The 112,414-nt window shown below is 72.8% G+C and carries 99 protein-coding genes, 5 tRNA genes and 4 pseudogenes (2 of these 108 cut by a window edge); 45 read left to right on the plus strand and 63 right to left on the minus strand.

From position 1 onward, the window contains the following. A protein-coding gene (locus ACSLTV_RS01045; protein WP_432136575.1) for an N-acetyltransferase family protein crosses the window boundary here: on the minus strand, window positions 1-219 show its 5' end (the start). 234 nt of this gene lie to the left of the window's left edge; 219 of the gene's 453 nt are visible here — the first part of the coding sequence; the start codon lies at window positions 217-219; the stop codon falls past the left edge of the window. 9 nt (window positions 220-228) lie between these two features. Continuing rightward, entirely contained in the window at window positions 229-693 is a 465-nt protein-coding gene (locus ACSLTV_RS01050) for a MarR family winged helix-turn-helix transcriptional regulator (protein WP_432136576.1), read from the minus strand. A 148-nt stretch (window positions 694-841) separates the two neighbouring features. Here ACSLTV_RS01050 and ACSLTV_RS01055 point away from each other — a divergent pair, with 148 nt between their 5' ends. Continuing rightward, window positions 842-2,050: an MFS transporter gene (locus ACSLTV_RS01055; protein ID WP_432156554.1), complete on the plus strand. Its 1,209-nt coding sequence runs from the start codon at window positions 842-844 to the stop codon at window positions 2,048-2,050. Window positions 2,051-2,136: 86 nt separating this feature from the next. Here the strand turns inward: ACSLTV_RS01055 and ACSLTV_RS01060 are convergent, their stop codons facing one another. The 6 genes from ACSLTV_RS01060 to ACSLTV_RS01085 form a co-directional block, all read right to left on the minus strand. Further along, window positions 2,137-3,003 (minus strand): GNAT family N-acetyltransferase, encoded by an 867-nt coding sequence (locus tag ACSLTV_RS01060; RefSeq protein WP_432156553.1) that lies wholly within the window; start codon window positions 3,001-3,003, stop codon window positions 2,137-2,139. A gap of 153 nt (window positions 3,004-3,156) precedes the next feature. Further along, window positions 3,157-3,639 (minus strand): NUDIX domain-containing protein, encoded by a 483-nt coding sequence (locus ACSLTV_RS01065; RefSeq protein WP_432136579.1) that lies wholly within the window; start codon window positions 3,637-3,639, stop codon window positions 3,157-3,159. A gap of 117 nt (window positions 3,640-3,756) precedes the next feature. Beyond that, window positions 3,757-4,662 (minus strand): LysR family transcriptional regulator, encoded by a 906-nt coding sequence (locus tag ACSLTV_RS01070; RefSeq protein ID WP_432136580.1) that lies wholly within the window; start codon window positions 4,660-4,662, stop codon window positions 3,757-3,759. A gap of 223 nt (window positions 4,663-4,885) precedes the next feature. Beyond that, window positions 4,886-6,025 (minus strand): cystathionine gamma-lyase, encoded by a 1,140-nt coding sequence (locus ACSLTV_RS01075; RefSeq protein ID WP_432136581.1) that lies wholly within the window; start codon window positions 6,023-6,025, stop codon window positions 4,886-4,888. Continuing rightward, window positions 6,022-6,513, minus strand: a complete 492-nt coding sequence (locus ACSLTV_RS01080) for a low molecular weight protein-tyrosine-phosphatase (RefSeq protein WP_432136582.1) — start codon at window positions 6,511-6,513, stop codon at window positions 6,022-6,024. Before ACSLTV_RS01080 ends, ACSLTV_RS01075 begins: the two co-directional genes overlap by 4 nt. Window positions 6,514-6,516: 3 nt before the next feature. Beyond that, window positions 6,517-6,894: a phage holin family protein gene (locus tag ACSLTV_RS01085; protein WP_435611455.1), complete on the minus strand. Its 378-nt coding sequence runs from the start codon at window positions 6,892-6,894 to the stop codon at window positions 6,517-6,519. Between the two features lie 58 nt (window positions 6,895-6,952). On the opposite strand from ACSLTV_RS01085, the gene ACSLTV_RS01090 reads away from it, so the two are divergent. From ACSLTV_RS01090 to ACSLTV_RS01105, 4 genes are all read left to right on the plus strand, one after another. Beyond that, window positions 6,953-7,270 (plus strand): cupin domain-containing protein, encoded by a 318-nt coding sequence (locus ACSLTV_RS01090; protein ID WP_435611503.1) that lies wholly within the window; start codon window positions 6,953-6,955, stop codon window positions 7,268-7,270. Between the two features lie 171 nt (window positions 7,271-7,441). Continuing rightward, window positions 7,442-7,654 carry a DUF5326 family protein gene (locus ACSLTV_RS01095; protein ID WP_435611456.1) on the plus strand — a complete coding sequence of 71 codons (213 nt, stop codon included), beginning with the start codon at window positions 7,442-7,444 and terminating at the stop codon, window positions 7,652-7,654. Window positions 7,655-7,856: 202 nt separating this feature from the next. After that, complete coding sequence (locus tag ACSLTV_RS01100; RefSeq protein WP_432156552.1) at window positions 7,857-8,720, plus strand: IclR family transcriptional regulator; 864 nt, start codon at window positions 7,857-7,859, stop codon at window positions 8,718-8,720. A 105-nt stretch (window positions 8,721-8,825) separates the two neighbouring features. Next, window positions 8,826-9,272 carry an SsgA family sporulation/cell division regulator gene (locus ACSLTV_RS01105; RefSeq protein WP_432136586.1) on the plus strand — a complete coding sequence of 149 codons (447 nt, stop codon included), beginning with the start codon at window positions 8,826-8,828 and terminating at the stop codon, window positions 9,270-9,272. 235 nt (window positions 9,273-9,507) lie between these two features. Here the strand turns inward: ACSLTV_RS01105 and ACSLTV_RS01110 are convergent, their stop codons facing one another. Both ACSLTV_RS01110 and ACSLTV_RS01115 read right to left on the minus strand, forming a co-directional pair. Next, window positions 9,508-10,725 carry a YibE/F family protein gene (locus ACSLTV_RS01110; protein WP_435611457.1) on the minus strand — a complete coding sequence of 406 codons (1,218 nt, stop codon included), beginning with the start codon at window positions 10,723-10,725 and terminating at the stop codon, window positions 9,508-9,510. A gap of 17 nt (window positions 10,726-10,742) precedes the next feature. After that, the gene (locus ACSLTV_RS01115) at window positions 10,743-11,144 is read right to left on the minus strand and encodes a hypothetical protein (protein ID WP_435611458.1); all 402 of its coding nucleotides are present in this window, start codon (window positions 11,142-11,144) and stop codon (window positions 10,743-10,745) included. 467 nt (window positions 11,145-11,611) lie between these two features. On the opposite strand from ACSLTV_RS01115, the gene thiC reads away from it, so the two are divergent. Further along, window positions 11,612-13,396 carry a phosphomethylpyrimidine synthase ThiC gene (thiC, locus tag ACSLTV_RS01120; protein ID WP_435611459.1) on the plus strand — a complete coding sequence of 595 codons (1,785 nt, stop codon included), beginning with the start codon at window positions 11,612-11,614 and terminating at the stop codon, window positions 13,394-13,396. A gap of 110 nt (window positions 13,397-13,506) precedes the next feature. On the opposite strand, the gene ACSLTV_RS01125 is transcribed toward thiC, so the two are convergent. Then, entirely contained in the window at window positions 13,507-13,893 is a 387-nt protein-coding gene (locus ACSLTV_RS01125) for a VOC family protein (protein ID WP_432136589.1), read from the minus strand. Window positions 13,894-14,095: 202 nt separating this feature from the next. Here ACSLTV_RS01125 and ACSLTV_RS01130 point away from each other — a divergent pair, with 202 nt between their 5' ends. After that, the gene (locus tag ACSLTV_RS01130; RefSeq protein WP_435611460.1) at window positions 14,096-15,061 is read left to right on the plus strand and encodes a LysR family transcriptional regulator; all 966 of its coding nucleotides are present in this window, start codon (window positions 14,096-14,098) and stop codon (window positions 15,059-15,061) included. Between the two features lie 43 nt (window positions 15,062-15,104). Here ACSLTV_RS01130 and ACSLTV_RS01135 read toward each other — a convergent pair whose 3' ends face one another. The 3 genes from ACSLTV_RS01135 to ACSLTV_RS01145 all read right to left on the minus strand — a co-directional run bounded on the left by ACSLTV_RS01135 (window position 15,105) and on the right by ACSLTV_RS01145 (window position 19,002). Continuing rightward, a complete protein-coding gene (locus ACSLTV_RS01135) occupies window positions 15,105-15,986 on the minus strand; it encodes a hypothetical protein (RefSeq protein ID WP_432136591.1) in 882 nt (293 codons plus the stop codon). 206 nt (window positions 15,987-16,192) lie between these two features. After that, on the minus strand, window positions 16,193-17,284 hold the full coding sequence (locus tag ACSLTV_RS01140; RefSeq protein WP_432136592.1) for a metallophosphoesterase: 1,092 nt from the start codon (window positions 17,282-17,284) through the stop codon (window positions 16,193-16,195). Window positions 17,285-17,886: 602 nt separating this feature from the next. After that, on the minus strand, window positions 17,887-19,002 hold the full coding sequence (locus ACSLTV_RS01145) for a LacI family DNA-binding transcriptional regulator (protein WP_432136593.1): 1,116 nt from the start codon (window positions 19,000-19,002) through the stop codon (window positions 17,887-17,889). Window positions 19,003-19,430: 428 nt separating this feature from the next. On the opposite strand from ACSLTV_RS01145, the gene hisC reads away from it, so the two are divergent. The 6 genes and pseudogenes from hisC (at window position 19,431) to ACSLTV_RS01175 (ending at window position 28,543) form a co-directional block, all read left to right on the plus strand. Beyond that, the gene (gene hisC, locus ACSLTV_RS01150; protein ID WP_432136594.1) at window positions 19,431-20,510 is read left to right on the plus strand and encodes a histidinol-phosphate transaminase; all 1,080 of its coding nucleotides are present in this window, start codon (window positions 19,431-19,433) and stop codon (window positions 20,508-20,510) included. A gap of 279 nt (window positions 20,511-20,789) precedes the next feature. Beyond that, window positions 20,790-22,298: a cytochrome ubiquinol oxidase subunit I gene (locus ACSLTV_RS01155; protein ID WP_432136595.1), complete on the plus strand. Its 1,509-nt coding sequence runs from the start codon at window positions 20,790-20,792 to the stop codon at window positions 22,296-22,298. Between the two features lie 20 nt (window positions 22,299-22,318). Further along, complete coding sequence (gene cydB / locus ACSLTV_RS01160) at window positions 22,319-23,323, plus strand: cytochrome d ubiquinol oxidase subunit II (protein WP_432156536.1); 1,005 nt, start codon at window positions 22,319-22,321, stop codon at window positions 23,321-23,323. Between the two features lie 51 nt (window positions 23,324-23,374). Further along, window positions 23,375-26,953, plus strand: a complete 3,579-nt coding sequence (cydD, locus tag ACSLTV_RS01165) for a thiol reductant ABC exporter subunit CydD (RefSeq protein ID WP_432136597.1) — start codon at window positions 23,375-23,377, stop codon at window positions 26,951-26,953. 104 nt (window positions 26,954-27,057) lie between these two features. Beyond that, window positions 27,058-27,256 (plus strand): annotated as a pseudogene (locus ACSLTV_RS01170) (histidine kinase); the annotation flags it as partial. A gap of 234 nt (window positions 27,257-27,490) precedes the next feature. Beyond that, the gene (locus ACSLTV_RS01175; RefSeq protein WP_432136598.1) at window positions 27,491-28,543 is read left to right on the plus strand and encodes a peptidoglycan DD-metalloendopeptidase family protein; all 1,053 of its coding nucleotides are present in this window, start codon (window positions 27,491-27,493) and stop codon (window positions 28,541-28,543) included. A gap of 138 nt (window positions 28,544-28,681) precedes the next feature. Here the strand turns inward: ACSLTV_RS01175 and ACSLTV_RS01180 are convergent, their stop codons facing one another. Both ACSLTV_RS01180 and ACSLTV_RS01185 read right to left on the minus strand, forming a co-directional pair. Next, entirely contained in the window at window positions 28,682-29,569 is an 888-nt protein-coding gene (locus ACSLTV_RS01180) for an HAD family hydrolase (RefSeq protein ID WP_435611461.1), read from the minus strand. A gap of 88 nt (window positions 29,570-29,657) precedes the next feature. Then, window positions 29,658-30,557, minus strand: a complete 900-nt coding sequence (locus ACSLTV_RS01185; RefSeq protein ID WP_432136600.1) for an LLM class flavin-dependent oxidoreductase — start codon at window positions 30,555-30,557, stop codon at window positions 29,658-29,660. A gap of 339 nt (window positions 30,558-30,896) precedes the next feature. Between ACSLTV_RS01185 and ACSLTV_RS01190 the strand changes: the two genes are divergently transcribed. Continuing rightward, window positions 30,897-32,906, plus strand: a complete 2,010-nt coding sequence (locus tag ACSLTV_RS01190; protein WP_432136601.1) for a hypothetical protein — start codon at window positions 30,897-30,899, stop codon at window positions 32,904-32,906. A 40-nt stretch (window positions 32,907-32,946) separates the two neighbouring features. Here ACSLTV_RS01190 and ACSLTV_RS01195 read toward each other — a convergent pair whose 3' ends face one another. The 4 genes from ACSLTV_RS01195 to ACSLTV_RS01210 form a co-directional block, all read right to left on the minus strand. Continuing rightward, window positions 32,947-33,393 (minus strand): hypothetical protein, encoded by a 447-nt coding sequence (locus tag ACSLTV_RS01195; RefSeq protein ID WP_432136602.1) that lies wholly within the window; start codon window positions 33,391-33,393, stop codon window positions 32,947-32,949. Between the two features lie 44 nt (window positions 33,394-33,437). Next, a complete protein-coding gene (locus tag ACSLTV_RS01200; RefSeq protein WP_432136603.1) occupies window positions 33,438-33,986 on the minus strand; it encodes an RNA 2'-phosphotransferase in 549 nt (182 codons plus the stop codon). Between the two features lie 140 nt (window positions 33,987-34,126). Next, window positions 34,127-35,887, minus strand: coding sequence for an SDR family oxidoreductase (locus ACSLTV_RS01205; protein WP_435611462.1), 1,761 nt, complete (start codon window positions 35,885-35,887; stop codon window positions 34,127-34,129). Next, window positions 35,884-36,726: a M24 family metallopeptidase gene (locus ACSLTV_RS01210; RefSeq protein ID WP_435611463.1), complete on the minus strand. Its 843-nt coding sequence runs from the start codon at window positions 36,724-36,726 to the stop codon at window positions 35,884-35,886. The genes ACSLTV_RS01205 and ACSLTV_RS01210 overlap by 4 nt, the downstream gene beginning before the upstream one ends. 227 nt (window positions 36,727-36,953) lie before the next feature. On the opposite strand from ACSLTV_RS01210, the gene ACSLTV_RS01215 reads away from it, so the two are divergent. From ACSLTV_RS01215 to ACSLTV_RS01235, 5 genes are all read left to right on the plus strand, one after another. Next, a complete protein-coding gene (locus tag ACSLTV_RS01215) occupies window positions 36,954-37,919 on the plus strand; it encodes an ABC transporter ATP-binding protein (RefSeq protein WP_432136670.1) in 966 nt (321 codons plus the stop codon). Further along, the gene (locus tag ACSLTV_RS01220) at window positions 37,909-38,817 is read left to right on the plus strand and encodes an ABC transporter permease (RefSeq protein WP_432156530.1); all 909 of its coding nucleotides are present in this window, start codon (window positions 37,909-37,911) and stop codon (window positions 38,815-38,817) included. The genes ACSLTV_RS01215 and ACSLTV_RS01220 overlap by 11 nt, the downstream gene beginning before the upstream one ends. Then, window positions 38,814-39,725 (plus strand): ABC transporter ATP-binding protein, encoded by a 912-nt coding sequence (locus ACSLTV_RS01225; protein ID WP_435611464.1) that lies wholly within the window; start codon window positions 38,814-38,816, stop codon window positions 39,723-39,725. Before ACSLTV_RS01220 ends, ACSLTV_RS01225 begins: the two co-directional genes overlap by 4 nt. Before the next feature lie 9 nt (window positions 39,726-39,734). Further along, the gene (locus ACSLTV_RS01230) at window positions 39,735-40,454 is read left to right on the plus strand and encodes an ABC transporter permease subunit (protein WP_435611465.1); all 720 of its coding nucleotides are present in this window, start codon (window positions 39,735-39,737) and stop codon (window positions 40,452-40,454) included. Between the two features lie 429 nt (window positions 40,455-40,883). Beyond that, window positions 40,884-40,968 (plus strand) — tRNA-Ser (locus ACSLTV_RS01235). A 240-nt stretch (window positions 40,969-41,208) separates the two neighbouring features. Here the strand turns inward: ACSLTV_RS01235 and ACSLTV_RS01240 are convergent. The 9 genes from ACSLTV_RS01240 to ACSLTV_RS01280 all read right to left on the minus strand — a co-directional run bounded on the left by ACSLTV_RS01240 (window position 41,209) and on the right by ACSLTV_RS01280 (window position 51,041). Then, on the minus strand, window positions 41,209-42,006 hold the full coding sequence (locus ACSLTV_RS01240) for an HAD family hydrolase (RefSeq protein ID WP_432136609.1): 798 nt from the start codon (window positions 42,004-42,006) through the stop codon (window positions 41,209-41,211). Then, the gene (gene serS / locus ACSLTV_RS01245) at window positions 42,003-43,280 is read right to left on the minus strand and encodes a serine--tRNA ligase (protein ID WP_432156528.1); all 1,278 of its coding nucleotides are present in this window, start codon (window positions 43,278-43,280) and stop codon (window positions 42,003-42,005) included. The genes ACSLTV_RS01240 and serS overlap by 4 nt, the downstream gene beginning before the upstream one ends. Before the next feature lie 516 nt (window positions 43,281-43,796). Then, window positions 43,797-44,729, minus strand: coding sequence for a prephenate dehydratase (pheA, locus tag ACSLTV_RS01250; protein ID WP_432136611.1), 933 nt, complete (start codon window positions 44,727-44,729; stop codon window positions 43,797-43,799). A gap of 106 nt (window positions 44,730-44,835) precedes the next feature. Beyond that, entirely contained in the window at window positions 44,836-46,107 is a 1,272-nt protein-coding gene (efeB, locus tag ACSLTV_RS01255) for an iron uptake transporter deferrochelatase/peroxidase subunit (protein ID WP_432136612.1), read from the minus strand. A gap of 6 nt (window positions 46,108-46,113) precedes the next feature. Next, complete coding sequence (locus ACSLTV_RS01260; protein ID WP_435611466.1) at window positions 46,114-48,153, minus strand: copper resistance CopC/CopD family protein; 2,040 nt, start codon at window positions 48,151-48,153, stop codon at window positions 46,114-46,116. A 14-nt stretch (window positions 48,154-48,167) separates the two neighbouring features. Beyond that, a complete protein-coding gene (locus ACSLTV_RS01265; RefSeq protein ID WP_432136614.1) occupies window positions 48,168-48,620 on the minus strand; it encodes a copper chaperone PCu(A)C in 453 nt (150 codons plus the stop codon). After that, window positions 48,617-49,270 carry an SCO family protein gene (locus ACSLTV_RS01270; protein ID WP_432156526.1) on the minus strand — a complete coding sequence of 218 codons (654 nt, stop codon included), beginning with the start codon at window positions 49,268-49,270 and terminating at the stop codon, window positions 48,617-48,619. Before ACSLTV_RS01270 ends, ACSLTV_RS01265 begins: the two co-directional genes overlap by 4 nt. A gap of 93 nt (window positions 49,271-49,363) precedes the next feature. Beyond that, window positions 49,364-50,119: a YcnI family copper-binding membrane protein gene (locus ACSLTV_RS01275; RefSeq protein ID WP_435611467.1), complete on the minus strand. Its 756-nt coding sequence runs from the start codon at window positions 50,117-50,119 to the stop codon at window positions 49,364-49,366. Between the two features lie 112 nt (window positions 50,120-50,231). Further along, window positions 50,232-51,041 (minus strand): hypothetical protein, encoded by an 810-nt coding sequence (locus ACSLTV_RS01280; protein WP_435611468.1) that lies wholly within the window; start codon window positions 51,039-51,041, stop codon window positions 50,232-50,234. A gap of 274 nt (window positions 51,042-51,315) precedes the next feature. On the opposite strand from ACSLTV_RS01280, the gene ACSLTV_RS01285 reads away from it, so the two are divergent. Continuing rightward, window positions 51,316-51,762 carry an ATP-binding protein gene (locus ACSLTV_RS01285; RefSeq protein ID WP_432136618.1) on the plus strand — a complete coding sequence of 149 codons (447 nt, stop codon included), beginning with the start codon at window positions 51,316-51,318 and terminating at the stop codon, window positions 51,760-51,762. Between the two features lie 36 nt (window positions 51,763-51,798). Here the strand turns inward: ACSLTV_RS01285 and ACSLTV_RS01290 are convergent, their stop codons facing one another. Beyond that, on the minus strand, window positions 51,799-52,416 hold the full coding sequence (locus ACSLTV_RS01290) for a TOPRIM nucleotidyl transferase/hydrolase domain-containing protein (protein WP_432136619.1): 618 nt from the start codon (window positions 52,414-52,416) through the stop codon (window positions 51,799-51,801). A gap of 219 nt (window positions 52,417-52,635) precedes the next feature. Here ACSLTV_RS01290 and ACSLTV_RS01295 point away from each other — a divergent pair. Continuing rightward, window positions 52,636-53,452, plus strand: a pseudogene (locus ACSLTV_RS01295) (triphosphoribosyl-dephospho-CoA synthase). Here the strand turns inward: ACSLTV_RS01295 and ACSLTV_RS01300 are convergent. The 4 genes and pseudogenes from ACSLTV_RS01300 to ACSLTV_RS01315 form a co-directional block, all read right to left on the minus strand. Then, the gene (locus ACSLTV_RS01300; protein ID WP_435611469.1) at window positions 53,427-53,804 is read right to left on the minus strand and encodes a hypothetical protein; all 378 of its coding nucleotides are present in this window, start codon (window positions 53,802-53,804) and stop codon (window positions 53,427-53,429) included. The pseudogene ACSLTV_RS01295 and the gene ACSLTV_RS01300 sit on opposite strands and share 26 nt — an antisense overlap. 65 nt (window positions 53,805-53,869) lie before the next feature. After that, window positions 53,870-54,430: pseudogene (locus tag ACSLTV_RS01305) on the minus strand (GntR family transcriptional regulator); the annotation flags it as partial. A gap of 10 nt (window positions 54,431-54,440) precedes the next feature. After that, window positions 54,441-55,913 (minus strand): aminopeptidase P family protein, encoded by a 1,473-nt coding sequence (locus ACSLTV_RS01310; RefSeq protein ID WP_432156524.1) that lies wholly within the window; start codon window positions 55,911-55,913, stop codon window positions 54,441-54,443. 155 nt (window positions 55,914-56,068) lie between these two features. Then, window positions 56,069-57,580 carry a PP2C family protein-serine/threonine phosphatase gene (locus tag ACSLTV_RS01315; protein ID WP_435611470.1) on the minus strand — a complete coding sequence of 504 codons (1,512 nt, stop codon included), beginning with the start codon at window positions 57,578-57,580 and terminating at the stop codon, window positions 56,069-56,071. Between the two features lie 501 nt (window positions 57,581-58,081). Here ACSLTV_RS01315 and ACSLTV_RS01320 point away from each other — a divergent pair. Further along, complete coding sequence (locus tag ACSLTV_RS01320; protein ID WP_432136623.1) at window positions 58,082-58,741, plus strand: bifunctional DNA primase/polymerase; 660 nt, start codon at window positions 58,082-58,084, stop codon at window positions 58,739-58,741. Window positions 58,742-58,795: 54 nt separating this feature from the next. Continuing rightward, entirely contained in the window at window positions 58,796-59,395 is a 600-nt protein-coding gene (locus tag ACSLTV_RS01325; RefSeq protein WP_435611471.1) for a hypothetical protein, read from the plus strand. 369 nt (window positions 59,396-59,764) lie between these two features. Here the strand turns inward: ACSLTV_RS01325 and ACSLTV_RS01330 are convergent, their stop codons facing one another. The 3 genes from ACSLTV_RS01330 to ACSLTV_RS01340 form a co-directional block, all read right to left on the minus strand. After that, on the minus strand, window positions 59,765-60,730 hold the full coding sequence (locus ACSLTV_RS01330; RefSeq protein WP_432136625.1) for a DUF5926 family protein: 966 nt from the start codon (window positions 60,728-60,730) through the stop codon (window positions 59,765-59,767). Window positions 60,731-60,932: 202 nt separating this feature from the next. Next, complete coding sequence (locus tag ACSLTV_RS01335) at window positions 60,933-61,496, minus strand: ATP-binding protein (RefSeq protein ID WP_435611472.1); 564 nt, start codon at window positions 61,494-61,496, stop codon at window positions 60,933-60,935. Between the two features lie 376 nt (window positions 61,497-61,872). After that, a complete protein-coding gene (locus ACSLTV_RS01340; protein ID WP_435611473.1) occupies window positions 61,873-62,703 on the minus strand; it encodes a glycerophosphodiester phosphodiesterase in 831 nt (276 codons plus the stop codon). Between the two features lie 217 nt (window positions 62,704-62,920). Between ACSLTV_RS01340 and ACSLTV_RS01345 the strand changes: the two genes are divergently transcribed. Together ACSLTV_RS01345 and ACSLTV_RS01350 are read left to right on the plus strand one after the other, a co-directional pair. Further along, window positions 62,921-64,555, plus strand: coding sequence for a S1C family serine protease (locus ACSLTV_RS01345; protein ID WP_435611474.1), 1,635 nt, complete (start codon window positions 62,921-62,923; stop codon window positions 64,553-64,555). Window positions 64,556-64,867: 312 nt separating this feature from the next. Then, window positions 64,868-64,952: transfer RNA gene (locus ACSLTV_RS01350), tRNA-Ser, on the plus strand. 71 nt (window positions 64,953-65,023) lie between these two features. Here ACSLTV_RS01350 and ACSLTV_RS01355 read toward each other — a convergent pair. Further along, window positions 65,024-66,040: a bifunctional DNA primase/polymerase gene (locus ACSLTV_RS01355; protein ID WP_432136629.1), complete on the minus strand. Its 1,017-nt coding sequence runs from the start codon at window positions 66,038-66,040 to the stop codon at window positions 65,024-65,026. A 407-nt stretch (window positions 66,041-66,447) separates the two neighbouring features. Here ACSLTV_RS01355 and ACSLTV_RS01360 point away from each other — a divergent pair, with 407 nt between their 5' ends. From ACSLTV_RS01360 to ACSLTV_RS01385, 6 genes are all read left to right on the plus strand, one after another. Continuing rightward, complete coding sequence (locus tag ACSLTV_RS01360; protein ID WP_432136630.1) at window positions 66,448-66,762, plus strand: hypothetical protein; 315 nt, start codon at window positions 66,448-66,450, stop codon at window positions 66,760-66,762. 333 nt (window positions 66,763-67,095) lie between these two features. Next, window positions 67,096-68,067: a bifunctional MaoC family dehydratase N-terminal/OB-fold nucleic acid binding domain-containing protein gene (locus ACSLTV_RS01365; RefSeq protein ID WP_435611475.1), complete on the plus strand. Its 972-nt coding sequence runs from the start codon at window positions 67,096-67,098 to the stop codon at window positions 68,065-68,067. Further along, window positions 68,054-68,461 carry a MaoC/PaaZ C-terminal domain-containing protein gene (locus ACSLTV_RS01370; protein ID WP_432136632.1) on the plus strand — a complete coding sequence of 136 codons (408 nt, stop codon included), beginning with the start codon at window positions 68,054-68,056 and terminating at the stop codon, window positions 68,459-68,461. Before ACSLTV_RS01365 ends, ACSLTV_RS01370 begins: the two co-directional genes overlap by 14 nt. After that, complete coding sequence (locus ACSLTV_RS01375) at window positions 68,458-69,639, plus strand: lipid-transfer protein (protein WP_435611476.1); 1,182 nt, start codon at window positions 68,458-68,460, stop codon at window positions 69,637-69,639. The genes ACSLTV_RS01370 and ACSLTV_RS01375 overlap by 4 nt, the downstream gene beginning before the upstream one ends. A 396-nt stretch (window positions 69,640-70,035) precedes the next feature. Then, window positions 70,036-70,629: a SigE family RNA polymerase sigma factor gene (locus ACSLTV_RS01380; RefSeq protein WP_432136634.1), complete on the plus strand. Its 594-nt coding sequence runs from the start codon at window positions 70,036-70,038 to the stop codon at window positions 70,627-70,629. A gap of 163 nt (window positions 70,630-70,792) precedes the next feature. Next, window positions 70,793-72,448: a long-chain fatty acid--CoA ligase gene (locus ACSLTV_RS01385; protein ID WP_432156520.1), complete on the plus strand. Its 1,656-nt coding sequence runs from the start codon at window positions 70,793-70,795 to the stop codon at window positions 72,446-72,448. On the opposite strand, the gene ACSLTV_RS01390 is transcribed toward ACSLTV_RS01385, so the two are convergent. Beyond that, complete coding sequence (locus ACSLTV_RS01390) at window positions 72,435-72,824, minus strand: VOC family protein (RefSeq protein WP_432156519.1); 390 nt, start codon at window positions 72,822-72,824, stop codon at window positions 72,435-72,437. The genes ACSLTV_RS01385 and ACSLTV_RS01390 overlap by 14 nt on opposite strands. 290 nt (window positions 72,825-73,114) lie before the next feature. After that, window positions 73,115-74,338: an MFS transporter gene (locus ACSLTV_RS01395; RefSeq protein WP_435611477.1), complete on the minus strand. Its 1,224-nt coding sequence runs from the start codon at window positions 74,336-74,338 to the stop codon at window positions 73,115-73,117. 123 nt (window positions 74,339-74,461) lie between these two features. Between ACSLTV_RS01395 and ACSLTV_RS01400 the strand changes: the two genes are divergently transcribed. After that, complete coding sequence (locus tag ACSLTV_RS01400) at window positions 74,462-75,046, plus strand: TetR family transcriptional regulator (protein WP_432136637.1); 585 nt, start codon at window positions 74,462-74,464, stop codon at window positions 75,044-75,046. A 266-nt stretch (window positions 75,047-75,312) separates the two neighbouring features. On the opposite strand, the gene ACSLTV_RS01405 is transcribed toward ACSLTV_RS01400, so the two are convergent. Together ACSLTV_RS01405 and ACSLTV_RS01410 are read right to left on the minus strand one after the other, a co-directional pair. Next, entirely contained in the window at window positions 75,313-80,232 is a 4,920-nt protein-coding gene (locus ACSLTV_RS01405) for a PAS domain-containing protein (RefSeq protein ID WP_435611478.1), read from the minus strand. Between the two features lie 386 nt (window positions 80,233-80,618). Next, a complete protein-coding gene (locus tag ACSLTV_RS01410; protein ID WP_432136639.1) occupies window positions 80,619-81,032 on the minus strand; it encodes an SSI family serine proteinase inhibitor in 414 nt (137 codons plus the stop codon). Window positions 81,033-81,349: 317 nt separating this feature from the next. Here ACSLTV_RS01410 and ACSLTV_RS01415 point away from each other — a divergent pair. The 3 genes from ACSLTV_RS01415 to ACSLTV_RS01425 all read left to right on the plus strand — a co-directional run bounded on the left by ACSLTV_RS01415 (window position 81,350) and on the right by ACSLTV_RS01425 (window position 82,045). Beyond that, window positions 81,350-81,440, plus strand: a tRNA-Ser gene (locus ACSLTV_RS01415). A 190-nt stretch (window positions 81,441-81,630) separates the two neighbouring features. Further along, a tRNA-Arg gene (locus ACSLTV_RS01420) sits at window positions 81,631-81,703 on the plus strand. Between the two features lie 120 nt (window positions 81,704-81,823). Next, window positions 81,824-82,045, plus strand: a complete 222-nt coding sequence (locus tag ACSLTV_RS01425) for a hypothetical protein (protein ID WP_432136651.1) — start codon at window positions 81,824-81,826, stop codon at window positions 82,043-82,045. Window positions 82,046-82,327: 282 nt separating this feature from the next. On the opposite strand, the gene ACSLTV_RS01430 is transcribed toward ACSLTV_RS01425, so the two are convergent. From ACSLTV_RS01430 to ACSLTV_RS01455, 6 genes are all read right to left on the minus strand, one after another. Then, window positions 82,328-82,669 (minus strand): DUF5713 family protein, encoded by a 342-nt coding sequence (locus ACSLTV_RS01430; protein ID WP_432136652.1) that lies wholly within the window; start codon window positions 82,667-82,669, stop codon window positions 82,328-82,330. A gap of 103 nt (window positions 82,670-82,772) precedes the next feature. Further along, window positions 82,773-83,480: a ferritin-like domain-containing protein gene (locus tag ACSLTV_RS01435; RefSeq protein WP_432156506.1), complete on the minus strand. Its 708-nt coding sequence runs from the start codon at window positions 83,478-83,480 to the stop codon at window positions 82,773-82,775. A gap of 179 nt (window positions 83,481-83,659) precedes the next feature. Beyond that, complete coding sequence (locus ACSLTV_RS01440; protein WP_432136654.1) at window positions 83,660-84,046, minus strand: hypothetical protein; 387 nt, start codon at window positions 84,044-84,046, stop codon at window positions 83,660-83,662. Between the two features lie 287 nt (window positions 84,047-84,333). Further along, the gene (locus tag ACSLTV_RS01445) at window positions 84,334-85,221 is read right to left on the minus strand and encodes a GvpL/GvpF family gas vesicle protein (protein WP_435611479.1); all 888 of its coding nucleotides are present in this window, start codon (window positions 85,219-85,221) and stop codon (window positions 84,334-84,336) included. A gap of 212 nt (window positions 85,222-85,433) precedes the next feature. Continuing rightward, entirely contained in the window at window positions 85,434-85,823 is a 390-nt protein-coding gene (gene gvpJ / locus ACSLTV_RS01450; protein WP_432156504.1) for a gas vesicle protein GvpJ, read from the minus strand. 285 nt (window positions 85,824-86,108) lie between these two features. Continuing rightward, a complete protein-coding gene (locus ACSLTV_RS01455; RefSeq protein WP_432136657.1) occupies window positions 86,109-86,372 on the minus strand; it encodes a GlsB/YeaQ/YmgE family stress response membrane protein in 264 nt (87 codons plus the stop codon). Window positions 86,373-86,554: 182 nt separating this feature from the next. Here ACSLTV_RS01455 and ACSLTV_RS01460 point away from each other — a divergent pair, with 182 nt between their 5' ends. After that, window positions 86,555-87,361 carry an ASCH domain-containing protein gene (locus ACSLTV_RS01460; protein WP_432136658.1) on the plus strand — a complete coding sequence of 269 codons (807 nt, stop codon included), beginning with the start codon at window positions 86,555-86,557 and terminating at the stop codon, window positions 87,359-87,361. Window positions 87,362-87,384: 23 nt separating this feature from the next. On the opposite strand, the gene ACSLTV_RS01465 is transcribed toward ACSLTV_RS01460, so the two are convergent. After that, window positions 87,385-88,788, minus strand: coding sequence for an FAD-binding oxidoreductase (locus tag ACSLTV_RS01465; RefSeq protein ID WP_432136659.1), 1,404 nt, complete (start codon window positions 88,786-88,788; stop codon window positions 87,385-87,387). 449 nt (window positions 88,789-89,237) lie between these two features. Next, window positions 89,238-90,758 (minus strand): FAD-binding protein, encoded by a 1,521-nt coding sequence (locus ACSLTV_RS01470; protein WP_435611480.1) that lies wholly within the window; start codon window positions 90,756-90,758, stop codon window positions 89,238-89,240. Window positions 90,759-90,930: 172 nt separating this feature from the next. Here ACSLTV_RS01470 and ACSLTV_RS01475 point away from each other — a divergent pair, with 172 nt between their 5' ends. The 7 genes from ACSLTV_RS01475 (at window position 90,931) to ACSLTV_RS01505 (ending at window position 100,741) form a co-directional block, all read left to right on the plus strand. Then, the gene (locus ACSLTV_RS01475) at window positions 90,931-91,833 is read left to right on the plus strand and encodes a DUF2797 domain-containing protein (RefSeq protein ID WP_435611481.1); all 903 of its coding nucleotides are present in this window, start codon (window positions 90,931-90,933) and stop codon (window positions 91,831-91,833) included. A gap of 321 nt (window positions 91,834-92,154) precedes the next feature. Then, window positions 92,155-92,895, plus strand: coding sequence for a response regulator transcription factor (locus ACSLTV_RS01480; RefSeq protein WP_432136662.1), 741 nt, complete (start codon window positions 92,155-92,157; stop codon window positions 92,893-92,895). Then, a complete protein-coding gene (locus ACSLTV_RS01485) occupies window positions 92,892-94,595 on the plus strand; it encodes an ATP-binding protein (protein WP_435611482.1) in 1,704 nt (567 codons plus the stop codon). The genes ACSLTV_RS01480 and ACSLTV_RS01485 overlap by 4 nt, the downstream gene beginning before the upstream one ends. 14 nt (window positions 94,596-94,609) lie before the next feature. Further along, entirely contained in the window at window positions 94,610-95,986 is a 1,377-nt protein-coding gene (locus ACSLTV_RS01490) for a glycosyltransferase (protein ID WP_432136664.1), read from the plus strand. Next, the gene (locus ACSLTV_RS01495) at window positions 95,983-98,175 is read left to right on the plus strand and encodes a glycosyltransferase family 39 protein (RefSeq protein ID WP_435611483.1); all 2,193 of its coding nucleotides are present in this window, start codon (window positions 95,983-95,985) and stop codon (window positions 98,173-98,175) included. The genes ACSLTV_RS01490 and ACSLTV_RS01495 overlap by 4 nt, the downstream gene beginning before the upstream one ends. 126 nt (window positions 98,176-98,301) lie before the next feature. Further along, the gene (locus ACSLTV_RS01500) at window positions 98,302-99,711 is read left to right on the plus strand and encodes an MFS transporter (RefSeq protein ID WP_432136666.1); all 1,410 of its coding nucleotides are present in this window, start codon (window positions 98,302-98,304) and stop codon (window positions 99,709-99,711) included. A gap of 265 nt (window positions 99,712-99,976) precedes the next feature. Further along, window positions 99,977-100,741, plus strand: coding sequence for a TetR/AcrR family transcriptional regulator (locus ACSLTV_RS01505; protein WP_432136667.1), 765 nt, complete (start codon window positions 99,977-99,979; stop codon window positions 100,739-100,741). Between the two features lie 205 nt (window positions 100,742-100,946). On the opposite strand, the gene ACSLTV_RS01510 is transcribed toward ACSLTV_RS01505, so the two are convergent. From ACSLTV_RS01510 to ACSLTV_RS01525, 4 genes and pseudogenes are all read right to left on the minus strand, one after another. Further along, window positions 100,947-101,420, minus strand: a complete 474-nt coding sequence (locus tag ACSLTV_RS01510; protein WP_432156497.1) for a PPOX class F420-dependent oxidoreductase — start codon at window positions 101,418-101,420, stop codon at window positions 100,947-100,949. 180 nt (window positions 101,421-101,600) lie between these two features. After that, on the minus strand, window positions 101,601-104,162 hold the full coding sequence (locus tag ACSLTV_RS01515; protein WP_435611484.1) for an MFS transporter: 2,562 nt from the start codon (window positions 104,160-104,162) through the stop codon (window positions 101,601-101,603). A gap of 191 nt (window positions 104,163-104,353) precedes the next feature. Further along, window positions 104,354-104,884: pseudogene (locus ACSLTV_RS01520) on the minus strand (MarR family winged helix-turn-helix transcriptional regulator); the annotation flags it as partial. Window positions 104,885-105,078: 194 nt separating this feature from the next. After that, a complete protein-coding gene (locus tag ACSLTV_RS01525) occupies window positions 105,079-105,285 on the minus strand; it encodes a hypothetical protein (protein ID WP_432156495.1) in 207 nt (68 codons plus the stop codon). A gap of 109 nt (window positions 105,286-105,394) precedes the next feature. On the opposite strand from ACSLTV_RS01525, the gene ACSLTV_RS01530 reads away from it, so the two are divergent. Further along, window positions 105,395-105,592 (plus strand): hypothetical protein, encoded by a 198-nt coding sequence (locus tag ACSLTV_RS01530; RefSeq protein ID WP_432156494.1) that lies wholly within the window; start codon window positions 105,395-105,397, stop codon window positions 105,590-105,592. 56 nt (window positions 105,593-105,648) lie between these two features. Here the strand turns inward: ACSLTV_RS01530 and ACSLTV_RS01535 are convergent, their stop codons facing one another. The 5 genes from ACSLTV_RS01535 to ACSLTV_RS01555 form a co-directional block, all read right to left on the minus strand. After that, entirely contained in the window at window positions 105,649-106,059 is a 411-nt protein-coding gene (locus ACSLTV_RS01535; RefSeq protein ID WP_435611485.1) for a hypothetical protein, read from the minus strand. A 532-nt stretch (window positions 106,060-106,591) separates the two neighbouring features. Further along, the gene (locus ACSLTV_RS01540) at window positions 106,592-107,494 is read right to left on the minus strand and encodes an RNA polymerase sigma factor SigF (protein WP_432156493.1); all 903 of its coding nucleotides are present in this window, start codon (window positions 107,492-107,494) and stop codon (window positions 106,592-106,594) included. A 455-nt stretch (window positions 107,495-107,949) separates the two neighbouring features. Further along, a complete protein-coding gene (locus ACSLTV_RS01545) occupies window positions 107,950-108,783 on the minus strand; it encodes an RNA polymerase sigma factor SigF (protein ID WP_432156492.1) in 834 nt (277 codons plus the stop codon). A gap of 283 nt (window positions 108,784-109,066) precedes the next feature. After that, window positions 109,067-109,360, minus strand: a complete 294-nt coding sequence (locus ACSLTV_RS01550; RefSeq protein WP_432156491.1) for a Dabb family protein — start codon at window positions 109,358-109,360, stop codon at window positions 109,067-109,069. Window positions 109,361-109,424: 64 nt separating this feature from the next. After that, a complete protein-coding gene (locus ACSLTV_RS01555; RefSeq protein WP_432156490.1) occupies window positions 109,425-109,601 on the minus strand; it encodes a hypothetical protein in 177 nt (58 codons plus the stop codon). A gap of 557 nt (window positions 109,602-110,158) precedes the next feature. Here ACSLTV_RS01555 and ACSLTV_RS01560 point away from each other — a divergent pair. Further along, window positions 110,159-110,563, plus strand: a complete 405-nt coding sequence (locus ACSLTV_RS01560) for a hypothetical protein (protein WP_432156489.1) — start codon at window positions 110,159-110,161, stop codon at window positions 110,561-110,563. 201 nt (window positions 110,564-110,764) lie between these two features. On the opposite strand, the gene ACSLTV_RS01565 is transcribed toward ACSLTV_RS01560, so the two are convergent. The 4 genes from ACSLTV_RS01565 to ACSLTV_RS01580 form a co-directional block, all read right to left on the minus strand. Next, window positions 110,765-110,849, minus strand: a tRNA-Ser gene (locus ACSLTV_RS01565). A gap of 68 nt (window positions 110,850-110,917) precedes the next feature. Next, complete coding sequence (gene tadA, locus ACSLTV_RS01570; protein ID WP_435611487.1) at window positions 110,918-111,349, minus strand: tRNA adenosine(34) deaminase TadA; 432 nt, start codon at window positions 111,347-111,349, stop codon at window positions 110,918-110,920. 65 nt (window positions 111,350-111,414) lie between these two features. Continuing rightward, window positions 111,415-111,942, minus strand: a complete 528-nt coding sequence (locus tag ACSLTV_RS01575) for a tRNA adenosine deaminase-associated protein (protein WP_432156568.1) — start codon at window positions 111,940-111,942, stop codon at window positions 111,415-111,417. A gap of 355 nt (window positions 111,943-112,297) precedes the next feature. After that, window positions 112,298-112,414, minus strand: partial view of a hypothetical protein gene (locus tag ACSLTV_RS01580; RefSeq protein WP_435611488.1) — the 3' portion only. Its footprint extends 72 nt past the window's final position; only the last 117 of its 189 coding nucleotides appear in the window; the start codon falls outside the window, past its right edge; the stop codon is at window positions 112,298-112,300.

Consider the following 112,414-nt stretch of genomic DNA (forward strand, 5'->3'; position numbering starts at 1 on the left):
CGGGATGACGGTGAGTTGGAGCGTGCCGACCACGCGACCCTCCCGGACGGCGACGACCAGACGCTGATGGGGGTCGGACGTGATCCGCTCCATGGCCGCCAGGTAGGGCGCCAGGTCGTCGGGCGACTCGCGCTGTGCGCCGAGGGGGTCGTCCGCGAGCATCGCCACGATCGCGGAGACGTCGTCGGCGCCGGCGGGGCGTATACCAAGATCTCCCATGGCCGCACCCTATGCGGCGGCCGGTGCCGTCAGGGTCTCCACGGCTCGGACGAGAGGGGCCAGTTCGGGGTTCTTCGCCGCGTCGTCGAGGGCTTCCCGCAGAGCGGCGTCATGGGTGGGCCGGGCCCCGGCCAGAAGCCGCAGACCCGATTCGGTGACGTTGGTGTAGATACCGCGCCGGTCGGTGGGGCAGAGGTAGCGCTCCAGCAGGCCGCGGTCCTCCAGCCGGGTGACGAGCCGGGTGGTGGCGCTCTGACTCAGCACCACCGCGTCGGCCACCTGCTTCATCTGCAGGTGGCCCCCGTCGCCGTCGTGCTGTCGGCTCAGGACGTCGAGCAGGGAGTACTCCCGCACGCTCAGGTCGTGCCGGACCTGCAGCGCCCGTTCGATGTGGGCCTCGATCCTGCCGTGCAGCAGGGAGAGGGCGCACCAGCCCTGGGAGAGGGCGGTCAGTGCGGGGTCCGTCGCAGTCATGGCGTTCTCCTCCGTCCCGGAGCGGCTGTGTCCCAGGGTAGAGGACGTTCGCAATAGCCCGCGCTTGCAATTAAAGCGCGTCTGCAATTAATGTCGGAGGCCAGATAGGCGCACGAGCAATCAATCCTCCGGAAGGGGAGCCTCCGTCATGCCTCTCGCGCTTCTGGCCCTCGCGATCGGGGCCTTCGGAATCGGCACCACCGAGTTCGTGATCATGGGACTGCTGCCCGAGGTGGCGGACGACTTCGGGGTCTCCATCCCCACGGCCGGCTTCCTGGTGACCGGTTACGCCCTGGGCGTGATGTTCGGCGCCCCGCTCATGACCGCTCTCGGCACCAGGGTGCCCCGCAAGCGGATGCTGATGCTGCTGATGGGCCTCTTCATCGCCGGGAACCTGCTCTCTGCCGTCGCCCCCGTCTTCTCGGTGATGCTGACCGGCCGCGTCGTGGCCTCGCTCGCGCACGGTGCGTTCTTCGGCATCGGCTCGGTCGTCGCGGCAGACCTGGTGGCACCGGACAGGAAGGCCGGTGCCATCGCGATGATGTTCACCGGACTGACCGTCGCCAACGTCATCGGCGTTCCGCTCGGCACTCTCGTCGGCCAGAGCGTCGGCTGGCGCGTCACCTTCGGTGTCGTCGCCACCCTCGGTGTGGTGGGCCTCGCGGGCATCGCCAGGTGGGTTCCGGAACTGCCGGAGCCCGAAGGCGTGCGGCTGCGCCACGAACTCGCGGCGTTGAAGAACCCGCAGGTGCTCCTCGCCATGGCGATGACCGTCCTCGGCTTCGGCGGAGTCTTCGCGGCCATCACCTACATCGCGCCCATGATGACCCATGCCGCAGGGTTCGCCGACAGTTCCGTCACCTGGCTGCTGGTCCTCTTCGGCCTCGGCATGGTCGGCGGCAACCTCGTCGGGGGCAGGTACGCCGACCGCTCCCTGATGCCGTTGCTGTACGTCTCTCTGGGCGCACTGGCGGTCGTTCTGGCTCTGTTCACGCTCACCGCGCAGCACAAGGCGCTCGCGGCCGTGACGATCGTCCTGATCGGAGCGCTGGGCTTCGCCGCCGTGCCCCCGCTGCAGAAGCGGGTCCTCGACCAGGCGCACGGCGCCCCGACGCTCGCGTCGGCCGTGAACATCGGGGCCTTCAACCTGGGCAACGCGCTCTCGGCCTGGCTCGGCGGTCTCGTCATCGCCGCCGGTCTCGGCTACACCGCGCCCAACTGGGTCGGGGCCGCCCTCGCCGGGTCCGCGCTGCTGCTCGCCTTCGTCTCCTCAGCCCTCGAACGCCGGGAGAGCGGGCCGAGTGCCGTGGTCGCCGGTTCCCTCACCGCTGAGGAACGCGTGGCCGCCGGGAGGTGATCCGTCGCTGGGAGCGGCCGGGGCAGTCGCCCGGAACGCTGCCGACTCGGCCGGGCCGCCGTCGACCGGAAGGGACCGGGCCCTGCTCAACCTGCCGCGACCGTCAGCGGGGCGAACCGCCGGCTCCAGTCGCCGGGCAGCTCCGGTACGCCGTAGGTCATCACGGCGTTGAAGGCGACCGTGCTGAGCCCACGCTCCTTCACCCAGGCCAGCAGTTCCTCGTGACGTACGTCGATGTCGGTGCGCAACGGCCGGTCGGTCCGGGCGGCGAGGGAGGCCACCAGGGCCTTCGCCGTCTCCGTGTCCCGGGCGACCAGCGGGCCGACTACATGGGTCTCCATGTTCGGCCAGAGCGCCGCGTAGCCGATGACCCGGCCGTCGTCCTCAGCGACCCGCAGCTCGTCGGCGAAGGCAGGCAGCCGGGTGATCATGTGGGTGCGATAGGTGCCGAAGACCTCTTCGTCGAGGCGGAGAATGGCGGTGAGGTCTTCGGCCGTCGCCGCTCGTGTGGCCGTCCCGGGCCGCTCGTCACCGGACGCGAAGTGACCGCGCACCATCTCGGCGCGTCCGGTCGTCTTGAAGCCCAGCTCCTCGTAGAGGGGCCGGCCGTTCGGCGTGGCGTGGAGGGTCAGCGGGGTCGTGTCCAAGGAGGAGACGACATGGCGCATCAGCTGCCGTCCGACGCCCTGTCGTGCATACCGCTCGGCGACCAGGACCATGCCGATGGCCGCCAGGTCGGGGCGCTCCTGCGGGCCGTACCTGGTGACGATGCAGGCGGCCATGAGCCCACCGTCGGGTGCGTCGATCCCGTACCCCTGGCCGGCCGTGAGGAGAAGGCCCCACTTGTGTTCCTCGCGCGGCCACCCCCGATTCTCGGACAAGTCGGCGCAGGCGGTGAGATCGCGGAAGGTCAGTCGACGGATGGGGTGAGCGGCGGGGGAAGGAGTCGGCACGCAGGTCAGGCTGTCCGAACAGGGGGCTCCGCGTCCACCTGTTTCCACTGAGAGACATGTGCTTTTGGCCATGCCGTCGCCCGGTGCACAGTGCCCGGCAAGGTCGCCGTCGTTTCACGTGAAACTACGGCTAGAACCCTCCGCGAGGGTGCCTCACCCGAGATCGGGCGCGTGCATGGCGCGGACACCCTCGATGTTCCCGTCCAGGTAGTGCCGCAGTGACAGGGGGACGAGGTGCACGGAGGCGATGCCGACGCGTGTGAACGGCACGCGGACGATCTCGTACTCCCCGGCCGGTTCCTCGATCTCGGGCCCGTGTCGCTGGGCTGGATCCATGGACTCCAGTCGGCAGACGAAGAAGTGCTGGACTTTCACGCCGGTGGCTCCGCCGTCGTCACCGATGTGCTCGACCGTGTCGACGAAACAGGGCACCACGTCGGTGATCTTGGCGCCGAGCTCCTCGTGCACCTCGCGGTGCAGAGCGTCGATGACGGTCGGATCCTCGGGCTCCACCCCGCCGCCGGGGGTGACCCAGTACGGATCGACACCCGGTTTGGTGCGCTTGATCAGGATGAGGTCGTCGCCGTCCAGCAGAACAGCACGGGCGGTGCGCTTGACCACGGGTCGGACGGTCATGGGAGAAATGTGGCCCAGCCTGTTCCACGTGAAACATGCGCGCCGGTTTCACGTGAAACCTGGCGAACCGTAGCCAAATGAGCTCCGCCAGCGACCAGGCCTGGCGTGGTCGGGGCGTCAGCTCCACTCCGTGGCCGTCTGCAGCAGCCATTCATGAGCCCGGGCGATGTGCGGCATCCCCAGAGTGCCGGCGCGTACCACCAGGAAGTACGTCCGCAGGGGCGGCACCGCCGGCTCGTACAGGGGGACGACGTCGCCGCGTTCCCTGGCGGACGCGCACAGGTAGCGGGGCAGGACCGCCAGCCCGGCGCCCGCGCTCACGCAGCCGAGGACCGCACGCAGATCCGGGACGATGACGGTGCCGGAGGCGACGGGACGGGAGTCGAAGACGGACGCCCAGTAGCGGGAGACGAACGGCAGCGACTCGTGAACCTCGACCACGGGGCACTGCTCCAGGTCTGCCGGATCCCGACGCGATGGTTGTCCTCGTCCGACCCGTTCCGCCCACTGCGGCGAGGCGACCAGCACATGCTCCTCGTCGCACAGCGGTGTCGCCGTGAACAGGGCACCGCGCGGGCGGGCGGTGCTGATGGCCAGGTCGTGGTGGCCGGCGGCCAGACCCTCCAGGACCTCCTCGGCGTGACCGAAGGAAACGCGCACGGCGAGCGCCGTGCCGTCCTTCCCGGCGAGGCCGGTGAGCGCGGGAAGAGCCTGCTCGGCGGTGAACTCCGGGGGGCCGGCCAGATGCAGGGTGCGGGACGCGGACTCGTCACCGGGGCCCACCTCGGCGATCTCGGCCAGGGCGTCGAGATGCGGCGCGGCTCGGTGGGCGAGTTCGTCCCCGATGGTCGTCGGGGTCACTCCGCGTGCCCTCCGCAGGAAGAGAGGTCGCCCCAGCTGCCGTTCGAGCGTGCGTATCTGCGAGGTGACGGCCGGCTGCGACAGCCCCAGCAGGGCGGCGGCGCGGGTGAAGGAACCTGCCCTGTGCACGGCCACGAACGTGCGCAGCAAGGCCAGGTCCATCGCACGCCCCTTCCCCTGCCCCCTCCGCCCCCGAGGCAGGGCCCAACTATAAATAAGTCGATAGGTCTCTGTCGTCAGAGTGATTGGACACTGACACTGAGTCAACTAGCCTTGTCGACGCGGTTCTTCGCGCGCAGAACCGGGGACGGTCCGAGCCACGAGGGGGGAGGCTCGGACCGTCCGTCAGAGTCGGGGGCACCCGTCCGAAGCGCCGACAGGCCCGTCAATCCGCCGATTCCTCCAGCGCGCGCAGTACATCCGCCACCAGGTCCGCGGGGTCCTCGGCACCGACCGACAGGCGGATGAAGCCCTCCGGCACCGCGTCGCCGCCCCAGCGACCGCGCCGTTCGGCGGTGGAGCGCACACCACCGAAACTCGTCGCGTCGTCCACCAGCCGCAGCGCGTCCAGGAACCGCTCCGCACGCGCGCGGGTGGGCAGCGCGAAGGACACCACGCACCCGAAGCGGCGCATCTGCGAAGCCGCGACCTTGTGCGCGGGGTCGTCCGCCAGCCCGGGATAGCGCAGGCCGCTCACCTCGGGACGCTCCCGCAGGGCCCGCGCGAGGGTCAGCGCGGTGGTGTTCTGCCGGTCGACCCGCAGTTGCAGCGTGGCGATCGAGCGGTGGGCGAGCCATGCCTCCATCGGTCCGGGAATCGCCCCCGCGATCTTGCGCCAGCGCCGTACGGCCGTCATAGGTTCGCCCGCGCGCCCCGCGACGTAGCCGAGCAGGATGTCGCCGTGCCCGGTGAGCTGCTTGGTGCCGCTGGCCACCGAGAAGTCCGCGCCGAGGTCCATCGGGCGCTGCCCGAGCGGTGTGGCGAGGGTGTTGTCGACGGCGACGAGTGCGCCGCGCGCGTGTGCCGCCTCCACCAGCCGGCGGATGTCGCACACGTCCAGCCCCGGGTTGGACGGGGACTCGATCCACAGCAGCCGCGCACCGTCCAGCAGGTCGAGCTGGGCGTCCCCGCCCGTCGGCGCGGTGCGCACCTCGATGCCGTACGCCTCCAGCTGGGCGCGCACCAGCGGCAGCACCTGGTAACCGTCACTGGGCAGGACGACCGTGTCTCCGGCGCGCAGCTGCGAGAAGAGCACCGCCGAGATCGCGGCCATGCCGGACGCGAACACGAGGGTCTCCACCTCGTCGCGACCGGGCGCCTCCAGCTCGCCGATGGCCTGCTCCAGGCGGGTCCAGGTCGGGTTCTCGTCACGGCCGTAGGTGTAGGGGCCGGTCGGCTCGCCCGGCAGGTGGTAGTGGGCCGCGAACACCGGCCCGGGTAGCGTCGGTTCGTATTTCACCGGGTCGGGCAGCCCGGCGCGCACCGCGCGCGTGCCGTCCCCCGTACCGCGGTCATGGTCGTTCATGCCGCCCGGCCTCCCGCTTCGTCGCGTACGGCGGCGAGCAATCCGGTGCTCGCCGCCTCCACCATCTCCAGGCACTCCTCGAACCCTTCCATGCCCCCGTAGTAGGGGTCGGGTACGTCCAGGTCGTCGGGCGCGGGCCGGGCGTAGGAGCGCAGCAGGCGCACCTTGCCCGCGTCCTCCTCGGTGGGAGCCAGACGGCGCAGCGCCCGGAGGTGACCGGAGTCCAGGGCGATCACGAGGTCGAGCCGGGCGAACCACTCGGGCCGGAACTGCCGTGCCGTGTGACCCGCGGCGTAGCCGTGCTCCTCCAGGACGGAGACGGTGCGCGGGTCGGCGCCGTCGCCCTCGTGCCAGCCGCCCGTGCCGGCGCTGTCGACCTCGATCAGGTCGTCGAGTCCGGCCTCGGCCACGCGCGCGCGGAAGACGGACTCGGCCATCGGGGAACGGCAGATGTTTCCGGTGCAGACGAAACAGACGCGGTAGGTCATCGCTCAGTCCCCGTCGGGCAGGAACATGTCGAGCGCCCAGGAGACGACCGAGACGATCAACGCGCCGACGACCGCCGTCCAGAAGCCGTCGACATGGAAGCTCAGGTCGAGCTTGTCGGCGAGCCACGAGGTGAGCAGCAGCATCAGCGCGTTCACCACCAGGGTGATCAGGCCGAGCGTGAGGATGAACAGGGGGAAGGTGAGCACCTTCACGATCGGCTTGACAATGGAGTTCACCAGCCCGAAGAGCAGGGCTACGAGAAGCAGGGTGCCGACCTTCTTGCCCGTGCTGTCACCGGTCAGGGTGATCTTGGCGAGCAGCCAGACGGCGACCGCCAGGGCGCCCGCGTTGGCGATCGTCTTGACTACGAAATTCTTCATGTGTCTGATCGTGGCAGAGAGATCGTACAAGAGCACCGGGCGAGGGCGGACGAACCAGATGAAGGCATTCCGGCTGGACGAACTGGAAGCGGAGCGGGCCGCCCATGACGGCGCCTACCTGCAGTTTCTACGCGAACGCAACATGTCCGTCGGGTTGTACGCGCTCGACGCCGGCGGCCACGACCCGCAGAACCCGCACCAGCAGGACGAGGTGTACTTCGTCGTGTCCGGCCGGGCCTCCCTCACCGTCGGACGGGAGACCACGCAGGTGGCCCGCGGCAGCGTGGTGTACGTGCCTGCGGGAGTCGCCCACAAGTTCCACCACATCAGCGAGGATCTGCGGGTCCTGGTGGTGTTCTCTCCGCCCGAAGCCTGATCCGGCGCCTCAGGGTTCCCTAGGGGATCGGTCAGGGGAGGACAAGGGACGCGAGGCCCCCGCCGGGCCGCCCGCCCCCCTAGCATCGAAAGCGACATCAGGAGGATCCGGCACCGGGCCGGGTCCGAGGGCACCCGGCACAACGACGGGCGAGAGGTAAGGACGAGGGCGATGCGTGAGATCTTCGCGGGACTGCCGTGGTGGGTGAAGTGGGTCGCGGTGCCGGTCATCGCCCTGGTCGTGTTCGGCGGGCTGATAGCCAGCGTGGTCGGCTTCGTCATCGGGCTGCTGTTCAAGGTTCTGGTCTTCGTCGCCCTGGTCGGTGGACTCGTCTACGTTGTACGGAAGTTCAAGGCGAGCTCCTCGTCGCGCGGCGACTGGTGAGCGGTCCGGGAGCCGGTGAGCGGTAACAGGAATCGCCGGTTCCCTCGGGCGAGGGAAGTTTTGCGGACAGCCCGGCTGCAAGCGGTGGCGCAGGGTTAGAGTCCGGAACTCGCCGCGGGGACCACCCGCGAGCGGCGCACACCCGCCCACCCTCCCGTGTTTCCCCGGCACGGCCCGCCCCCTCGCGCTTCGGGAGTGACCCTTGGCCACGGCTGACACCGCATCCGCAGAGCCGTACGCGCCCCCCAGGCGGCCGCGCTCCTCCGCACCCCCGCTCCAGCGGCCGCCGAGCCCGGCGATCCATGACCGACCGCACTCCGCGACCACCCTCATCGGGTCCGTGCAGCGGGCGATGCGCCTGCTGGAGGCCGTCGCCGAGCACGAGTGCGGAGCCCCGGCCAAGCAACTGGCCCGCGAGACCGGCCTCGCGCTGCCCACCGCCTACCACCTGCTGCGCACCCTCGTCCACGAGGGATATCTGCGGCGGGACCGGGGACTGTTCTTCCTCGGCGAGGCGGCCGAGCGCCTGAGCAGCACAGGAGCCGCGCAGAAACGTCGCAGCACGGTCGTCGACACGCTCGCGCAATGGCGGGACACCCTCGGGGTCCCCGTCTACTACGCCATGTACCGCGACGGTGAGATCGAGGTCATGTGCGTCTCCGACACCCCCGGCAACCCCGCCGTCGAGGAGTGGGCGGACTTCCGGGAGACCGGCCACGCGCACGCCATCGGCCAGTGCCTGCTGGCGCAGATCGACGAGGACGCCCGCCGGGACCACCTCGCCCGATACCCGGTCCAGTCGATCACCCCGTACACCGTGCCCGACGACTGCGCGCTACTGCGTCGGCTGGAGCGGATGCGACGTATGGAGCCGGTGTTCGAGCGGCAGGAGTACGCGCTGGGCACGGTGTGCGCCGCCATCCCGCTCACCATCGGCACCACGGCGGCGACGATGGCGCTGTCCCTGCCCGCCCACCAGGCCGACCGGCTGGTACCCGCGGCGCAGCGGCTGCAGAGCGAGGTCGGGCGGCTGCTGGGATCGCTGGCGATCTCTATCAGTATCTGAAAACTCACTCCTTGTGATCTGTCGTGCACGTTCAGCAAGATGCCTGGGTGTCAGGGGTAGATTCCCGGCCAGTGGACAACACATGACGGGGTAAGGCGATACGCGATGCGCGAGTCCGTACAAGCGGTACAGGCAGAGGTCATGATGAGCTTCCTCGTCTCCGAGGAGCTCTCGTTCCGCATCCCGGTGGAGCTGTACTACGAGGCCACGGATCCCTATGCGGTGCGGCTCACCTTCCATCTGCCCGGGGACGCGCCGGTGACCTGGGCCTTCGCGCGGGAACTGTTGATCGACGGGGTGGGTCGGCCGTGTGGCGAGGGCGATGTCCGGATCTCGCCCGTGGACGCCGACCTGCTCGGTGAGGTGCTGATCCGCCTTCAGGTGGGCATCGACCAGGCGCTGTTCCGCGCGTCGGTGGCGCCCCTCGTGGGGTTCCTCGACCGCACCGACAAGTTGGTGCCGCTCGGCCAGGAGAACGCGCTCGCCGACTTCGACACCCATCTCGACGAGGCGCTGGGCCGGATCCTGGCAGAGGAGCAGAACGCCGGCTGAGGCATCCCGGCAGACGGACCAGGCGGAACGCTTCCGTAGAGGTGAGGAGGCGCAGGAACGCTTCTCCTCGGCGCTTCCGGCGCGAACGGAACCGGAACCGGACGGCCTGGACGCCCCGGACGGGTGGACGACAGGACGGCGGTACGGCGGACGAGGGGGTGCGGCGGACGAGGGGGGTGCGGGACCGCCCGGCCCCCGCCCCCGCCCCGCCCCGAGACTGGAGCGCCGCCCGTCGTCAGCGCTTGCGCCGGCGCCCGCGCCCGCCCCGGAGCGGGGCCGCACCGTCGCCCACCATGACCGGCGCCCCGGCCGCCGGGCGCTGTTCCGGGCGGTCGGCAGAGACGACGAGGGCGGCCAGCGCCGTGGTCACCGGCACCGACGCGACCAGACCGATCGACCCCACCAGAGTCCGCACGATCTCCTCCGCCACCAGCTCGCTGTTGGCGACCGTCCCCACACTGCTCTGCGCGATCGAGAACAGCAGGAGGAGCGGCAGCGCGGCGCCCGCGTAGGCCAGAACCAGCGTGTTCACCACCGACGCGATGTGGTCCCGGCCGATACGGATGCCCGCCCGGTACAGCCCGCGCCGGCCCAGCGCCGGGTTCGCCTCGTGCAGCTCCCAGACCGCCGAGGTCTGTGTCACCGTCACGTCGTCGAGGACACCGAGCGACCCGATGATGATGCCCGCGAGCAGCAGACCGCTCATGTCGATCGACGGGTAAAGGCCGTGGATCAGACCGGTGTTGTCGTCGGTGTTGCCGGTCAGGGCGGCCCAGCCGTTGAACAGGGAACCGAGCACACCGATCAGCAGCAGCGAGACCAGCGTGCCGAGCACGGCCACGGACGTACGGGCCGACAGACCGTGACAGAGATAGAGGGCGATCAGCATGATGACGCTCGCCCCCACGACCGCCACGACCAGCGGGTTGGAGCCCTGCAGGATCGCGGGGAGGATGAAGAAGTTCAGCACCAGGAAGCTGATGGCCAGTGAGACCAGCGCCATCACACCCCGCAACCGCCCGACGACCACGACGGCGAGCGCGAAGATCCCGGCCAGCAACGCCAGCGGCAGGCGGCGGTTGATGTCGGCAACGGAGTACTGCAGGTCCTTGGGCGCGGCGGGCTCGTAGGCGACCACGACCTTCTGGCCCTCGTGCAACTGGCGGGACTGGTCCGGCTGCACGATCTCGGTGAAGGTACGGCCCTTGTCCTTGCCGGTATCGACCCGAATCGTCGCCTTCTTGCACGCGCCGCTCGCCTGCTGCTGCGCGGAGGAGCCCTCGGCCGTGGAGGTGTCCCCGGTCGGAGTGCCCGCAGAGCCGTTGACGTCCTGGCAGCTCAGCTTGACGACCTCGGTCACCGTGGCGTGCTGCGTCTGGCGGTCGAAGCCGACGCCGGTCCGCTCGTGCGCCGGGGCGCCGCCGGGCCACAGCACCGCCAGGCCGATGGCCACGACAGCTGCGAACGGGATCAGAACGGCGGCGATGACCTTGCGCAGGTGTTGGGAGACGGGAGCCGCCGGTCCGTGACTGTGGCTGTGCCCGTGCGAGTGACCGTGGCCGGGGTCGGATCCGTGCCCGGGCCCAGAGCCGTGCCCCGGTCCAGAGCGCTGACCCGGGCCCGAACCGCGCGAGGCTCCCGGGCCCCGCGCTTGATCTCGGACGGGTCCGTCGCCGAGTACGGACGCGGGCCCACCGGGCCGCTGTTCATGGCCGCCGTGCCCGCCGTGCCCGCCGTGCCCGCCGTGCCCGCCGTGCCCGCCGTGCCCGCCGTGCCCGCCGTGCCCGCCGTGCCCGCCGTGCCCGCCGTGCCCGCCGTGCCCGCCGTGCCCGCCGTGCCCGTCGTGCCCGTCGTGACCTGCGTGGTCGTCATACCCGCCCGGACCGTCACACCCACCGGGGCCACCATTGCCGCCGCCGTGGCCCCCGCGACCGCCGTGGCCCCCGCGGCCCCCGTTTTCCGCACCGGCCGGAGCGGGACCCTGTCCGCCGGAGAAGTCGTGCCCGTCCCCGAAACCGAGACGGGGGCCAGGGTTGGCGGGGGTGCCGCCGCTGGTCCCGCCGGCCGGTTCGCGGGGCGGTTCGGGGGGCGGGTACGGGGGGCGGTGTGTCGTGGTCACCGACCGATCATCGCAAGAACGGCAGAGGCCCACTGTTCACCGCGCCACAAATGACGCTAGCGTGGAGGCACCTTTGCACACGCGGGAGCTCGGAGCACCGGGCTGAGAGGGCGCTGACCTCCGTCTTCGCGATGTTTCACGTGGAACATCGGCAGACGGCGAACGCTGCGTCGACCGCCGAACCTGTTACCGGGTAATGCCGGCGTAGGGAGTAGGTCTCATGACCAACAAGGACGCACGCACGCCTGCCTCCGTTCAGGACGAGACGTCCCAGGAGGCCGGGAAGTCCATCGGCTGGCACAAGGCGTACGTCGAGGGCGGACGCCCCGACCTTCGAGTGCCGGTCCGTCAGGTGCATCTCACCAACGGGCAGTCGGTCACGCTGTACGACACATCGGGCCCGTACACCGATCCACTCGTCGAGACAGACGTCCGCAGGGGGCTGGCGCCGCTGCGGGAAAACTGGATCATCGCCCGCGGCGACACCGAGGAGTACGCGGGCCGCCCCGTCCGTCCGGAGGACGACGGGATCAAGCACACCTCGCCGCGTGGCGGGCTGCGCAACCTCGACGCGGTGTTCCCTGGTCGGCCCCGGCTGCCGCGCCGCGGCCGGGACGGAGCCGCGGTCACGCAGCTGGCGTACGCGCGTCGGGGCGAGATCACTCCGGAGATGGAGTTCGCAGCCATCAGGGAGAACGTTTCTCCCGAGGTGGTGCGCGAGGAGATCGCGGCGGGCCGGGCGGTGTTGCCCGCGAACGTCAACCACCCGGAGATCGAGCCGATGATCATCGGTAAGCGGTTCCTGGTGAAGGTCAACGCGAACATCGGCAACTCGGCGGTGACGTCCTCCATCGAGGAGGAGGTCGAGAAGATGACCTGGGCGACCCGCTGGGGTGCCGACACCGTCATGGACCTGTCCACCGGACGCAACATCCACACCACCCGCGAGTGGGTGCTGCGCAACTCTCCCGTGCCCATCGGCACGGTGCCGCTCTACCAGGCGCTGGAGAAGGTCGACGGCCGCGCCGAGGAGCTGACCTGGGAGATCTACAAGGACACGGTCATCGAGCAGGCCGAGCAGGGCGTGGACTACATGACGGTCCACGCGGGCGTGCGTCTGCCGTACGTACCGCTGACGGCCAACCGCAAGACGGGCATCGTCTCGCGTGGCGGATCGATCATGGCGGCCTGGTGCCTGGCGCACCACAAGGAGAGCTTCCTCTACGAGAACTTCGAGGAACTGTGCGAGATCCTCGCCGCCTACGACGTCACGTACTCGCTGGGCGACGGCCTGCGGCCGGGGTCCATCGCGGACGCCAACGACGAGGCGCAGTTCGCGGAGTTGCGCACGCTCGGGGAACTCAACCGGATCGCCAAGCGTTTCAACGTACAGACCATGATCGAGGGGCCGGGACACGTCCCGATGCACAAGATCAAGGAGAACATCGACCTTCAGCAGGAGATCTGTGATGAGGCTCCGTTCTATACGCTCGGCCCGCTGACGACGGACGTCGCACCGGCCTACGACCACATCACCTCCGGGATCGGTGCGGCGATGATCGCCTGGTGGGGTACGGCCATGCTCTGCTACGTCACGCCCAAGGAGCACCTGGGCCTGCCCAACCGGGACGACGTCAAGACCGGTGTCATCACCTACAAGATCGCCGCCCACGCGGCCGATCTCGCCAAGGGGCACCCGGGTGCGCAGGAGTGGGACGACGCGCTGTCCGACGCCCGGTTCGAGTTCCGCTGGGAGGACCAGTTCAACCTGGCCCTCGACCCGGACACAGCACGGGAGTTCCATGACGAGACGCTGCCGGCCGAACCCGCCAAGACGGCCCACTTCTGCTCGATGTGCGGGCCCAAGTTCTGTTCGATGAAGATCTCCCAGGACATCCGCCGCGAGCATGGTGGCAGCCGGAGTGAGGTCGAGGCGGGGATGGCTCAGAAGTCGAAGGAGTTCGCGGCCGCCGGTAACCGGGTGTACCTGCCGATCGCGGACTGACCTCCGCCGCGGGGCGCATCGCGCCGCGGGTCTCCGGTCCGGGGTGCCGCCGTCCCCGGGCCGGGCCGGGGCCGCGGCGGGGCCCCGGTTCCGGAGGGGCGTGGGTGGCGTCAGGAGGTCGCGTCCTGGGGGTACCAGCGCAGTTCGATGATGTTGGCGTCGGGGTCGCGGACGTAGAGGGAGGTGGCGGTGCCGCGAGCGCCGAAGCGGGGGCCGGGGCCCTCGACGACGTCGAAGGTGCCGGAGGCGATGACCTCGTCCCAGTCCACGGGGTCCACGGTGAGACAGATGTGGTCGACGTTGGACTCGCCGCGGGGCCGGCTGACCAGGTCGATGATGGTCTCCGCGGTGATCCGGACCGACGGGAAGGGTGCCTTGCCGGCCCGCCACTCGGCCACCCGGACCGGCTCCAGGCCGAGTGGGCCGGTGTAGAAGGCCAGGGCGCGTTCGACGTCGGCGACGTTGAGGACCAGGTGGTCGAAAGCCTTCACACGCATGGGAGGGCCGCCTTTCGGGAGGTGGTCGTCACGGGGTGGACGCCTTCCACGATCGTCTGTGGGCAGGGCACCATCAAGGCGGAATCCGAGCGCGGTCGTTGAGCCGGATTCAACGCCGAAGGCCGAAGGGCCGGGTGCAACGCCGGGTTGAACGCCGGATCCTCGGCGGGCCGGACCAGAGACGGGGGATGAGAGCAAAGCCGTGTGGGAACGAGGCGAGATCGAGATCTTCCTGACGCTCGCAGAGGAACTGCACTTCGGCCGCACCGCCGAGCGGCTGCGGTTGACGACCGGGCGGGTCAGTCAGGTGATCAGAAAGCTGGAGCGCAGGGTCGGGGGACCATTGTTCGAACGCACCAGTCGTACTGTTCGGATCACCCCGGTCGGACGACGGCTGGCCGACGACCTGGCACCCCTGGTCACGGCCATGCAGGAGGCGGTGACCCGGGCCGCCGACGCCAGCCGCGGGATCACCGGCGAACTGCGGGTCGCGTTCCTCGGTGAGTGGACGGCGCCGGCCCTGCTTGCGGCCGTCGCCCTGTTCGGCGAGCGGCACCCCGACTGCCGGGTCGACATACGGGAGGTGCACCTGTCCAACTCGCGCGCGAGCCTGGTGGACGGTTCGGTCGACCTGCTGCTCGCCTCGTATCCGTTCGACGGGATGGCCTGTGGGCCCGCGCTGCTGCGGGAGGCGCGGGTGCTGGCCGTCGCGGCAGGCCACCCGCTGGCCGGTGCCGAATCGGTGTCACTCGAAGTGCTTGCGGACCACCCGGTGGTGCAGTACCCGGCCGTCACTTCCGAGGGGTTCAAGCGGGACCGTACGCCCGACCGCACTCCGTCGGGCAGACCGGTGCCCAAGGGGCCGGTGGGCGGGTCGTTCTCCGAGATGCTCACGCTCGTCGCGCTGGGCCGGGGCGTCCTGCCGGTCGGTGAGCACAGCCGCCGGTACTACCCCCGGCCCGACATCGTCTACGTGCCGGTACGGGACGCACCACCGATCGAACGGGGGCTCATCTGGGCCCCGGGCAACGCGACGGAACGCGTCCGGGCGTTCGTCCGCGCCGCGAGCGACGCGGCACGCGGGAAGAGCGGGTCGGCCGGTGCTGGGCCCGAACCGGCGGGAGCCGGAGCGGGCACAGAAACCGGCGTCGGTGCGCGCACGCCGTAGGGCACGCTCCGGAGCAGGAGGGCGGGGCCCGTCCTCGGCGCCGTCACTCCGGTTGGTTCTCCGGCCCGCCGAACTCCGGACTCGTGTAGTCGGGGCTGCTGAAGCGCGGGCGGGAGCTCCGGGTGGAGCCGTCGTCAGGGCTGGAGAAGCCGGGACGGTCGTAACCGATCTTCGGGAGGCGGCCGGTGGAGGCCGGCGGTCCGAGGTGGGGCAGGGCAGCCGCCGTGTCCGGGTCGGCGAGTGCCTCGCGCAGGAAGGGCAGGACGCCGCGTGTCAGCAGGGCTTCGCGCCAGGCATCCCGCGCCCGGTCGACCTCCGCGCTCAGCGCGCGGTACGACTCCGCTTCCAGCGACGGCCGGTTGCGCAGGGCGGTGAGCAGCAGGCCCACGGTGGCGACGAGGATCGCGACCGCCGTGATCGCGCCGAACGCCCAGCCCGCCGTGAGCAGGGTGTCCGCGACGGCCGGCCGGGGGTCGAGCATCCGCAGGACGTACCCGACGAGCAGGAAGATCACCGCGGCGGTCCCGGCGAGTACCGGGGTCAGCACGGCGGCGACCGCGACGGCGCCCGCACCCGCCGCCTCGGCGGCGTCTCCCATGGTGGCGGCCAGTCCGATCGTGCCTCCGCCCGGTTCTCCCCGGCCGGCGTCGTGGGCGGCGGAGGCGGTGGTGGGCGTGCGGGCCGGCGTCGGCTGGCGCAGTTCCTCGCGGAGCTTGACGTAGTGCTGGTACTCGGTCGCCGCGGCCGCCGCTATGAGGGCGGTGGCGTTGAGCGCCATGGTGCGCAGTTGCTCGGGGTTGAGCCGCCGGCCTCCGGCGGCCGGTTCCGGATGGTGTGGTGCGGAGCGCAGCGCCTCGTCGAGGAGCCGCTCGTACTCCGGGCGGTCCTCGTTGTGCAGGTGCTGCGGAACGCTGTTCATGTGCATCCCCCGATGCTCCGTAGGGCTTGGGGCTCGCATGCCAACGAGCCGTCGGGCAGAAACGGAGGGGAGCCTGCTACGGATAAGCCGATGGTAGAGCGGTGACACCGCGCGGTGACAGGGGGTTTGCCGAAATTGGCCGTACCGGCCGCCCGCCGGACCCGGCCACGACAGCGCCGGAGTACGGGCGTTCGGTGCGGATCGGCGAACGGTCAGACGTCCAGCGGCAGGGGGCGGACCAGCAGCTTTCCGGCCATGGTCACGCCGCCGTCCATCGCGATGGCGAGCCCGTCGGCGTAGACGTGCGGTCCCTCGACGACGGGTCCGGTGCCGTCCTCGCCGTCCTCGGAGCCGACTTCGCCGAGCAGATAGGGGATCGGGCTGTGGCCGTGAACGATGCGGGTGCCGCCGTACGTATCGAGCAGGGAGCGCACGGCGTCGGCGCCACCCTCGTCGCGGAAGGAGAAGCGCTTGGTGAACTTGCGGAACAGGTCCCAGCATTCGTCGGCGTCGTTGCGGGTGAGGGTCTCGCGGACGGTGTCGTTGACCGCCTCGATCGAGTCGCCGTAGTCGAGATACGCGGTGGTGTCGGAGTGGACGAGCAGATAACCGTCGACCGCCTCGACGGCGTCGAGGCGGGCCATCCACTGCAGGTGGTGGTCCTGGAGCCGGTCCATGTCGGACTTCTGGCCACCGTTGAGGAGCCAGGCCGCCTGGAAGGTGGCGGTGCCGGCTCCGGAGTTGACGGGGGTGTCGCCGAACCGTTTGGCGCCGAGCAGGAGCAACTCGTGGTTGCCCATGAGTGCCTTGCAGTAGCCGCCGGCCGCGGCGGCCTCCGCCGACAGGCGCATCACGAGGTCGATGACACCGATGCCGTCCGGGCCGCGGTCGGTGAAGTCGCCGAGGAACCACAGGCGGCTGTTCCCGGCGCACCAGTGACCGTCCGCGTCGATCAGACCCTGTTCCTGGAGGGCGGTCACGAGCTCGTCCAGATAGCCGTGGACGTCGCCGACGACGAACAGCGGTCCGGGGACGTTGCCGGGTGCCGGGGCCGCGGGGGCCTGGGCGGCGGCGGGGTCGACGGGCACCTGCAGCGTGTCACCCCGATTGATGACGGGCAGATCGCGCTGTGTGGGGGTGTACCCCTCCGGGTGCTCCACGCTCTCGTCCGGGGGCGGTACGACGTCTCCGGGATGGGCGGTGTCGCCGTACGGACCGGTCTCGTGGACGTACGCGGGCACCCGGAAGTCACGCAGCGTCGCCGTTCGCTCCACTTCCGGCCCCTGACCGGCCCCCTGAGTCATCAGACCCCTCCACCATCGCGCCGCAGCTGCACCGCTTCGGACTGCCTGGTCGCAGCGGCCCGCGGTGTCGTGGGCCCATCATAGGAATGCGGATCGCGCCGTGTGATGACCCAGGGGTAGTCAATCGGAGCGATGCTCCAGTTCAGCGTGGCTTTCGCCCCGATTGCCCGAGCTGTGCCCCGGCCGGCGTGCGCCGCCCGACCTCGCCCAGCGCTCCTCGCACGCCCCTGGGGACCGGCCCGGCCGCCCTTGACCACAGTGTCGTACGTCCCTGAGGGCCGACCCGGCCGCCCTTGCGTACTGTGTCGGCCGCCCCTGAGGACGACTCCGAGCGAGCCGCGGCAGGCGAGGTGCCGGTGCCGGTGCCGGAACCGGCACCCGCTGGCCGGGCAGCAGGTGAGGGCGTTGCGTCGGCCCCGGACGAGCCCGGCTCCCCACCGCCCCGGCTCGCTCCCCGGCCCCCGACCCCTGAACCCGCTCCGGCCCCGGCCCTCGCCTCCCGGCCCCGGCCCTCGCCCACAGGACCGGCCCTCGACCGGCCCCGGACGGCAGGACCCGACACCCCAGACCCGGTTCCCAGGCCCGGCCCCGGACCCGGCCCCCTACCCGACCCCCTCAGGCCCCCGAGGCGCGCTCACCGTCGTGCGCGGTGGACGTCGCTGGGACGAGGTACGGATGATCAGTTCGGTCGGTATCACCTGTTCGACGGGCCGGTCCGACTCCACGCCCTCGATGGCGTCGATGAGGAGCTGGATCACGGCCGTGCCGATACGTCGCGGCTTGAGCGAGAGCGTGGTGATCGGCGGCTCGGTGCTGGCGTACACGGTCGACTCGCTGCAGCACACCAGCAGCAGGTCCTCCGGGACCCGCAGCCCGTAGCGGCGCGCGGCGGCGAGCAGGTCCGTGCCGTTGGGGTCGAAGAGGCCGTACACCGCGTCCGGCCGGTCGGGCCGGGCCAGCAGCCGGTCGGCGGCGACGGCGCCGGCGCAGGGGTCGTGCGCGGGGTACGCCTCGTAGACGGGGTCCTGTCCGACCCGCTCGCACCAGCGCAGGTAGGCGGTGGTGGACAGGTGGGTGTACGTGTCCGTCGAGGTTCCGGTCAGCAGCCCGATCCGGCGGGCGCCGGCGTCGGCGAGGTGGTCGAGGATGTCCAGGACGGCGGCCTCGTGGTCGTTGTCGACCCACGCGGTGACCGGCAGTGTGCCCGCCGGCCGGCCGTCGGAGACGACCGGTAAACCCTGCCGGACGAGTTCGCTGACCACCGGGTCCTGGTCGGAGGGGTCGATCACGACGGTTCCGTCCAGCGCGACGTTCGACCACACGTCGTGGCGGGAGGTCGCGGGCAGGATGACCAGCGCGTACCCGCGGGCGAGCGCGGCGGAGGTGGCGGCGCGCGCCATCTCCGCGAAGTACGCGAACTCCGTGAAGGTGAAAGGTTCATCCCCGTACGTGGTCACGGTCAGACCGATGAGCCCCGACTTGCCGGTACGGAGCGTGCGGGCCGCCGCGGAGGGCCGGTAGCCCAGCCGGTCGGCGACCTCGCGCACATGGCGTCGGGTGGCATCGGGGAGCCTGCCCTTGCCGTTCAGGGCATCGGAGACGGTTGTGATGGAGACTCCGGCGGCGGCGGCAACGTCCCTGATGCCCGCCCGGCCCGGCCGGCTGCCTCGGCGTGAGGTTTCCGCGCGGCTCACCTGGTGCTTCCCTGCTGCTGTCATGGCGAGCCGATAGTAGGGCTCATCAGGTGGGGTAGGGCGGACGCATATGCACGCGTTGACAGGCACGTTTCTGCAAGGTCATCTTCGGTCAACTGCGTTAGAAACGAAGTCAGTTAACCGTTTCAATGCCTCTACCTGACTTGTCGGCGCGCATGAGCCTGCCAAGAAGCCGATGTCTCGAAGAGGTCTCAACTCACCTGCACGAGGGATGCGCGCCACGGCGCGAGCCACCGGCGCGTAGATATATGTACGACGCGCCCCCGCGTGGGCGACGATTGGTCTTGCTTCCTGCGCTGATGCCCCGGATGCGCCCCGGTGCCGGGGGTGACCCACGAGCTCGGTACCGACCGCTACGCAGCCGGGCCGAATCCTCATAAGGTAAGCAGTATTGAAGCCGGTGAGCCGGTATGGTCGCGAGGAGGACTGCGGTGAGCGAGACGAGCCCGAAGCTGCGTGCCGAGCTGGCGGGGATTCCCACCTACAAGCCGGGCAAGCCCGCCGCGGCCGGCGGCGCCGTGGCCTACAAGCTGTCCTCGAACGAGAACCCGTACCCGCCGCTGCCCGGCGTGATGGAGACCGTGACGGCCGCCGCCTCGGCGTTCAACCGTTACCCCGACATGGCCTGCACCGGCCTGATGGACGAGCTGTCGGAGCGCTTCGGCGTCCCGCCGGCCCACCTGTCCACCGGCACCGGCTCGGTCGGTGTCGCGCAGCAGTTGCTGCAGGCCACCTCCGGCCCCGGCGACGAGGTGATCTACGCCTGGCGGTCCTTCGAGGCGTACCCGATCATCACCCAGATCAGCGGGGCCACGTCGGTGCGCGTGCCGCTGACCTCCGGCGAGGTGCACGACCTGGACGCGATGGCGGACGCGATCACCGACCGGACCCGGCTGATCTTCGTCTGCAACCCGAACAACCCGACCGGCACCGTGGTGAAGCGGGCCGAGCTGGAGCGGTTCCTGGACCGGGTGCCCGGCGATGTGCTGGTGGTGCTGGACGAGGCGTACCGGGAGTTCATCCGCGACCCCGAGGTCCCGGACGGGGTGGAGATCTACCGAGAGCGCCCCAACGTGTGCGTGCTGCGGACCTTCTCCAAGGCCTACGGCCTGGCCGGTCTGCGGGTGGGCTTCGCCATCGCGCACGAGCCGGTGGCGGCGGCGCTGCGCAAGACGGCGGTGCCGTTCGGCGTCAGCCAGCTCGCGCAGGACGCGGCCGTCGCCTCGCTGCGTGCCGAGGACGAGCTGCTGGGCCGGGTCGGCTCCCTGGTGTGCGAGCGCACCCGCGTGGTGGACGCGCTGCGAGCGCAGGGCTGGACGGTGCCGGAGACGCAGGCGAACTTCGTGTGGCTGCGGCTGGGGGAGCGCACGGTGGACTTCGCCGCCGCGTGCGAGCAGGCCGGCGTGGTGATCCGGCCGTTCGCGGGCGAGGGTGTGCGGGTCACGGTCGGGGAGGCCGAGGCGAACGACATCTTCCTGAAGGCGGCGGAGTCGTTCCGCAAGGACCTCTGAGGGGGTCCTTCCGCGCCCGCCTCTGAGAGATTCCCCGCATTCCCCGCTTCCCCCGTAAGGGCCTCTTACGGTTTCTCCGCAGCTCAGGGCCCGTGGCGGTGGTGTCGCCACGGGCCTTTCGGGCATGTCCGCAGGACCTCTCGGACCGCGAGGGGGACCCCCCGCCCCTCAACGGTCGAACGTCTATGCTGCATAATGCTTGTGAATGTGAACGCGTTCACAAGCGATGTTCACAAGCGACCCTGTCGCTGCGCCACGGCGATGTAAGGAGAAAGCGACGTGGACCTGGCTCTGGCGCCCGAGACACTGGCGCGCTGGCAATTCGGCATCACCACCGTCTACCACTTTCTGTTCGTCCCGCTGACGATCTCGCTGGCCGCCCTCACGGCCGGACTGCAGACCGCCTGGGTGCGCACGGACAAGGAGAAGTACCTCAGGGCCACCAAGTTCTGGGGCAAGCTCTTCCTGATCAACATCGCCATGGGTGTCGTCACCGGCATCGTGCAGGAGTTCCAGTTCGGTATGAACTGGTCCGACTACTCCCGGTTCGTCGGTGACATCTTCGGGGCCCCGCTCGCCTTCGAGGCACTGATCGCCTTCTTCTTCGAGTCCACCTTCATCGGCCTGTGGATCTTCGGCTGGGACAAGCTGCCGAAGAAGCTCCACCTCGCCACGATCTGGATGGTCTCGATCGGCACGGTCCTGTCGGCCTACTTCATCCTCGCGGCGAACTCCTGGATGCAGCACCCGGTCGGCTACCGGATCAACGAGGCGAGGGGGCGTGCCGAGCTGACCGACTTCTGGGCCGTGCTGACCCAGAACACCGCGCTCAGCCAGGCTTTCCACACGCTGTCAGCCGCCTTCCTGACCGGCGGTGCCTTCATGGTCGGCATCGCGGCCTTCCACCTCGCCCGCAGGAAGCACGTGGTCGAGATGAAGACCTCGCTGCGGCTCGGCCTGGTCACCGTGGTCGTCGCCGGACTGCTCACCGCGGTCAGCGGTGACACCCTCGGCAAGGTCATGTTCGAACAGCAGCCCATGAAGATGGCCGCCGCCGAGGCCCTGTGGGACGGCGAGGACTCCGCGCCGTTCTCGGTCTTCGCCGTCGGCGACGTCGACAAGGGCCACAACAGGGTCGCCATCGAGGTGCCGGGCCTGCTGTCCTTCCTGGCCGACAACAACTTCGACTCCCACGTTCCCGGCATCAACGACGTCAACAAGGCCGAGCAGGAGCAGTTCGGGCCCGGCGACTACCGGCCCAACATCCCGGTCGCCTACTGGGGCTTCCGCTGGATGATCGGCTTCGGCATGGCGTCCTTCGCCATCGGTCTGGCCGGACTCTGGCTCACCCGCAAGAAGTTCCTGCTGCCGAAGCACCTGAGGGTCGCCGAGGACGAGGTGCCGCACCTGGTCCTGTTCAAGAACAGGGCGCTCGGAACGAGGCTCACCCCCTGGGCCTGGCGCATCGCTATCTGGACCCTGGCCTTCCCGCTGATCGCCAACTCCTGGGGCTGGATCTTCACCGAGATGGGCCGCCAGCCGTGGGTCGTCTACGGCGTCCTGCGCACCAGCGACGCGGTCTCCCCCGGCGTCTCCCAGGGCGAGGTCCTCACCTCGATGATCATCTTCACCGCGCTGTACGCGATCCTCGCGGTCATCGAGGTGAAGCTGCTCGCGAAGTACGTGAAGGCCGGCCCGCCCGAGCTCACCGAGGCCGACCTCAATCCGCCCACGAAGATCGGCGGCGACTCCCGGGACGCCGACAAGCCGATGGCCTTCTCGTACTAGGCCGAGGGAGCTGCACAGTCATGGAACTGCACGACGTCTGGTTCGTCCTGATCGCCGTCCTGTGGATCGGATACTTCTTCCTGGAGGGGTTCGACTTCGGGGTCGGCATCCTCACCAAGCTGCTGGCCCGTGACCGGGCCGAGAAGCGGGTCCTGATCAACACCATCGGCCCCGTCTGGGACGGCAACGAGGTGTGGCTGCTCACCGCGGGCGGCGCCACCTTCGCCGCCTTCCCCGAGTGGTACGCCACGCTGTTCTCCGGCTTCTACCTCCCCCTGCTGATCATCCTTGTCTGCCTGATCGTGCGGGGCGTGGCCTTCGAGTACCGGGCCAAGCGGCCCGAAGAGAGCTGGCAGCGCAACTGGGAGACGGCGATCTTCTGGTCGTCCCTGGTCCCGGCACTCCTGTGGGGCGTCGCCTTCGGCAACATCGTGCGGGGCGTGCAGATCGACCAGAACCACGAGTACGTGGGCGACTTCTGGGATCTGCTCAATCCGTACGCGCTGCTCGGCGGCCTGGTGACGCTGACGCTGTTCACCTTCCACGGAGCGGTGTTCACCGCCCTCAAGACCGTCGGTGACATCCGGGAGCGGGCGCGGAAGCTGGCGCTCCAGGTGGGCATCGCCACCGCCGCGCTGTCCCTGGTCTTCCTGCTGTGGACGCAGATCGACAGCGGGGACGCCAAGAGCCTGGTCGCGCTGGTCGTGGCGGTGGCCGCACTGGTCGCCGCGCTGGTGGCGAACCAGGCCGGACGCGAGGGCTGGTCGTTCGCGCTGTCCGGCGTCACCATCGTGGCCGCTGTGGCGATGCTCTTCCTGACGCTCTTCCCGAACGTGATGCCGTCCACCCTCGACGCCGGCTGGAGCCTCACGGTCACCAACGCCTCGTCGAGCGGCTACACCCTGAAGATCATGACCTGGTGCGCGGCTGTCGCCACCCCGGTGGTGCTGCTCTACCAGGGCTGGACCTACTGGGTGTTCCGCAAGCGGATCGGCACGCAGCACATCGCCGAGCCCGTGCACTGAACCAACGAGCGTGCACCGAACACCGACCCCGTGTCCCGAGGTGTGTTTCACGTGAAACCAATCGATCCGCGTCTTCTCCGGTACGCCCGCACCACGCGGTTCTTCCTGCTGGCGGTCGTCGGACTGGGCGTGGTCGGGGCGCTGCTGGTCATCGCCCAGGCGATGCTCATCGCCGAGGTGGTGGTCGGTGCCTTCGAGCACGGGCTGTCGGTGCCGGAACTGCGGACTCCCCTGGTGCTGCTGGCCGCCGTGGCGGGTGGCCGGGCGCTGGTCGGCTGGCTCACCGAGCTGTCCGCCCACCGGGCGAGCGCGGCCGTGAAGTCGGAGCTGCGGGGGCGCCTGCTGGAGCGCGCCGCCGCGCTCGGTCCCGGATGGCTGAGCGGGCAGCGGACCGGTTCGCTGGTCGCCCTCGCCACCCGGGGCATCGACGCCCTCGACGACTACTTCTCGCGGTATCTGCCCCAGCTGGGGCTCGCGGTGGTCGTCCCCGTGGCGGTGCTGGCGCGGATCGTGACCGAGGACTGGGTATCCGCCGCGATCATCGTCGCCACCCTGCCGCTGATCCCGGTGTTCATGGTGCTCATCGGCTGGGCCACCCAGTCCCGGATGGACCGCCAGTGGCGGCTGCTGTCGCGGCTGTCCGGGCACTTCCTGGACGTGGTCGCGGGCCTGCCGACGCTGAAGGTGTTCGGCCGGGCCAAGGCGCAGGCCGAGTCGATCAAGCGCATCACCGGCGAGTACCGTCAGGCGACCCTGCGTACCCTGCGGATCGCCTTCCTCTCCTCGTTCGCCCTGGAACTGCTGGCCACCCTCTCGGTGGCGCTGGTCGCGGTGACGATCGGCATGCGGCTCGTGCACGGTGAGATGGACCTGTACGACGGCCTGGTCGTCCTGATCCTGGCGCCCGAGGCATATCTTCCGCTGCGCCAGGTCGGCGCCCAGTACCACGCGGCGGCCGAGGGCCTGGCGGCCGCCGAGGAGATCTTCGAGGTACTGGAGACGCCCCTGCCGGAGTCCGGCACGCGGGCTGTCCCGGCCGGAGCCCTGACCTTCGAGAACGTGACCGTCCGCTACCCCGGCCGGTCCGCCGACGCGGTCGCGGACGCCTCCTTCACCGTCCGGCCCGGCGAGACCGTCGCGCTCGTCGGCCCGAGCGGCGCGGGCAAGTCCACGCTGCTGAACGTGGCGCTCGGGTTCGTCCGGCCGACCGCGGGCCGGGTACGCGTCGGCGGGGCCGACCTCGCCGGGCTCGATCTGGAGCAGTGGCGGTCGAGGATCGCCTGGGTGCCGCAGCGCCCCCACCTGGTCGCCGGCACCGTCGCCGAGAACGTACGGCTGGCCCGGCCCGACGCGGACGACTTCGACGTACGCCGGGCGCTGGCGGACGCGGGGGCGCTGGACTTCGTCGACGCGCTGCCGCAGGGCCCCGACACCGTCCTCGGCGAGGACGGCGCCGGCCTGTCCGCCGGGCAGCGGCAGCGGCTCGCGCTGGCCCGGGCGTTCCTCGCGGACCGGCCGGTCCTGCTCCTCGACGAGCCGACGGCCGCGCTGGACGGGCGCACCGAGGCGGAGGTCGTGGCGGCGGTACGGCGGCTGGCGGCCGGGCGGACCGTGTTGCTGGTGGTGCACCGGCCGGCACTGCTGGGCGTGGCGGACCGGGTGGTGCGGCTGACCGAACCGGCGGCACCGGCCGCACGGCACGGCGCCACCATGCCGTCCGGCGTCACTATGCCGTCCGGCGCTACCACGTCAGCCGGCGTCGTCACGTCGTTCGACGCCACCACGTCGACCGGCGTCACCAGGCCGGCCCCCATCACCGGGCCGGCCCGCGCCCGGGAGGTCTCCGGCACGGTGCCCGAGGCGGCGGGCGCCGCGCCGGCGAGGAGCGTCCTCGCCCGGGTCCGCGCCATGTCGGGCGCCCGGCGCGGTCGGCTCGGGGCGGCCCTGTTGCTGGGCAGCCTGGCGCTCGGCAGCGCGGTCGGCCTGATGGCCACGTCCGGCTGGCTGATCTCGCGCGCCTCGCAGCAGCCACCCGTGCTGCACCTGATGGTGGCCGTGACGGCGACCCGGGCCTTCGGTATCGGGCGGGCGGTGTTCCGGTACGCCGAGCGGCTGGTGTCGCACGACGCGGTGCTGCGCATGCTCGCCGACACCCGGGTCGCCGTCTACCGGCGGCTGGAACGGCTGGCCCCGGCCGGACTGCGCGCCACCCGCCGCGGCGATCTGCTGTCCCGGCTGGTCGCGGACGTGGACGCCCTGCAGGACTACTGGTTGCGCTGGCTGCTGCCGGCCGGCGCCGCCGCCGTCGTCTCCGCCGGTGCCGTCGGGTTCACGGCCTGGCTGCTCCCGGAGGCGGGTGCGGTGCTGGCCGGCGGACTGGTCGCGGCCGGTGTGGGCGTACCGCTGATCACCGCGGCGGTGGCCCGCCGGGCCGAGCGCCGGCTGGCCCCGGCCCGCGGGGAGCTGGCCACCCGGGTGGCCGACCTGCTCACCGGCACCGCCGAGCTGACCGTCGCCGGGGCGCTGCCCGCCCGGACCGCCGAGGCCCGCGCGGCCGACGGGGTGCTGACCCGGATCGCCGCGCGGGCCGCGACGGCGACCGCGCTGGGCGACGGGCTGACCGCGCTGGTGTCCGGGCTGACCGTCGCGGGAGCCGCGCTGGTCGGAGCCCGGGCGGTCGGCGACGGCCGGCTGAGCGGTGTGGCGATGGCCGTGGTGGTGCTGACCCCGCTGGCCGCCTTCGAGGCGGTGCTGGGGCTGCCGCTCGCCGTGCAGTACCGCCAGCGGGTGCGCCGGAGCGCCGAGCGGGTGTACGAGGTGCTGGACTCCCCCGAGCCGGTGCGGGAGCCGGAGCGGCCCCGGCAGGCACCGGTGTCGCCGTTCCCGCTGGTGGTGAAGGGGCTGACCGCCCGCCACGCAGGCCAGACCCGGGACGCGCTGGCCGGGGCCGACCTCACGCTCGCCGAGGGGCGCCGGATCGCCGTGGTCGGCCCGTCCGGCTCCGGCAAGACGACCCTCGCCCAGGTGCTGCTGCGCTTCCTCGACCCGGACACCGGCGGCTACACGCTGGGCGGCGTGGACGCGTACGCGTTGGCCGGCGACGACGTACGGCGGCTGGTCGGGCTGTGCGCGCAGGACGCGCACCTCTTCGACAGCTCGGTGCGGGAGAACCTGCTGCTCGCCAGGAAGGACGCCACCGAGGCCGACCTGCGCGACGCGCTCGCCCGGGCCCGGCTGCTGGAGTGGGCCGACGGGCTGCCGGACGGGCTGGACACGCTGGTCGGGGAGCACGGGGCGCGGCTGTCCGGCGGGCAGCGGCAGCGGCTCGCGCTGGCGCGGGCCCTGCTGGCGGACTTCCCGGTGCTGGTGCTCGACGAGCCCGCCGAGCACCTCGACCTGCCCACGGCCGACGCGCTCACCGCCGACCTGCTGACCGCCACCGAGGGCCGCACCACCCTGCTGATCACCCACCGGCTGGCCGGACTGGAGGCCGTGGACGAGGTGGTCGTCCTGGACGAGGGACGGATCGTGCAGCGCGGGCCGTACGCCGAGCTGGCGGCCGGTCCGGGCCCCCTGCGCGCGATGGCCGAGCGGGAGGCGGCGGCACAGTCGCTGCTGAGGGCGGGGTGAACACGATGACGTACCAGCGGCCCGCACACCGGCTCGTCCCGGCCGCCAGGTCGTCGTAGGCCCACGTCACGTCCGGCACACCGCCTTCCGAACCCCGGGCCGCCGGTCCCTCGGCGGAACTCGCCGCACGGGTGCCGCAGTTGCCGGAGACGATGCGGTCCGCGGGCAGCGGTGCGGAGCCGCACTCGACGCTGGACCGCATCTGCGAGACGGCCGCCGCGCTCACCCGGACCCGGTACGCGGCCGTCGGGGATGGTCGCCGAGGACCTCGACGGGCTCTGCGAGTTCGTCCACCACGGCGTCGACGGGCCGCCGCGGCGGACTGCGCGACCTCCGGCACCGCGCGCGGTCCCCGGGCGGCGACGGTCACCACGGCGCCGGCACAGGAAAGGACGGCGGAGGCACCACCGTGGTCGGGGAGGCGCCGCACCGAGGCGGGCGCCGCCCGGCATCCGATGAGCCATCCGGGTCTGCGTGTCCCCCGGGCGTATGTCTTGAACAGGCCCCGGGGCAGGCCGCCGGGCGAGGATCACTGACATGCGCTCACTTCGCCGCCGCCCGCTGCTCGTCTCGGTCCTGCTGTGCGCCGCCGCGGTGCTGGCGGCGCGCCCGACCACCGCCGACGGCGAGTACGACGACGGCCGCTCGGGGGCCGGTGCGGAGGTGGCCCGGCTGTACGCGGAGGCGGCCGCGGCGACCCGGCAGTGGGAGGAGGGCCGGCGCGCGGCCGACGCGCAGCGGGCCGAGGCCGAGCGGATCGAGGGGCTGCTGGGCCGGGAGCGCCGCGAACTCGCCTCCCTGCGCGAGGACCTCGGCCGCATCGCCCGCGCCCAGTACCGCGACGGCGGCGGCCTCCCCGCCGCCGCACAGCTCGTCCTCGCCGGCAGCACCGAGGACCTGATGCGCGGTCAGCGGGTTTTCTCGCAGGCCAACCAGGCCGTCGACAACGCGATCGACAAGAGCCGCCGTGCCGAGCGCCGGCTGGCCGCCGACGAGGCGCGGGCGGCGACCGCCTGGCGGGCCCTGGAACGGCGCAACGCCGAACTCGCCTCCCTGAAGAAGGACATCGAGCACAAGCTGCAGGCGGCTCGGATCCGCTTGCAGGGCCAGGCGGACGCCTCGGCCGCCGCGGGCGCCTGCCGGGGCGCGGTGCGCCTGGACCAGCCGTCTTCGCACTTCACCAGCGCGTGGGTGGCGCCCGTGGAGGCGTACGCGATGTCGGCGGGCTTCGGCAGCGGCGGCTCGCGCTGGGCGAACCGCCACACCGGGCAGGACTTCGCCGTGCCGATCGGGACGCCGGTGCGGGCGGTCGGCGAGGGCCGGGTGGTGCGCGTGGCGTGCGGGGGCGCCTTCGGCATGCAGGTCGTTCTCGAACACCCCGGCGGCTACTACACGCAGTACGCCCACCTGGCCTCCGTCGCCGTCGACCAGGGGGAGCGGGTGGCCACCGGACAGTGGATCGGCCAGTCCGGCACGACCGGCAACTCCACCGGGCCGCACCTGCACTTCGAGGTGCGGGTCACCCCGGAGACGGGCTCGGCGGTGAACCCGGTGCCGTGGCTGGCGGCCCGGGGCGTGCCGGTGGGCTGACGTGGCGGGACGGGTGCCCCGGGTGGCGTGCGGGGGCGCCTTCGGCATGCAGGTCGTCATCGATCGGCCCGGCGGCACTTCATGGGCCCCGTGAGCTTCCGGCGCGTCGGGCAGTGCGTGGACGTCCCGGGACAGCGCTCAGCCCCGTTCGGCCACCAGTCGCTCGATGACGACCGCGACACCGTCGTCGTTGTTGGCGACCGTGCGCCCGGAGGCCGCCGCGACCACGTCCGGGTGCGCGTTGCCCATGGCGTACGACCGGCCCGCCCAGGTCAGCATCTCGACGTCGTTGGGCATGTCACCGAAGGCGACGACCTCCTCGTGGGAGATGCCGCGTTCCGCGCAGCACAGGGCGAGCGTGCTCGCCTTGGACACATCGGGCCCGCTGATCTCCAGCAGGGCGCTGGGGCTGGACCGGGTGACCGTGGCGAGGTCGCCGACGGCGAGCCGGGCGAGGCCGAGGAAGGCGTCGGGGTCGAGCGTCGGATGGTAGGCGAGGATCTTCAGCACGGGCTCGTGCGCGCTCGGGGCGTCGGGACCCAGCAGCTCCTCGGCGGGCGCCAGGGTGTCCGGCACCTCCATGTGCAGCTTCGGATACGCCGGTTCCTGGTTGAAACCGTAGGTCTGCTCCACCGCGTACACCGTGCCCGGCGCCGCCTGCCGCAGCAGACGCACGGCGTCCAGCGCGTTCTCGCGGGCCAGCTCGCGCACCTTCACGAACCGGTGGGTGCCGGGGCCGCCGTGCAGGTCGACCACGGCGGCGCCGTTGCCGCAGATCGCCAGGCCGTGCCCGTGGACGTGGTCGCTGACGACGTCCATCCAGCGGGCCGGGCGGCCGGTGACGAAGAAGACCGCGATCCCCGCCTCCTCGGCGGCGGCGAGCGCGGCGACCGTGCGTGGGGAGACCGTCTTGTCGTCCCGCAGCAGCGTGCCGTCCAGATCGGTGGCGATCAGCCGGGGCGGGAGGGCGGCGGCCGACGTCTCGGGCTCTGTAGTCGCTGAGGTCACCGGCCCATTCTCGCGCATATGCCCGCACGGCCGTGCGGCAGTGCGCACAGATGAGACGCAGACGACGCCCGCCCCCTTGTCGGGTCAGCGCCGGGTCGCTGCCGGGTCAGCGCAGCTGCGCCGGCGCCTCCATGGCGATCCGCTCGAAGACCTTGGCGTCGGCGGCGAAGTCCGAATCCGGGATCGGCCAGTGGATCACCAGCTCGGTGAAGCCCAGCGCCTGGTGGCGGCCCGCGAAGTCGACGAACGCGTCCAGCGACCCCAGCGGCCGGCTCCGGTCCGGGGTGAACCCGGTGAGGAGGATCCTGTCGAGCTCGTCCGGCTGCCGTCCGACGGCCGCGCACGCCTCGCCCAGCTTCTCGATCTGGCCCGCGAGAGCGCGCACCGACTCCTCGGGCGTGCCGTTCTCGAACAGCTTCGGGTCCCCGGTGGTCACCCACGCCTGCCCGTGCCGGGCGGCCAGCCGCATCCCGCGCGGGCCGGTCGCGGCCACCGCGAAGGGCAGCCGGGGCCGCTGGACGCAGCCGGGGATGTTCCGCGCCTCGTGCGCCGAGTAGAAGGTGCCGTCGTGGGTGACGGAGTCCTCGGTCAGCAGCCGGTCGAGCAGCGGGACGAACTCGCCGAGCCGGTCGGCGCGCTCCCGCGGGCTCCAGGGCTCCTGGCCGAGCGCGGTGGCGTCGAAGCCGGTGCCGCCCGCGCCGATGCCGAGGGTGATCCGGCCGCCGGAGATGTCGTCCAGGGAGATCAGCTCCTTGGCGAGGGTCACCGGGTGCCGGAAGTTCGGCGAGGTCACCAGCGTGCCGAGCCGCATCCGGTCGGTCGCCGAGGCCGCGGCGGTCAGCGTGGGGACGGCGCCGAACCAGGGGCCGTCGCGGAACGGGACGCGCCAGGAGAGGTGGTCGTAGGTGTAGCCGGTGTGGAAGCCCAGCTCCTCGGCCCGCGACCAAGCGGCGCGGCCGCCCTCGTGCCAGCGGCGGTGGGGGAGTATCACGGTGCTCAGACGCATGGCCCCGACGATACGCGCCGAGGAGCCGACCCCTTCGCCGGCCGGTGCCGTCGTCGCTCCCCCCGGCCGGTGCCGTCCGGCGGGGCGCGGGGACCGCGGGTGCAGCAGGTGCTTCCGCGCATCAGCCGCATCATGTCCCCCGCATCGGCCATTACAGCCGTCCGGTCGCACGCGGTCACCGGTACGGGTGGCGCTTCCGCGGCCTCGGGGGCGGAGAGCGAGTGCCCGCGTCGCGCCGCTGTCACTGTGAACCGCATCCGCCGCGGCGGCGAACCACGCGGTGTACCACGCCCGGAGATCGCCCGGCGACCCCTGTTCCCGTCAGGAAACGGAGTTCCTGTGCGACGTCGCAGTGCCGCTCTGCTCACCGCCCTGCTCGCCTCCCTCGCGGTGGGGGCCGCGTACCCGCAGAGCAGCGACGGGTCACCGCCCGGACTCGACAGACTGCGTCAGAGCGGTGAGGTACGTGGTGCCCGAGGGCCCCTCCCCGGTGCCGAGGTGACGCTGCTCCAGGCCGGGGACCGACCCGGTGCGGGCGCCCGCCCGCTGGCCCGCGCGCGCAGCGACTCGCGCGGCCGTTTCAGCCTCTCCTACCGTGCTCCGCACAGCCCGGACGCCGTGCTGTACCTAACCGCGGACGCGGGACGGTCCGGTTACGGGGACGACCGGGCCGCCCGGGGCGCGCGGCCGGTCCGGCTGGTCGCGATGCTCGGTGTCGGCCGCCGTACCGGGAAGGTGGTGCTCAACGAGCGCACCACGGTCGCGGCGGGCTTCGCGATGGCGCAGTTCACCCAGGGAGGCGAGGTCGCGGGCCGCGGCCCCGGGCTGCAGAACGCCGCGGCCGTCTCCCACAACCTGGCCGACGTCGGTGACGGGACGGTCGCCACGCTGCTCGCCACCGCACCCAACGGCGACCGCACGTCCACCCTGCGCGCCTTCAACACGCTGGCGGACATCCTGTCCGGCTGCACCGCCGGGCAGACCTGCGACGCGCTCTTCGAACTGGCCGCACGGCCCGGCGCCCCCGCGCCCCGGGAGACCTTCCAGGCGGTGGCGGACATCGCCCGGCTGCCCGGGCAGCACGCCACCGGTCTCTTCGCCCTGGCGGACGGCCGGAACACCTACCGGCCCCGGCTGGCGAAGGCCCCCGACGCGTGGACGCTCGCCCTGCGCTACGTGGGCAACGGGCACGAACTGGACGGTCCGGGCAACGTCGCGTTCGACGCGGAGGGCACGGCCTGGATCGTCAACAACTACACGTTCGGCGCCGATCCCTCGCGGTCCGTGTGCGGCTCGCGCATCCTGTCCCGGCTCACTCCGACCGGCGCCGACGTGCCCGGCGCCCCCTACCGCGGCGGCGGGCTGTACGGCGCGGGCTTCGGCGCCGCCGTCGACCCCCGGGGGCACGCCTGGGCGGCCAACTTCGGCTTCCAGGGCACCGGCTGCCCGCTCGACGCCGGCCGCCTGTACCGCAGTGTCTCCGAGTTCGGCCCCGACGGCCGGCCCCTGTCACCGCCCCGGGGCTGGCGCCGGGGCGGCATCCTCCAGCCGCAGGGCACCCTGTCGGACCGCGACGGGAACGTCTGGGTCGCCAACTGCGGGGGCAGGAGCGTCACCCGGATCCCGGACGGGGATGCGCGGCGGGCCCGGAACATCGCGCCCGGCGGTGACAGCCTGGTCAAGCCGTTCGGTGTCACGGTGGACACGCGCGGGCGGGCCTGGGTGACCGGCAACGGGAGCGACAGCGTCACGCTGCTGTCCCCGCAGGGCAGGCCCCTTCGCTCGATCACCGGCGGCGGGATCAAGCGGCCCATGGGCATCGCCGCCGACAGCCTGGGCCACGTTTACGTGGCCAACAGCGGCGCGGTGGTCGCGCCGTGCGAGGGCACCACGCCGGCCATGGTCGCCGAAGCGGTCGCCGACATCGTCACCCGGCACGTCGACGCCTCGGTCACGATGATCCGCCCCGACGGCACCACCCCCGCCGAGCCCTTCGTCAACGACGGTCTGTTCCTGCCCTGGGGCATCGCGGTGGACGGCGACGACACGGTCTGGGTGGCGAACTTCGGCGGCCACCGCCTGGCCAACCTGTGCGGTGCCCGCCTGTCCGCCTGCCCGCCCGGGCTCCGCACCGGCGACCCGATCTCGCCGGCGGACACCGGCTACACCAGCGACGGGCTGGAACGCAACACCGCCGTGCAGATCGACCCCTCGGGCAACGTCTGGCTGGCCAACAACTGGCGGGACGTGCCGGTGCAGACCAACCCCGGCGGCCACGAGATGGTGGTCTTCGTCGGGCTGGCCGCCCCGGTCCGTACCCCGCTGTTCGGGCCGCCCCGGCACCTCTGACCGAGCGGGAGCCGGGTGTGGCTGTTCGGCGATCCGCCGCTCACCGCACCCGGCCGCTCAGCCACGGGGTGAGGGCGAGCATCGGCATGAACTCCTTGTGCGTACGGTCCCCGGGCAGCGGGACCATGAGGAAGTAGCCGGGCGGGAAACGGCGTGCCTTGACCCAGGCGTGGCCCTCGTACAGCGAGCGCAGGAAGGCGGGGACGTCGGCGCGTGCCACGTCGGGGCAGTCGACGCCGTCCACGCCGATCAGCGCGTCGTCCTCGGGGAAGAGACGGACCCGTACCCGGGGCGAGCCGCCGAGTTCCACCAGGGCCTCGTGCGGCAGCGAACCGTCCGGGTCCACGGTGACGCCGACGCCGGCGGCGCTGCGGCGGGAGGTCTGGTCGGCGCCGATGTCGTGCGTGACCCGGATGTCCCGCCCGTACGCGGCGGCGAGGGTCCGCAGGGCGGCGACGGCGGACTCGGTCGTCGGGAATTGGTCCATACCTCTGCTCATGCCGGGGAAGACGCCCCCGGGCGGCCGGAGGTTCAGCCCCGGCCCGGGAACCGCAGATGGCGGGGCGGCACCGCCTTCGTCAGCCAGACCCCGTTCGCGCTGACGTGGAAGACGTGGCCGTCGCGGTGCATGGCCCCCGCGTCGACCGCGAGGACCACGGGCCGGCCGCGCCGGGCGCCGACGCGGGTCGCGGTCTCCCGGTCGGCCGAGAGGTGCACGTCGTGCCGGTTCATGGGGCGCAGCCCCTCGGCGCGGATCGCGTCCAGGAAGCGGGCCACGGTGCCGTGGTAGAGGTACGCGGGCGGGGTGGCCGGCGCCAGTCCCAGGTCGACCGCGACGCTGTGGCCCTGGCTGGCGCGGATGCGGGTGCCGTCGACGGCGAACCGATGCTTGTCGTTGGCGGCGACCACCTGGTCCAGCTCCTCCCGGGTGAAGCGGAACCCGTGGGCGCCCGCCGCCGCGATGAGGAGGCCGATCTCCACCCAGCCGCCCTCGTCGAGGGTGAGCCCGATCTGCTCGGGCTGGTGGCGCAGGTGCTTGGACAGGTACTTCGACACCCGCACCGTTCGTCTTTCGTCCATCCCTCCAGGGTGACGCGCGAGAGGTACGTCACGCGAACGATTTCCCCGCGGAGGTTTGATCCACAGCCAACCACGCTTATCCACAGGCCCAGTTGTCCAGTCTGTGGACAACTCGGCGTCTCGTCGGGCCATTTGGAGCTCTAGAGTCGCGGCTCCACCCGCGCCAGCGCCCGCAGCACCCGCGGCGCGAACCGCGCCAGCGCGTGGGCGCCGCGCGCCTCGGGCGTCACCGGCACCACCGCCGCGTTGTCCGCCACCGCGCGCAGGATCGCGTCGGCGACCTTCTCCGGCGGGTAGTTGCGCACCCCGTACGCCCGCGCGGTCCGCCTCTGCCGCCGCTTCTCCTCCTCCGCGTCCACGCCGACGAAGGTGGCCGTGCCGGTGATGCCCGTGTTGACCAGCCCGGGGCAGATCGCGCTCACCCCGATGCCCCGGCCCGCCAGCTCCGCCCGCAGGCACTCGCTCAGCATCAGCACCGCCGCCTTGGAGGTGCCGTACGCGGACAGCACCCGGGACGGCTGGTAGGCCGCCGCCGAGGCGGTGTTCACGATGTGCCCGCCCTGGCCGCGCTCGGCCATCCGCGCGCCGAAGAGCCGGCAGCCGTGGATGACGCCCCACAGGTTGACGTCGAGCACCTTGCGCCAGTCCTCGGGTGTGGTGTCGAAGAACGAACCGGACAGGCCGATGCCGGCGTTGTTCACCAGCACGTCCACCACACCGTGATCGCGGTGCACCCGCTCCGCGAGCTTCTCCATGGCCTGCGCGTCGGAGACGTCCACCGTCTCCGCCCAGGCGTCGGCCGCGCCGATGAGCCGGCTCATCTCGGCGGTCCGGGCGGCGCCCTCCGCGTCCCGGTCGACGGCGATCACGCGCGCGCCGGCCTCCGCGAAGGCGTACGCGGTGGCCCGCCCGATACCGCCGGCCGCACCCGTGACCAGCACCAGCTGTCCGGCGAACCGGTCGGCGTACGGGCCGCCGCCCGCCCGCTCGGCGCCCGGCCGGCCGCCCTCCACCGAGGTCACGAAGTCGGTGATCCACCCGGCGAGCCGGTCGGGCCGGGTGCGCGGAACCCAGTGCCGGGCGGTCAGGGTGCGCCGGGTCAGCCGCGGCACCCACCGCTCCAGGCCGTCGTACAGGCGGGGGGAGAGGAACGCGTCGTCCAGGGGGGTGATGAGCTGCACGGGCGCGTGCGCGTACGCGTCGGGGCGCGGGTGGCGCAGCCGGGCGCGGACGTTGTCCCGGTACAGCCAGGCGCCGTGGGCCGCGTCCGACGGCAGGGAGGGCGTCGGGTAGCCGTCGCCGGGCACCTGCTCCAGGCGGCGCAGCAGCCCGGGCCAGCGCTTGCCGAGGGGGCCGCGCCAGGCGAGTTCGGGGACGGCCGGCGTGTGCAGCAGGTAGACGTACCAGGACTTGGCGCCCTGGCCGAGGAGCTGGCCGACCCGGCGCGGGGTCGGCCGCTTCACCCGCTCGCCGATCCAGTGGCCGAAGTGGTCCAGGGACGGCCCCGACAGCGAGGTGAAGGACGCGATCCGCCCCTCGGTGCGCCGCACCGTGACGAACTCCCAGGACTGCACCGAGCCCCAGTCGTGCCCGACCAGGTGGACCGGGCGGTCGGGGCTGACGGCGTCGATCACCGCCAGGAAGTCGTCCGTCAGCTTCTCCAGCGTGAACCCGCCCCGCAGCGGTTTCGGCGCGGTGGAGCGGCCGTGGCCGCGCACGTCGTACAGCACGACGTGGAAGCGCTCGGCCAGCCGGGTAGCGACCTCGGACCAGACCTCCTTGCTGTCCGGGTAGCCGTGGACGAGGACCACGGTCGGCGCCCCGGGATCGCCCAGTTCGGCCACGCACAGCTCGACCCCGCCGGTGCGCACCCTGCGTTCGCGTGCCTCCACGCCGGTCACTCCCCCTTCGCCCAGCGCCGCGTGTGCGGCAGATCGTCGTCCAGCCAGAACGCGCTCTCATCGGGGTCGGCCGAGTCCGTCACCACGAGGATCTCCTCGAACTTCGCCCCCGTTCCCCGGAACCCGAGGTGCGGCTCGACCGCCCACAGGCCCGGCCGCGGCGGGTGGTCGGAGAAGCGGTACGGCGACCACAGCGGCGACCAGCCCTCACGGTGGCCGTGCAGCACGTCGGAGAGCAGCCCCTTCAGGGACTGCGTGCCGAACCCGAACACATGGGGCGCGAAGCGGCGTTCGCGCACCCGGTCCACCTTGTGCGCGATCACGCCGAACGGATACGCGCGGTGCCGGTTGGCGTACCCCTGGCGGACCATGAGGCGGTCCACGTCCTGGTAGATCTCGCGCAGCGACCGCCGCTCGCGCACCTCGCGCAGGATCAGCGCCCGGTGCTCCTCCAGGTCGGCCATCAGCCTGTCCTGGAGGGGGTTCGGGCCCAGCGACCCGGAGTAGCCGATGTCGGCCGTGTACCCGCCGTACACCGGTGCCATGTCGAGGATGAACGGCATCCCCGGCTCCAGGCGCCGGTCGGTGGGGAAGAACTGCAGGGGGATCCGGAACCCGGTGAAGGCCGTGCGGTCGCCGAACCAGGCGAACGGGAGGTGGAACCAGTCGCGCACCCCGCGCTCGCGCAGCCACTCCCGCTGCATCCGCGCGGCCTCACGCTCCGTCACCCCGGGTGCCAGCCGGGCCGCGACGGACTCGGCGCACTCGTAGGCGAGACGTTGTACGTTCCGGAAACCTCGCAGCTCCGTCGCGCGTTCACTGGATGACGCCGTAGTCATGCCACCTCGCCCACCGTTGCGGTACGTGCCCGTAACTTGACACCGCAGAATCTCGCACTTGTTAGACCTGGCGTCAATAGGCGGGGCCGGGCCCGTCCGCCGACCGGCCCCGTACCTCTCAAGGAGGGGGTCCCTTACGGAACCCCTACATCTGAGGTCTGACCCCAACACGGCTCTGCGGTCTGACGACCGGCCGGGCTCCCGTCACTACCGTCGAGGACGTGACTGTGATCGCGACCGAAAGCCTGAGCAAGCGGTTCCCCCGGGTGACCGCGCTCGACCGGCTGTCCGTGGACATCGGAGCCGGTGTGACCGGACTCGTCGGAGCCAACGGCGCCGGCAAGTCCACCCTGATCAAGATCCTGCTGGGTCTGTCCCCCGCGAGCGAGGGCCGCGCCGAAGTGCTCGGCCTCGACGTCGCGAGCAAGGGCGCCGCCATCCGCGAGCGCGTCGGCTACATGCCGGAACACGACTGCCTGCCGCCCGACGTCTCGGCCACCGAGTTCGTCGTGCACATGGCCCGCATGTCCGGCCTGCCGCCCGCCGCCGCCCGCGAGCGCACCGCCGACACCCTGCGCCACGTCGGGCTCTACGAGGAGCGCTACCGCCCCATCGGTGGCTACTCCACCGGCATGAAGCAGCGCGTCAAGCTCGCCCAGGCGCTCGTCCACGACCCGCGGCTGGTCTTCCTCGACGAACCGACCAACGGCCTCGACCCGGTCGGCCGTGACGAGATGCTCGCCCTGATCCGCCGCATCCACACCGACTTCGGCATCTCGGTCCTCGTCACCTCCCACCTCCTCGGCGAGCTCGAACGCACCTGCGACCACGTCGTCGTCATCGACGGCGGCAAGCTGCTGCGCTCCAGCTCCACCACCGACTTCACCCAGACCACCACCACCCTCGCCGTCGAGGTCACCGACAGCGACACCCACCCCGACGGCACCCGCGCGGTCCGCGAGGCGCTTCACACGCGCGGGGTGACCGTCCAGGACGGCAGCGACGGCCTGCCCGGCGCCGGCCACATCCTGCTGCTCACCGCGGCGGGCGAGGAGACCTACGACCTGGTGCGCGACGTCGTCGCCGACCTCGGCCTCGGCCTGGTCCGCATGGAACAGCGCCGCCACCACATCTCCGAGGTCTTCAAGAACGAGGAAGAGCAGCCCAAGGAGGCCGTCGGCCATGGCAGCTGACCAGCCCACAGCCACCGCGCCGGGCGCCCAGTCCCGGATCCACGACATCGGCTACCGCAACTACGACGGCCCGCGCCTCGGCCGCTCGTACGCCACCCGCTCCCTCTACTCGCAGTCCCTGCGCGGCGCCTACGGCCTCGGCCGCTCGGCGAAGTCCAAGGTGCTGCCGATGCTGCTGTTCGCCGTGATGTGCGTCCCCGCGGCGATCATGGTCGCCGTCGCCGTCGCCACCAAGGCGAGCGAACTCCCGGTGGACTACACCCGCTACGCCATCATCATGCAGGCCGTGATCAGCCTGTACGTCGCCTCGCAGGCACCCCAGTCCGTCTCGCGCGACCTGCGCTTCAAGACCGTACCGCTGTACTTCTCGCGGCCCATCGAGACCGCCGACTACGTACGGGCGAAGTTCGCGGCGCTGGCCTCCGCGATGTTCCTGCTCACCGGGGCCCCGCTGGTGGTGCTCTACGGGGGCGCGCTGCTGGCCAAGCTCGACTTCACCGACCAGACCAAGGGTTTCGCGCAAGGGCTCGTCTCCGTGGCACTGCTCTCCCTGCTGTTCGCCGGCCTCGGCCTCGTCATCGCCTCGGTGACCCCGCGCCGCGGCTTCGGCATCGCCGCCGTCATCGCCGTGCTGACCATCTCCTACGGCGCGGTCTCCACCCTCCAGGCCATCGCCGACACCAACGGCAACTCCGTCTCCGCCGTCTGGATGGGCCTGTTCTCCCCGGTCACCCTCATCGACGGAGTGCAGTCGGCCTTCCTGGGCGCCTCCTCCGCCTTCCCCGGCGGGGTCGGCCCCTCGCACGCGCAGGGCGCGGTGTACGTCCTCGTCACCCTCGGCCTGATCGCGGCCGCCCACGGCCTGCTGATCCGCCGCTACAAGAAGGTGGGACTGTGACCACGCTGCAGATCGACCACGTCTCCCGCTGGTTCGGCAACGTGGTCGCCGTCAACGACATCACCATGACCATCGGCCCGGGCGTCACCGGCCTGCTCGGCCCCAACGGCGCCGGGAAGTCCACCCTCATCAACATGATGGGCGGCTTCCTCGCCCCCTCGACCGGCACGGTCACCCTCGACGGTCAGCCGGTCTGGCGCAACGAGGCCGTCTACCGGCACATCGGCATCGTCCCCGAGCGCGAGGCGATGTACGACTTCCTCACCGGCCGCGAGTTCGTCGTCGCCAACGCCGAACTGCACGGCCTCGGCGCCCGGGCCGCCCAGCAGGCCCTGGCCACCGTGGAGATGGAGTACGCGCAGGACCGCAAGATCGCCACGTACTCCAAGGGCATGCGCCAGCGCGTGAAGATGGCCAGCGCCCTGGTCCACGAACCGTCCCTGCTCCTGCTGGACGAACCCTTCAACGGCATGGACCCGCGCCAGCGCATGCAGCTGATGGAACTGCTGCGGCGCATGGGCGACGAGGGCCGCACGGTGCTGTTCTCCTCCCACATCCTCGAAGAGGTCGAACAGCTCGCCTGGCACATCGAGGTCGTGGTCGCCGGCCGGCACGCGGCCAGCGGCGACTTCCGCAAGATCCGCCGCCTGATGACCGACCGGCCGCACCGCTACCTGGTCCGCTCCAGCGACGACCGCGCCCTCGCGGCCGCGCTGATCGCCGACCCGTCGACGTCCGGCATCGAGGTCGATGTCGCCGAGGGCGCGCTCCGCGTCCAGGCCGTCGACTTCGGCCGCTTCACGGCACTGCTGCCGCGGGTCGCCCGGGACCACGGCATCCGGCTGCTCACGGTCTCGCCGTCCGACGAGTCCCTCGAGTCCGTCTTCTCGTACCTGGTCGCGGCGTAGGAGGCCCTGATGTACGACCCCACCGTCGCCCGGCTCACCTACCGGGCCCTGCTCGGCCGTCGCCGGGCGCTCATCCTGGGCGCGCTGCCGCTGCTGCTCGTCGTGATCTCCGTGATCGTGCGGTCCCTGACGGGCGCCGACGACCAGACCGCCGCCGACCTGCTGGGCGGGTTCGCCCTCGCCACCATGGTGCCGATCATCGGCGTCATCGCGGGTACCGGCGCGATCGGTCCCGAGATCGACGACGGCTCCGTCATCTACCTGCTGTCCAAGCCGCTGAAGCGGCCGACGATCATCTACACCAAGCTGATCGTGGCCATCGGCGTCACCATGGTGTTCTCCGCCCTGCCCACCCTGATCGCGGGCTACATCCTCAACGGCAACGGCCAGCAGATCGCGGTCGCCTACACGGTCGCGGCCCTGGTGTCCTCGATCGCCTACGCCGCGCTGTTCCTGCTGCTCGGCACCGTCTCGCGGCACGCGGTGGTCTTCGGGCTCGTCTACGCGCTCGTCTGGGAGGCACTGTTCGGCTCCCTCGTGCCGGGCGCCCGCACCCTCAGCGTCCAGCAGTGGTCGCTGGCCGTCGCCCACAAGGTGGCCGGCGGCGACCTCGTCACCTCCGACGTCGGTCTGACCACGGCGACGGTCCTGCTGGTCGTGGTCACGGCGGCGGCGACCTGGTACGCGGGCCGGAAGCTGCGGACACTGACGCTCGCGGGCGAGGAGTAGCCGTCCGCGCGGGCCCGGACGCCCGCGCCGCGCCGACGCGAGCGGGAGCCCGATTTCCGGCCGTGGCTCTGCCGACGAACCGCCCGCGGGTCGGTCCGTCGGCAGAGCCTGCTGCCGTCGGTGCCGCTGCCGTCGGTTCCACTGTCGTCGGCGCCACCGCCGCCGACCGCACGCAAATTCGGTGGCGCCCAAGGGGGCGCCACGGCACAGTGGTTGCTGTCCACACCGCCGGACCGCACGGTCCGGCCACCGACTGGGAGAGGAGCGGGACGATGCCCATGCACGGCAGTACGTCCGGCTCCCGACAGGGCGGCCCGCGGCGGGCTCCGGAGTAGCCATTACCTCTCCGAAGAGCCCGCCCCGCACGGGGAGCCGCCCGGGGCGGCCGCTTCGAGCACGCGAAGTCGCTCTCGCGTGGGCCGCCCACCCGGAGGATTGGCCGAGAGGCAAGGCACCGGCTTGCTAAGCCGCGGTCGGGGGAAACCCCGCGCACGTTCGATCCGTGCATCCTCCGCAAGACGTCACCACCGGCACCCGGCGCGCCCCCCTGAGCAGTGAGGGTCACGCCGGATCACGCCGGGCCCGGTGGGATCGTCCTGGTCGGGCGGCGGGGCCCGCCCGGACCGCTCGTCCGCTGTGTCGCCATGCCCCACACCCCGGTCGGCCGTGCCCCGGTCGGTCAGTGGCCCAGGTCGTACTCACGCGATCGCATGAGGGGGAAGCCGGCAGCGGTCCGGCGGCCGCCGACGCCCGGTCAGCCCAGCAGGCGCTCCAGCACCACCGCGATGCCGTCGTCCTCGTTCGAGGCCGTCACCTCGTCGGCCACGGCCTTCAGCTCCTCGTGCGCGTCCGCCATCGCCACGCCCCGCGCGGCCCACCCGAACATCGGGATGTCGTTCGGCATGTCGCCGAAGGCGATGGTGTCGGCGGCCTTGAGACCGAGGCGGCGGGCCGCGAGGGAGAGGCCGGTGGCCTTGGTCAGGCCGAGGGGCAGCAGTTCGACGATGCCCGCGCCGGCCATGGCGACCCCCACGAAGCCGCCCGCGATCCGGCGGGCCGTCTCGGCCAGCTCGTCGTCGGACAGCTCGGGATGCTGTATGTAGATCTTGTTCAGCGGGGCGCTCCACAGATCGGCCGCGTCGGTGAACGGCGTCGACGGCAGCCGCCCGGTGACCGCGTACCCCGGGCCCACCAGGACCTCGCCGTCGAGGCCGTCCCGGCTCGCCGCGAGGTGCAGCGGACCGGTCTCCGCCTCGATCTTGGCCAGCGCCACACCGGCCAGCTGCCGGTCCAGGGTCACGGACGTCAGCAGACGGTGCGCCCCGGCGTCGTACACCTGCGCGCCCTGCCCGCAGACCGCGAGCCCCCGGTAGCCGAGGTCGTCGAGGACGTGCCGCGTCCAGGGGGCCGCGCGGCCGGTGACGACGATGTGGGCGGCGCCCGCCGCGGTGGCCGCGGCGAGCGCGTCACGGGTGCGCTGGGAGACCGACTCGTCGGAGCGCAGCAGCGTGCCGTCGAGGTCGGTGGCGATGAGCCCGTACGGGAAGCTCACCGGGCCACCGGCTCCAGGACCTCCCGGCCGCCCAGGTACGGCCGCAGCACCTCGGGGACCCGGACCGAGCCGTCGGCCTGCTGGTGGTTCTCCAGGATCGCCACGATGGTGCGGGGTACGGCGCACAGCGTGCCGTTGAGCGTCGCCAGCGGCCGTACGGTCTTGCCCTCACGGACGCGGATCGACAGCCGGCGGGACTGGAACTCGGTGCAGTCCGAGGTCGAGGTCAGCTCGCGGTACTTGCCCTGGGTCGGGATCCACGCCTCGCAGTCGAACTTCCGCGCGGCCGAGGAGCCGAGGTCACCGGTGGCGACGTCGATCACCCGGAACGGCAGTTCCAGCGAGGTCAGCCACTGCTTCTCCCACTCCAGCAGCCGCTGGTGCTCGGCCTGCGAGTCCTCCGGGGCGACATAGGAGAACATCTCGACCTTGTCGAACTGGTGCACGCGGAAGATGCCGCGCGTGTCCTTGCCGTGCGACCCGGCCTCGCGGCGGAAGCAGGGGGAGAAGCCCGCGTAGCGCAGCGGCAGCTTCTCGGCGTCGATGATCTCGTCCATGTGGTAGGCCGCCAGCGGCACCTCGGACGTGCCGACCAGGTACAGGTCGTCCTTGTCGAGGTGGTAGACGTCCTGCGCGGCCTGGCCGAGGAAGCCGGTGCCGGCCATCGACTGGGGGCGGACCAGCGCCGGCGTGAGCATCGGGGTGAAGCCGGCGGCGGTGGCCTGGGCGATCGCCGCGTTCACCAGGGCCAGCTCCAGCAGGGCGCCGACACCGGTGAGGAAGTAGAAGCGGGAGCCCGACACCTTCGCGCCCCGCTCGACGTCGATGGCGCCGAGCGACTGGCCGAGCTCCAGGTGGTCCTTCGGGGCGAAGCCCTCGGCGGCGAAGTCGCGGATCTCGCCGTGCGTCTCCAGCGTGGCGAAGTCCTCCTCGCCGCCGACCGGGACGTCGGGGTGGACCAGGTTGCCGAGCCGGAGCAGCAGCTCCTGGGTCTCCGTGTCGGCCGTGTCGCGCTCCGCGTCGGCCGCCCTGACGTCGGCCTTGAGCTGCTCGGCGCGCTTGAGCAGCTCGGCCTTCTCCTCGGCGGAGGCCTTGGGGATCAGCTTGCCGAGGGACTTCTGCTCGGCGCGCAGCTCGTCGAAGCGGACGCCGGACGACCTGCGCCGTTCGTCGGCGGACAGGAGAGCGTCGACGAGCGCGACGTCCTCTCCACGGGCACGCTGGGAGGCGCGCACACGGTCGGGGTCCTCACGGAGCAGGCGAAGGTCAATCACGGGGTCAAGGCTACCGGTGCGCGGTCATCGCCCTCGACTCACTATTCCCGCCTGCGCCTTACCCGCCGTTCTGGGGCAATTGCCGACTGTGTCGGGAGGTGTCAATGAAAAAGCGTCTCACTCCCTGGGACGGGGCAGGTGAGAGGTCCCGCGTTGACCGGACTCCCTTGTGGGGAACGGCACTTGTCCACAGGCGGGGGGTGTGCGGCGAAGTTATCCACAGGGTGTGCGGAAGATCTGTGGACGTGGGAATTGATCATTCCGCAACGGGGTCCCTGAGGGAGAAAGTGTTGATCAAAACGCCCTCCAGCTCACTTTCGAGTGGAAAAGGGTCGCCCCAAAGGATTGATCGAAGGAAACAAGTGGACGAAGGGTGATGTGTGGGGTGAGTGCCCCCCAGGAGGACCATAGGGCGATTTGTCGACCGACCGGCCTGCGCGTGTCGACTTGTCCCCAGGTCGAGAAGCCAACCTGTGGATAACTTCTGTGGATAACCGGAAGCCCCCGGAGGGGCGGCTAGAAGCGCCCGTCCTGGCAGCGCGCCACCCAGTCCGCCGCCGCGGTGAAGTCCCCGTCGGTGGTTCCCTGCCGCGGGGGCGCCACCTCCGCCGACGTGAGGTCCGCCCGCGGGTACGACCCGAGGAACCGCACCTCCAGGCAGACCCGCTTCAGCCCCATCAGCGCGTCGGCCACCCGCCGGTCGGAGATGTGCCCCTCGGCGTCGATGCAGAAGCAGTAGTTGCCGATGCCGGCCCCGGTCGGCCGGGACTGCAGCAGCATCAGGTTGATGCCCCGGGTCGCGAACTCGCCCAGCAGGTCACGCAGGGCACCGGGGTGGTCGTCACGCTGCCACAGCACCACCGATGTCTTGTCCGCGCCGGTCGGCGCCGCGGGCCGGGCCGGGCGCCCCACCAGCACGAACCGGGTCTGGGCGTTCTCCGCGTCGTGGATCCCGGTCTCCAGCGCCTCCAGGCCGTACCGGGCCGCCGCGAACTCACCGGCGAAGGCCGCGTCGTACTGCCCCTCCTGCACCAGGCGCGCCGCGTCCGCGTTGGAGGCGGCCGACTCCCAGGCCGCGTCCGGGAGGTTCTTGCGCAGCCAGTTGCGCACCTGCGGCTGGGCCGCCGGGTGCGCGGAGACCGTCTTGATGTCCGCCAGCTCCGTGCCCGGCCGGACCAGCAGCGCGAAGGTGATCGACAGCAGCACCTCGCGGTAGATCATCAGCGGGGCACCCGCGACCAGCTCGTCCAGCGTGGTGGTGATGCCGCCCTCGACGGAGTTCTCGATCGGCACGAACGCGGCCTCCGCCTCCCCGACGCGCACCGCGTCCAGCGCCGACTGCACGGACACGTACGGGACCAACTGCCGGGTGGCCGCCTCGGGCAGCGTCCGCAGGGCGACTTCGGTGAAGGTGCCTTCGGGGCCGAGATACGCATAGCTGGCTGGCATGACCTCACCCTAATGGGCCCGCGCGCACCCGGCCGGTGCGTCTCACGACAATCACTCGGCCGGGTGGTTTGAAACCCCGTAAGGGTCAGACGAGCCCGCGCACCGCTCATCCCTCCAGCAACGCCTGCCCCACATATTCGCCTTCCGCAGCCCCACCCGGCACCGCGAACAGCCCGCTCGTCTCGTGCCGGATGAACGCGGACAGCGCGTCGCCCCGGTCGAGCTTGCGCTGCACCGTGACGAAGCCGCGCAGCGGATCCGCCTGCCAGCAGATGAACAGCAGCCCCGCGTCCGGCGTGCCGTCCGCGTCGATGCCGTCGTGGTACGAGAACGGCCGCCGCAGCATCGCCGCTCCGCCGTTCTGGTCGGGCCGGCTGATCCGGGCGTGCGCGTTGACCGGCACCACCAGATCACCGCTCGCGTCGGTCTTCTCCAGGTCCATCGCGGTGGTCTCGGTGCCCCCGGTCAGCGGCGCCCCGTCGGACTTGCGGCGCCCGATGACCTGCTCCTGGGCCGCGACCGACAGCTTCTCCCAGTCGTCGAGGAGCATGCGGATCCGGCGCACCACGGCGTAGGAACCGTCCGCCATCCACGCCGGCTCCCCGTCGGACGGCACGAAGATCCGACGGCCGAAGTCCGCCTCCGACGGCTTGGGGTTGCGGGTGCCGTCGATCTGGCCCATCAGGTTGCGTGCCGTCATGGGGTGCGCGGTGGCGCCCGGCGTCCGGTTGAAGCCGTTCATCTGCCAGCGGACCCTGGCCGCCCGCCCGGCGTCCTTCTGGATCGCGCGCAGTGCGTGGAAGGCGACCAGCGCGTCGTCGGCGCCGATCTGCACCCACAGGTCGCCGTCGCTGCGCTTCCTGTCGATGTGGTCCGAGGAGAACTCCGGCAGCGGATCGAGGGCGGTCGGCCGCTGCTTCTCCAGGCCGGTGCGGGAGAAGAAGCTGTGGCCGAAGCCGAAGGTCACGGTCAGCGAGGACGGTCCCGCGTCCCGTGCCACATCGGTGTCGTCGTGCGGGGCCGCCTCGCCCGCCATCAGCCGCTGGGCCGTTCCCGACCAGCGGCGCAGCAGCGCGGCGGCCTCCTTGCGGCCCGCCCCGGGCATCAGGTCGAAGGCGACGACATGGCCGCGGGCCTGCAGGCCCTGCAGGATGCCTGGCTGATGTTTCCCGTGAAACATCACCCGCCCGCTGCCCACGGAGGACAGCGGGGCCGCCTGGGCGGGGGCGGCGGCGTAGCCGGCACCCGCGCCGGCCGCGCCGAGCACCAGGCCGGTCGCGCCGGCGGTGCCGAGCAGCGCGCGCCGGGAGACGCCGGAGGTCTCCGGCGGGGACGGGGGGACGGACGTGGGGGCGTCTTGAGTGGACTGGTCGGGCATGTGGGGTCAGCCGATCTGAGCGTTCTTGGAGACGGTCGCCTGGTCGATGTCGGAGGTCCGCACGGTGACGGCGATCTTCCACTCGCCGCCGAGGGGGATCTGCACCCCGCTCGCCGACCAGTGGCCGGTGGCGATGTGGTCGGGGACGACGGGCAGCGGCCCGATGCCCTGGGCTTCGAGAGTGAAGGCGAGCTTCACCTCGGGGATGTCGAAGGCGCGCCCGTTGGGCCGGGTGACGTAGACGTGCAGGTCGTTGCCGCCCACGCGCGCGGGGTCGATGTCGACGCTGACGACGCCCTTGCCGTCCGTGCCGCCGGTGTCGAAGACCATGTCGAGGGTCACCGCCCCGGTCGTACCGGACGCGGCCGCCGCCGCCGTACCCGCCGTCGCCGCTTCGGCCGCCAGTTCGGTGCGGCCCGGCTCGGTCGAGGTCAGCGCGGTGGTCACGGCGAGCACCGCGACCGCGACAACGGCCTCCACGAGTACCGAGCGGCGCAGTCCGAAGCGGCCCGGGTCGGAGTCGCGCAGCCGCTTCTGCCGCGCGGCCGCCATGGCGGCCCGCTGCCGGGCGAGCTGGGCGGCCCGCTCGGACCCACCGGCCGTGTCGACGCCGAGGGCGCCGGTGCCGGCTGTGCCGGGGCCCGATGTGTCGGTGGTCGCCGTGTCGACGCCGACGGTGTCAGTGCCGGCCGTACCGGCGCCCGCCGTGTCGACGCCTGCCGTGTTCTCGGCGCGGCCGGCGGCGCCTGGTGCGGCGGCCGCGGCGACCCGCTCCTCGCGGGGCGCCTCCTCGTCGTCGTCCACCTTCGCCGGGGTCGCGTCGGCCAGCCGCGCCGTCCACCGCCGCGACAGCCAGGCGACCCCGAGGACCACCGCCACCAGCCCGATCTTCACCAGCAGCAGCCGCCCGTACGCCGTGTCGGTGAGCGCCGACCACGCGCCGAGCTGCCGCCAGGACTGGTAGACGCCGGTCAGCACCAGCGTCACGACGGCACCGGCGGCGACGGCCGAGAACCGCCGTACCGCCGCGGCCTCCACGGGCCGGTCGGCGGGCGCCCGGTACAGCGCGACCAGCAGCGTGGCGAGCCCGCCGAGCCAGGCGGCGACGGCCAGCAGGTGCAGGATGTCGACCGGCATGGCGATCCCGGGCTGGAGCCCCGTGGAGGCGTGCTCGGACATCGCCCAGCCGGCGGCGAGCCCGGCCGCGACGACGGTCCCGCCGACGGCCAGCCCGAAGGTGAGGTCCCGCCGCTCGTCGCCCTCCCGTTTGTCGTACGCGCCGAACAGCACCGCGACGAAGAGGGCGGCGGCGGCCAGCAGCAGCAGCCGGGAGACCAGCGCCGCTCCCGTCTTGGTCTGCAGCACCTCGCCGACCAGGTCCAGGTCGAAGACGTCGGCGAGCTTCCCGGAGCCGGTGTACGAGCCGCGCAGGAGCAGCAGGGACAGGGTGGCGGCGGTGAGCGTGACCCAGCCGGAGACGACCAGCCGCTGCACCGCCCGCACCGAGGTCCCACGCGGCCAGCAGGCCAGCACGAACGCGGCACCCCCGGTCATCACCACGAATCCGGCGTACGACAGGTAGCGCCCGAGCCCGTACAGCCGGCCCACGATCCCGCCGCCGGCGGTCGGCGTGTCCACCGAGGCGGTGGTCGCGGAGGGCGCCCCGATCGAGAAGGTGAAGGCGCCGGCGACGGGATGGCTGTCCGCGGACACCACCTGGTAGGTCACCGTGTAGGTGCCGTCGGGCAGTCCGGCGCGCAGCCCCACGGCGTACGTGGTCCCGCTGACGTTCGCCGGTCTGCCGGTGTCGACCCGGCTGCCCTTGGGGTCGAGGACGCGCAGCCCGTCGGCGGCGGTCGCGACCTGCTCGGAGAAGGTCAGCGAGACCTGCCCGGGAGCCTTGTCGACCACCGTCCCCTGAGCGGGGTCGCTGCCGGTGAGCGCGGCGTGCGCGGAGGCCGGGCCGGCGCACGCGAGCAGCGCGCCGGCGACGGCCAGCACCAGCAGTACCAGCGTTCGGACGCGGGGGGCGATGGCCTGCGTCAAGGTGGTCCCCTCCCTCAGTCGCCGTGGTCCGGCGTGAACGTGGCGGCCTCCACGGGGATGTCGACCGTCACCGTGCCGGACTCGGCGAAGTGCAGTTCGAGAGACACCTTCTCGCCCTGGCGCGGCTTGCGCCTGAGCTTCTCGAACATCAGGTGGTTCCCGCCGCTCTCCAGCACCAGCCGGCCGTGCGCCGGCACGTCCAGGGCGTCGACCTGCTTCATCGCGCCGCCCTGCGTGGTGTGCAGGGTGACGCTGCCCGCCACGTCGCTGGTGGCGGACGTCAGCTCGTCCCGCTTCCCGCCGTCGTTGGTGACGGTGAGGAAGCCGGCGGCCATGGAGTCGGAGACCGGCTCGGGCATGTAGGCGGAGCCTATGGACAGGTCCGGGGTCCCGTCGTCCGGCGAGCCGCAGCCGGTGAGCCCCAGGGCGCCGGCCAGCAGGGCGGCCGGCAGGGCGAGCCGCCTCACGGGTTCTCCCCCTTGATCAGCCGGGGCAGGTCCGCGGTGTAGTCGTCGACGGTGGCCTCCTCGGTGAACAGGACATAGCCCTGGTCGGTCTTCGGGGAGAAGGCGATGACCTGGGTGCCGTGGGTGGAGACCAGCTTGCCGTTCTTGTCCTTGTGGGGCGGCTCGATGGCGATGCCGACGGTGCGGGCGGCGGCCTGGATGGTGGCGAAGTCGCCGGTCAGGCCGATGAACTCGGTGTCCATGTTCTTCAGCCACTTGCCGAGTTCCGCCGCGGTGTCCCGCTGCGGGTCGGTGGTGACGAACACGACGCGCAGCCGGTCCTGCTCGGCCTTCGGCAGCTGCTTCTTGGCGATGGCGATGTTGCTCATCGTCAGCGGGCACACGTCGGGGCAGTTGGTGTAGCCGAAGTACAGCAGGGTCGGCCGGCCCTGGGTCGCGGCCCGCAGGTCGTAGCTCTTGCCCCGGGTGTCGGTCAGCACCAGGTCGGGCTTGGTGAACGGCTGGTCGAGCACGATCGCGGCCGGGCGCGCGGTGGTGTCGGCGGAGACGGCGGCCACCGGGCTGCCGGTGTCCGTCCCGGTGCCGCAGGCGGAAAGGGTGAGGGCGGCGGCGGCCAGCAGCGCGGCCGCGGCGAACGTCTTCTTGCGCATGGAGAAATGTCCCAGAAAGTGAGGACCCGGCGCGTACCGGGGCACACACGCGTGCGCGTGCGTCCGCCCCGGTACGCGCGGGAGGCGGGAGCGTCAGGCGTCGGAGGCGGTCCGACGGCGGCCGGCGAGCACGCCGTACGCCACACCGGCGACACCGATCACGATGCCCACGATGCCGAGGACCCGGGCGGTGGTGTCGCTGGAGTCGGCCGGCTCGGCGACCTCGGCCGTCGCACCGGCGGTCTTGGCGTCGGCGGAGCCACCGGACTCCTTCGAAGCGGCCTTGGCGTCGGCGGCCGAGCCGTGGCCGTCCGCGGCGGCGGACAGCGCCAGCACCGGCGCCGGGTTGTCCGGCTCCTCGGCACCCTTCTGCGGCACCTCGATCCAGCGCACGACCTCCTTGTTGGAATACGTCTGAATCGCCTTGAAGACGAGTTCGTCCGTGTCCTCGGGCAGCGCGCCCACGGAGACCGGGAACTGCTGGATGAAGCCGGGCTGGATGCCCTGGCCGTCAGCGGTCCAGGTGACCTTGGTGACGGCCTCGGAGATCTTCCGCCCGTGCACCTCCAGCGGCTCGGCCAGCTTGCCCTTGGTGATCTCGATCTTCCAGCCGTCGATCTGCTGGGGCCTGACCGAGGACAGCGGGTGGTCGGCCGGGAAGTTGACCTCCAGCTTGGTGGTCGAGGCGTTGTCGCGCTCGTTGGGCACGCGGAAGTTGACGACCGCGTAGCCGCCCTTGGCGGCGGTGCCCTCCGGCTGCACGGTGACATGGGCGAAGGCCGGCGCGGACAGGGCGAGCACGGCGGTGCCGGCGGCAGCGGCGACGGCGACGAGACGGGAAGCCTTCATGGCGGGAAACACTCCACGGTGGGTGAGTTCGGGTGAGGCGCGCGTGCGGGAATCCGGCACGCGCGTGTGCCGCACGACGGCGGCCACCCTCCTCGGGGAGGTGCCGGGCGCGTCAGGCGGCGAGGACGACGCGGGCGGCGGGCGGGCCGCGCCGTATCACCGTGTGCTGGAGGTCACCGAGGGCCGGCCGGTGCGGCGGCGCGAACAGCGCGGTGGGCCTGGGGCCCGTCACCGGCGCGGACGCCGGCCCCGCGAGCAGCAGGCGCACGAGCGCCAGCGCGCCGCGCAGCGACCGGACGAGCGCCACCTCGGCGACGTCCTGCGCCGACAGGTCCAGCAGCCGCAGGACCGCCAGGTCGCCGCGGCGCAGCAGCCAGCCGGTGGCGACGGCCGCGAGGACGTGGCCGAGCACCATCGGCAGGGAGGGCACCAGATGGGAGCAGCCCCCGGCGATCAGGTCGCCGGAGTGCGCCACCGCGTCGCCGCCCCGGAGGCTGTCGTACACGCGCGCGTCGACGAGGATGCGCTCGGCCTGTGCCGGATCGAGCGCGCTCGCGGGGGTGCCGCACAGCAGCCGGGCGGCCTGCGCCACGAGCGAGGCGTCGGACGAGGGTCCCGGTACGGCCGTGACGGTGGCCGAGGCGGTCTGCTGCCCCAGCCCGAACAGCACGTGCAGCAGGGTCTGCCCGAGCGCCAGCGGCACCACGATGCCCGGCAGGGACCGGGCGCGCCCGGCGAGCGGTGCCACGACCGCGAAGACCGCGAGGAAGCCGGTGCCCAGCGTCCACAGCGGGAGCGCGGCGCAGGAGGCCAGGGAGTGCCCGGCCCCGGCCAGCACGACACAGACCGCGGCGAACACCGCGGCCCGCAGCAGCCGGAGGTCCGCTCCGGTGCGCGCCGTGCGCTGGTGGGGGTCGGTCATGGCGGGCCCATCATCCCACTGGCCCGACGGCGTCCCGACGGCAGGGCCGTCTCGTTCCGGCCGGATCCGAGCCGGACCGCTCCGCGGCGAAGATCACCTCACCGAAGGGAAGATCACCTTCTGGTGTGAGTGGTGCGGATGCACACCACATACACCGTTTGATGCGTCCGGCGCATCCCCCATATGGGCGGCATCACGTCCAATCCGTGCTTACACAGGGGTTCCTACGGCAATACGTAAGAGGTATGTCGAGCCGCGGCCGGGAGGCTGGAGCATGAGCATCTGGTGGTCACTGCACCTGCGGCGCGACGCCGCGAGCGTGCCGCTCGCCCGACGCCTGCTGATCGGCGCCATGGAGACGGCGGGCGTGGACCCCGACATCTCCTACGACCTGTCCGTGGCCCTCAGCGAGGCCTGTGCCAACGCGGTCGAGCACGGCGGCGGCGCGGCGTTCGGGGCGGGGTCGGAGGCCTACCGGGTCACCGCGTACCTGGACGGCGAGATGTGCCGGATCGAGGTCGCCGACGCCGGGCCGGGGTTCACCCGGGACACCGACGTCCGCCCGGTCCGCGCGGACGCCGAGCACGGCCGCGGTCTCTACCTCATCAGCGAACTCGCCGACCATGTCCACATCGGCGGCGAACCGGGGCAGGGCGGCGCGGTGGTCAGCTTCGACAAGATCCTCAAGTGGCGGGAGGACGCGCCGCTGGTGGCCGTGTGACGGCCGGGCCGCCGGCCGTGTGACAGCGGCCACGGCTCACAGGCTCGCCAGCAGGTCGCCGAGGGGAGCAGGGACGCCCGCGGTGTCGAGGGCGTCGACCAGGAGGTGGCCGTAGCGGATCTTGCGGCCCTTCTTCGTGCCGAGGAAGCGGCGCATCTGCTGCTGCGGGGTACGGCCCCGCTGCGCGGGCTGGCGCAGGAAGGTCTGCCAGGCCTGGAGATCACCCTCCGCGCGGACGACCTCCTCGACGCGGGGCACGCCGAGCGCACGGACGAGTTCGTCCTCCAGGTCCGACACGCACACGAAGAACTCCCGGCGCGGCGCGCGGGCCCGCTCCAGCGCGCGGTCGTAGAAGCCCCGCTCGCCCTCGTCGCACAGCCCGGTCAGCCGCAGGCCCAGGCCGGGCGGCCCGAGCAGTCCGGCGAACCGGCCGACGCTCATCGCCCCGCCCATCGGCATCACGCACACCCCCTCCGCGGACAGGTCGCGGCCGTGGCGCGCGGCCAGCGTCTCGACGGCCGCGAGGTCACTCGGGCCCTCCAGCAGCACCGCGGTCCGTACGTCCAGCCGCGCGGCTAGCTCCCGAGCGGGCTCGCCCGGTCCCCCCGCCGCCCACCTGGTGACCGCGTCCCGGAGCGCTCCCATATCCGCCATGCAGCGATTCTGCTCCCACCCAGCCACTGGGAGCACGACCTTTTCCCCGGGGCGCACACACCCTGCGCCCCCGCCGGTCACAGACGGCTGCCAGTCGCTGCCCAGGCCGGTCACGGCCGGCGGTTCTAGCGTCGCGGCATGACGGGAGAGAGGGGAGCCGGAGTGGTCGGCGGGCTCGGCGATGTCGTGGGGCGGGGGCCCGGGGCGGCCGGGGACGGGATGCTCGCCCGGGCCGCCGTCGCGGCACTCACCGCCCAGCTGGCGCTGGCGCCCAAGCCGGGGCTGCCGGATCCGCGGGATCTCGCCGCGCGGGCCGGCCGGCCGGACCACGGCACGCTGCGCTGGTCCGCGAAGGCGCTCGAACCGGGGTTCGCCGCGATGGCGGCCGCCGCCCGCCGCGCGGGGCAGCCGACGCCGGGGCTGCGGGCCCGAGCTGGGCGCGGTCGGGCGGTGTGCCGAACACGTGGTGGGGCTGGCCGGCGGCGGGCACCGGGGCGCGCTGTGGACGCTCGGCCTGCTGGTCGCGGCGGCGGCCCTGGAGCCCGGCGCGCGAGGCGCCGACGTCACGGACGCCGCCCGGCGCATCGCCGCGCACCCGGACCGGTCCGCGCCCCGGCGCCCCTCGCGCGGCTCCACGATGTCCGCGCGCTACGGCGCCGCAGGCGCGCGCGGTGAGGCGCGCGCCGGGTTCCCGCACGTGCGCCGGGCGCTCACGGCGCTCGTGGAGGCGCGCACAGCGGGCGCGACGGAGCCCGAGGCCCGCCTGGACGCCCTGCTCACCGTGGTGTCCACCCTCCAGGACACCGAACTCCTCCACACCGCCGGTCCACGGGGCCTGCGGCACGTTCAGTCCGGCGCCCGCGAGGTCCTGGCGGCGGGTGGTACCGCAACCCCGGCCGGCCGGGCGGCCCTGACCGCCCTCGACGCCGACCTGCACGCGCGCGCGTGGAGCCCTCGGGGCAGCGCGGGCCTGCTGGCGGGCGCCCTGTTCCTGGACGCCCTCCCCGACGTCATCCCACCCGCACCGGCCGGCTGACCCCGCCCTGTGACGTCCGGCCGGCGGCCCACCGTGCCGCCGGCCCCATCGCGTACGACGCCGCGACCGTCACCGCGCCGAGCAGCAGCCATCCGGGCGGCCCCCACTCCACCAGCAGCGAGGTCAGCACCAGCGGCCCCAGCGTGCGCGCCACGGCCACCCCGGTGCCGAAGAACCCCTGGTACTCGCCCACCCGAGCGGCCGGAGCCAGCGCGAAGGACAGCTGCCACGCCCCCGCCGACTGGCCCATCTCCGCGACCACCTGGAACACCGCCCCCACCACCAGCAACGCCACCGACGTCCACAGCCCGGCCCCCGCCGACAGCGCGAACGCCCCGCACGCGGCACACATCACCCATCCCGCACGCCACAGCGCCCGCGTGGCCGAGCCCAGGCCGTCCACCCCGCGCGCCGCCCCATGGCGACGGTGGCGCCCTCCAGCACCCGGGTGAGCAGCGCCAGGCCCTGCACGTACCCCGAGGTGATCACGATCCGCTCCGGCGATGCGATCACCCCTCGCGCGCGCCCCGGGTAACCGGACAGCGCCGTGCGCAGCTCCACCCGCCCGCGCGGGTCGTCGTAGGCGTACGCGAGCGAGGGCGCCTTGGAGATGGCGTGCCGCAGCGCCCGCGACCAGGCGGCGGCGGGGAACGCGCCGACGTCCGGGCTCCCGGGCCGCAGATCGAACCGGGGCGCACGCGCGCGTACGCCGGTCTCGTCCGGCCCGGTGGCGACGGACGGCACCGCGGCCACCCGCGTTCCCGACCCCTGCCGAGCGGTCAGGTACCCCCCGGCGACCAGCTGGTCGTACGCGGCCTTCACGGTGTTGCGGGAGACCCCCAGCTCCTCCGCGAGCTTCCGCGTCGCGGGCAGCCGCTCGCCGGGAGCCGGCCGCCCTCGCCGGACGGCGTCGCGCAGGGCACGTTCGAGCCCGGCACGGCGCCCTTCACCGGTGTCCGCGTCGAGATGGAGGTCCACCGACCGCCGATCAGCTCGCGGTCGCCCTGAGGCCCGCCATCCAGGCCTCGACCTCGTCGGACCGCCGGGGAAGCCCCGCCGACAGGTTCCGGTTGCCGTCCTCCGTCACCAGGATGTCGTCCTCGATCCGCACCCCGATCCCCCGGTACTCCTCGGGCACGGTCAGGTCGTCGGCCTGGAAGTACAGCCCGGGCTCGACGGTGAGCACCATCCCCGGCTCCAGCACCCCGTCCACGTACGTCTCGGTCCGCGCGGCGGCGCAGTCGTGGACGTCCATGCCGAGCATGTGCCCGGTCCCGTGCAGCGTCCACCGGCGCTGCAGCCCCAGCTCCAGCACCCGCTCGACGGGGCCCTCGACGAGCCCCCACTCCACGAGCCTCTCGGTCAGCACCCGCTGGGCCGCGTCATGGAAGTCCCGGTACTTCCCGCCCGGCTGCACCGCCGCGATGCCGGCCTCCTGGGCGTCGTACACGGCGTCGTAGATCTTCTTCTGGATCTCGCTGAACCGGCCGTTGACCGGCAGCGTGCGGGTGACGTCGGCCGTGTAGTAGGTGTGCGTCTCGACGCCCGCGTCCAGCAGCAGCAGGTCGCCGGAGCGCACGGGCCCGTCGTTGCGCACCCAGTGCAGCGTGCAGGCGTGCGGTCCGGCGGCGGCGATGGTGCCGTAGCCGACGTCGTTGCCCTCCACGCGCGCGCGGAGGAAGAACGTGCCCTCGACGTAGCGCTCGGAGGTGGCCTCGGCCTTGTCCAGCACGCGGACGACGTCCTCGAAGCCGCGCACCGTGGAGTCGACGGCCTTCTGCAGCTCGCCGATCTCGAAGCCGTCCTTGACCAGCCGCGCCTCGGAGAGGAAGACCCGCAGCTCCTCGTCCCGCTCGGCGGTGACCTTGTCGGTGAGCGCGGTCTCGATCCCGGCGTCGTACCCGCGTACGACCCGCACCGGGCCGGTGGCCTCGCGCAGCTTGTCCGCCAGCTCGCGCACATCCGAGGCGGGGATGCCGTAGAGCCGCTCGGCCTCGCCCAGCGAGTGCCTGCGCCCCACCCACAGCTCGCCCTGGCCGGAGAGCCAGAACTCTCCGTTCTCCCGGTCGGAGCGCGGCAGCAGGTAGATCGTCGCGGTGTGGCCGTCGCCCTTGGGCTCCAGCACCAGGACACCGTCCTCGGTCTGGTTGCCGGTGAGGTACGCGTACTCGACGGACGCGCGGAAGGCGTACTCCGTGTCGTTGGAGCGGGTCTTCAGGTTCCCCGCGGGGATCACCAGGCGCTCGCCCGGGAAGCGCGCCGACAGCGCGGCCCGCCGCGCGGCGGTCTCGGTGGCCTGGGCGATCGGCCGCAGGTCGCGCAGCTCGGTGTCGGCCCAGCCCGACTTCATGTTCTCGGCAAGCTCGTCGGACACGCCCGGGTACAGGCCGTTCTTCCGCTGCTTGATGGGCTCTTCCTCAGAGGTCTCCGGGGTCTCCGGGAACTCTTCAGCCACGGTCATCCTCCTCGATAGGGCGCTGGACCCCGTCCATCGTACGGTCGCACGGAAGGGGGCCCAGAGGCGGAGGAACCATTACAGGGTGATCGGGCACACCTGGTATGGCCGTGCCCCGAGACGCGTTATGGCAGGTCAGTACGGGCGACGGGGGCGGGCCCTCAGTCGAAGCGCGCCGCCAGCAGCACCACGTCCTCGGCGCTGTCGGCCCGGTCCAGCCCGTCCGGCAGCACGGTGCGCAGCACATGGTCGGCGAGCGCGTCCGGATCCTGGCGGACGCCCTTGGGCGCACCCGCGGCCGCCGCGTGCAGCCGGGCGAACGCCCGGTCGGTGGGGTCGCCGGTCCGCTGCAGCAGCCCGTCGGTGTACAGCAGGATCGTCTCGCCCGGTTCCGCGGCCAGTTCCACGCTCGGTGCCTCCCAGCACGCGAGCATGCCCAGCGGCGCCGACACGGACGTCTCCACGAACTCGGTGCGCCGCGCCCCCACCAGCAGCGGCGGGCAGTGCCCGGCCCCGGCGAGGGTGATTTTGCGCAGTGCGGGCTCGCAGTACGCGAACAGCGCGGTCGCCGACCGGGCCGGCTCGGTCAGCCGCAGCAGCAGCTCCAGGTCGGACAGGACCGCGACCGGGTCCTCGCCCTCCATCACGGCGTAGGCGCGCAGGGAGGCCCGCAGCCGGCCCATCGCGGCGACCGCGCTCGGTCCGGCGCCGGTGACCGAGCCGACCGCGAGACCGAGCGCCGCGTCCGGCAGGGGCAGCGCGTCGTACCAGTCGCCGCCGCCGCGCGGGCCGGTGCGGTGCCGGGCCGCCAGCTGGACCCCGGCCACCCGGGGCAGCCGGGCGGGCAGCAGTTCCTCGGCGATCGTCGCCATGCACGCGCGCGTGTGCTCGACCTCGCGCAGCCGGCCCAGGTGCTCGGCGGCGTACCGGACGTACAGACCGACCAGGTGGCGTTGGCGTTCCACCGGCTCGGCGGGCTCGTCGTACAGCCACACGGCGGCGCCGAGGCGCCCGGTGGACCGGCCGGCGAGGGGCAGGGCGTAGCTCGCGGCGTAGCCGAGGCGGGCGGCGACCTCACGCTGGCGCGGGTCGAGGCCGTCCTCGGCGAACAGGTCGGGCTGGGCGATGGCCCCCTCGCCGCCGGGCAGCCCGTCCAGGATCCGCCCGTACGACAGCGCGCTGCGCGGCACGGTCTCGATCTGGCCGAGGTCGGCGCGGCCGAGGCCGAGGCCGATGGTGGTGTCCGGGCCGAGGCCGTCGGCGGGCTCCAGGACGACGAGGCCGCGCTGGGCGCCGACCAGGGAGGCGCCGGCGCGCAGCACCTCCTGAAGGGCGTCGGACAGGGAGTCGGTGCGGGCGAGGCGCTCGGTCAGCTCGTGCAGGGTGGTGAGGTCCGAGACCCAGCCGGCGAGGCGGTCCTGGAGCAGCGCGCCGGGGGCGTTCGGCGCGGGGACGGATGCGGTTCCCGTGGCCGTGGGCGCGGGCGCGACAGTGTGTGCGGGCGAGGGAACCGTCGAATCGATTCCGGCCACTTTCGGAGGGTGAGGGGCGTTCATGGCGTCCGGCTCTCGGACCGGCGCGTTTTGCTCAAAAGCATCGCAAACCCCCATGTGATTCTGCGCCGCCAGCAGTGTCTCCACATGTACACGCACTCGTGAGGGGATGTCCAGCATTGTCCTGCGAGGATTCCTGGTGTCCGTGGGCAGCGGGAGCACTTGTCGTACGGCCCTTGCGCAATGGCAAAGTTGGCTTGAAACTGCCTCGGGTGAGGCCTTATTGCGGTCGACTGGCCTTGCTCCACGGAGCGTCACAGCGGTCGTGATGGGTACGTACTCGGAGAAGGCCAGGGGCGGTTGACGTTCGCCCGGAACCTGGTGACGGACCCGGGCGTCATAGCCACCGACGACCGTGCCCCATCCTCCCGCGGCGGAGTCGGAAGAAATACGCGCGACGGCAAAACGCCAGACTTCGCCACCCTGCGCCACGCCCATGCTTTTGATAGACGCGTATGGACGGGGCCGCGGCAGAGGCAGCCAACGCTCGACCCATAGGGGTTCTCCCTGTCCGTGACAGGGGTGTGATGCGCCAACAGGTACGCACAGTGAAGTGATCGACACATGGTGTGATGTGGCCCACGGTGTTGCCAGCGGTGCAACGGAAAGGAACGAGCGCTCATGCGCGAGATCCTCAGAAGGCGACGCAGGCTCCTGCGCGGTGACGGGAAGCCTGAGTTGATCAGCGCGGCCCTGACCTATGCGACGGAATGGCGATGGCCCGTGCTCCCGGGCGTGGCGGCGGACCCGCAGGGCCGCTCCCGCTGCGGCTGCCCGGACCCGGAATGCACGGTGCCCGGCGCTCATCCCTTCGACCCCGGCCTGCTCGCGGCGACCACCGACGCCCGCATGGTGCGCTGGTGGTGGACCAACCGGCCGACGGCTCCGATCGTCCTGGCCACCGGTGGCACGGCGCCCTGCGCCGTCAGCCTCCCCGCCGCCCCGGCCTCCCGCGCGCTCGTGGCGCTGGACCGCCGGGGCCTGCGCCTCGGTCCGGTGGTGGCCGCGCCGACCCGCTGGTCCATCCTGGTCAAGCCGTACTCCATGGAGCAGTTGGGCGAACTGCTGTACGCCAAGGACTTCGTCCCCGGCTCGCTGCGCTTCCACGGCGAGGGCGGCTATCTCGCCCTGCCGCCCTCCGAGACCGGCCAGGGTGGCGTCCGCTGGGAGCGCGCCCCGCTGCCCGGCTCGGCCTCGCCCTGGGTGCCCGATGTGGAGGCCGTGGTGGACGCGGTCGTCGACGCCCTCACTCGTACGGGTGTGAGCGCGCCCGAGTTGTAGGGCTGTCCGGCGCGCGCGGGCGGGGGGCGCGGGCCGGCTGGCTATCGTCCGCCTATGCACCCTCGTCTGCCGGTCCTGCCGGCCGTGGTGGTCCTGGCCGTCGTGGCGGTCCTCGTACCGCTGGCGGCGGCGTCCCCCGTACCGGCGGACGCCGCGGGCGCGGGTCCTGCCGTCCGGACCCTCAGGGTGCCCTCCGGCTCCACCGCACTCGCGTCCGGCGGCGGGGTCTCCCCGGCGACCGATGCCGGGGCGGCCCCGGTGCCGGGCGGCGCCCCGCCGGATTCCGGCGACCGGGCGCGGGCGGCCGGTGGCCCGTCGGCCGACGGCACGGCGTCCCGCCCCGGACCCGGCCGCACCTCCGTCACGCCGGGCCTCGGTCCGGTGACCGCTATGCCGGGCCTCGGTCCGGTGACCGCCATGCCGGGTCCCGGTCCGGTGACCGCTGCCCGCTGCGGCCCCGAACTCACTTCGCCCGACGGCGTCGAGGCGCAGACCTGTGTGCTCATCCGGGGCGGCGAGACCTGGGCCCGGACCTACTATCGCAACGCCACCGGCCGCCCCCTCGACGCCGCGCTGGCCCTCCTGGCGCCCGGTGGACGCACGGTGCAGATGTGGTGCGTGGTGAGCGCCGACGAACGAACCGGCGAGCTGTGAGACCCCCCGAGAGCCGACGCGGGGAGCGCCGGAGCGGTACTCGGCGGTGACGGAGTTCGCCGACCCGGGCGCAGACACCCCGCTGCTGCTGCGTACAGGGAGCAACTCTGCGCCGGATGCGCGCAGTTGACATCCGGACCCGCTCTGTACACCGGCCCGGGCACGGAAAAACCCGGTTGCTGGCGACGGGGGATGCACCAGCAACCGGGCTACTGAAAAGGTAACAAGAGATCGGCCTCAGGCAAATTCGATCCCGCGTTTTCCGTCGGCTTTCCGGACACCCGCTGAGCGGCGCTTTCTGGCTCCGACTCACCTTGTGCGCCCGGGAGTTGTGAGCGGAGTCACCCCACCCGGTGCCTCCGGAGCGGATCAGCTGAGGGTGACCTGCCGATTGGTCAGACCCCCGCGCGCCCGGCGCTCGTCGGGCGTCAGCGGCGCCTGTGACGCCAGCGCGGCGGAAAGACGCTCCGCGAACTCGGCGGCGGGCTTCTCGATGTCGTCCGCAGACACCCCGGTCGGCAGGTCCCAGACCGGCACGGTCAGGCCGTGCGCCCGGAAGGAACCCACCAGGCGGGTGCCCTCGCCGAGGCCGGACCGCCCCGCCGCGTGCAGCCGCGCGAGAGCGTCCAGAAGTCGCTCCTCGGGGTGCGGCATGACCCAGCGCAGGTGGTTCTTCTCCGTGGTCTCGCACCAGTACGCGGCGTCCACACCGGCCAGTTTGACCGTCGGGATCGCGGCTGCGTTGGCCCGCTCCAGGGAAGCCGCCACCTCCGGCGACGCGTTCTCCGAGTCCGGCACCCAGAACTCGAAACCACTGTGCACGACCGGCTCGAAAACGCCCTCCGGGTCGAGCAGGTCCTGCAGCCGGGGACCGTCGGCGGGTGCCCGGCGCGCCTGCACCGGCGTGCCCGGCTCGGCGGTGAGGGCGCGCTGCAGCGTGTCGGCGAGGTCGCGGCTGATGTCGCCGGACGAGGTGTCGTTCTGCAGGCCGAGCAGGACCGAGCCGTCGTCGCGGCGCAGCGCCGGCCAGGCCATCGGCAGGACGGTGGCGAGGGTGACCGAGGGGACGCCCTCGGGCAGGCCCTCCTTGAGCGGCAGTTCGGCCGTGGCCGCCGGGACCAGCTCGCGCATGGCCACCCAGTCGCACTCGCCCGGCAGCCCCTCGAACGGACGCTGCACCAGCTCGGTCACCGCGTGCGCGGCCGCCCGCCCGTGGCACGCCTTGTAGCGCCGGCCGCTTCCGCAGGGGCAGGGCTCACGGGCGCCGACGACCGGGATCTCTCCGTCCGTGGTCCGCGGCCGCTGGGCCTTGGTCTGGGATCGCTTCTTGGCCATCTGGGTGTCTCCCGGGTACGGCTCGTCTGGTACGCCGGGAGCCTAGCCGCTCGAACGGAAGCCCACCGGTACCCGTGGCGGAGCCGCCCCCGGCCGGGTCTCGGCCGAGGCGGGGTGCGGGGTTCGGGCCGAAGCCGTGGTGCGGGGCTGCCGAGGCGCCGGCCGGGTGTCGGCCGCGGCCGAAGCGGGGCCGGCCGGGGCGTCAGCCGAGGTCTCGGTCGAGGTCCTCGAAGGCCTCCGCGAAGTCGAGCCCGGGTATGGACACCACCGGTGGAGCGGTGATCCGGGAGGCGAAGTCGTCGCGGCGGCGGACGGCGTCCCGGTCGTGCACGTCCCCGTGGACGACGACCCACACCGTGACCTCGCCGTGGATGTCGTCCCGGACGCCCCAGTCGGCCGCGAGTGCCGTGACGATGTTCAGTCCACGGCCGCCGTGCGCGGTGACGGACGGGGTGGCCGGGGCGGGGCGGGTCGGACCCCCGCCGTCGGTCACTTCCACGACCAGCCGGCCGCCCGGGTCCACGCGCCATGCGGCCCGGACGTCACCGTCGCCGGCCAGGGCACCGCCCAGCGGTCGGCCGTGTTTGCACGCGTTGCTCAAGAGTTCGGACAGGATCAGTACGGCATCGTCGACGACCGTTTCCGGGACCCCGCCGCCGCACAGCTGCGCGCGCATACGGCGTCTCGCTTCCCCCACGCCCGCAGGGCCATGGGGAACGGCCATGCTCGACGACGTGGGCACCTCCTGTGCCACCACCAACGCCACCCCCGAGACCTCCTTCGCCCCACGCCACGGTGTGGATGCCCCATTGGCCTGTACCGGAAACCGGCCAATCCATGTCCGGTGACGCGTTCGAAACGATCGAACACGGAGCGAACGCGCCGGAGCACACCCCGTGAGGGCGTGGCGGGATTTCGATGACCTGGCCGAAAGCCGTGGGTACGGAGAATGCTGTAGAGCCTCTGTGAGGGTCAAGAGGTATGCGTGGGACTTGAGTGCGCTTTTGGGACTTCTGTGATTTCGGGTGACGGAGTGTGCCGAGTCATACGCGGAGCTGATGCGTGGAGACCCCGCGCGGAGCCGGCACGGTACGGGGCGGGCGCGAAGCTGCGTCCGGAACGCGGAGCCGGCACGGTGCGGGTCACGCGCCGAGCTGATGCAGTACCGCGCGTGGCCGGTTGGTGATGATCGCATCCACGCCGAGCTCGGCGCAGAGCGCCACGTCCTCGGGTTCGTTCACCGTCCAGACGTGGACCTGGTGGCCGTTCTCCTTCAGCCGCTCCACGTACGCCGGGTGGTGGCGCACGATCCGGATGGACGGGCCCGCGATGCCGACCCCGGCCGGCAGCCGCCCGTCCCGCAGCCGGGGCGAGACGAACTGCATCAGATAGACCGTCGGCAGCGTCGGCGCGGCGGCCCGCACGCGGTGCAGCGAACGAGCCGAGAAGCTCATGATCCGGACGGGGGACCCGGCGGGAGTCGCGGGCGCGTCCAGGCCGAACCTCTTCAGCAGAACCAGCAGCCGCTCCTCGACCTGCCCGGCCCACCGCGTGGGGTGCTTGGTCTCGATGGCCAGTTCCACGCGCCGCCCGGCGTCGGCGACCAGCTCCAGCAGCCGCTCCAGGGTCAGGACGGAGGTGTGTTCCTCGGCCTCGGGCCGGACCTCCCAGTCGGGCTCCTCGTCTCGCGTACGGACCGCCTCCCGGGCCTTCCACGAGCCGAAGTCCAGCGCGGTGAGGTCGGCCAGCTCCAGCGCGGAGACGGCGCCGCGGCCGTTGGAGGTGCGGTTGACGCGCCGGTCGTGCACACAGACGAGATGGCCGTCGGCGGTCAGGCGCACATCGCACTCCAGCGCGTCCGCGCCGTCCTCGATCGCCTTCCGGTACGCGGCCAGGGTGTGCTCGGGCGCGTCCTCGGAGGCACCTCGGTGAGCGACGACCTGAATGGGGTACTGCTGCCGTGCGTGGGTCACCGCGTCATGGTGCCACTCGTGAGATGTTCCTAAGAAGCAGACAGAATGCCCGTAATGTCCCTTATAAGGACTGGCTTCACCCCCATGGCCACGGCTTATGGTGCTCTGACGGCCCGTGGGAAAAGCTGAGGCGTTGGTAGGCGACAGGCGTGAACAGGCGTGAGCGGCGCGGCCCAGTGCGACCGACGAGAACAGCCGTGGATCGAGGAGAAGAGCTGTGAGCACCGAGAACGAGGGCACCGAGGTACCCCCGGCCCCGTCTGCACCCCCCGTGCCGGTGGAATCTCCCGCGGTCACGGCACGGACGGACGAGACCGTGACGCGGTCCGGCATCGGCCCCGAGGGTCCGCACGCGCCCCGGACGCCGGAGACCACTGACGCGCCGACCGGCGCGACCGAGCCCAGTTCGGCGGCCCCGGCCACCCCCGCCCCGTCCGCCGCCGAGGCGAACTGGCCGCCGCCCAGCCCGCCGCAGCACCCGGCCCCGGGGGCGCCCCAGGGCGCCGGGCCGGACACGTCGAGCGCTCCCGCGTACGGCGCCGCGCCCGCCCCGCACCACGGGGCCCCGGCCGCCGGCTACGGGGAGACGGCGCACGGCGGTGCGCCGACCGCGGGTGGCGCCTGGCCGCCTCCGCCGGCCGCCACGCCGTCGTACTCCGACGCGGGCCACGGCGGCCACGCGGACGGCGGCTGGGGCGGCGGAGTCCCCTACCCCCAGCAGCCCGCGCCGAAGAAGAAGTCGGGCCGGGGCGGACTGATCGCCGGGGTCCTGGTGGCCGCCCTCCTCGCGGGCGGCCTGGGCGGCGGCCTCGGCTACGCGCTCGCCAAGCACGACGACAGCAGCTCCACCACCGTCTCCGCCTCCGACACCGGCGGCTCGGTCAAGCGTGACCCGGGCACGGTCGCCGCGGTCGCGGCGACGGCACTGCCGAGCACGGTCACCATCGAGGCCGAGTCCAGCAGCGGCGGGGGTGGCACCGGCACCGGCTTCGTCTTCGACACCGAGGGCCACATCGTCACCAACAACCACGTCGTCGCGGACGCCGTCGACGGCGGCAAGCTGACGGCGACGTTCCCCGACGGCAAGAAGTACGCCGCGGAGGTCGTCGGCCACGCGCAGGGCTACGACGTGGCGGTGATCAAGCTCAAGAACGCGCCGTCGGACCTCAAACCGCTCCCGCTCGGCGACTCCGACAAGGTGGCCGTCGGTGACTCCACCATCGCGATCGGCGCGCCCTTCGGCCTGTCCAACACGGTGACCACCGGCATCATCAGCGCCAAGAACCGCCCGGTGGCCTCCAGCGACGGCAGTGGCAGCAACGCCTCCTACATGAGTGCGCTGCAGACGGACGCGTCGATCAACCCCGGCAACTCCGGCGGCCCCCTGCTGGACGCGCACGGCAACGTGATCGGCATCAACTCCGCGATCCAGTCGACGGGCGGCGGCGGCTTCGGCGGCTCCGGCCAGTCAGGCTCGATCGGCCTGGGCTTCGCCATCCCGATCAACCAGGCCAAGTACGTCGCCCAGCAGCTGATCAAGACGGGCAAGCCGGTGTACGCCAAGATCGGCGCGTCGGTCACGCTGGACGAGTCGGGCGACGGCGCGAAGATCACCGAGCAGGGTGCGGGCGGCTCCGCCGCGGTCGAGCCGGGCGGCCCCGCCGACCGGGCCGGCCTCAAGCCGGGCGACGTCATCACCAAGTTCGACGACACGGTCATCGACAGCGGTCCGACCCTGATCGGCGAGATCTGGACCCACAAGCCGGGCGACAAGGTCACGCTCACCTACGAGCGCGACGGCAAGACCCACACGGTCGACGTGGTCCTCGGCTCCCGCACCGGCGACAGCTGACCAACGCCGGCCGCCGCCCACCCGCGCGCGTGGGCGGCGGCCGATGCCGCAGGGCCGGGGCGACATTCCCCTTCGCCCGCCCCGCGCGCCTGGGCGGCGTCCGGACCCGGGCCGCGCGCGGACGTGACCGCAGCCCGCAGCGCTGTTCCCCGCAGCGGACGTGCCCCGGGCCCCACTTGGGCGACGGGCTCGGCAGCGGTCGGCACCACCCCCTCGCGGCGGCGCACTGCGGGTCCAGTGGGGAGCACAGGCCTCACACACCGCCGGAGGCCGGTACTCTGTAGCCGTTCCGCCCCTGGTGGGCGGGGCACGGGTGGGTTGCCCGAGCGGCCTAAGGGAACGGTCTTGAAAACCGTCGTGGCGCGAGTCACCGTGGGTTCAAATCCCACACCCACCGCGGACTGCACCGCTCGTGCATGTCGTCAAGGGCGCTCCTCGTCGTAGGGGCGCCCTTCGTGTGTCCGGCGCTCACCGGCCAGGGGTGTGGACGTGGCCTCGCGTGAACCGTTCCGCCGACGCCACGGTCGAGGAGGCCTCGTGGTGGGTGAGGCCGGTGTGGCGGGCGGCGGTGAGGAGGGCGGGGGTGAGGGCCGGGCCGAGGCCGGTCTCGTAGGCGCGGCAAGCGGCCCAGAAGAGGCGGGTGTTGCGTTGGCCCTCGCGGGCGGCGAGGACGAACCGGACGAGGCCCTGCCCGTGTGCGCCCCCGGTGTACGCGGGCGCGGGACGGGGCGCGGGGGGCGGTGGGAGCAGCAGCCGCAGGAGGGCGCGCGGGCAGGGTGCCGGCGGGAGGCTCTCGGTGCCGGGGGCCGTGGTGTAGGTGCCGTGGGCGGTGCGGGAACCGGGGCCGACCAGGTAGCCGCCGGCTCCGCGGACGTCGATGCCGGGGGCGAGCCGCCCGGCCGAGTTGGGGATCACGGCCTCGGGCGGGCCGGTGAGCCAGAGGTGCCGGCCTCCGGAGGGGGTCAGTACGACGACCGTCGGCGGGATCGTGAACCGGTGACGCCGGGCCAGCGCGCGCAGGGCGGCCGGGGCGTCCGTGCCGGTCTTGGTGTCGAGATCGAGGCCGATGAGGTGGTGCGGGGGCAGTCCGCAGGCGATGCCGTACCCGGTGGCCCAGGGGGCGGCGGCGAACATCGCGCGGATGCGGGCGGGGTCGGTGGAGGCGTCGTACACGCCGTGGCCGAAGCGGCCGCACTCCCCCCGGCAGGGCGGGGCGGCGGGGGCCGGGGCGCGGCCGGGGGGCCGCGGCTCGCCGCGGTGCGGGGAGCGCAGAGCGGGGAGTTTGGTACGGGACAGGGGGATGACGGCCAGACCGTGCTCGGCGGCCGACAGCGCGTGGGCCAGGGCGAGGGCGGCGGCCTGGCGGGGGTGCCGGGGGCTCGTCGGCGCCGGTGCCCTCGGGCCGCCCGAGGCCTCAGGGGCCCCATGCGTCGCTGGTGTCCCAGCGCTCCCGCGGGTCCGGGAAGGCCGGTCGCTGGTGGCCATGCTTCATTTTCGTACGGATATTCGAATGCGGGAAGGGGGGTGAAGGTCCGGCGCGCCCGGATCGGTCAGGTTGGCCGGAAAAGTGCGGGAACGATTCGTCTCCTGTGTCGTCTGTCGGGTCAGCTCGTGCGACGCGCCCGGGGCGCAGGTGGCGTCCGGGAAAGGTGGTGAAGGGGGTTTCTCGACTTGTCCTCACGCTTGCGTGCGAATCGCGGCTTCCGGGGTGGTTCGCCGGGGTTTCGGTGGGCAATCCTGATCTCGCGACGTCGTCATCAAGCCAGGAGCGGACGGCCAACTGCCCTGGTGAAAGCCGTACTTCAGCACCCCAGCGGTGCGGCAGTGCGGCCGTGCAGCAGCAGTACCAGCACTACTCACGCACGCAGCGCCCCTTGTTCTGGAGGAACAACATGGCAAGCATCCGTACCGCCCGCGTCATCGCCGCCGTCTCCGCCCTTCCCCTGGCAGCCGCCCTCTTCTCCGGCGTCGCGGCGGCGGACAACGGCGGCTTCGCGGACGACGGATCGAACGCGGGTGTGGCGAGCGTCGTCGGCAGCGGTGTCGGGCACGACAACAACGGCAACTCGTCCACCACGCAGCAGAACGCCGTCGGCTCCGGTGCGAGCAACCAGAGCAACACCGCGCAGGTCAGCGGCTCGGCGTTCACCGCCATCAACCAGGGCAACAGCAATGTGGCCGTGAGCTTCGCGCCGTTCTGGTGGTGAGCCGAGGGGGCCGGCGCCCGGTGCTCCCGCCGGCCCCCCGCTCTCCTCGTCGGGTGTGCTCTGTGGGGTGGTAACGCGTCTGCGCGGCGGTGCTTCGGCATCGCCGCGCAGACGTTTTCGGCGGACTGCCCGGCGGACTGCCCGGCGGACTGTCTCGTGGATCGCCTGGTGGATCGCCTGGTGGGCCGCTCGGTGGGGCGTCTCCGGGCCCGCCGGCCGCTTCCGGCGGCCGGCACCGGCACGCTTGACAGCGTGTCGCACCTGACGGACAGTCAGAAACCGCGGTCGGCCGGACGGTTCCGGCGGAGGCCGCCGAGCGGGAGGAGCGCAGCCGTGCAGGACGACCTGGCCGTCCGGCTGAAGGGGTACGAGGGGCGGGCCGCCGTCGTCGCCGCGCCCGGCCGGGACCCCGTCGACGCCGCCATGATCCGCCACTGGTGCGAGGCCGTCGGCGACACCAACCCCGCCTTCACCGGCCCGGACGCCGTCGCCCCGCCCGCCATGCTTCAGGTGTGGACGATGGCGGGCCTGTCCGGCCCGCACGCCCGCACCCCCGCCTACGCCGGACTCCTCGCCCTGCTCGACGCGGCCGGCTGCACCTCCGTCGTCGCCACCGACTGCGAGCAGGAGTACGTCAGGACCCTGCGCCCCGGCGACGAGATCACCTTCGACACGGTCATCGAGTCGGTGTCCGACCGCAAGACCACCCGACTCGGCACCGGCTACTTCATCACCACCCGTACCGACATCCGCGTCGGCCCCGACCTCGCCGGCACCCACCGCTTCCGCGTCCTCAAGTACGCCCCGGCCGCCGCGCGGTCGGCTGAACCGGCTGAACCGGCTGAACCGGCTGAACCGGCTGAACCCGCTGAACGGGTGAGGCCGGGTGAGTCGAGTGCCCGGCGGCCCCGCCCGGTCGTCAACCGGGACAACGCCGGCTTCTGGGCGGGCGTGCGCGACCACCGCCTCCTCATCCAGCGCTGCACCGCCTGCCGCACCCTCCGCCTGCCCTGGCTGCCCGGCTGCGCCGCCTGCGGCGCCCCCGGCTGGGACACGGTCGAGGCGTGCGGCGCGGGCACGGTCCACTCCTACGTCGTCGTCCACCACCCCCGCCCCCCGGGCTTCGACCCGCCGTACGCCGTCGCCCTGGTGGAACTGGCGGAGGGGGTGCGGACGGTCGCCGGGGTGAGCGGGGTGCCGTACGACGAGGTGCGGATCGGCATGCCGGTACGGCTCGCGTTCCGCGCGTACGACGAGGAACTGGTGCTGCCGGTGTTCGAGGGGGTGCCCGATGCGGCCGGGTGAGGCGCTGGCGCCGCTCGAGATCCCCGTCACGCGCACGCTGATCGTCGCCGGCGCGCTCGCCTCGCGCGACTTCCAGGACGTGCACCACGATCCCGAGGCCGCCCGGAGCAAGGGCTCCCCGGACATCTTCCTGAACATCCTCACCACGAACGGCCTGGTCGGCCGCTATCTCACCGACCGTATCGGCCCGGCCGCCGTGCTGCGCCGCCTCGCCGTCCGCCTGGGCGCGCCCAGCCACCCCGGGGACACCCTGGTCCTCAGCGGCACCGTCGAGCGGGCGGACGGCGACACGGTCGTCGTCCGGGTCGTGGGCGACAACCGGCTCGGCCGCCATGTGACGGCGACGGCCACGCTGACGCTTCCTTCGGCGGCGGACGAGGAGCCCTCCCGATGAGCGCGCGCGGCACGGACGCCTTCGCCGGGCGGGCCGCCATCGCCGGCATCGGGGCCACCGACTTCACCAAGGACTCCGGCCGCAGCGAGCTGCGGCTGGCCGCCGAGGCGGTGCGCGCCGCCCTGGCCGACGCGGGGCTGCGACCCGCCGACGTCGACGGCATGGTCACCTTCACCATGGACACCAGCCCGGAGATCACGGTGGCCCAGGCGTGCGGCATCGGCGAACTGTCGTTCTTCTCCCGCGTCCCCTACGGGGGCGGCGCGGCCTGCGCGACCGTGCAGCAGGCGGCGCTGGCGGTCGCGTCGGGCATGGCGGAGGTGGTGGTCTGCTACCGGGCGTTCAACGAGCGCTCGGGCCGCCGCTTCGGCGCCGGCGTCACCCGGCGCGAGCCGTCCGCGGAGGGCGTCGCGCTCGGCTGGACCCTGCCCCACGGGCTGCTCACCCCGGCCGCCTGGGTGGCGATGGCCGCCCAGCGCTACCTGCACGTCCACGGGCTGACCCCGGAGGCGTTCGGGCACGTCGCGGTCGTGGACCGCCGGCACGCGGCGACCAACCCGGCCGCTCACTTCCACGGCCGGCCCATCACCCTCGCCGACCACGCGGCCTCCCGCTGGATCGTCGAGCCGCTGCGGTTGCTGGACTGCTGCCAGGAGACCGACGGCGGCCAGGCCGTCGTCGTGACCTCCCTGGAGCGCGCGCGGGACCTGCCGCACCCGCCCGCCGTCGTGGCGGCGGCCGCGCAGGGCGCCGGCCGCGCCCAGGAGCAGATGACCAGCTACTACCGGGGCGGCTTCTACGACGGTGACCTCACCGGCCTCCCCGAGACGGCCGTGGTCGCGCGGCGGCTGTGGCGCTCTTCGGGCCTGACGCCCGCCGACATCGACGTGGGGATCCTGTACGACCACTTCACCCCGTTCGTGCTGATGCAGCTGGAGGAGTTCGGCTTCTGCGCGCCCGGCGAGGCCGCCGCGTTCGTCGCGGCGGACCGGCTGCCGCTGAACACCCACGGGGGCCAGCTCGGTGAGGCGTACCTGCACGGGATGAACGGCATCGCGGAGGCGGTACGTCAGCTGCGCGGCACCTCCGTCAACCAGGTCCCCGGCGCCGCCCGCGCCCTGGTGACGGCCGGTACGGGGGTGCCCACCTCCGCTCTCGTCCTCGCGGCGGACGCCTGAGCACGCCGAGCCGGCCTCACCCGTCCCCAGGTGATTCCCGCAGCACCGCCAGGGACCCCGGACCCGCGGTACCTCCCCCGCGATCGCTGCACCCCGCAGCACCTCCGCGCCCCCGGACCCGCTGCACCCCGCAGCACCTCCGCGCCCCCGGACCCGCTGCACCCCGCAGCACCTCCGCGCCCCCGGACCCGCTGCACCCCGCAGCACTTCCGCGCCCCCCGGCCCCCGCAGCACCCTTGAGGGACCCTGGCGGAGCCCGCACACCCCCGAGGCCCCCCGGGGCCGCCCTCCACCTCCAGGAGGTGGAGCCGGCACCACCCCTACAACCTGAGGCGGACGTGGCTTCGGCACCTTGGGCCGATCCGACGCAGGGGGGTGCATACCTAGCGTGGAGCCATGACCACACCCGTCCGCACCAGCGCCCCGGAGGCGAAGACCGCGGTGGCGAAGACCCCGGTGGCGAAGACCGCGGTGGCGCTGTCCCCGGCGTACCCGTCCTTCGCGTCGTACGTCCAGGCCCGCCAGCCGGTGCTGCTGCGTACCGCCCGGTCGCTGACCGCGAACCCGAGCGACGCGGAGGACCTGCTGCAGACCGCGCTGGCCAAGACGTACGTCGCGTGGGAGCGGATCGAGGACCACCGGGCGCTCGACGGCTACGTCCGCCGCGCCCTGCTGAACACCCGCACCTCGCAGTGGCGCAAGCGCAAGGTCGACGAGTTCGCCGTCGACGAGCTGCCGGAGCCGGAGCCGCTGCCGGGGCAGGACGACGACCCGGCCGAGCGGCAGGCGCTGCACGACGCGATGTGGCGCGCGGTGCTGAAGCTGCCCGTCCGGCAGCGTGCGATGGTGGTGCTGCGCTACTACGAGGACCTCAGCGAGGCCCAGACGGCTGATGTGCTCGGCGTGTCGGTCGGCACGGTGAAGTCGGCCGTGTCGCGCGCCCTCGGCAAGCTCCGGGACGACCCTGAGCTGGGGCTTGTCCGGTCGTGACGAGGAATGTGCGGAAACGTCGGGCGGCGGCCGGCGGCCGTTCGCGGTGATCCGTCACTGATCGATCATCCATCCCTAGTGACATACCGCCTGGTATGTGCGCAGAATCAGCGCACTGTTACCACCGCGTAGGCAAAGTCGCCGTGTCGCCCGGGAGGACGCCGTGCTGAGCACCATGCAGGACGTACCGCTGTTGATCTCCAGGATCCTGACCCACGGGTCCACGGTCCACGGCACCTCCCAGGTGATCACCTGGACGGGAGAGGGCGCCCCGCAGCGCCGCTCCTACGCCGAGATCGGCGCCCGCGCCGCCCAGCTCGCCCACGCCCTGCGCGACGACCTCGGCGTCCGCGACGACGACCGGGTCGCGACCCTGGCCTGGAACAACGCCGAGCACGTCGAGGCGTACTTCGCGATTCCCTCGATGGGCGCGGTCCTGCACACCCTCAACCTGCGGCTGCCCGCCGAGCAGCTGGTGTGGATCGTCAACCACGCCGCCGACAAGGTGATCGTCGCCAACGGCTCACTGCTGCCGCTGCTCGCCCCGCTGCTGCCGCACCTGAAGACGGTCGAGCACGTCGTCGTCACCGGCCCCGGTGACCGCTCCCTGCTGGCGGGTGCCACCGCCCGGGTCCACGAGTACGAGGACCTCATCGCGGACAAGCCCACCACCTACGACTGGCCGGAGCTGGACGAACGCCGGGCCGCCGCCATGTGCTACACCTCCGGCACCACCGGCGACCCCAAGGGCGTCGTCTACAGCCACCGCTCCATCTACCTGCACTCGATGCAGGTCAACATGGCCCAGTCGATGGGGCTGACGGACGCGGACACCTCGCTGGTGGTCGTGCCCCAGTTCCACGTGAACGCCTGGGGCCTGCCGCACGCCACCTTCATGACCGGCGTCAACCTGCTGATGCCGGACCGCTTCCTGCAGCCCGGCCCGCTCGCCGAGATGATCGAGAGCGAGAAGCCGACCCACGCGGCCGCCGTCCCCACCATCTGGCAGGGCCTGCTCGGCGAACTGACCGCCCGCCCGCGCGACGTGTCCTCGCTCGCCCAGGTCACCATCGGCGGCTCGGCCTGCCCGCCCTCCCTCATGGAGGCGTTCGACAAGCTGGGCATGCGGGTGTGCCACGCCTGGGGCATGACGGAGACCTCCCCGCTCGGCACCATCGCCCGCCCGCCGGCCCACGCGGTCGGCACCGACGAGGAGTTCGCCTACCGCCTCACGCAGGGCCGCTTCCCGGCCAGTGTGGAGGGCCGCCTCACCGGCCCCGGCGGCGAACGCCTCCCCTGGGACGGCGAGTCGGCCGGTGAGCTCGAGGTGCGCGGTCCCTGGATCGCCGGCGCCTACTACAACGGCCCCGACGCCGAACCGCTGCGCCCCGCCGACAAGTTCAGTGAGGACGGCTGGCTCAAGACGGGCGACGTGGGGACGATCTCGCCGGACGGCTTCCTCACCCTCACCGACCGCGCCAAGGACGTCATCAAGTCCGGCGGCGAGTGGATCTCCTCGGTGGAGCTGGAGAACGCCCTGATGTCCCACCCGGACGTCGCCGAGGCCGCCGTCGTCGCCGTCCCCGACGACAAGTGGGGCGAGCGCCCCCTGGCCACCGTGGTCCTCAGGGAGGGCGCCACCGCCGACTTCGAGTCGCTGCGCGCCTTCCTCGCCGACGAGGGCAAGGTCGCCAAGTGGCAGCTGCCGGAGCGGTGGACCATCGTCGAGGCCGTGCCGAAGACCAGCGTCGGCAAGTTCGACAAGAAGGTGCTGCGCCGGCGGTACGCGGACGGCGACCTGGACGTCACCCGCCTCTGACCTGCCCGCGCTCCTCCAGTACGCAGAACGGGTGCCCGGCCGGGTCCAGCAGCACGAGCCACCGCTCGCCGCCCGGCTGGGGCCCCGGCCTGGTCGCCCCGAGCTCCAGCAGCAGCGTCTCCGCCTCGGCCAGGTCGGGCACCTCGAAGTCGAGGTGGAACTGCTGGGGGGCGGTCGGGTCGGGCCAGCGCGGCGGCGTGTAGTCGTCGACGCGCTGGAAGCCCAGGGCGAGGCCGTCCTCGCGCAGGAGACCGGCGAAGTCGGCGTCGCTCCCGGGGTGCGGCGCGTAGCCGGTGGCCCGCTCGTAGAAGGCGGCCAGGGCCACGGGGTCCGGGCAGTCCAGGGTCACGGCGGTGAGTCTCATCCTCGGCGGCACGGGCAACTCCGGTTTCTGCGGCGGGCGTTCGCGGTTCCGGCCACCGTAGTGACCGGTTCGGGGTCCGGCGACCGGGTTTCGGCCGGCAGCGGGCTGCCGCGGGGAGCCTCGGGGGTCCCGGGGAGCCGCGGGGAGCCTCGGGGGTCCCGGGGAGCCGCGGGGAGCCTCGGGGGTCCCGGGGAGCCGCGTGGAGCCTCGTGGTCGTGTGGTGCCGGGTCCGGCGGCCTCGGGCTCTCGCGCCTCGCGGTCTCGGGCTCTCGGGCTCTCGCGTCACCGGTATGCCGGGGTCCTCACCGTCGTACGGCCGTCGCCCCCCACCCGATCAGCAGCCACACGCCGGCCACCGCCGTCACCCCGCTCCAGCCCCAGTGCCCGTAGGCCGGGCCGGCCGCCGCCGAGGCGAGGGCGCCGCCGGCGAAGCCGGAGACGACGTACGCGGTGTTGGCGGTGGCGGGCATGGCGGTGGTGGTCAGGGCGAGCGTCTGGTTGGCGACGTGCGACGCGACCAGCGCGGCGTGGATCGCGACGGCGGCCACGAACAGGGCCACCAGTGCGTGGCCGCCCAGCCAGAACAGCGGTACGGACCCGGCGGCCAGGAGGTACGCCGTACCGACGACCCTGGCCGCGCCGAAGCGGTCCACCAGACCGCCCGCCAACGGCGCCACCGCGCTCGCCGTCAGCCCGAACAGGCCGAAGAGGCCCGCGGTCGCGGTCGACAGGCCGTACGCCGGCCCGGTCAGCAGCAGCGTCAGCGACGTCCACAGGGCACTCCACGCGCCGAACATGCCGGCCTGCCGCAGGCTCGCGCGCCACAGGTCGGGCGAGCGGCGCAACAGCCCGGGCAGCGCCGCGAGGCCGGAGAACAGCGGCCCCCGGCCTCGGCGCCCCTCGGCGGGCAGGGCGAGGGCGGTCGCAAGGCCGAGGGCGAGGGTCAGCGCGGCCGAGCCCGCGAACACCCATCGCCAGCCGAACGCCTGTCCGGCCAGACCGCCCAGCACGCGGGCCGCGACGATGCCGGTGAACAGCCCGGCGATCACCGCCGCCACATGACGGGCCCGCCGGTCGGCCGGGGCCCGCTCGGCGATCAGCGGGACGAGCAGCTGCGGCACGACGGTCGCGGCGGCCGCGACGAACACGGCGGCCGCCAGCACGGCCGTCCCCGGCGCGAGCGAAGCGGCGACCAGCGCGCCGGCCGCGGCCGCGGACAGCGCGGCGACCAGGGTGCGACGGCTCAGCCGGTCCCCGAGCGGGGCGAAGAACAGCAGCCCGGCCGCGTACCCGAACTGGGCCACCGAGGCGATCCAGGTCATGGCCGACGGCGTGGTGCCGAAGGCGCGGGCGATCAGCGGGAGCAGCGGGGCGGCGAGGTAGATGTTGGCGGCGGTGACGGCGGTGCACAGGCCGATGAGGAGGAGGAAGGGGCCGCCGCCGCGGACGGCAGGCGGTGGGGGAGGGGCTGTGCGGGCGCGGATGCGGGCCGGGGCGGTCGCGGTCGGGGACGTGGGAGACGCCATGGGTGCGGTCACTCCTCCGAAGTGGTAACCAACCAGTTGGTTGGCGCTGGGGGGAACAGTCTGCGGCGCCCGCCCATTCCCGTCAACCAACTAGTTGGTTGACGGTGGCGCTACCCTGTGCCCATGGCAGCAGTCAGGGACCCCGAGGCGACCAAGGCCCGCATCTTCGACGCGGCGGTCACCGAGTTCGCCCGGCACGGCATCGCGGGCGCCCGCATCGACCGCATCGCCACCGAGGCCAAGGCCAACAAGCAGCTGATCTACGCCTACTTCGGCAACAAGGCCCAGCTGTTCACCCAGGTGCTGGAGAAGGCGATGCTCCGCCTGGCCGAGGCCGTGCCCGTCGACCCCGACGACATCGAGGGCTGGATCGACCGGGTCATGGACTACCACGTCGCCCACCCCGAGGTGCTGCGCCTGCTCTTCTGGGAGGGCATGGAGTACGGCGGCACCGTCGAGCTGCCCGACGAGAGCGAGCGCCGGGAGCACTACCGCCACAAGATCGACGCCCTGCGCGACGGCCAGGCCCGCGGCGTCGTCACGGACGCGATCCCCGCCCGTGACCTGCTCTTCCTGCTGATCGCCCTGGCCAACTGGGCCGCCGTCGTCCCCCAGATGCGGCGCATCGTGGTGGGCGCCGACGACGCCGACCAGCAGCGCCTGCGCGCCTCGGTGAAGGAGGCGGCGCGCCGACTGGTCGCCCGCTGACGGCTGACGGCGGACGGCTGACCGCTGACGGCTGACCGCCTTGCCGACGCCGGGCGCCCGGCCCGGGGGTGGGACGCGCCTCGCGGCGCGTCGCGCCGGCCGGTGGTTAGGGCCGTGGCGGGGAAGGCCGCGGTGGTGCGGTGCCGCGCCGCCGACGCGCCGGTCGGCTCGGCCACGGTGGTCCCGGTTCGGCCATGGCAGTCCCGGTTCGGCCGGTTCGGTCCCGGTGCGGCCGGGTCGGTCGCGGTTCCGGTGGTTTCGGCGCGTCAGTTGGTGCCGATGCGGGAGAGCAGGTCCACGATCCGGCTCTGCACCTCGGCACTGGTCGACCGCTCGGCCAGGAACAGCACGGTCTCCCCGGACGCCAGCCTCGGCAGGTCCACCGGATCGACGGCGGCGGTGTAGACGACCAGCGGGGTGCGGTTGAGCTGCCCGTTCGCCCGCAGCCAGTCGACGATCCCGGCCCGGTGCCGATGCACCTGAAGCAGGTCCATCACCACCAGGTTCGGCCGGAACTGCCCCGCCAGCGTCACCGCGTCCGTGTCACTCGCGGCCCGTGCCACCTGCATCCCGCGCCGTTCCAGCGTCGCGGTCAGCGCGAGCGCGATCTCGGCGTGCTCCTCGATCAGCAGCACGCGCGGCGGGTGCTGCTCGCTGTCCCGGGGCGCCAGCGCCTTGAGCAGGACGGCGGGATCAGCACCGTACGCCGCCTCGCGCGTCGCCTGCCCCAGCCCGGCCGTGACCATCACCGGCACCTCGGCGGCGACCGCCGCCTGCCGCAGCGACTGCAGCGCGGTGCGGGTGATCGGTCCGGTGAGCGGGTCGACGAAGAGCGCGGCGGGGAAGGCCGCGATCTGGGCGTCCACCTCCTCGCGCGAGTGCACGATCACCGGCCGGTACCCGCGGTCGCTCAGCGCCTGCTGGGTGCCGACGTCCGGTGCCGGCCAGACCAGCAGCCGACGCGGGTTGTCCAGCGGCTCCGGCGGCAGCTCGTCGTCCATCGGCTGCGGGGGCGGCGGATCGGCGACCTCCACGGCCCCGCCCGGCCCGTCCAGCGGCTCGGGCCCCTCGGCGGCGTTCTCGTCCGGCGCCCCTATGGCGTACGACCGTCCGGCCCCCTCGGTGCCCGGCACCGGCCGGGGCTGTCCGCCGAGGGACGGGTGCGGGGGCTGCGGCTGGGCCGCCGGGGGCAGCGGGGACGCCTGCGGCGCCGGCGTCTGCGCCTCAGCGGGCGCCGGCGCCTGCGGCGCCTGCGGCGTCGGAGTGGCCGGTACGGCGGTCTGCTCGCCCGTCGGGTGCTGACGCGCGGCCGGGTCGGGCGGCGTCCCCAGCTTCCGGCGGCGTCCCGAGCCGCCCGGCGCGTGCGGCGCGGGCGTCGAACCGCTCGGCACCGGGTGCGGCGTCGGCGCGGCACTTCCGAGGGTGCCGCCCTGCTGCCCGGGGCGCCCGACCTGCTGTACCTGCGCCGCCTGCCGGGTGAAGGGCACCCCCTGCCCGAGCGTGCGCACGCTTATGGCACGGCCCTGCGTCGAGTTCGGGTCCATCGGTGGGACCGGCGGGACCGGCGCGAGGGGCGCGGCGGGAGTCGCCGCGGGGGGAGCCGTGGCGGGCGGCGGCGTGGGCACGCCCTGCGTGCCGGGGGCGCCCGGGGCTGCCGGGGTGTCGGGCGATGCCGGGGCGGCCGGCGGTGCCGGGGTGGCCGGACCGGCCTGGGCGGCGGACTCGGCCGGGAGCGGCTGTGCCGCCCGGGAGCCGGTGGCGTTCTCCGGAGGCAGCGGGGTTCCCGGCGCGGGGGTGCCGCCCTGCACCGGCCGCGCCGCGGGGATCGCCTCGGCGGGCAGGGGCTGGGAGGGGGTGGCGTTCGGCGGGACGGGAGCGGCGGGCGCCTGCGCCTGGTCCTGGGGACGGCTCTGCGGGGGGAGAGCCTGCCCGGGCATCGGCGCGGGCCCGGCTCCCACGGCGGGCTGCACACCCGGCGCCGCGCGGTCACCGCCCTGCGGCGGAACGACGACTCCCGGCTGAGGCCCCGGCACCGCCTGCGCCGGAACCTGGGCCTGGCCCTGGGCCGGAACCTGCATCTGGCCCTGGGCCGGAACCTGGATCTGAGGAAAGACCTGGACCTGCCCGGGAAGCTCCGCCTGCCCGGGGACGGGAACTCCCCCCGGCACGGGAGCCTGCACGGGAGCAAGGGCCTGCCCGGGAAGCGGGGCCACCGGAGCCTGACCCGGGAGCTGCGGCTGCCCGGGGACGGGAACCTGCCCAGGCGCGGGGGCCTGCCCGGGCGCGGGGGCCTGCCCCGGAATCTGGGCGTGCCCGGGAACGCCCTGCCCGGGAGCCTGCCCCGGTGCAGCGGCTCCTTCCTGACCCGGCCCCGCCGCGTCGGCGGTCTGAGGCGCTGCCTGAGTGGCGGCCCGGCGGCGGCGCCCGGTAGGCGCGCTGGTCGGGTGGGGCTGCGGCGGGGTGTGGTCGGCCGACTGGTCGTGCGGAACGGCGTCGTGCCGACCGTGGTCGTCAGGGGAGGACCCGTCTGCGGAGCCGGGCACGGGAACCCCGGCCCCACCCGGTACCCCGGCCCCACCCGGTACCCCGGGCTGTGGCGGAACGGGCGCGCCCGGCACCGGGGGAACGGGCATCGGCGGTACCGGCGCCGGAACAGCGGGGCCGGCCTCGGGTGCGGGCACGGCGGCCTGGTCGTCACCGCCCGCACCGCGATCCGCCTCCGCCGGGGGCAGCGCGAACACCGTGCGCGGTGCCGCTTCCTGCGCCTCGGCGCGCTCCTGGGCCGCGGCGAGCGCACGCCGACGACGTCCGGTCGGCCGGCCCCCCGCCCCGTCGCCCTGCTCCTGCCGCTGGACCTCGCCTTGTCCTTGTCCTTGTCCTTGTCCCGGTCCCTGCCCCTGGCCGGCGTTGTCACTCGCGACGGCGGGCAGGGCGGGCGGCAGCGCGTGCCGTTCCGAGGACGGTCCCTGCGGGCCCGTTCCCTGGTCCGCGGCCCGCAGCGCCCGTCCGCCGCCGGGCGCGGGCACGCCCTGCGGCGGCACGGCGCTCCCGAGCCCGGTACCGGAGGCGGCGGCGCCGGCGGCGTGTTCGGCGGCGGTGACCACGGCACCCTCGGCGACCCCGGCCGCGTCGGCACCGCCCTCGGCGGGCCGCCCGCGCCGCCGCCCCGTCCCACCGGAGGCGGGGGCGGCCGCACCGGCCGCGCCGGAGAGGGCGATCTCAGCCCCCGTGGACGGCACCTCTTCGGCGGCGGCGGCCCGTCGGCGCCGCCGCCCCGTGGGCGCTGCGCTCCCGGCCCCGGCCTCGGCGGGGAGCGCGCCCTCGGCGCCGCCCGCCCCGTCACCGCCGTCCAGGAAGGCGTCCGTGGAGGCCCGCCGGGCCCGCCGACGCCCGCCACCGGCCGGGTTCTCGCCGGCCCCGCCCGCCCCGGCGGGGCCCGCAGCGCCGACGGCACCCTGGGGGACCGCGCCTTCCCCGCCCACGGTCTCGACGGCGTGCGTCCCCGCCTCGACCGGTACGGCACCCGCGCCGCCCCCGAGTGGCACCTCCAGCACGAACGCGCTGCCGCTCATGCCCGGCACCTCGTGCGTCTGCAGCACACCGCCGTGCGCGCGCACGATCCCGCGCACGATCGGCTCGTGCACCGGGTCGCCGCCGGAGTAGGGCCCGCGCACCTCGATCCGTACGACCTCACCGCGCTGCGCCGCCGCCACGACGACCGTGTTGTCCATGTAGCCGCCCGCCGAGACGGGCGCGTTCCCGGTGGCGTCGACACCGGCCACGTCGGCGACCAGGTGGGCGAGGGCGGTGGCGAGGAGCCGGGCGTCCACCTCGGCCTCGATGGGCGGCGCGTGTACGGCGAACTGCACCCGCCCCGGACCGATCAGCTCCACGGCGCCGTCGACCCCGGCGGCGACGACCGCGTCCAGCATCACCTTCACGCGGGAGACGTTCTGCTCCCCGGCGTCGAGCGACTGGTACCCGAGGACGTTGTCGATGAGGGTGGTGATCCGCGAGTACCCGGCGGACAGGTGGTGCAGCACCTGGTTGGCCTCGGGCCACAGCTGCCCGGCGTCGTCGGCGGCGAGTGCGGCCAGCTCGCGGCGCAGCTCGTCGAGAGGCCCGCGCAGGGACTGCCCGAGCAGGGTCAGCAGCTGCTCGTGCCGGCCGGCGAGAGCCTCGTAACGGTCCTTCTCGCGCTCGGCGAGTGCGGCGTACCGCTCCTCCCCGGCGGCCAGCTCCTCGGAGTGCCGCTCCCGCAGTTCCTCGGCCTCGGTGACGTGCTGCTGGCGCAGCGCGGTGAGGTCGGAGGCGTGCTCCTCGGCGAGCCGCTCCAACTCCTCCGCGTGCCGCTTCTCGATGTCGGCCTTCTCCTCGGCGAGCGTCTCGTAGGGCCGCCGGTCCGTGAAGGTCATGACGGCGCCGACGAGCTGGTCGCCGTCGCGCACCGGTGCCGTCGTCAGGTCGACGGACACCTTGTCCCCGCCCTTGGACCACAGCACCTGTCCGCGCACCCGGTGCTTGCGCCCCGAGCGCAGGGTGTCGGCGAGCGGCGACTCGTCGTACGGGAAGGGCGAGCCGTCGGCGCGCGAGTGCAGCACGAGCGTGTGCAGCTCCTTGCCGCCGAGGTCGCTGGCCCGGTAACCCAGTATCTGGGCGGCGGCCGGGTTGACGAGCACGATCCGCCCGTCGGTGTCCGTGCCGACCACGCCCTCGGAGGCGGCCCGCAGGATCATCTCGGTCTGCCGCTGAGAACGCGCCAGCTCGGCCTCGGTGTCGACGGTGCCCGTGAGGTCCCGCACGACGAGCATCAGGAGTTCGTCGCCGCTGTGGCCGTAGCTGTCGTAGGCCTGCTGGCTGTTCTCCAGGTTGGCGCTGGTGACCTCGACGGGGAACTCGGAGCCGTCGGTGCGCCGGGCGATCATCCGGGTCGGCTTGGTCCGCCCCCGCGGGTCCATGTGGTCGGGCCGCCGCATGGAGCCCGGGATGAGCTTGGAGTCGAACTCCGGCAGCAGATCGAGCAGCCCGCGCCCGACGAGCGCGGTTCCCGGCGTCTCGAAGGCCTCCAGGGCGATGGTGTTCGCGTTGACGACGGTCCCGTTCGCGTTGACCAGCAACAACGCGTCGGGGAGCGCGTCCAGTATGGCTGCGAGGCGAGCAGCGCCTCGGGACGGCCTGCTGCTCACGAGACGCTTCCTCCCTGTTACCGCACCTTGCCGACCACTCGGGCCGCTCGGGCCATCTTGCCAACCGGGCCGCGGGGTGTCACGGGAGGGAGTCTAAGGGCTGGGGTTACGCCGGGGCGGCCGGATGAGAGGGACCTCGCACGACGAAGTGACCCAGAACGTATGAGCGGCACACCCCACCCGCAGGGGCTCCGCGAGACCTTCGCGGAACGGGCGGGATTTCTGCGGCTACGGGGACGGCGCACCCGAGAGGCGCAGGCTCTGAGGCGTTGTGGTGTGCGGGATGTGGCGACCGGGGGCGCTGACGGGCGGCATGCTGTGTTGCGGCGTGGTGAACCGGGGCGTGCTGCGTCGGGCGCACTGCGTCGGGCATGCCACGATGGGGCCTACTGCGTCGGGGCGTGCTCCGTGTCGGGGCGTGTCCGCAGCGCGGGCAGTACGGGCACCATCCGCTCCCACCGCTCGATCTCGCACCCGTTTCCCCGCCGGAACACGGCGTCCACGGGCCGCCCGGCCCACCACCCCGTGACATGCGCGGTGACCGGCCCCCCGTCCTGCAAGGTGCACACGCTTCCCGTCGGCACGGGCGCGAAGGGATCGGCGCCCCACACGGTGTTCCGATCGAGCCGGGCACAGGAGGCCTCCGCGTCCGGATGATCACCTCCCGCGGGGTGGCAGTACAGCTCACGCGTCCCGTCGAGCCCGAGTTCGCCGGAGTCCCGCACGGCCACCACGAGCCGGTCCCCTTCCCCCGGCTCGCCCGCCGCCACGGCCCCGCCGAAGGCCGGCCCACCGGACACCCCGGCGCACAGGACCGCCACGACACCGGCGAGGACCCGTCCCCGCCCCCGGATGCGATCACGGGCATGGACAAGGGCATGGAAGCGAGCACGGTCGTGGGCACGGGCATGGAAGCGAGCACGGGCGCGACGCAGAAACACCACCTCGGACATGCCCTGCCCAACGCGCGAGCGCCCCGCGCGTTGCGCCGGATTCCCCGCAGGGTCCTTTGCCCTGCGGGCCACCGTCCTAGTACCGTGGAGCCCGATTGGTGACACCGCGCTCGGCTGTGTCATCATCTGCACGCACCACTCGCACACACGCGAGCGGCTGTGCTGGAGGCGTCGCCTAGTCCGGTCTATGGCGCCGCACTGCTAATGCGGTTTGGGCCTTAAAGCCCATCGAGGGTTCAAATCCCTCCGCCTCCGCCGTCCAGGAGCCCCGGTCCCCGTGACCGGGGCTCCGGCGTTTCCCCGATCACCCGCCTCAGACGGTGTTTTCGCAGCTCACAAGGGGTACGGCAAACGGATTTCACATGTCGGCGGCAGTCATGTAATGTTCTTCCTGTCGCCGCGAGCGGGCCGGAAGGGCCGGAAGCGAAGGCAAAAAACAGAACAAGCACTCGTAGCTTAATGGATAGAGCATCTGACTACGGATCAGAAGGTTGCAGGTTCGAGTCCTGCCGAGTGCGCACAGATCAGAGGGCCCCGGTGATCACCGGGGCCCTCTGGTTTTCGGCTGTACGGCACCGGATACCCGCATTGTGCCGACGGCCACAGCGAGCCGGGGCCGCGCAGGCGCATACTGAACCATGACAAAGCCTGCGGCACCCAAGCGTCATCTGCCCACCAGCCCCTTCAAGGCCCCGGTCGCACCCGTCCCGAAGCACTTCGCCGTGGGTGATCAGGTCACCCACGACGTGTACGGTCTCGGCCGGGTGATCGACATCGAGGACGGCATCGCGGCGCTGGTGGATTTCGGCTCGGCGCAAGTGCGCGTCTCCAGCCCGTACGCGAAGATGACCAAGCTCTAGGAAAGCCGTGCCCGATCGGGGCACGCCAGGCTCCCCAGGGGACCTGTGACGAAAGGCAGACCTCTCATCGACCCCAAGAAGCTGTTCTCCGCGCCGGAAGGGCAACAGCCCCGCCGTTCCGCCCCCGTGTCACCGCGTCCGACGACGAGTCCCTTCCAGGCACCGGACTTCGGAGAGGACGAGGCCCTCTGGACCGAGGACGTGCAGGTACCCGCGCCGGTCACCCGCTCGGCGCGGCGCAGGGCTGCCTAGCGGGGCACGGGCCGCCGGATCTCGGGTCGCTCACCAGTCCCGGGTGGCGACCAGCTCCTCCACGTCCGCGTCCCTGAACCCGTAGGCCGACGCGACGAACCAGAAGTTCTCCGCGATCTCCTCGCGGGCGACGGTCTCGATCTCGCTCCCGGCTTCGTCGAACGCCGCCTCCAGCAGGTTGAACTCCTCCGTCGCCGCCCGGGTCAGCGCGTACAGGCCCGCCAGGTCCGACGGCCGCTCGGCCTCGATCCGCTCGCACAGCCGCACCAGGATCTCCCTTCCCTGGTCGACGACGTGATCCGGGTAGTACGAGTCCGAGTACAGCCGCCCCAGAAAGGCATGCCCCGCCACCTGCGCGTTCGTGATCGGCATAGTGCCCCCACCCTCTTGGAAGAACCGACGTGCCGATCATGCACGCCCCCACTGACAACGACGTCGCCCGTGAGTTCGCGGAGGTGAGGTGACGCCGCACCGGTCATACCCGGCCCAGGACGGCCGACGTCACGGTGCCGGAGGTCGTCATCACGTCGCGTATGAAGTGGCGGCGGGTGGTGCCGAGGTGGGGGAGGGCCTTGGCGTGGTCGATGGTGACGATGACCGTGGTGGTGAGCAGGAGCAGGCGCCAGGCGGTCATGAGGGGGCGGCGGAGGGCGCGGGGGACGCCGGTCAGGGAGGCGCGGAGGCGGTCGCAGTGGAAGGGGACGTGGCGTTCCTCGTCGGCGAGGATGCGGGCGGCCACGTCGGAGGTCAGGGGGTCGGGGGTGCCGTCGCGCAGGGCCCGGTAGTAGCGCAGGGCCACCACTTCGGCGATCAGGAGGACCAGGAGTTCCACGCGCAGGCCCATCAGACGGCGCAGTCGTACGAAGGCCGTGTCGGTCCAGTGCCCGGTGAGGGTCGGTACGCCGCCCGCCGCCAGGAGGCGGGCCAGCAGGCGGGCGTGGTTCTGTTCCTCGGCGACGAAGAGGCGGGCCGCGCGGGCGTAGTCGGGGTCGCCGGCCCGGTCCGCCTTGCTCAGGAGGTTGGCGCCGTCGCCGTCCTCGCCGATCTGGAAACGCTGGATGCCGGCCCACACCGCAGCGGGGAGCGTCGCCCCCTGATCCCAGTCGGGGTCGCCCAGGGCGGCTCTGCGGTCCCGCTCGTCCTCGAATCGTCGTACCCACTTGCCGAAGTCGGTGCCGCGCACTCGGTCGCCCTTTCCGGGGCACGGCCGCCGCGCCCTCGGAAAGGGACGACGCCGGCCGGAGGGTGAAACGTTCCCCCGGGGGCACGGGGGCACGGGGGCACGGGGGCACGGGGGCACGGGGGCACGGGGGCACGGGGGCAGGAGGGGGCCGAGGGGGCCGAGGGGGCCCAGGTCGAGGTTCAGGTCTTCGAGGGTGAGGTCGTAGCGGCGCAGAGGTTGGTCATGGCCTGGTGGAGGGCGAGCAGGGTGAGGACCAGTTTGACCAGGTCGCGCTCCACTGTGCCGGGGTCGGTGCCCAGGCGGCGCGCGGAGGCCCGGCCCCGGGCCAGGTCGTCGTCCGGGCGGGCGGGCAGGAGCGAGAAGGCCCGGCTCGCGGCGTCGGACAGCTCGCGCAGGCGGTCCGGTGGTTCGTCGTCAGGGGGGCGCGTCATGGTCGTCCATCGGGGGCAGCAGGTCGGGGGCAGCAGGTCGGGGGCGTCCTCACGGACGGACATCACCAAGGCGCGCAGCGAGACGCGTACGAGGTCGATGTCGGCGATCGAGAGGACCAGGTCACCGGTCAGCACGACGCCGCCGCTCAGGAGCCCGTTCCAGGAGGTCGATCAGGGCCACCTGCCGCTGGCTGATCGGGGGGTCGGGGGGTGCCTCATGGCCGCCGGGGGCCTCGTAGCCTGTGGGGGCCTCGTGACGGCCGGGGGTCTGGTGAGCGGCCGGGGGTCTGGTGACCGGCCGGTGCTTCGTGACCGCCCGGGGGCGGGTTCGGCGGGGCCGTCGATGCCGGCTGAGCTGTCGTGCCCGGCAGACCCGGCGTACCGGTCGGGCTCGCCGCGCTCGGTGTGCTCGCCGTGCTCGGTCACCGGTGCCTGGCCTCGGGGCGGGCCGGGAGCACGGCGAAGGAGTACGGGGCCCAGGGGCCCGTGATCTCGACACGTATGCCCGGCAGGTCGTCGGCGGCGTGGGCCACCCGGTCGCGGAACTCGTCGGAGAGGCGGCGCGGGACGAGGTAGGCGTCGTTGGCGACGTTCTCGCCCGGGGGCGTACGGGAGGTCTTGCGGGAGGTCTCCTGCGCTGCGGCCCCCTCTGCCTCGGTGGCGCGGGTCAGGGGGCCCTGCTCGGGGCGGTGACGGGCGTGTTCGACCGCCAGCTCCCTGGCCTGTTGCTCGGTGCGGCGGACCGCCTCCCGGGCGACCCGCCCGGCGTCCTCGCGGGTCTGGCGCTGGTGGCGGCGGTGGCGCAGGTAGGCGCGTCCCGGGGCCGCGTCGTCGACGGAGGCGTCGGCAGAGGCGTCGGCGGAGGCGTCGGCAGAGGCGTCGGGGGGCCGGGGCGTCGGCGGGGCTTCGGCGTAGATCTTGACGCCCCACTCCACGTGGTCGGCGAGACGGTCCAGAGAGGCGTTGAAGGCGGCCTCGTGGGCGTGCAGCATCTTCCGGACGCGGTCGTCGTCCAGGTACACCGTGGCCAGGCGGAGGGGCAGGACCGAGGTGCGGGCCGCCAGGGTGTCCACCACCAGGTGGTGGGCCCTGGCCGTCGCCTCCAGCCACCCGAGGTCCTCCAGACGGACCTGCAGGGCGGCTTGGGAGAACGCCTCCTCGGGTACGGCGCTGACCGCCGCGGCCAGGGAGCCCGACGTGACCATGGTGACGGGGGCCTGCGCCACGCCCCGCACGGCGGCCAGGGCACGCGGGCGGGGCGCTGCGTTGGCGTGCAGCACCGCATAGGCGTAGGTCAGTTGTCCGGTCACGGTTCTCGGCCTCGGTCGTCGTGGTTCGCGTGGCCACTGTGATCACTGTGGTCACTGTGGTCGTCGGTGTCCTCGTGGGGCCGCTTCTTGCTTCTGGTGCGCCGGGGTTCCGTGTCCGGGGCGCGTCCGGCCGTGCGGAGGCGGCGGGCGGGAGTGCACGGTCGCCCTCCGGAGCCCGGTGATCGCGTAGACGTAGAGGGGCATCGGGTCGCTCACTCCTCCGGGTCCTTCGACGTGCAGCGGCGCTCCGGACGTCCCTGGCACCGTTCGCGCGACGACTCACGCGACGACTCACGCGACGACTCACGCGACGATGCGCGCTCACGGGTCTCGCCCTCGTCGAGACCTTCCTCCCGCCCCTGACGTACGGATTCCGTGACCGCCTCGACCGCTCCGGTGAGCGCGCCCTTGGTCTTGCTGGCGACGACCGCCCGCGCGTCGACCTTCACCAGCTCGATGCCCACCAGGGAGACGCGGGCGAAGGCGTCGATGACGAGCCCTCGGTCGAGGACCAGTTCCAGTACGTCGTATAGGTTGCCCGAGCCGCCGCCGCCCGCGGGCGCGGGGACACATCCACCGTTGCCTTGTGGCACCACACTCACGGGGTCTCTCCCTTCGGCGAAGGGGCAGCCGGTTCAGCGGTTGTCCGGTCCGGTGGTTGTGCGGTCCGGTGGTTGTGCGGTGGTTACCTCCGTTGTGCGGCAGGTCCCACCGGTGGTCCGGCCGGGCGGCGGCTAACGGCGGTCCGGCCGCTCTTTTCTGGGGCGCGTGTGTAACGGCGTCCGCGTTCGTATCCCAGCAGTTTCCCTCGCCAGGACCTCGACGTCGGCCTCCCAGCCCAGCGGCCCTGCCGCACCCCCTTTCGGGTCGGGTCGGATGGCGCCCGGTCAGCGCCGGAGCTTCGCCTTGGCGAGCATGCTGACGCCGAGTGCCGCGAGGGCGATCTGGATGAGCCACTCGACCCAGTCGACGCCGTCGGTGTCGGCCACGCCGAGGCCGGCCGCGATGCCGGTGCCGATCAGAGCGGCCACGATGCCGATCGCGATCGTCCACAGGAAGCCGATGGGCTGGCGGCCGGGGATGACGAGCCGGCCCAGCACACCGATGACGATGCCGATCACGATCGCGCTGATAATGCCTGAGATCTCCATGGCAGGTATGCCACCCCTTTCACGTCGGTGGCGGCCGAGTACCCGTTCGATTCAGTAACACGCTGCCTGCGTCGGCACCGCGCTGCCTGCCTCGGTGCCGCGCCGTCCGGGCCGGTGCCGCCCCGGCCGTGGCTCGGTGCCGCACTGCCGGCCCGCGCCGCGGGGACCGTAAGGTGGCGCGGGTGGACAGCGCATCGGATCTGCATCTGCCGACGGACGACGACATGGAGCTGATCGGGCTCGCCCGGCGGATCGTCGAGGAGAACGGCGACGGGGAGACCCACACGGTGGGTGCCGCCGTGCGGGACACGCGGGGCAGGGTGTTCGGCGGCATCAACGTCTACCACTTCACCGGCGGGCCCTGCGCGGAGCTGGTGGCGCTCGGGAACGCCCGTGCCGCCGGGGCGCGGGAGCTGACGGCCATCGTCGCCGTCGGGGACCGGGGGCGCGGGGTGCTCGCGCCGTGCGGCCGGGACCGGCAGGTGCTGCTCGACCAGCATCCCGGGATCCGGGTGCTGGTGCCGACGGCCGAGGGGGTGCGCGGCATCGCGGTGACCGGTCTGCTGCCGTACGGCTACGTGCGGGCGGACCAGGAGCCCGCCGGGGACGACGCGGCCGTCGGCGGGGAGACTCCCGGCGGCGGGGCAGGGCGGCCGGTCCTCCACTTCCACCGGGACTACCTCGACGCGGTCCGCGCGGGCCGGAAGACGACGACCGTGCGGTTGCGGGACCCGGCCGCCCCGGGCCCGGCGGACACCGGCCCGGTCGACCTGGTCTTCGAACGGGACGAGGACCTCGTACTGCCGGGGATCGTCACCCGGGTGGACCGGAAGAAGGTCGGCGAACTGACCGAGCGGGACGCCGTCGCGGACGGCTTCCGCGACCTCGCGGAACTGCACGACCGGCTGCGGTACCACTACCCCGGCATCCGCCCCGACGACGACGTCGCCGTCGTCCACTTCCACCTGGCCGCCGGGTCGGCTGCCTGACCCGGCGGCGGGCGGGCCCGCGCTCACGCCGGGACCGCCGCCGGCGGGACGTTCTGGTTGGCGTGGAAGAAGTTGTGCGGGTCGTAGGAGCGTTTCACGGCGCCGAGCCGGTCGTAGTGGGTGCGGAAGGTGGACCGGACCCGCTCCGGACTCTCCGCCTCACCGAGGAAGTTGACGTAGGAGCCGCCCATGGAGTGGGGGTGCAGGTCGGTCCAGTAGTCGACGCACCACTGGCGGATCAGGCCGGCGTTGCCGGGATCGGGGTCGATACCGCCCACGACCCCTGACCACACGGCGTCCCGGTAGGCCCAGGCGGTGTCGTCGGGGCCGGTTCGGTGGGCCGCTCCGTCGACGGGGTAGAGGTGCATCGTCGACAGGTCGGTGGGCAGGCCCTCCCCGTAGCGTTCGTGCACGGCGACCGCCTCGTCGGGGATGGAGTCGAAGAAGTCACCGCGCCAGTACCACTGCAGTCCCTTGGGGATCAGCTCGTCGAACATGCTCTGCAGCATCGGGTAGGGCATCGGGGTGGCGAAGTGGAAGGCCGGTGGTGCCGGGTCGTTGACCACCGACAGGGTCTCCTCCAGGCGGCCGGACTCCAGGTCGCCGGTGTAGCACCAGACGACCGCGCACATCTTCTGCCCGTGGATCGGCTCCGGGAAGGGCGGGCCGGGCGGGACGACGAGGACGGCGAAGAAGCCGTAGAGGTCGGTCGGCGCGGCGGGCAGGAAGTCCCGGTACCAGCGCAGCACTTCCCCGGTGCGGTCGATCGGCCACACGGTCACCCCGACTCCGACGGTGTGCACGGGGTGCAGCCGGAACGTGAACGACGTGACGACGCCGAAGTTGCCGCCGCCGCCCCGCAGCGCCCAGAACAGGTCGGGGTGCTCCTCCTCGGAGGCGGTGACGAAGCTGCCGTCGGCGAGGACGACGTCGGCGGAGAGCAGACTGTCGATCGTCAGCCCGTACTTGCGGGTCAGATAGCCGTGACCGCCGCCCAGGGTGAGCCCGCCCACCCCGGTCGTCGAGTTGATCCCGGCCGGCACGCCGAGGCCGAAGGTGTGCGTCGCGTGGTCCAGGTCGCCCAGCTGGGAACCGCCGCCGACCTGGGCGGTACGGGTCTCGGGATCGACCCGTGCCCAGCGCATCGGGGACAGGTCGAGGGTGAGACCGCCGTCGACCAGGCAGAGGCCGGGGCCGCTGTGTCCCCCGCCGCGCACGGCGAGTTCGAGGCCCTTCTCCTGGGCGTGGGCGAGGGTGGCGCGGACGTCGGCCACGTCCACGCACTGGGCGAGGGCGGCCGGGCGCCGGTCGATCATGGCGTTGTAGATTCCGCGGGCCTCGTCGTAGTCCGCGTCCTGGGGTGCGACGACTCTGCCGCGCAGCGCCGAGCGCAGACTGTCGAGGTCGGTTCCGTCGATGGTGCTCATGTGGGTGCCCCTCGGTCGTTCCCCGCCGCTGTTCCCGAGCCCCTGTGTCCCGGAGGCCCTGTGTGCCCGGGCCGGCCCTGGAAACCCCGAGTCCCGGTGCCCCGGAGGGCCCGAGTCCATGGGGCGCCGAGTCTCCGAGGGCCGGAGTCCCGGTTTCCCGGTGGCCCTGTGTCGCCGAGTCCCCGAGTCTCCGAGGCCCGGGTTCATGGGGCCCGGGTTCATGGGGCCCGGTCGGTCCCGCCCCTCCCGTCCAGTGTGGCCCCGGTCACATGATCGTGCGAAACGGGGCGACGGCGCGCGCTCATCCGCCGCGGTGCGCGGCGGGTGCCGTGGCACGCCGGGGCGGGCGGCCTCGGCCGGCGAGGTGCGGCGGGCGGTCGGCGGCCCGGGGGAAACGGGGCCGCCGACCGGGTCCGGTGGGTCGGGAAGGGTGGGTCGGGCCGGGTGGGTCAGAAGACGCCCTGACCCGGGGTCAGCAGGTTGCGCGGGTCGTACGTCCGCTTGGCCGCGGCGAAGCAGGGCCAGGCCGAGTCGAAGTGGACGCGCCAGTCTTCCTGGGTGAAGGGGATGCTGCCCACGGGGTACTGGGTGCCGCCGGCCGCGACGGCGGTGTCGTAGGCGGCGCGGTTCGCCCGCAGGACGCGGTCGATGGTCGCGGTGTCCTCCGGCGGAACGGCGCCGAGCACGTCGAAGAGGTACGGGACCGGGTCGTCCGGCGCCCGGAACAGCGGCGTGGTGAGGCGGTCGCGGCGGATGGGGTAGAGCTGGATGACGCCGGGACCGAAGTCGGCCGGGTCCAGGTTCTCCAGCACCGGGCCGCTCAGCGCGGCGGCGGAGTCGCCGGGCAGCAGCAGGTTGAGCCAGGGGTGGGCGTGGGTCCACACACCAGCCTGCTTCAGAGCCTCGATGACCGGTGCCAGCCGGTTGACGAAGTCGAAGTAGCCGAGGTCGGCCGCCTCGACACCGGACGGGACGGGGCGCAGGCCGCTCAGCAGGGCGGCGTCGTCGGGCGCGGGACCGACCGGCGGGCCGTAGGCGGCGGCCTCCAGCACGTAGACGCGGAAGGCGCCCTCCGCGTCGGCCTGCACCTGGCCCGCGACATAGTCGAAGCGGCCGTCCTCGACGAGGGTGCGCTGGTCCTCGACGTACGTGTCCAGGTCGTCGTACGTCAGCGTGTAGTGCCGTACGGTCTCCGGCGCCGGGATCAGCCGCAGCGTGGCCTCGACGATGATCGCGCACTGGCCGAGGCCGGCCAGGACCGCGCGGAAGAGGTCGGCGCGGCGGTAGGGGGAGCAGCGGACCAGTTCACCGGCGCCGGTGACGACCTGGAGTGCGGTGACGTTGTCGACCTGGGCGCCGTACCGGTGGGCCTGGCCGCCGAGGCCGCCGACGGACAGGGTGCCGCCGACGGACAGCTCGATGTAGTCGGTGAAGACCGGCGGGGTCAGACCGTGGGCCAGGGTGGCGCGGACGACGTCGCTCCACTTGGCTCCGGCGCCGACGGAGACGGTGGTGCTGCCGGGGCCCAGTGGACCGATGGCGGCGAGCGGCCCGGTCTCGATGACGAGGCCGCCCTCGACCTGCGCCTGGCCGGACGTGGCGTGGCCCTGGCCGCGCGGCGCGAACGGCACGCGGTGCTGGTTGCAGAAGCGGACCATGGCGACGACGTCGCGCACCGAGCCGGGGCGCAGCACGGCGGCGGGGCGGCGGTGCACCATGTGGCCGTAGTCCTCGGCCGCGGCGGCGAGCGCCGAGTCGTCCATGGTGAGTGTGCCGTCGAGCCGGGGGATCCCGGCGAACCGCGTGTCGGTCGTGGCCGCGGAGTCCGTGGTGGTGTCGGAGTCCGTGGTGGTGTCGGAGTCCGTGACGGCCCAGCTGCGCGTCGACGGGTCGAAGCCGATCACGGCGGCGCCGGTGACCGTGACGCCGCGCAGAAGGGTGCGTCTGGAAGGTGTGGCTGAGCGGGACATGGGTGGTCTGCTCCCCCCTCGGAAGCGATCTGAATGATCAAATCCGCGCCAGCCTAGGCCACTTGTGGGCATTCGGTGAAGGCTCGTCAGGCCAGGTGTGACCCAGTCGCCATGATCGAGGGGGCCGGGTTGTCGGTGGCCGCCTCTACGGTGGGGGTGACGGTGGTGAGTGATGGCACAGGCATGGAAGTGCGCGGGGCTGCGCTGGTCCGCGGGGAGCGGGCCGTCGCTGGTGTGGGAGCGGGGGCGCAGCAGTCCGCTGACGCGAGGCGGGCGGGTGGCGTTCGCGCTGTTCGCGGGTGAGGTCAGACGGTGCGGTGGTGCGCGCGGGCATCCGTGCCCGGTCCGGGCGGCCGTCCCGGCGCGCGGCACGGGCGGGCGGTGCGAGGAGTGCGCGCGGCTCGACCGCGCCCACTCGGTCGCGGCCGACGGCATCGTCGACGACCCCCGGCCGTATCACGTCTACCTCGCCTGGTTCGGGCCCGGCATGGTGAAAGTCGGCATCACCGCCGTCGAGCGGGGCGACGCGCGGCTGCTGGAGCAGGGCGCCGTCTGCTTCAGCCGGTTCGGCACCGGTCCCCTGATGGCCGCCCGGCGCACCGAGGAGGTGCTGCGGACCGCCCTGCGCGTCCCCGACCGCGTCCCCTACGGCGACAAGCGTGCCGTCCGCGGCGACCTGCCCGGCGACGAGGCGGCCCGCGCGGCGGAACTCGCCGAACTGCACGCGCGCGCCCTGGCCCTCGGCGGCCTGCCGGATTCGCTGACCCCCGAACCGTTCCGGCCCGTGGACCACCTGCGCGTCTTCGGACTCGCGGGCGCACCGGCCGCCGTCGGCGAGGTCACCGAACTGGTGCCCGGCGGCGCCCTGGCCGGCGAGCTGGTGGCCGTCGCCGGTCCGGACCTGCACCTCGCGGTGGAGGGCGCCGACGGCGGCGGCAGCCACGTCGTCGTGCTCGACACCCGGCTGATGACGGGCTGGGACCTGGTGCCCGCACCCGCGGCGGAGACGCGGCTCGCCCTTCCGGTACGGCGGTTCCGGCGGGAGGGGGCGGGGAGGCAGGACGGGCTCTTCTGAGGCGGTCGGGGACAAGGCGGTCGGGGACATCGGGGGCGCTCTTCGCAGCAGCGGGCGGGGACGGGGGAAGTGCTCTTCGCAGCAGCGGGCGGCGGGCCCCGGGCGTTGACCGTCCCGCGGTGGCCACCGCCCCGTGACGGCCAACACGGCTCGCGCCGGGCCACCGGCCCGCCGGTCGGCGCCGCCGATCGCGGCACGCGCTCCCCACCCCGGCCGCCCCAGGACGGCCCAGGAGCCCGCTGAGAACACCCTGTGGATTTCTCAGACGAATCACAGGTTCCCGAAAGTCTCCTCTCAGAGCCCCCCGACATCGTGTCGCGCATGACCACGACCTCGCCCCAGGGGCGCACCGAACTGCTGAGGCCGGACGGGAGCCCCGTCCGAGTCCTGGTGGTGGACGACGAACTGTCGCTCACCGAACTGCTGTCCATGGCCCTGCGCTACGAGGGATGGCAGATCCGGACCGCGGGCGACGGCCAGGGCGCCGTGCAGGCCGCGCGGGACTTCCGGCCCGACGCGGTCGTCCTGGACATGATGCTCCCGGACATGGACGGGCTGGCCGTCCTCGGACGGCTGCGGCGGGACCTGCCGGACGTGCCGGTGCTGTTCCTGACCGCCAAGGACGCCGTGGAGGACCGGATCGCCGGGCTCACGGCGGGCGGCGACGACTACGTCACCAAGCCGTTCTCCCTGGAGGAGGTCGTGGCGCGGCTGCGCGGCCTGATCCGGCGCTCCGGCGCCGCCGACCGCCGCTCCGACTCCGTCCTCGTGGTCGGCGACCTCACCCTCGACGAGGACAGCCACGAGGTGTCCCGGGCCGGTGACTCCATCCACCTCACGGCCACCGAGTTCGAGCTGCTGCGCTTCCTGATGCGCAACCCGCGCCGCGTCCTGAGCAAGGCGCAGATCCTCGACCGGGTCTGGTCGTACGACTTCGGCGGCCAGGCCAACGTCGTCGAGCTGTACATCTCCTACCTGCGGCGGAAGATCGACGCGGGGCGCGAGCCGATGATCCACACGCGGCGCGGGGCCGGATACCTGATCAAGCCCGCCGCGTCATGAGCGGGCGACGGCGACCGCGTACGCGGCGGCGGGGACGGCAGCCGCGCACCCTGCGGACGCGGCTCGTCGTCGCGGCACTGACGCTGATCGCGGTCGTGTGCACGGTGATCGGCACGGTGACCACGCTCGCCCTGCGCCAGCACCTCGTCGAGCAGCTGAACGGCAAGGTCCGAGAGGTCGCCATGCGCGCCGCGGGCGGGCATGTGATGGACCGGCCGGGCGACCTCGCCGCCTCGCTTCCGGCGGACGCCAGGGTCGACCGGCTCGTCACCCAGGGCCCCGTCCAGCCGAGGATGATCGCCGCCTACGTCGAGAACGCCACGATCACCAGCGCGGCCGTGGCCGAGCAGAACAAGTTCAGCAACGGCGCCTACAAGGGCATGAACGCCGTCGAACTGACCGCCGCGCAGAAGGCGGCGCTCGCCTCGGTGCCGAAGGACCGCCGCCCGCACTCCGTGGACGTGCCGGGGCTCGGCGAGTACCGGGCCCAGTACATCACCAGCCCCGACGGCGGCGAGTCGTACTACGTGGCCCTGCCCACCGACGACGTGGACAGCACCGTCAGCACGCTCGTCCTCGTCGAGATCAGTGTCACCGCGGCCGGACTGGTCGCCGCCGGGATCGCCGGTTACGTGCTGGTCGGCGTCGCCACCCGCCCCCTGCGCAGGGTCGCCGCCACCGCCACCCGCGTCTCCGAACTGCCCCTGCACACCGGCGAGGTCAACCTCAGCGAGCGGGTCCCGGAGTCCGAGTGCGACCCGCACACCGAGGTCGGCAAGGTCGGCGCCGCCCTCAACCGGATGCTCGACCACATCCACGGCGCGCTGCACGCCCGCCAGCAGAGCGAGACCCGGGTACGGCAGTTCGTCGCCGACGCCAGCCACGAACTGCGCACTCCCCTCGCCTCGATCCGGGGCTACGCCGAGCTGACCCGGCGCGGCAGGGAGGAGGTCGGGCCCGACACCCGGCACGCCCTCGGCCGCATCGAGTCCGAGGCGGGCCGGATGACACTGCTGGTGGAGGATCTGCTGCTGCTGGCCCGGCTGGACGCCGGCCGGCCCCTGCGGTTCGAGGGCACCGACCTGGTGCCGCTCGTCGTCGACACCGTCAGCGACGCCCGCGCGGCCGGCCCCGGCCACGTCTGGCGGCTGGCGCTGCCCGACGAACCCGCCCAGGTCAGCGCCGACGCGCCCCGGCTGCAGCAGGTGCTGGTCAACCTGCTCGCCAACGCCCGTACCCACACCCCGCCCGGTACGACGGTCACCGCGCGCGTGGCCCGGCGCGGCGCCTGGGTGTGCGTGGACATCGAGGACGACGGCCCGGGCGTCCCGGCCGAGCTGCTCCCGCACGTCTTCGAACGGTTCGCGCGCGGCGACTCCTCGCGCTCCCGCGCCTCCGGCTCGACCGGCCTCGGCCTCGCCATCGTGCAGGCCGTGGCAGCCGCGCACGGCGGCGCCGTGACCGTGGACAGCGTGCCCGGCCGGACGGTGTTCACCGTGCACCTGCCCGCACTCGCCCCCGCCACGGCTCCCGTCTCCGCGTCCGTCTCGGCTCCCGTCTCCGCGTCCGCCACGGCTCCCGTCTCCGCTTCGGCCTCCGCTTCCGCCTCGGCCGCGCCGCAGGCGGCGCCGGAGACCGGCCGGCCGCGTGACTCACAGGCACACCACAGGGCCGCCACATGGGCGCGACAGGGCACCTGACGAGAGTCGACGACATGCGAACCGACTCTTCTCCCGGCACCCTGCCGGCGCGGGAGCACCTCCCGGCCGCGCCAGCCGGCACGCCAGTCCTGGACGTAGTGGTCCCCGTCTACAACGAGGAGAAGGACCTCGGGCCGTGTGTCGAACGACTGCACGAGCACCTCGTCCGCACCTTCCCGTACCCGTTCCGTATCACCGTCGCCGACAACGCCTCCACGGACACCACCCCGGAGATGGCGCGCCGGCTGGCGGCACGGCTCCCCGAGGTCCGGTCCGTCCGCCTCGACCAGAAGGGCCGCGGCCGGGCCCTGCGGGCCGTCTGGTCGGCCTCGGACGCCCCGGTCCTCGCCTACATGGACGTGGACCTGTCGACCGACCTCAACGCGCTGCTGCCGCTGGTCGCGCCGCTGATCTCCGGCCACTCCGACCTGGCGATCGGCTCCCGCCTGGCCCGCAGCGCCCGCGTGGTGCGCGGTCCGAAGCGCGAGTTCGTCTCCCGCTCCTACAACCTCATCCTGCGCGGCTCGCTGCAGGCGCGGTTCTCCGACGCCCAGTGCGGGTTCAAGGCCATCCGGCGGGACGTGGCACGTGTGCTGCTCCCCCTGGTGGAAGACACGGGCTGGTTCTTCGACACTGAGATGCTGGTGCTCGCCGAGCGGGCCGGCCTCCGTATCCACGAGGTGCCGGTCGACTGGGTCGACGACCCGGACTCCACGGTGCACATCGTGAGGACGGCGACCGAGGATCTGAAGGGGGTGTGGCGCGTAGGGAAGGCGCTGGCCACCGGTTCGCTTCCGCTGGACCGGCTGACCAGGCCGTTCGGCGACGACCCCCGCGACCGCGAGATCATGGACGTACCCAAGGGACTGGCCCGGCAACTCGTCGGGTTCTGCGTGGTCGGCGGTCTGTCCACCCTGTTCTACCTGCTGCTCTACAGCGGCTTCCGGCTGTTCAGCGGCTCGCAGATCGCCAACGCGCTCGCCCTGCTGATCTCCGCCGTCGCCAACACGGCCGCCAACCGCCGGCTCACTTTCGGGATGCGCGGACGGGACGGCGCGCTGCGCCACCAGGCGCAGGGCCTGGTCGTCTTCGGTATCGGCCTCACCCTGACCAGCGGCTCCCTGGTCGCCCTCAGCGCGGCGACCGACCATCCCTCGCACGCCACCGAGCTGGGCGTCCTCGTCGCCGCCAACCTCGCCGCGACGGTGCTGCGCTTCCTGCTGCTGCGCATGTGGGTGTTCGGCGAGCGGCGCGAGAGCGCCGAGCCGGTCACGCCGCCCACCCGGTTCCGCGCCGGTGACCTCGCGGACGCCGCCCGGCAGGACGCCACGGTGCGCCTGCAGCCGGTTCGCCCCCACGACCACGACGCCGACCGGGGGGACACCCGATGACCACGCAGATCGCCCCCGGCGCTCCGGCCCCCGCCACCGCGGCCCCGCAGTCCGGTGAGCCCCGGCCGCCCTTCGTACGGCGTGTGTGGCGCGGCCGTCCCGAGGACCCGCGCTGGGTCCGCCCGGCCTTCCTCGCCCTGCTCCTGGCCACCGGCCTGCTGTACCTGTACAACCTGAGCGCCTCCGGCTACGCCAACTCCTTCTACTCGGCGGCCGTCCAGGCCGGCAGCCAGAGCTGGAAGGCGTTCTTCTTCGGCTCGCTGGACGCGGGCAACGCCATCACCGTCGACAAGCCGCCGGCCTCCCTGTGGCCGATGGCGCTGTCGGTGCGGATCTTCGGCCTGAACGCGTGGGCGATCCTCGTGCCCGAGGTCCTGATGGGCGTCGGCACGGTCGCGGTGGTGTACGCCTCCGTACGCCGCCGCTTCAGCCCGGCCGCCGGCCTGATCGCGGGTACGGTCCTCGCGCTCACGCCCGTCGCGGCCCTGATGTTCCGTTTCAACAACCCGGACGCCATGCTCGCCCTGCTGCTGGCGGTGGCCTGCCACCTCGTGGTGCGGGCACTGGAGGACGGCCGGACCAAGTGGCTGCTGTGGGCGGGTGCGGCGATCGGCCTCGCCTTCCTCGCCAAGACCCTCCAGGCGTTCCTGATCCTCCCGGCGCTGGCGGCCGTCTACGCCGTCTGCGCGCCGGTGCCGCTGCGCAAGCGGCTCGGGCAGCTGGCCGCCGCGACCGCCGCGCTGGTCGTCTCCGGCGGCTGGTGGGTGGCGGTCGTCGAGCTGTGGCCGGCGTCCTCGCGCCCGTACGTCGGCGGCTCCCAGAACAACTCCTTCCTGGAGCTGACCTTCGGTTACAACGGTCTCGGCCGCCTCAACGGCGAGGAGACCGGCAGCGTCGGTGGCGGTGGCGGTGGCGGTGGCGGTGGCGGCGGTGGCGGCCGGTGGGGTGAGACCGGCTGGGACCGGATGTTCAACTCCGAGATCGGTGGCCAGATCTCCTGGCTGCTGCCCGCCGCGCTGGTCCTCCTGGTGGCGGGTCTGGTGGCGACCAGGAAGGCCCGCCGTACGTCCGTCACGCGCGCCTCGCTCCTCGTCTGGGGCGGCTCGCTGCTGATGACGATGGCCGTCTTCAGCTTCATGGCGGGCATCTTCCACCAGTACTACACGGTGGCACTCGCCCCCTACCTGGCGGCCGTGACCGGCATGGGCGCCGGCCTGCTCTGGGAGCGGCGCCGCGAGACCTGGGCGTCCCTCGCCCTGGCGGCCGCGGCCGTCGCGGCGGCCACCTGGTCCTACGTCCTGCTCAACCGCACGCCCGACTACCTCCCGTGGCTGAAGTGGCTGGTCCTGGTCGGCGGGCTGACGGCCGCGCTGGGCCTGGTCTTCGCGGGCCGTGTCGGCCGGCGGCTCGTGCTCGCGGCCGCGTCCCTGGGGCTCGTCGCCGCGCTGGCGGGCCCGACCGCGTACACGGTGAGCACCCTGCGCGAGGGCCACAGCGGCTCGATCGTCACGGCGGGCCCGGCGGGCGCGTCCAGGATGGGCGGCGGTCCGGGCGGCGGCATGCGGGGCGGCTTCCCCGGTGGCGGGATGCCCGGCCAGCAGGGCCAGCAGGGCCAGCAGGGCCAGCAGAACGGCAACGGCAACACGCAGGGCAACGGCAACGCCCTCCCGGGCGGTGGCTTCCCGGGCGGTGGCTTCCCGGGTGGGGGCATGCCGGGTGGGGGCATGCCGGGTGGCGGTATGCCCGGCCAGAACCAGCAGACCGCCCCTGGCGGCCGGACCGGCGACGCCGGCCGGGCGGGCGGCGGCATGGGCGGCCTGCTCAGCGGCGCCAACGTCTCCGACGAGGCGAAGAAGCTGCTGGAGACGGACGCCGACCGGTACACCTGGGTGGCGGCCTCCATCGGCTCGCAGAACGCGGCCAGCTACCAACTCGCCACCGGCGAGGCGGTCATGGCGATCGGCGGCTTCAACGGCACCGACCCGTCGCCGACCCTGGCGCAGTTCCGGCAGTACGTGGCGGAGGGCCGGATCCACTACTTCATCGCGGGCGGCTCGATGGGCCGCGGCGGCAACGGCAACGGCAACGGCACCTCGGCCCAGATCAGCGAGTGGGTCCAGGCCAACTTCGAGGAGGTGACCGTCGGGTCGGCGACCTTCTACGACCTGACGCAGAAAACGAGCGGCTGACCGGGCGAACGGTTCGCCGAGGAAGGGGAGGGCGGTGGCCGCCGGACGCGGCCACCGCCCTCCGCGCGTCCGGTGATCCGGTAATCGACTTGTACACCGTATAACTGCCCTTCTACGGTGTACAACATGTCCAGCCCGACGACCCCCCAGACGCCCCCCGCCCCTCCGGCCGCCCCCGCTACCCCTCAGGGCCACCCACAGCGCTGGGTGATCCTCGCCGTCATCTGCCTGGCGCAGCTGACCGTGCTGCTCGACAACACCGTCCTCAACGTCGCGATCCCGACCCTGACCCGCGAACTCCACGCGCGGACCTCCGACATCCAGTGGATGATCAACGCCTACTCGCTCGTCCAGTCCGGTCTGCTGCTCACCGCCGGCAGCGCTGCCGACCGCTACGGCCGCAAGAAGATGCTGGTCGCGGGTCTCGCCCTGTTCGGCCTCGGCTCGCTGGTGGCCGGGCTCGCCGACAGCACCGGGCAGCTGATCGCGGCCCGGGCCGGGATGGGCGTGGGCGGCGCGCTGCTGATGACCACCACCCTCGCCGTCGTGATGCAGATCTTCTCCCCGGCCGAGCAGCCCCGGGCGATCGGCGTCTGGGCCGCGGTGAACTCGCTCGGCTTCGCGACCGGACCGCTGATCGGCGGTTTCGTCCTGGACCACTTCTGGTGGGGCGCGATCTTCCTGATCAACCTGCCGGTCGCGGCGCTCGGCCTGGCCGCCGTGGTCACCCTGGTCCCCGAGTCGAAGAACCCGCGGGGCGACCGTCCCGACCTGCCGGGCGCGCTGCTGTCCACCGTCGGCATGGCCGCCCTGGTCCTCGCCGTCATCTCGGGTCCGGGCCACGGCTGGACCTCGATGCGGGTGCTGGCGAGCGCCGGGGTCGCGGCGGTCGTCCTCGCGGCCTTCGCCCTCTGGGAGAGCCGCGTGCCGTACCCGATGCTCGACGTGCACTTCTTCCGCGACCGCCGGTTCACGGGGGCGGTGTCCGGGGCGGTGCTCATCGCCTTCGGCATGGGCGGCGCGCTCTTCCTGCTCACCCAGCACCTGCAGTTCGTCCTGGGATACGGCCCGCTGGAGGCCGGTCTGCGCACGGCCCCGCTCGCGCTGACCGTCGTCGCCCTCAACTTCTCCGGCCTGTCCGCGAAGTGGTCGGCCCGGCTGGGCACCCCGGTGTCCATCACGCTGGGCATGGTGCTGATGTCCGGCGGCCTGGTGTCCATCGCCCTGGCAGGCCACGGCTACGGCGCCACGCTGCTCGGCCTGGTCCTGATCGGTGCCGGTGCGGCAGTGGGGAGCCCCGCGATGGCTCACGCGATCATGAGTGCGATTCCGCGGGAGAAGGCCGGGGTCGGCGCCGGGATCAACGGCACGCTGGCGGAGTTCGGGAACGGCCTGGGCGTGGCGGTGCTCGGCGCGGTGGCCTCCGGCGGGCTGGCCGCGGGGTTGCAGCGGGGGCAGTTCGTGGGGGCCGCGGCGGTGCTGTGCGGCGGGGTGCTGGCGGGGGCGCTGCTGCGGAGGGCGGCGAAGGGCGCCTGACCGGCGACCTCCGATGCGAAGGGCGCCTGAGGTCAGTGACGCCTGAGGTCAAAGACACCTGTAGACGAAGGCGCAGGAGGAGAAGGCGCAGGAGGAGAAAGGCGCAGGAGGAGAAAGGCGCTCGCCGAGGCCGGAGATTCGCTCCACGGGGGTGACCGGCACCGGGAGACCTGCGTGGTGGTCGCGGGCCTGCCTGGGCCCCCGGCGGGCCGGCCGCGGCTTAGCATCTTTGATCAGTGACCCTGATCTGACGGAGGTGTGCCCCATGGGCGCCCAGGCCAAGCGAGCCGCGCAGGACAGCGTGTGGCTGTCGGGCAAGGCGCGGCGGGGGCGGTCGGGCGGTGGCGGACAGCCCTCGGGGCTCGACCGGGAGCGGATCACCGGCGCGACCGTACGGCTGCTGGACGCCGAGGGGCTCGACCGGTTCTCCATGCGGCGGCTCGCGGCCGAGCTGAACGTCACCGCGATGTCCGTCTACTGGTACGTCGACACCAAGGACGACCTGCTCGAACTCGCCCTCGACGCCGTGTTCGGGGAGGTCCGCCTGCCCGACCCGCAGGCCCCGGACGAGGACTGGCGGCAGCAGCTGCGCGCGCTGGCCGCCGAGTACCGGGCGCTGCTGGTGCGCCACCCCTGGGTGTCGCCGCTGGTCGGCCGGTACCTCAACATCGGGCCGAACAACCTGGCGTTCGCCCGGGTGGTGCAGCGGGTGGTCCGCCGTACCGGGGTGCCCGCCCGGCGCATCACCAGCACCATCGCCGCCGTCTTCCAGTTCGTGTACGGGTACGGCACGCTGGAGGGCCACTTCCAGACGCGCAGCGCGGCCTTCGGGATGAGCCACGACGAGTACTTCCAGCACGCGCTGACGCAGGTGACCGAGGCGCCGGCGGTCGCCGAGGTCCTCCAGGAGTCCAGGGAGATCATGGAGGCCCGCGGCGGCGACACCGTGGCGGAGATGATGGACCGGGACTTCACCTTCGCCCTCGACCTGCTGATCGCGGGCATCGAGGCGATGGTGGACCGCGGCTGACCTGCGACGGAGGCTGCCCCCGGCCCCGATTCCCCTCCGGCCGAGGCTCCCCCTCGACCGCGGCTTGCCCCCGGCCGAGGCTGCCCCTCCAGCCTCGGCCGTCTACGCCCGTCCGGCCCCTACGCCCGTCCGGCCCCTACGCCCGTCCGGCCCCTACGCCCGTCCGGCCCCTACGCCCGTCCGGCCCCCACGCCCCTCCGGCTGCCTACTCCCGTCCGGCCGCCAGCCGCGCCGGGAAGCCGCCGGTCGCCACCGGCCCCCACCGCACCGGCGTGATCCGGATGATCGACTTCCCCTGCTCGGCCATGGCCGCCCGGTACTCGTCCCAGTCCGGGTGCTCGCCCGCGATGTTGCGGTAGTACTCGACCAGCGGCTCCACCGAGTCGGGCGCGTCGACGACCTCCGCAGTGCCGTCGATCTGCACCCACGGGCCGTTCCAGTCGTCGCTGAGCACCACCACGCTCACCCGCTCGTCCCGCTTGGCGTTACGGGTCTTCGCCCGCTCCGGGTACGTGGAGACCACGATCCGTCCCGAGTCGTCGACCCCGCAGGTCAGCGGCGACGCCTGGGGGCCGCCGTCAGCGCGCCGGGTGAGCAGCAGGGCCCGGTGCCGGGGCCGTACGAAGTCCAGCAACTCGGCCAGGGAGACCCGGGTGTTGGTCGCGATGTTCGGTGCCATGGTCTCAGCCTAGGGGGAGCGTCCCGCTCCGCACCGCCTGGACGGCGGATCGTCGCGGTCACTCCCCTGTCCGGACGTACGTCCTCCGAGCCGCCGTGGTGATCGGTCGTGAGAACCGGCCCGGGGCGGGGCGCGCGCTCCGCTCAGCGCGTGCCCGCCCGCCCCGGGCCGGGGCCGGAACTACTCGCCGGGGTGGGCGAGTTCGATGTCGTGGCCGTCGACTCCGGCGCCGGACACGGTCAGTGCCGTGGTCAGCGGCGGATAGCCGGTCGCGATGACCGAGTACTCGCCGCCGTCGAGGTCGGTGAAGGCGTACGCCCCGTCGGGCCCGGTGGTGGCCGTGCCGGCCACGTTGCCCGCCGCGTCCACCAGCGTGACCCGCGCGTCGGCCAGCGGCCCGTGCGGCGCCCGTACGACGCCCTGGACCCGGGCGCCGGTGTCGAGGTCGACCTCGATCCGGGTCGCCCCGGTGGCGCCCACCTCCACCGGCAGGGCGCGCGGCCGGTACCCGGCGGCGTTCACCGCGACCGTGACGGTGCCCGGCATCGGCTCGGCGAGGAGGAACTCACCGTGCTCCCCGCTGGTCGTGGCGGCCACCAGCTCGCCGCGCACGTCCGTCACGACGATCACCGCGTCCTTGACGGGCTCCCCCGCCTCGGCGGCCCGCACCACCCCGGTCAGTTCGCTGGTGCCGGTGAGCAGGATGTCGTACGCCACGGGCTGCTCGTCGGGGACGACGACGGTCGATGCCTGCGGCCGGCACCCGTCGGCGGCGGCGATCAGCACGTACGATCCCGCGCCGGGCGCCCGCAGCGTGTACACCCCGTCGTCGTCGGCCAGCGAGCGGTCCAGCCGGCCCCCGGTGAGCGAGATCAGCGTGACGGCGGCCTGCCCGACGGGCGCGTTCTCCGCCCCGCGGACATGGCCGCGGACATGGCCCCGGACCGGGACGCCGGGGGTGGCGGCGGCCGGGGTGGCGGTGGTGGCAACGGTGGCAGCGGGGGCGGTGGCAGCGGTGGCGGGGGCGGTGGCAGCGGTGGCCGCCTCCTCGACGGACGGGGTTCCCGCGGCCAGCGCGCCCGCGGCCACGGCTTCCGCGGCCGGGCTCGCCGAGGCCGGCGCGACGGAGGTGCCGGTCGCCGGCTGCTCCTCGGCCGCCTGGGCCAGCGCGCCGGACGTCCGCAGGGGGACCTCCTTGATGAAGAGGGTGACCAGGAAGGCGAGCAGGGCGATCGGCGTCACGTACAGGAAGATGTCGGCGATGCCGTGCCCGTAGGCGCTCTCCAGCCAGGTGCGGACCGGGGCGGGCAGCGCGTCCATGTCGGGCAGCTGACCGGAGCCCGACGCCTTGGCGGCGGCGGCCCGCGCCTGCGGGTCCAGGGTCGTGATGGTGTCCTTCGCGTAGTGGGTGATCCGCGTCGACATCACGGAGCCGAGCGCGGAGACGCCCATCGCGCCGCCGAGGGAGCGGAAGAAGGTGACGACCGAGCTGGCGGCGCCGAGCTCGTGCGGGGCGACCTGGTTCTGGGTGGACAGGACCAGGTTCTGCATCATCATGCCGATGCCGAGGCCCATGACCGCCATGAACAGCGCGATCTTCCAGTAGTCGGTGTCGTACCGCATGGTGCCCAGAAGGCCGAGACCGGCCGTCAGGAGCACGCCGCCGGAGACCAGCCACCCCTTCCACCTGCCGGTCTTGGTGATGACCTGCCCGGAGACGGTCGAGGAGACGAACAGCCCCGCGATCATCGGGATGGTCATCACGCCCGACATGGTCGGGGACTTGTCGCGGGCCAGCTGGAAGTACTGGCTGAAGAAGACGGTCCCGGCGAACATCGCGACGCCGACGAACAGCGAGGCCAGCGAGGCCAGCGTGATCGTCCGGTTGCGGAAGAGGTACAGCGGGATGATCGGCTCGGCGGCCCGGGTCTCGACGAGGAGGAAGACGGCGGCCAGCGCCAGCGCCCCGCCGACCATCGTGTACGTCTGCCAGGACAGCCAGGCGTACTTGTCGTCCGCGAAGGTCACCCAGATCAGCAGCAGGCTGACGGCCGCGGTGATGAAGAAGGCGCCGGCCCAGTCGACCTTGACGCGGCGTTTGGTCTCCGGCAGGTGCAGGGTCTTCTGCAGCACGAAGAGAGCGATCAGCGCGAAGGGCACGCCGACGTAGAGGCACCAGCGCCAGCCGAGCCAGTCGGTGTCGGTGATGACACCGCCGACGAGCGGGCCGCCCACGGTGGCGACGGCGAACGTGGCGCCGAGGTAGCCGGAGTAACGGCCGCGCTCCCGCGGCGAGATCATCGCGGCCATGATGATCTGGGCGAGGGCGGTGAGACCGCCCGCCCCCAGGCCCTGGATGACCCGGGCACCGATCAGCATGCCGGGGTTCTGGGCGAGACCGGCGAAGACCGAGCCGATGATGTAGACGACGAGCGCTATCTGGACGAGTGCCTTCTTGCTGACCAGGTCGGCCAGCTTGCCCCACAGCGGTGTCGAGGCCGTCATCGCCAGCAGCGCGGCCGTCACGACCCAGGTGTAGGCGCTCTGGCCGCCGCCGAGGTCCTTGATGATCTCGGGCAGGGCGTTGGAGACGATGGTGGACGACAGGATGGCGGCGAACATGCCGAGCAGCAGCCCGGAGAGCGCCTCCATGATCTGCCGGTGCGTCATCGGGGCGTGGGGGCCGTGGCCCGCCCCGTGCTTGGCATGAGCCCGCACACCGGCTGGTGTGGTCGTTGCCATGGACTTCCTTCTCTTACGTGGTCGCGGGTGTACGGGGTCTCCGCGTCGGAGGCGGAGGGCACCGCGTCCGGCGGTGGGGTGGTCGGTTACGCGTCCGGGGGAGTCGTGCTCGGGGACGTGGCCGTGGGTCCGGTGGTGGGGAGCGCTTCCGGAGTGGTGGTGGGGGGCGCGTCCGGGGGCCCCATGGTCGGTGTCGGTGTCGGTGTCGGTGTCTGTGACGGTGACGGCGGCGGTGACGGCGGTGTGGTCCGCGGCGCGGGCGCTGGTGCCGGCGCCGGCGGCCGTCCGGTGGTCCGGCAGTCGCCGAAGCTCGCCCTGAGCCGGGCCATGAGCCGGGTCAGCTGGGCGACCTCGGCGTCGCTCCAGTCGTCCAGGCGCTCGGCCAGCATGCGCGTGGTCCGCCGGGACAGTTCGTCCACCTGGTCCAGGCCGGCCGGGGTGAGGTGCAGGATGCGGCTGCGCTTGTCCGCCGGGTCGGGGGAACGGTCGATCCAGCCGCGCTCGGCGAGGTGCGCCACATGGCGGCTGGTGACCGACAGGTCCACGGCGAGCAGCTCGGCGAGGTTGCTCATGCGCATGGCCCCGTGCCGGCTCAGCAGCGTCAGCACGGCGGCGGAGCCGGCCGGGCAGTCGGCCGGCAGGGTCCGTCCGAGCTCCCGTTTCACGGCACCGAACGCGCTGAACTGACGGATCAGCTCCTCGTACTGCGCCTGGCCGGTCATCGCGCGCCCCTTCGTCATACCCCCGAGCTTTCGTTGCTTAGGGCAACCATAGGACCGTTTGGTTGCTACAGGCAAATAAACCGGCGCGGGGTGGTGCAAAAAGTTGGCAAAGGCAAGTGTTGCGCCCGGGAATGAACCCGCTGTTGAAAGCGCCGACAGCGGCCGCACCGGAAGCGGAACGGCCGCAGTCCTGGTCAGTCGTCGTCGGAGGACGAGTCCGGGAAGGAGGAGCCGGACCGCTTGGAGCCACCGCGCCCCGCCGAGCGCACCAGCTCGCCCACGCCGAGCGTCACCGAGCCGACGGCCCGAGCCCAGCGGGGCCCTCCGCGCTCCGCCCACACCACACAGGCGCAGCCACCGAGGACCACCACGAGAACCCCGGCCAGAACGAACATGACCATCTGCTTCCCCCTCGTCGCGGCCACCCCGTGCGGGTGGCCCACCCCATTCTCGCCCCCTCGCATCCCCCCGCTTGGGGCATGCGCCGCCTCTTCGCTAGGGTCTCGGCACATGGCTAACACCCAGGGCCCGCAGGGCAACTACGACCCCGCCGGCAGCACCCAGATGTTCCGCGCGTTCGTCGACGAAGGCGCCCCCGAGGCCTCCCGTCAGGCCGCCGCGCCGAGCGGCCCGCGCATCGGACTGATCGTCGGCATCGTGGCGGCGGTGGCGATCGTGGCGGCGGTCGCCTGGCTGGCGCTCAAGTAGCACCCCGCCCGACGCCCGACACACGCCCCCGGCCAGGCTCCGCACCGGTCGGCGGTTCAGGCCCAGTCGACGGCGACGACCCGGGTCTCGACGCGCATGCCGAGAGGGACCCGCCAGGAGTCGACGCAGACCAGCCAGGTCCGGCGGCCCCGCGCGCCGGGGGCGATGGGTGCGGGCAGGGGGCGGGTGGACGTGATCGTGGCCCAGTCGATGCCGATCGAGTCGATGATGTGGGTCCCGAGGGTCACCTGACCCGAAGTCACGGCCGTTCCACCGGAGTTGTGGAAGGTCAGGGTGACGTTCTCGCAGTTGCGGTCGTCCGTCGGCGTGCGCAGGGGCGGGTCCGTGGTCAGCAGCGCCGGCTCGGGGGCGGACGTCTGCTCCGGAGGCGGCGTCCGGGTCTCGCCGGGAGGGGCCGGGGGTCGCGCGGACGGTAGGGGCCCCGGCGGCGGCGAGGCCGCCGGCACGGTACCGGCACCGCCCGGCCGATCCCGAGCCGCCGGCCCGGCGGCCCCCGCGCCCGGCCGGCCCGCGACCGACGGCCCGGACGGCACCGCCTTCGGTGCGCCCGTATGCGGACTTCGCGAAGTCGGATCCTCTGGCGGCGACTTGAGGCCCGCCCGTGGCGAAGGCAGAGGTGCCAGGCTCACCCCGCCCGTGGGACGGCTCCCGGCCGCCGGCGGCCCTCCCGCCGTGTCGGTCGAGGCGTAGGAGCGGGCCGGGTCGTGGGGTACCAGGACGTATGCGGCGGTCAGGGCGGCGGTCGCGCACAGAGCCGCCGAGGCGGCCAGGGCGGCTGCTCGACGGCTCGGCGGCCGGGGGCGGGTCCGGAGTGGACTGCGCATCCCGGCAGTGTGGCTGACGTACCGTCAGGAATAAAGGGGGCGGACGGCCAGGACCGGCCGCGGTGGACCGGCCACCACGGACCGGCGGCGGTGGACCGGCCACCACGGACCGGGCCGGCAGGGGCCGGGCCGGCAGGTGCCGGCCGGTCGGGCTTCAGTCGCTGATCAGGCCCTCACGGAGCTGGGCCAGGGTGCGGGTCAGCAGGCGGGAGACGTGCATCTGGGAGATGCCGACCTCCTCGCCGATCTGCGACTGCGTCATGTTCGCGAAGAAGCGCAGCATGATGATGCGCCGCTCGCGGGGCGGCAGCTTGGCCAGCAGCGGCTTGAGGGACTCGCGGTACTCGACGCCCTCCAGCGCGCTGTCCTCGTAGCCCAGCCGGTCGGCCAGGGAGCCCTCGCCGCCGTCGTCCTCGGGGGCCGGGGAGTCGAGGGAGGAGGCGGTGTAGGCGTTGCCCACGGCGAGGCCGTCGACCACGTCCTCCTCGGAGACGCCGAGCACGGTGGCCAGCTCCGTCACCGTGGGCGAACGGTCCAGCTTCTGCGAGAGTTCGTCGCTCGCCTTGGTCAGGGCCAGGCGGAGTTCCTGGAGGCGGCGCGGAACGCGGACCGACCAGGACGTGTCACGGAAGAAGCGCTTGATCTCGCCCACGACGGTCGGCATCGCGAACGTCGGGAACTCCACGCCGCGTTCGCAGTCGAAACGGTCGATCGCCTTGATCAGGCCGATCGTGCCGACCTGGACGATGTCCTCCATCGGCTCGTTGCGGGAGCGGAAGCGGGCGGCGGCGTAGCGGACCAGGGGGAGGTTCAGCTCGATCAGCGTGTCGCGGACGTACGCGCGCTCGGGGCTGTCCTCGTCGAGGGCGGCGAGCCGCAGGAACAGGGAGCGGGACAGGGTGCGGGTGTCAATGGCCCCTGTCGTCGGGAGGGTCGGGGCCGGCGCGGCCTCGAGGACCGTGACGTCGTCGAGCGCGTCGGGCTCGACAGGCGCAACGGGCTCGGTCTCGCTCTTCATGAGCGTGAGCACCTTGGAGCTGCCCTGTTCTGCGGACATGCCACCCCCTCTGGGTCGCGGGACGGTCGCGGCGAACGCTCTCCGAGGAGGAACGTCAGCCTTCACCTGAATACCGGAGCCTGAGCCCCGGCAAACGCGCTTCCGGCAGAATGTCACATGTCGGCAACGCGCTGTAGTGACATGTCGACATGTGAGTGACGAAACAGCCCTGGAAACAGGCGGTGTGACGGTTTTTCAGCCCGAATTTGTCGGGAACCGGCCGCGTGGGCGATTCGTTCGGGCTGGTGACGCATCGAGCGTGCGTGCGGGTGCCCTGCGGCCCCCCATCGGTCGCCCCTGTCCGTCGCCCCCGTTGGTCGCCCCCGTTGGTCGCCCCCGTCCGGTCCGTCGCCTCCGTCCGCCGCCGTCCGGCCTCCGCCCGCTCCGTCGCCCCTGTTCTGTCGCCCCTGTTCTGTCGCCCCCACTGTCCGCGGACGGCTCGAACTCGTCTGCGGCTAGGCGTCGATGCGGTTCGCCGAGCGCAGCCGCTGGAAGCTGCGGGCCAGCAGCCGCGAGACGTGCATCTGGGAGACGCCGAGTTCCGCGCTGATCTGCGACTGGGTGAGGTTGCTGTAGTAGCGCAGGAGCAGGATTCGCTGTTCGCGTTCCGGAAGCTGGACCAGGAGATGGCGGACCAGGTCGCGGTGTTCCACCCCGTCGAGGGCGGGGTCCTCGTAGCCGAGGCGGTCGAGCAGGCCGGGCAGTCCGTCGCCCTCCTGCGCGGCCTCCAGGGAGGTGGCGTGGTAGGAGCGGCCCGCCTCGATGCAGGACAGCACCTCGTTCTCGCTGATCCGCAGCCGCTCGGCGATCTCGGCGGTGGTCGGGGAGCGTCCGAAGGCCGTGGTGAGGTCCTCCGTCGCTCCGTTGACCTGTACCCACAGCTCGTGGAGCCGGCGCGGTACGTGGACGGTGCGGACGTTGTCGCGGAAGTACCGCTTGATCTCGCCGACGACGGTCGGCATCGCGAAGGTCGGGAACTGTACGCCCCGGTCCGGGTCGAACCGGTCGATGGCGTTGATCAGACCGATGGTGCCGACCTGGACGACGTCCTCCATGGGTTCGTTGCGGGAGCGGAAGCGGGCGGCGGCGTAGCGAACGAGCGGCAGGTTCGCCTCGATCAGCGCGCAGCGCACCCGGTCGTGCTCGGGGGTGCCCGGCTGGAGCTCCTTGAGCTGGGCGAAGAGGACCTGGGTCAGGGCCCGGGTGTCGGCCCCGCGGCGCTTGGCCGGGACCTCCGTGGCGGGCGCCTCGGGGGCCTCCGCCTGGGGCGGCGCAGTACTGGCCGACATGGTCAACGCCACCTCTTCATCGGTCACTCGTCGGTCGCTCGTCGGTCACTAGTCGGTCAACGCGGCGGTCAACTCAACAACTCATCCGTCAAAAGCGGTCATAGCATCACAAGACATGTGCACTGTGTGCAAGCACCGCATAACGCCGTGTTGATGGACGTGTGGGAGGGGCGGCGAGTCCGGGCCGGAGACGCGTGGAGCCCCCCGCCGGCGTGCGGTGCGGCGGGGGGCTCCACGGAAGCCGGGGTCGGACGCCGGGCCGCGCGGCCTGTGCGGCCCGCGCTCAGAACTCGTAGTCGGCGACCACCCAAGTGGCGAACTCCCGCCACAGCGCCACACCCGCCTGGTGGTCCGGGTGCTCCAGGTACCGCTTGAGAGCGTCCGCGTCCTCGACGGCCGAGTTGATCGCGAAGTCGTAGGCGATGGGCCGCTCGCTGATGTTCCAGCCCAGCTCCCAGTGGCGCAGCTCCTCGATCCGGCCGCCGAGCGCCCGGAAGGCCGCCTCGCCCTCCACGACCCGGGGGTCGTCGCGGTGGACCCCCTCGTTGAGCTTGAAGAGGACGAGGTGGCGGATCATGGGCACTCCCAGTGTCTGCGGGGGGCGCGGCCTTCCCGGCCGCCCTGTCCGCGGCCCGCCGCGCCTACTTGGCTCCGTCGGCCAGCCAGGTGAAGAACTCGCCGACGGCCTTCGCCGCGTCCGATATGCCCTCGAACCCTATCTGGACGTAGTCCGCGGCCTTCTCCGGGTCCGTGATGATCACGTACAGCACGAAGACCACGAGTACGTAGACGGCGATCTTCTTGGCGTTCACCGCCACGGCGGCCTCCCCTTGCGACTGATGTGCCCCCCGGGCCCCCTGTTGCCGCCCGTGAGTGTAGCTTTCAGCCCGCGCACATCGTATGGAAGGACCTTCGGCTTACGATCCGGGGCCGTTCGGCTCGCCGCGGCGGCTTCCGCGGAGTGCAGGATGGAGACGTGGCCGGGCGGGTCTGGCAGGAGTCCGCCGGGTTGCACGACCAGCCCCACTGCGGGGTGCGCGTCGCCGCTTTTCCCCCGTAACGGACGCGCACTTGAGGGCCAGGTCACCAGAAGGGCCCCGTCCGACGGACGGGGCCCTTCTCGATGAGCGGTAGCGGAGGGATCTGAACCTTCGGCGACTTGCGCCACACTCACTTCCGAGGTCTGTTCGTGCTGGGCAGGGCATGATCCGGGGCTGTTCATCCCCGTTCATTCGGGTACTCCGGCCCGCGTCGGGAACCCCTGTGAACGGGTCCGGACGGGGCTGAATGAGACGGAAACCGAGACGGAGGGGACGTGCGCCGACCAGTCCGTCAGGGCCTGTCCGGCGGATCGTGGGGCTGGCAGACTGCGCCCGTGAGTTACAGCATCTTCCTGCTCCGGTTCGTCGACGGCGAGGCCGTCACCCTGGACGCCGAACGCTTCCGGCAGATGACCGAGCCGTACGTGGTGGCGGGCGGCCCGGAGGAGGGCTTCTCCCAGCTCCGGGCGGAGGACGGAGGCGAGGCAGATCTTTACCACGCGTCCCGGGACGACGATGGGATGTCGTGCGTGACGGCGACGCACTTCGCCCGTGGCGCGATGATGGGCATACTCGCCCGGCTGGCGGCAGCCCTCGGGGCTTCGGTCGTGCCCCAGGACGGCGACGCGCTGATCTTCCATGAGGACGACCGCCGCCGTCTTCCTGCCGACTTGCAGGAGAAGGCGGTGGTCATAGACGCAACGGCGGACGCGTTCCAGGCGGCATTGGAGGCGTTCTGAGGGTCTTCGCTCCGACGGCTGCCAGCCCTTCTCTGCCGTGTGGTCGATGTGTCCGGGCGTATCCAGCGCCGGGATCACGGCCACAGGGGCACCTCGTACATGAGGTGCGGTTCGTCCGACTCGGGAGGGACGAAACGACGGAAAGTGAGACGGACGCCGAAGGAGCGCCCGGTTCGATGAACCGGGCGCCCCTTCTATCTGCGGTAGCGGAGGGATTTGAACCCTCGGTGACTTGCGCCACACTCGCTTTCGAGGCGAGCTCCTTCGGCCGCTCGGACACGCTACCGAGGGAGACCTTACAGCACCCCGGGTGGTGCTCGGAAATCGATAGGCGGGCGGCTGCGGCCGGCCCGGTCAGCGGTCGCGGAAGAAGTCGGTGAGGAGGCGGGCGCAGTCGTCCTCGAGGACGCCCGCGATCACCTCGGGGCGGTGGTTGAGGCGGCGGTCGCGCACGACGTCCCAGAGGGAACCGACGGCGCCCGCCTTGTCGTCGCGGGCGCCGTAGACCACCCGGTCCACCCGGGACTGGACGATCGCCCCCGCGCACATCGTGCACGGTTCCAGGGTGACCACCAGGGTGCAGTCGGTGAGCCGCCACCGGCCGAGCCGCTCGGCGGCCCGCCGCAGGGCGAGCACCTCCGCGTGGGCGGTGGGATCGCCGGTGGCCTCGCGCTCGTTGTGCCCGGTGCCGAGGACGGTCGTGCCGTCGGCGGCCAGCACCACGGCGCCGACCGGGACGTCCCCGCCCCGGCCGGCCAGCCGGGCCTCGTCCAGGGCGAGCCGCATCGCGGCCCGCCAGCGGTCACGTACGGGATCGGGTGCCGGGCGGCTCCCGTCCTGGTGCGTCGGATTCAGCGGACGGTCTCCAGGACCTCGGAGGCGCCCAGAGCGTCGGCGATCTCGCTGAGCGCGTCCGTGGACAGGGCCTTCAGCTCCTTCTCGCTGACGCCGAGGTCGTCGAGGATCTCGGCGTCGCCGACCGGGCCGTGCGGCACGGCCTCGGCGGAGCCGCCGGTCCCCTCGTCGTCGGGGTCCTCGTCCTCGCCGTCCTCGGTACCGTCGAGGTCCAGCGCGTCCAGGTCGTCGTCGTCACCCGGCTCACGGCCGAGCAGTTCGTCGGTGAGCAGGATCTCGCCGTACGAGCTGCGGGCGGCGGCAGAGGCGTCGGAGACGTAGATGCGAGGGTCGTCCTCGCCGTCCACGCGGACCACGCCGAACCACGAGTCCTCCTGCTCGATCAGCACGAGCACCGTGTCCTCGTCCGGGGACGCCTCCCGGGCCAGGTCGGCGAGATCCGACAGCGTCTCCACATCGTCGATCTCTGTGTCGCTCGCTTCCCACCCGTCTTCGGTGCGCGCGAGCAGTGCGGCGAAGTACACCGTGACTCTCCCACTGGTCATAGGTGTGCCGGTCGGGGGTCCCCCCGGCGGAGGTTACGGGCGGAGAGAGCTCAGCTCCGAGCCCCACCCACTCGGAATCGTGGCAGAAACAAGGCGTTCAGGGGACGTCTTCGGCTCCCTGTGTCCGGTGGTTTCGTTCGCATGCTCCGGGCGCCCCCAGGGCATCCGGGTGACACGTGCGCAACCGACCTCACCAGCACACTCGTTGCCGCCAACTGGGGATCGTACGCGGCTTTGCGGTGCCGCCGCGCGGGCCCGGCTCCGAGAAGCCCGTGAGAAGTCCGTGGGACGTCCGCGCCCCGGTGACCCTTCCCGGTCGGCGGCTCCGGCGCGGCTACCAGCGGAAGGTGCGCATACGCATCGCGTGGCGCAGCCGGGCGGCCTTGGCGCGACGGGGCTGCACACGGTCCCGCAGGGCCCGCGCCTCGGCGAGTTCCCGCAGGAACTGGGC

The organism is Streptomyces sp. bgisy159 (assembly GCF_965341775.1).
GTDB lineage: Bacteria > Actinomycetota > Actinomycetes > Streptomycetales > Streptomycetaceae > Streptomyces.

What these genes read in the sequence shown, in the direction of transcription:
- ACSLTV_RS01050 (WP_432136576.1), bottom strand. Translation starts at nt 693, where the DNA reads ATGACTGCGACGGACCCCGCACTGACCGCCCTCTCCCAGGGCTGGTGC.
- ACSLTV_RS01055 (WP_432156554.1), top strand. Translation starts at nt 842, where the DNA reads ATGCCTCTCGCGCTTCTGGCCCTCGCGATCGGGGCCTTCGGAATCGGC.
- ACSLTV_RS01065 (WP_432136579.1), bottom strand. Translation starts at nt 3,639, where the DNA reads ATGACCGTCCGACCCGTGGTCAAGCGCACCGCCCGTGCTGTTCTGCTG.
- ACSLTV_RS01070 (WP_432136580.1), bottom strand. Translation starts at nt 4,662, where the DNA reads ATGGACCTGGCCTTGCTGCGCACGTTCGTGGCCGTGCACAGGGCAGGT.
- ACSLTV_RS01075 (WP_432136581.1), bottom strand. Translation starts at nt 6,025, where the DNA reads ATGAACGACCATGACCGCGGTACGGGGGACGGCACGCGCGCGGTGCGC.
- ACSLTV_RS01080 (WP_432136582.1), bottom strand. Translation starts at nt 6,513, where the DNA reads ATGACCTACCGCGTCTGTTTCGTCTGCACCGGAAACATCTGCCGTTCC.
- ACSLTV_RS01085 (WP_435611455.1), bottom strand. Translation starts at nt 6,894, where the DNA reads ATGAAGAATTTCGTAGTCAAGACGATCGCCAACGCGGGCGCCCTGGCG.
- ACSLTV_RS01090 (WP_435611503.1), top strand. Translation starts at nt 6,953, where the DNA reads ATGAAGGCATTCCGGCTGGACGAACTGGAAGCGGAGCGGGCCGCCCAT.
- ACSLTV_RS01095 (WP_435611456.1), top strand. Translation starts at nt 7,442, where the DNA reads ATGCGTGAGATCTTCGCGGGACTGCCGTGGTGGGTGAAGTGGGTCGCG.
- ACSLTV_RS01105 (WP_432136586.1), top strand. Translation starts at nt 8,826, where the DNA reads ATGCGCGAGTCCGTACAAGCGGTACAGGCAGAGGTCATGATGAGCTTC.
- ACSLTV_RS01115 (WP_435611458.1), bottom strand. Translation starts at nt 11,144, where the DNA reads ATGACGACCACGCAGGTCACGACGGGCACGACGGGCACGGCGGGCACG.
- thiC (WP_435611459.1), top strand. Translation starts at nt 11,612, where the DNA reads ATGACCAACAAGGACGCACGCACGCCTGCCTCCGTTCAGGACGAGACG.
- ACSLTV_RS01125 (WP_432136589.1), bottom strand. Translation starts at nt 13,893, where the DNA reads ATGCGTGTGAAGGCTTTCGACCACCTGGTCCTCAACGTCGCCGACGTC.
- ACSLTV_RS01135 (WP_432136591.1), bottom strand. Translation starts at nt 15,986, where the DNA reads ATGCACATGAACAGCGTTCCGCAGCACCTGCACAACGAGGACCGCCCG.
- ACSLTV_RS01140 (WP_432136592.1), bottom strand. Translation starts at nt 17,284, where the DNA reads ATGACTCAGGGGGCCGGTCAGGGGCCGGAAGTGGAGCGAACGGCGACG.
- ACSLTV_RS01145 (WP_432136593.1), bottom strand. Translation starts at nt 19,002, where the DNA reads ATGACAGCAGCAGGGAAGCACCAGGTGAGCCGCGCGGAAACCTCACGC.
- cydB (WP_432156536.1), top strand. Translation starts at nt 22,319, where the DNA reads ATGGAACTGCACGACGTCTGGTTCGTCCTGATCGCCGTCCTGTGGATC.
- ACSLTV_RS01175 (WP_432136598.1), top strand. Translation starts at nt 27,491, where the DNA reads ATGCGCTCACTTCGCCGCCGCCCGCTGCTCGTCTCGGTCCTGCTGTGC.
- ACSLTV_RS01180 (WP_435611461.1), bottom strand. Translation starts at nt 29,569, where the DNA reads ATGCGCGAGAATGGGCCGGTGACCTCAGCGACTACAGAGCCCGAGACG.
- ACSLTV_RS01185 (WP_432136600.1), bottom strand. Translation starts at nt 30,557, where the DNA reads ATGCGTCTGAGCACCGTGATACTCCCCCACCGCCGCTGGCACGAGGGC.
- ACSLTV_RS01195 (WP_432136602.1), bottom strand. Translation starts at nt 33,393, where the DNA reads ATGGACCAATTCCCGACGACCGAGTCCGCCGTCGCCGCCCTGCGGACC.
- ACSLTV_RS01200 (WP_432136603.1), bottom strand. Translation starts at nt 33,986, where the DNA reads ATGGACGAAAGACGAACGGTGCGGGTGTCGAAGTACCTGTCCAAGCAC.
- ACSLTV_RS01210 (WP_435611463.1), bottom strand. Translation starts at nt 36,726, where the DNA reads ATGACTACGGCGTCATCCAGTGAACGCGCGACGGAGCTGCGAGGTTTC.
- ACSLTV_RS01220 (WP_432156530.1), top strand. Translation starts at nt 37,909, where the DNA reads ATGGCAGCTGACCAGCCCACAGCCACCGCGCCGGGCGCCCAGTCCCGG.
- ACSLTV_RS01230 (WP_435611465.1), top strand. Translation starts at nt 39,735, where the DNA reads ATGTACGACCCCACCGTCGCCCGGCTCACCTACCGGGCCCTGCTCGGC.
- pheA (WP_432136611.1), bottom strand. Translation starts at nt 44,729, where the DNA reads ATGCCAGCCAGCTATGCGTATCTCGGCCCCGAAGGCACCTTCACCGAA.
- efeB (WP_432136612.1), bottom strand. Translation starts at nt 46,107, where the DNA reads ATGCCCGACCAGTCCACTCAAGACGCCCCCACGTCCGTCCCCCCGTCC.
- ACSLTV_RS01270 (WP_432156526.1), bottom strand. Translation starts at nt 49,270, where the DNA reads ATGCGCAAGAAGACGTTCGCCGCGGCCGCGCTGCTGGCCGCCGCCGCC.
- ACSLTV_RS01275 (WP_435611467.1), bottom strand. Translation starts at nt 50,119, where the DNA reads ATGAAGGCTTCCCGTCTCGTCGCCGTCGCCGCTGCCGCCGGCACCGCC.
- ACSLTV_RS01280 (WP_435611468.1), bottom strand. Translation starts at nt 51,041, where the DNA reads ATGACCGACCCCCACCAGCGCACGGCGCGCACCGGAGCGGACCTCCGG.
- ACSLTV_RS01285 (WP_432136618.1), top strand. Translation starts at nt 51,316, where the DNA reads ATGAGCATCTGGTGGTCACTGCACCTGCGGCGCGACGCCGCGAGCGTG.
- ACSLTV_RS01290 (WP_432136619.1), bottom strand. Translation starts at nt 52,416, where the DNA reads ATGGCGGATATGGGAGCGCTCCGGGACGCGGTCACCAGGTGGGCGGCG.
- ACSLTV_RS01300 (WP_435611469.1), bottom strand. Translation starts at nt 53,804, where the DNA reads ATGTGTGCCGCGTGCGGGGCGTTCGCGCTGTCGGCGGGGGCCGGGCTG.
- ACSLTV_RS01310 (WP_432156524.1), bottom strand. Translation starts at nt 55,913, where the DNA reads ATGACCGTGGCTGAAGAGTTCCCGGAGACCCCGGAGACCTCTGAGGAA.
- ACSLTV_RS01315 (WP_435611470.1), bottom strand. Translation starts at nt 57,580, where the DNA reads ATGCTGGACATCCCCTCACGAGTGCGTGTACATGTGGAGACACTGCTG.
- ACSLTV_RS01320 (WP_432136623.1), top strand. Translation starts at nt 58,082, where the DNA reads ATGCGCGAGATCCTCAGAAGGCGACGCAGGCTCCTGCGCGGTGACGGG.
- ACSLTV_RS01325 (WP_435611471.1), top strand. Translation starts at nt 58,796, where the DNA reads ATGCACCCTCGTCTGCCGGTCCTGCCGGCCGTGGTGGTCCTGGCCGTC.
- ACSLTV_RS01330 (WP_432136625.1), bottom strand. Translation starts at nt 60,730, where the DNA reads ATGGCCAAGAAGCGATCCCAGACCAAGGCCCAGCGGCCGCGGACCACG.
- ACSLTV_RS01355 (WP_432136629.1), bottom strand. Translation starts at nt 66,040, where the DNA reads ATGGCCACCAGCGACCGGCCTTCCCGGACCCGCGGGAGCGCTGGGACA.
- ACSLTV_RS01360 (WP_432136630.1), top strand. Translation starts at nt 66,448, where the DNA reads ATGGCAAGCATCCGTACCGCCCGCGTCATCGCCGCCGTCTCCGCCCTT.
- ACSLTV_RS01370 (WP_432136632.1), top strand. Translation starts at nt 68,054, where the DNA reads ATGCGGCCGGGTGAGGCGCTGGCGCCGCTCGAGATCCCCGTCACGCGC.
- ACSLTV_RS01375 (WP_435611476.1), top strand. Translation starts at nt 68,458, where the DNA reads ATGAGCGCGCGCGGCACGGACGCCTTCGCCGGGCGGGCCGCCATCGCC.
- ACSLTV_RS01380 (WP_432136634.1), top strand. Translation starts at nt 70,036, where the DNA reads ATGACCACACCCGTCCGCACCAGCGCCCCGGAGGCGAAGACCGCGGTG.
- ACSLTV_RS01395 (WP_435611477.1), bottom strand. Translation starts at nt 74,338, where the DNA reads ATGGCGTCTCCCACGTCCCCGACCGCGACCGCCCCGGCCCGCATCCGC.
- ACSLTV_RS01400 (WP_432136637.1), top strand. Translation starts at nt 74,462, where the DNA reads ATGGCAGCAGTCAGGGACCCCGAGGCGACCAAGGCCCGCATCTTCGAC.
- ACSLTV_RS01425 (WP_432136651.1), top strand. Translation starts at nt 81,824, where the DNA reads ATGACAAAGCCTGCGGCACCCAAGCGTCATCTGCCCACCAGCCCCTTC.
- ACSLTV_RS01430 (WP_432136652.1), bottom strand. Translation starts at nt 82,669, where the DNA reads ATGCCGATCACGAACGCGCAGGTGGCGGGGCATGCCTTTCTGGGGCGG.
- ACSLTV_RS01455 (WP_432136657.1), bottom strand. Translation starts at nt 86,372, where the DNA reads ATGGAGATCTCAGGCATTATCAGCGCGATCGTGATCGGCATCGTCATC.
- ACSLTV_RS01465 (WP_432136659.1), bottom strand. Translation starts at nt 88,788, where the DNA reads ATGAGCACCATCGACGGAACCGACCTCGACAGTCTGCGCTCGGCGCTG.
- ACSLTV_RS01470 (WP_435611480.1), bottom strand. Translation starts at nt 90,758, where the DNA reads ATGTCCCGCTCAGCCACACCTTCCAGACGCACCCTTCTGCGCGGCGTC.
- ACSLTV_RS01475 (WP_435611481.1), top strand. Translation starts at nt 90,931, where the DNA reads ATGGCACAGGCATGGAAGTGCGCGGGGCTGCGCTGGTCCGCGGGGAGC.
- ACSLTV_RS01480 (WP_432136662.1), top strand. Translation starts at nt 92,155, where the DNA reads ATGACCACGACCTCGCCCCAGGGGCGCACCGAACTGCTGAGGCCGGAC.
- ACSLTV_RS01485 (WP_435611482.1), top strand. Translation starts at nt 92,892, where the DNA reads ATGAGCGGGCGACGGCGACCGCGTACGCGGCGGCGGGGACGGCAGCCG.
- ACSLTV_RS01490 (WP_432136664.1), top strand. Translation starts at nt 94,610, where the DNA reads ATGCGAACCGACTCTTCTCCCGGCACCCTGCCGGCGCGGGAGCACCTC.
- ACSLTV_RS01495 (WP_435611483.1), top strand. Translation starts at nt 95,983, where the DNA reads ATGACCACGCAGATCGCCCCCGGCGCTCCGGCCCCCGCCACCGCGGCC.
- ACSLTV_RS01500 (WP_432136666.1), top strand. Translation starts at nt 98,302, where the DNA reads ATGTCCAGCCCGACGACCCCCCAGACGCCCCCCGCCCCTCCGGCCGCC.
- ACSLTV_RS01505 (WP_432136667.1), top strand. Translation starts at nt 99,977, where the DNA reads ATGGGCGCCCAGGCCAAGCGAGCCGCGCAGGACAGCGTGTGGCTGTCG.
- ACSLTV_RS01510 (WP_432156497.1), bottom strand. Translation starts at nt 101,420, where the DNA reads ATGGCACCGAACATCGCGACCAACACCCGGGTCTCCCTGGCCGAGTTG.
- ACSLTV_RS01515 (WP_435611484.1), bottom strand. Translation starts at nt 104,162, where the DNA reads ATGGCAACGACCACACCAGCCGGTGTGCGGGCTCATGCCAAGCACGGG.
- ACSLTV_RS01525 (WP_432156495.1), bottom strand. Translation starts at nt 105,285, where the DNA reads ATGGTCATGTTCGTTCTGGCCGGGGTTCTCGTGGTGGTCCTCGGTGGC.
- ACSLTV_RS01530 (WP_432156494.1), top strand. Translation starts at nt 105,395, where the DNA reads ATGGCTAACACCCAGGGCCCGCAGGGCAACTACGACCCCGCCGGCAGC.
- ACSLTV_RS01540 (WP_432156493.1), bottom strand. Translation starts at nt 107,494, where the DNA reads ATGTCCGCAGAACAGGGCAGCTCCAAGGTGCTCACGCTCATGAAGAGC.
- ACSLTV_RS01545 (WP_432156492.1), bottom strand. Translation starts at nt 108,783, where the DNA reads ATGTCGGCCAGTACTGCGCCGCCCCAGGCGGAGGCCCCCGAGGCGCCC.
- ACSLTV_RS01550 (WP_432156491.1), bottom strand. Translation starts at nt 109,360, where the DNA reads ATGATCCGCCACCTCGTCCTCTTCAAGCTCAACGAGGGGGTCCACCGC.
- tadA (WP_435611487.1), bottom strand. Translation starts at nt 111,349, where the DNA reads ATGCGGCTCGCCCTGGACGAGGCCCGGCTGGCCGGCCGGGGCGGGGAC.